The 107,114-nt window shown below is 44.0% G+C and carries 88 protein-coding genes, 1 other RNA gene and 1 pseudogene (1 of these 90 running past the window's edge); 49 read left to right on the top strand and 41 right to left on the bottom strand.

Annotated features, from left to right (window positions below):
- The 6 genes from AC5WJX_RS04895 to AC5WJX_RS04920 form a co-directional block, all read right to left on the bottom strand.
- Positions 1-406, bottom strand: the 5' portion of a protein-coding gene (locus tag AC5WJX_RS04895) for an ABC transporter ATP-binding protein (protein ID WP_494483595.1). Its footprint begins 260 nt before the window's first position; the window shows 406 of its 666 coding nt (coding positions 1-406); the start codon lies at positions 404-406; its stop codon lies off the left edge, out of view.
- A 26-nt stretch (positions 407-432) separates the two neighbouring features.
- Positions 433-1,884 (bottom strand): TolC family protein, encoded by a 1,452-nt coding sequence (locus tag AC5WJX_RS04900; RefSeq protein ID WP_494483596.1) that lies wholly within the window; start codon positions 1,882-1,884, stop codon positions 433-435.
- 10 nt (positions 1,885-1,894) lie between these two features.
- Positions 1,895-3,145 carry an efflux RND transporter periplasmic adaptor subunit gene (locus tag AC5WJX_RS04905; protein WP_494483597.1) on the bottom strand — a complete coding sequence of 417 codons (1,251 nt, stop codon included), beginning with the start codon at positions 3,143-3,145 and terminating at the stop codon, positions 1,895-1,897.
- Between the two features lie 148 nt (positions 3,146-3,293).
- Positions 3,294-3,725: a DUF983 domain-containing protein gene (locus AC5WJX_RS04910; RefSeq protein ID WP_440430406.1), complete on the bottom strand. Its 432-nt coding sequence runs from the start codon at positions 3,723-3,725 to the stop codon at positions 3,294-3,296.
- On the bottom strand, positions 3,715-4,599 hold the full coding sequence (locus AC5WJX_RS04915) for an AraC family transcriptional regulator (protein ID WP_494483598.1): 885 nt from the start codon (positions 4,597-4,599) through the stop codon (positions 3,715-3,717). The genes AC5WJX_RS04910 and AC5WJX_RS04915 overlap by 11 nt, the downstream gene beginning before the upstream one ends.
- A 94-nt stretch (positions 4,600-4,693) precedes the next feature.
- A complete protein-coding gene (locus tag AC5WJX_RS04920) occupies positions 4,694-5,878 on the bottom strand; it encodes a proline dehydrogenase family protein (protein WP_494483599.1) in 1,185 nt (394 codons plus the stop codon).
- 171 nt (positions 5,879-6,049) lie between these two features.
- Between AC5WJX_RS04920 and AC5WJX_RS04925 the strand changes: the two genes are divergently transcribed.
- The 6 genes from AC5WJX_RS04925 (at position 6,050) to aroC (ending at position 12,282) form a co-directional block, all read left to right on the top strand.
- Entirely contained in the window at positions 6,050-6,256 is a 207-nt protein-coding gene (locus AC5WJX_RS04925; RefSeq protein WP_494483600.1) for an RNA-binding S4 domain-containing protein, read from the top strand.
- Positions 6,256-7,323, top strand: a complete 1,068-nt coding sequence (gene aroB, locus AC5WJX_RS04930) for a 3-dehydroquinate synthase (RefSeq protein ID WP_494483601.1) — start codon at positions 6,256-6,258, stop codon at positions 7,321-7,323. The genes AC5WJX_RS04925 and aroB overlap by 1 nt, the downstream gene beginning before the upstream one ends.
- Before the next feature lie 404 nt (positions 7,324-7,727).
- Positions 7,728-8,558, top strand: a complete 831-nt coding sequence (locus AC5WJX_RS04935) for a prephenate dehydratase (protein WP_494483602.1) — start codon at positions 7,728-7,730, stop codon at positions 8,556-8,558.
- 81 nt (positions 8,559-8,639) lie between these two features.
- Positions 8,640-9,776: a chorismate mutase gene (locus AC5WJX_RS04940; RefSeq protein WP_494483603.1), complete on the top strand. Its 1,137-nt coding sequence runs from the start codon at positions 8,640-8,642 to the stop codon at positions 9,774-9,776.
- 18 nt (positions 9,777-9,794) lie between these two features.
- Positions 9,795-11,129, top strand: a complete 1,335-nt coding sequence (gene aroA, locus AC5WJX_RS04945) for a 3-phosphoshikimate 1-carboxyvinyltransferase (RefSeq protein WP_494483604.1) — start codon at positions 9,795-9,797, stop codon at positions 11,127-11,129.
- A gap of 61 nt (positions 11,130-11,190) precedes the next feature.
- The gene (gene aroC, locus AC5WJX_RS04950) at positions 11,191-12,282 is read left to right on the top strand and encodes a chorismate synthase (protein ID WP_494483605.1); all 1,092 of its coding nucleotides are present in this window, start codon (positions 11,191-11,193) and stop codon (positions 12,280-12,282) included.
- A gap of 113 nt (positions 12,283-12,395) precedes the next feature.
- Here the strand turns inward: aroC and AC5WJX_RS04955 are convergent, their stop codons facing one another.
- On the bottom strand, positions 12,396-14,807 hold the full coding sequence (locus tag AC5WJX_RS04955; RefSeq protein WP_494483606.1) for an alpha-ketoacid dehydrogenase subunit alpha/beta: 2,412 nt from the start codon (positions 14,805-14,807) through the stop codon (positions 12,396-12,398).
- A 141-nt stretch (positions 14,808-14,948) separates the two neighbouring features.
- On the opposite strand from AC5WJX_RS04955, the gene AC5WJX_RS04960 reads away from it, so the two are divergent.
- The 4 genes from AC5WJX_RS04960 to AC5WJX_RS04975 all read left to right on the top strand — a co-directional run bounded on the left by AC5WJX_RS04960 (position 14,949) and on the right by AC5WJX_RS04975 (position 19,363).
- The gene (locus AC5WJX_RS04960) at positions 14,949-15,332 is read left to right on the top strand and encodes a DUF1573 domain-containing protein (RefSeq protein WP_494483607.1); all 384 of its coding nucleotides are present in this window, start codon (positions 14,949-14,951) and stop codon (positions 15,330-15,332) included.
- 143 nt (positions 15,333-15,475) lie between these two features.
- On the top strand, positions 15,476-16,675 hold the full coding sequence (locus tag AC5WJX_RS04965) for a pyridoxal phosphate-dependent aminotransferase (protein WP_494483608.1): 1,200 nt from the start codon (positions 15,476-15,478) through the stop codon (positions 16,673-16,675).
- A gap of 490 nt (positions 16,676-17,165) precedes the next feature.
- Positions 17,166-18,392: an MBOAT family O-acyltransferase gene (locus AC5WJX_RS04970; RefSeq protein ID WP_494483609.1), complete on the top strand. Its 1,227-nt coding sequence runs from the start codon at positions 17,166-17,168 to the stop codon at positions 18,390-18,392.
- Between the two features lie 35 nt (positions 18,393-18,427).
- A complete protein-coding gene (locus AC5WJX_RS04975; protein ID WP_494483610.1) occupies positions 18,428-19,363 on the top strand; it encodes a hypothetical protein in 936 nt (311 codons plus the stop codon).
- Positions 19,364-19,408: 45 nt separating this feature from the next.
- On the opposite strand, the gene AC5WJX_RS04980 is transcribed toward AC5WJX_RS04975, so the two are convergent.
- Positions 19,409-20,896: a serine hydrolase gene (locus AC5WJX_RS04980; protein WP_494483611.1), complete on the bottom strand. Its 1,488-nt coding sequence runs from the start codon at positions 20,894-20,896 to the stop codon at positions 19,409-19,411.
- Between the two features lie 189 nt (positions 20,897-21,085).
- Between AC5WJX_RS04980 and AC5WJX_RS04985 the strand changes: the two genes are divergently transcribed.
- Together AC5WJX_RS04985 and ssrA are read left to right on the top strand one after the other, a co-directional pair.
- Positions 21,086-21,658 (top strand): YdeI/OmpD-associated family protein, encoded by a 573-nt coding sequence (locus AC5WJX_RS04985; RefSeq protein ID WP_494483612.1) that lies wholly within the window; start codon positions 21,086-21,088, stop codon positions 21,656-21,658.
- Between the two features lie 203 nt (positions 21,659-21,861).
- Positions 21,862-22,228, top strand: a transfer-messenger RNA (tmRNA) gene (gene ssrA, locus AC5WJX_RS04990).
- 193 nt (positions 22,229-22,421) lie between these two features.
- Here ssrA and AC5WJX_RS04995 read toward each other — a convergent pair.
- On the bottom strand, positions 22,422-23,705 hold the full coding sequence (locus AC5WJX_RS04995; RefSeq protein WP_494483613.1) for an endo-1,4-beta-xylanase: 1,284 nt from the start codon (positions 23,703-23,705) through the stop codon (positions 22,422-22,424).
- Positions 23,706-23,715: 10 nt separating this feature from the next.
- On the bottom strand, positions 23,716-24,957 hold the full coding sequence (gene rocD / locus AC5WJX_RS05000; protein WP_494483614.1) for an ornithine--oxo-acid transaminase: 1,242 nt from the start codon (positions 24,955-24,957) through the stop codon (positions 23,716-23,718).
- 217 nt (positions 24,958-25,174) lie between these two features.
- Here rocD and AC5WJX_RS05005 point away from each other — a divergent pair, with 217 nt between their 5' ends.
- A complete protein-coding gene (locus AC5WJX_RS05005; protein WP_494483615.1) occupies positions 25,175-25,933 on the top strand; it encodes a hypothetical protein in 759 nt (252 codons plus the stop codon).
- Between the two features lie 69 nt (positions 25,934-26,002).
- On the opposite strand, the gene AC5WJX_RS05010 is transcribed toward AC5WJX_RS05005, so the two are convergent.
- From AC5WJX_RS05010 to AC5WJX_RS05025, 4 genes are all read right to left on the bottom strand, one after another.
- Positions 26,003-27,490 (bottom strand): RagB/SusD family nutrient uptake outer membrane protein, encoded by a 1,488-nt coding sequence (locus tag AC5WJX_RS05010; RefSeq protein ID WP_494483616.1) that lies wholly within the window; start codon positions 27,488-27,490, stop codon positions 26,003-26,005.
- An 18-nt stretch (positions 27,491-27,508) separates the two neighbouring features.
- Positions 27,509-30,685 carry a SusC/RagA family TonB-linked outer membrane protein gene (locus tag AC5WJX_RS05015; protein ID WP_494483617.1) on the bottom strand — a complete coding sequence of 1,059 codons (3,177 nt, stop codon included), beginning with the start codon at positions 30,683-30,685 and terminating at the stop codon, positions 27,509-27,511.
- A gap of 204 nt (positions 30,686-30,889) precedes the next feature.
- Positions 30,890-33,094: an alpha-galactosidase gene (locus AC5WJX_RS05020; RefSeq protein ID WP_494483618.1), complete on the bottom strand. Its 2,205-nt coding sequence runs from the start codon at positions 33,092-33,094 to the stop codon at positions 30,890-30,892.
- A 106-nt stretch (positions 33,095-33,200) separates the two neighbouring features.
- A complete protein-coding gene (locus AC5WJX_RS05025) occupies positions 33,201-33,713 on the bottom strand; it encodes a hypothetical protein (RefSeq protein ID WP_494483619.1) in 513 nt (170 codons plus the stop codon).
- A 261-nt stretch (positions 33,714-33,974) separates the two neighbouring features.
- On the opposite strand from AC5WJX_RS05025, the gene msrA reads away from it, so the two are divergent.
- Positions 33,975-34,466, top strand: coding sequence for a peptide-methionine (S)-S-oxide reductase MsrA (gene msrA / locus AC5WJX_RS05030; protein ID WP_494483620.1), 492 nt, complete (start codon positions 33,975-33,977; stop codon positions 34,464-34,466).
- A 10-nt stretch (positions 34,467-34,476) separates the two neighbouring features.
- On the opposite strand, the gene AC5WJX_RS05035 is transcribed toward msrA, so the two are convergent.
- A complete protein-coding gene (locus AC5WJX_RS05035) occupies positions 34,477-35,427 on the bottom strand; it encodes an NmrA/HSCARG family protein (RefSeq protein ID WP_494483621.1) in 951 nt (316 codons plus the stop codon).
- Positions 35,428-35,552: 125 nt separating this feature from the next.
- The gene (locus AC5WJX_RS05040) at positions 35,553-37,340 is read right to left on the bottom strand and encodes an Ig-like domain-containing protein (RefSeq protein ID WP_494483622.1); all 1,788 of its coding nucleotides are present in this window, start codon (positions 37,338-37,340) and stop codon (positions 35,553-35,555) included.
- Between the two features lie 215 nt (positions 37,341-37,555).
- On the opposite strand from AC5WJX_RS05040, the gene AC5WJX_RS05045 reads away from it, so the two are divergent.
- Complete coding sequence (locus AC5WJX_RS05045; protein WP_494483623.1) at positions 37,556-38,176, top strand: DUF6266 family protein; 621 nt, start codon at positions 37,556-37,558, stop codon at positions 38,174-38,176.
- 20 nt (positions 38,177-38,196) lie between these two features.
- Here the strand turns inward: AC5WJX_RS05045 and AC5WJX_RS05050 are convergent, their stop codons facing one another.
- Positions 38,197-39,654, bottom strand: coding sequence for an ATP-dependent DNA helicase (locus tag AC5WJX_RS05050; protein ID WP_494483624.1), 1,458 nt, complete (start codon positions 39,652-39,654; stop codon positions 38,197-38,199).
- Positions 39,655-39,706: 52 nt separating this feature from the next.
- On the opposite strand from AC5WJX_RS05050, the gene AC5WJX_RS05055 reads away from it, so the two are divergent.
- From AC5WJX_RS05055 to coaD, 3 genes are read left to right on the top strand one after another with little or no spacing between them, the layout of a single operon-like run.
- A complete protein-coding gene (locus tag AC5WJX_RS05055; RefSeq protein ID WP_494483625.1) occupies positions 39,707-40,543 on the top strand; it encodes a DUF3822 family protein in 837 nt (278 codons plus the stop codon).
- Entirely contained in the window at positions 40,534-41,079 is a 546-nt protein-coding gene (locus AC5WJX_RS05060) for an RsmD family RNA methyltransferase (protein WP_494483626.1), read from the top strand. The genes AC5WJX_RS05055 and AC5WJX_RS05060 overlap by 10 nt, the downstream gene beginning before the upstream one ends.
- A 1-nt stretch (position 41,080) precedes the next feature.
- A complete protein-coding gene (gene coaD / locus AC5WJX_RS05065) occupies positions 41,081-41,542 on the top strand; it encodes a pantetheine-phosphate adenylyltransferase (protein ID WP_440430597.1) in 462 nt (153 codons plus the stop codon).
- A gap of 19 nt (positions 41,543-41,561) precedes the next feature.
- Here the strand turns inward: coaD and AC5WJX_RS05070 are convergent, their stop codons facing one another.
- Entirely contained in the window at positions 41,562-42,116 is a 555-nt protein-coding gene (locus tag AC5WJX_RS05070; RefSeq protein WP_494483627.1) for an NUDIX hydrolase, read from the bottom strand.
- A 55-nt stretch (positions 42,117-42,171) separates the two neighbouring features.
- Between AC5WJX_RS05070 and pyrE the strand changes: the two genes are divergently transcribed.
- Both pyrE and AC5WJX_RS05080 read left to right on the top strand, forming a co-directional pair.
- Positions 42,172-42,813, top strand: coding sequence for an orotate phosphoribosyltransferase (gene pyrE / locus AC5WJX_RS05075; RefSeq protein WP_440430376.1), 642 nt, complete (start codon positions 42,172-42,174; stop codon positions 42,811-42,813).
- 24 nt (positions 42,814-42,837) lie between these two features.
- Positions 42,838-43,236 carry an SRPBCC family protein gene (locus tag AC5WJX_RS05080; RefSeq protein WP_440430375.1) on the top strand — a complete coding sequence of 133 codons (399 nt, stop codon included), beginning with the start codon at positions 42,838-42,840 and terminating at the stop codon, positions 43,234-43,236.
- A 100-nt stretch (positions 43,237-43,336) separates the two neighbouring features.
- Here the strand turns inward: AC5WJX_RS05080 and AC5WJX_RS05085 are convergent, their stop codons facing one another.
- Complete coding sequence (locus AC5WJX_RS05085; RefSeq protein WP_494483628.1) at positions 43,337-43,948, bottom strand: hypothetical protein; 612 nt, start codon at positions 43,946-43,948, stop codon at positions 43,337-43,339.
- Between the two features lie 259 nt (positions 43,949-44,207).
- Here AC5WJX_RS05085 and clpB point away from each other — a divergent pair, with 259 nt between their 5' ends.
- From clpB to AC5WJX_RS05100, 3 genes are all read left to right on the top strand, one after another.
- A complete protein-coding gene (gene clpB / locus AC5WJX_RS05090) occupies positions 44,208-46,817 on the top strand; it encodes an ATP-dependent chaperone ClpB (protein ID WP_440430373.1) in 2,610 nt (869 codons plus the stop codon).
- A 221-nt stretch (positions 46,818-47,038) separates the two neighbouring features.
- On the top strand, positions 47,039-47,419 hold the full coding sequence (locus AC5WJX_RS05095) for a DoxX family protein (RefSeq protein WP_494483629.1): 381 nt from the start codon (positions 47,039-47,041) through the stop codon (positions 47,417-47,419).
- A 307-nt stretch (positions 47,420-47,726) separates the two neighbouring features.
- Positions 47,727-48,335 (top strand): outer membrane beta-barrel protein, encoded by a 609-nt coding sequence (locus tag AC5WJX_RS05100; protein ID WP_494483630.1) that lies wholly within the window; start codon positions 47,727-47,729, stop codon positions 48,333-48,335.
- 101 nt (positions 48,336-48,436) lie between these two features.
- On the opposite strand, the gene AC5WJX_RS05105 is transcribed toward AC5WJX_RS05100, so the two are convergent.
- Positions 48,437-50,947 (bottom strand): S9 family peptidase, encoded by a 2,511-nt coding sequence (locus tag AC5WJX_RS05105; RefSeq protein WP_494483631.1) that lies wholly within the window; start codon positions 50,945-50,947, stop codon positions 48,437-48,439.
- 305 nt (positions 50,948-51,252) lie between these two features.
- Between AC5WJX_RS05105 and AC5WJX_RS05110 the strand changes: the two genes are divergently transcribed.
- A complete protein-coding gene (locus tag AC5WJX_RS05110) occupies positions 51,253-52,140 on the top strand; it encodes a polysaccharide deacetylase family protein (protein WP_494483632.1) in 888 nt (295 codons plus the stop codon).
- Between the two features lie 189 nt (positions 52,141-52,329).
- Here AC5WJX_RS05110 and AC5WJX_RS05115 read toward each other — a convergent pair whose 3' ends face one another.
- Together AC5WJX_RS05115 and AC5WJX_RS05120 are read right to left on the bottom strand one after the other, a co-directional pair.
- Positions 52,330-52,782 carry a 3-oxoacyl-ACP synthase gene (locus tag AC5WJX_RS05115; RefSeq protein ID WP_494483633.1) on the bottom strand — a complete coding sequence of 151 codons (453 nt, stop codon included), beginning with the start codon at positions 52,780-52,782 and terminating at the stop codon, positions 52,330-52,332.
- Position 52,783: 1 nt separating this feature from the next.
- Positions 52,784-53,362 (bottom strand): nitroreductase family protein, encoded by a 579-nt coding sequence (locus AC5WJX_RS05120; protein ID WP_494483634.1) that lies wholly within the window; start codon positions 53,360-53,362, stop codon positions 52,784-52,786.
- 127 nt (positions 53,363-53,489) lie between these two features.
- On the opposite strand from AC5WJX_RS05120, the gene AC5WJX_RS05125 reads away from it, so the two are divergent.
- Positions 53,490-55,112: an ABC-F family ATP-binding cassette domain-containing protein gene (locus tag AC5WJX_RS05125; protein WP_494483635.1), complete on the top strand. Its 1,623-nt coding sequence runs from the start codon at positions 53,490-53,492 to the stop codon at positions 55,110-55,112.
- A 126-nt stretch (positions 55,113-55,238) separates the two neighbouring features.
- Here AC5WJX_RS05125 and AC5WJX_RS05130 read toward each other — a convergent pair whose 3' ends face one another.
- Positions 55,239-55,739, bottom strand: coding sequence for an FKBP-type peptidyl-prolyl cis-trans isomerase (locus AC5WJX_RS05130; protein ID WP_440430365.1), 501 nt, complete (start codon positions 55,737-55,739; stop codon positions 55,239-55,241).
- A gap of 11 nt (positions 55,740-55,750) precedes the next feature.
- Positions 55,751-57,763 (bottom strand): thioredoxin domain-containing protein, encoded by a 2,013-nt coding sequence (locus AC5WJX_RS05135; RefSeq protein ID WP_494483636.1) that lies wholly within the window; start codon positions 57,761-57,763, stop codon positions 55,751-55,753.
- Positions 57,764-57,812: 49 nt separating this feature from the next.
- Between AC5WJX_RS05135 and AC5WJX_RS05140 the strand changes: the two genes are divergently transcribed.
- Positions 57,813-58,922: a mandelate racemase/muconate lactonizing enzyme family protein gene (locus AC5WJX_RS05140; protein ID WP_494483637.1), complete on the top strand. Its 1,110-nt coding sequence runs from the start codon at positions 57,813-57,815 to the stop codon at positions 58,920-58,922.
- Here AC5WJX_RS05140 and AC5WJX_RS05145 read toward each other — a convergent pair.
- Positions 58,915-59,847, bottom strand: a complete 933-nt coding sequence (locus tag AC5WJX_RS05145; RefSeq protein ID WP_440430362.1) for a glycoside hydrolase family 25 protein — start codon at positions 59,845-59,847, stop codon at positions 58,915-58,917. The genes AC5WJX_RS05140 and AC5WJX_RS05145 overlap by 8 nt on opposite strands.
- Before the next feature lie 69 nt (positions 59,848-59,916).
- Here AC5WJX_RS05145 and AC5WJX_RS05150 point away from each other — a divergent pair, with 69 nt between their 5' ends.
- Positions 59,917-61,164 (top strand): cation:proton antiporter, encoded by a 1,248-nt coding sequence (locus AC5WJX_RS05150; protein WP_494483638.1) that lies wholly within the window; start codon positions 59,917-59,919, stop codon positions 61,162-61,164.
- A gap of 6 nt (positions 61,165-61,170) precedes the next feature.
- On the opposite strand, the gene AC5WJX_RS05155 is transcribed toward AC5WJX_RS05150, so the two are convergent.
- From AC5WJX_RS05155 to AC5WJX_RS05185, 7 genes are all read right to left on the bottom strand, one after another.
- On the bottom strand, positions 61,171-61,482 hold the full coding sequence (locus AC5WJX_RS05155) for a hypothetical protein (RefSeq protein WP_494483639.1): 312 nt from the start codon (positions 61,480-61,482) through the stop codon (positions 61,171-61,173).
- Positions 61,483-61,530: 48 nt separating this feature from the next.
- Entirely contained in the window at positions 61,531-62,187 is a 657-nt protein-coding gene (locus AC5WJX_RS05160; RefSeq protein WP_494483640.1) for an HAD family hydrolase, read from the bottom strand.
- 24 nt (positions 62,188-62,211) lie between these two features.
- A complete protein-coding gene (locus tag AC5WJX_RS05165; RefSeq protein WP_494483641.1) occupies positions 62,212-64,437 on the bottom strand; it encodes an ATP-binding protein in 2,226 nt (741 codons plus the stop codon).
- A gap of 9 nt (positions 64,438-64,446) precedes the next feature.
- Positions 64,447-65,028: a biliverdin-producing heme oxygenase gene (locus AC5WJX_RS05170; RefSeq protein ID WP_494483642.1), complete on the bottom strand. Its 582-nt coding sequence runs from the start codon at positions 65,026-65,028 to the stop codon at positions 64,447-64,449.
- A gap of 44 nt (positions 65,029-65,072) precedes the next feature.
- Positions 65,073-65,660, bottom strand: a complete 588-nt coding sequence (locus AC5WJX_RS05175) for a PAS domain-containing protein (RefSeq protein ID WP_494483643.1) — start codon at positions 65,658-65,660, stop codon at positions 65,073-65,075.
- A 128-nt stretch (positions 65,661-65,788) separates the two neighbouring features.
- Positions 65,789-68,563, bottom strand: a complete 2,775-nt coding sequence (ligD, locus tag AC5WJX_RS05180; protein WP_494483644.1) for a DNA ligase D — start codon at positions 68,561-68,563, stop codon at positions 65,789-65,791.
- A 281-nt stretch (positions 68,564-68,844) separates the two neighbouring features.
- Entirely contained in the window at positions 68,845-70,215 is a 1,371-nt protein-coding gene (locus AC5WJX_RS05185; protein ID WP_494483645.1) for a dipeptidase, read from the bottom strand.
- Positions 70,216-70,529: 314 nt separating this feature from the next.
- Between AC5WJX_RS05185 and AC5WJX_RS05190 the strand changes: the two genes are divergently transcribed.
- The 4 genes from AC5WJX_RS05190 (at position 70,530) to AC5WJX_RS05205 (ending at position 74,386) form a co-directional block, all read left to right on the top strand.
- Positions 70,530-72,134 (top strand): leucine-rich repeat domain-containing protein, encoded by a 1,605-nt coding sequence (locus AC5WJX_RS05190; protein ID WP_494483646.1) that lies wholly within the window; start codon positions 70,530-70,532, stop codon positions 72,132-72,134.
- A gap of 204 nt (positions 72,135-72,338) precedes the next feature.
- Positions 72,339-73,127, top strand: coding sequence for a hypothetical protein (locus AC5WJX_RS05195; RefSeq protein ID WP_494483647.1), 789 nt, complete (start codon positions 72,339-72,341; stop codon positions 73,125-73,127).
- A gap of 21 nt (positions 73,128-73,148) precedes the next feature.
- A complete protein-coding gene (locus tag AC5WJX_RS05200) occupies positions 73,149-73,949 on the top strand; it encodes a hypothetical protein (RefSeq protein ID WP_494483648.1) in 801 nt (266 codons plus the stop codon).
- Between the two features lie 134 nt (positions 73,950-74,083).
- Positions 74,084-74,386 (top strand): SDR family NAD(P)-dependent oxidoreductase, encoded by a 303-nt coding sequence (locus AC5WJX_RS05205; protein WP_494483649.1) that lies wholly within the window; start codon positions 74,084-74,086, stop codon positions 74,384-74,386.
- On the opposite strand, the gene AC5WJX_RS05210 is transcribed toward AC5WJX_RS05205, so the two are convergent.
- The gene (locus AC5WJX_RS05210; protein WP_440430349.1) at positions 74,383-74,745 is read right to left on the bottom strand and encodes a MerR family transcriptional regulator; all 363 of its coding nucleotides are present in this window, start codon (positions 74,743-74,745) and stop codon (positions 74,383-74,385) included. The genes AC5WJX_RS05205 and AC5WJX_RS05210 overlap by 4 nt on opposite strands.
- A gap of 182 nt (positions 74,746-74,927) precedes the next feature.
- On the opposite strand from AC5WJX_RS05210, the gene AC5WJX_RS05215 reads away from it, so the two are divergent.
- Positions 74,928-76,058 carry an MBL fold metallo-hydrolase gene (locus AC5WJX_RS05215; protein WP_494483650.1) on the top strand — a complete coding sequence of 377 codons (1,131 nt, stop codon included), beginning with the start codon at positions 74,928-74,930 and terminating at the stop codon, positions 76,056-76,058.
- Here AC5WJX_RS05215 and AC5WJX_RS05220 read toward each other — a convergent pair.
- Positions 76,042-77,478: a S41 family peptidase gene (locus AC5WJX_RS05220; RefSeq protein ID WP_494483651.1), complete on the bottom strand. Its 1,437-nt coding sequence runs from the start codon at positions 77,476-77,478 to the stop codon at positions 76,042-76,044. The genes AC5WJX_RS05215 and AC5WJX_RS05220 overlap by 17 nt on opposite strands.
- Positions 77,479-77,680: 202 nt before the next feature.
- On the opposite strand from AC5WJX_RS05220, the gene AC5WJX_RS05225 reads away from it, so the two are divergent.
- The 8 genes from AC5WJX_RS05225 to murA all read left to right on the top strand — a co-directional run bounded on the left by AC5WJX_RS05225 (position 77,681) and on the right by murA (position 87,222).
- The gene (locus AC5WJX_RS05225; protein WP_494483652.1) at positions 77,681-78,415 is read left to right on the top strand and encodes an SIMPL domain-containing protein; all 735 of its coding nucleotides are present in this window, start codon (positions 77,681-77,683) and stop codon (positions 78,413-78,415) included.
- A gap of 59 nt (positions 78,416-78,474) precedes the next feature.
- Positions 78,475-79,500 (top strand): glycosyl hydrolase, encoded by a 1,026-nt coding sequence (locus tag AC5WJX_RS05230; RefSeq protein WP_494483653.1) that lies wholly within the window; start codon positions 78,475-78,477, stop codon positions 79,498-79,500.
- A 126-nt stretch (positions 79,501-79,626) separates the two neighbouring features.
- Entirely contained in the window at positions 79,627-80,136 is a 510-nt protein-coding gene (locus AC5WJX_RS05235; protein WP_494483654.1) for a MepB family protein, read from the top strand.
- Between the two features lie 163 nt (positions 80,137-80,299).
- Positions 80,300-81,019, top strand: coding sequence for a DUF4488 domain-containing protein (locus AC5WJX_RS05240; protein ID WP_494483655.1), 720 nt, complete (start codon positions 80,300-80,302; stop codon positions 81,017-81,019).
- 277 nt (positions 81,020-81,296) lie between these two features.
- Entirely contained in the window at positions 81,297-82,589 is a 1,293-nt protein-coding gene (locus AC5WJX_RS05245) for a TlpA family protein disulfide reductase (protein WP_494483656.1), read from the top strand.
- A 216-nt stretch (positions 82,590-82,805) separates the two neighbouring features.
- On the top strand, positions 82,806-85,115 hold the full coding sequence (locus AC5WJX_RS05250) for an ATP-dependent helicase (protein WP_494483657.1): 2,310 nt from the start codon (positions 82,806-82,808) through the stop codon (positions 85,113-85,115).
- Positions 85,116-85,183: 68 nt separating this feature from the next.
- A complete protein-coding gene (locus AC5WJX_RS05255) occupies positions 85,184-85,867 on the top strand; it encodes a DUF4290 domain-containing protein (protein WP_494483658.1) in 684 nt (227 codons plus the stop codon).
- Positions 85,868-85,896: 29 nt separating this feature from the next.
- The gene (murA, locus tag AC5WJX_RS05260) at positions 85,897-87,222 is read left to right on the top strand and encodes a UDP-N-acetylglucosamine 1-carboxyvinyltransferase (RefSeq protein ID WP_494483659.1); all 1,326 of its coding nucleotides are present in this window, start codon (positions 85,897-85,899) and stop codon (positions 87,220-87,222) included.
- A gap of 105 nt (positions 87,223-87,327) precedes the next feature.
- On the opposite strand, the pseudogene AC5WJX_RS05265 reads toward murA, so the two are convergent.
- From AC5WJX_RS05265 to AC5WJX_RS05280, 4 genes and pseudogenes are all read right to left on the bottom strand, one after another.
- Positions 87,328-88,314 (bottom strand): annotated as a pseudogene (locus tag AC5WJX_RS05265) (PLP-dependent cysteine synthase family protein); the annotation flags it as partial.
- 19 nt (positions 88,315-88,333) lie between these two features.
- On the bottom strand, positions 88,334-89,425 hold the full coding sequence (gene dprA, locus AC5WJX_RS05270; RefSeq protein ID WP_494483660.1) for a DNA-processing protein DprA: 1,092 nt from the start codon (positions 89,423-89,425) through the stop codon (positions 88,334-88,336).
- An 83-nt stretch (positions 89,426-89,508) separates the two neighbouring features.
- A complete protein-coding gene (gene rsmG, locus AC5WJX_RS05275; RefSeq protein WP_494483661.1) occupies positions 89,509-90,141 on the bottom strand; it encodes a 16S rRNA (guanine(527)-N(7))-methyltransferase RsmG in 633 nt (210 codons plus the stop codon).
- A complete protein-coding gene (locus tag AC5WJX_RS05280; protein WP_494483662.1) occupies positions 90,132-91,253 on the bottom strand; it encodes a glycosyltransferase in 1,122 nt (373 codons plus the stop codon). The genes rsmG and AC5WJX_RS05280 overlap by 10 nt, the downstream gene beginning before the upstream one ends.
- A gap of 128 nt (positions 91,254-91,381) precedes the next feature.
- Between AC5WJX_RS05280 and tgt the strand changes: the two genes are divergently transcribed.
- From tgt to AC5WJX_RS05305, 5 genes are all read left to right on the top strand, one after another.
- Positions 91,382-92,512: a tRNA guanosine(34) transglycosylase Tgt gene (gene tgt / locus AC5WJX_RS05285; RefSeq protein ID WP_494483663.1), complete on the top strand. Its 1,131-nt coding sequence runs from the start codon at positions 91,382-91,384 to the stop codon at positions 92,510-92,512.
- Positions 92,513-93,616 (top strand): LptF/LptG family permease, encoded by a 1,104-nt coding sequence (locus tag AC5WJX_RS05290; RefSeq protein ID WP_440430334.1) that lies wholly within the window; start codon positions 92,513-92,515, stop codon positions 93,614-93,616.
- A gap of 1 nt (position 93,617) precedes the next feature.
- Positions 93,618-94,511, top strand: coding sequence for a DMT family transporter (locus tag AC5WJX_RS05295; protein WP_494483664.1), 894 nt, complete (start codon positions 93,618-93,620; stop codon positions 94,509-94,511).
- Positions 94,512-95,597: 1,086 nt separating this feature from the next.
- Positions 95,598-98,405 (top strand): TolB family protein, encoded by a 2,808-nt coding sequence (locus AC5WJX_RS05300; RefSeq protein ID WP_494483665.1) that lies wholly within the window; start codon positions 95,598-95,600, stop codon positions 98,403-98,405.
- Between the two features lie 5 nt (positions 98,406-98,410).
- Complete coding sequence (locus tag AC5WJX_RS05305; protein ID WP_494483666.1) at positions 98,411-98,683, top strand: LapA family protein; 273 nt, start codon at positions 98,411-98,413, stop codon at positions 98,681-98,683.
- 266 nt (positions 98,684-98,949) lie between these two features.
- On the opposite strand, the gene AC5WJX_RS05310 is transcribed toward AC5WJX_RS05305, so the two are convergent.
- Genes AC5WJX_RS05310 through ispE form a run of 3 tightly spaced genes read right to left on the bottom strand, consistent with a single transcriptional unit; the run spans position 98,950 to position 101,348 of the window.
- A complete protein-coding gene (locus AC5WJX_RS05310; protein WP_440430330.1) occupies positions 98,950-100,116 on the bottom strand; it encodes a trans-sulfuration enzyme family protein in 1,167 nt (388 codons plus the stop codon).
- A 4-nt stretch (positions 100,117-100,120) separates the two neighbouring features.
- Entirely contained in the window at positions 100,121-100,540 is a 420-nt protein-coding gene (locus AC5WJX_RS05315; RefSeq protein ID WP_440430329.1) for an OsmC family protein, read from the bottom strand.
- Between the two features lie 4 nt (positions 100,541-100,544).
- The gene (ispE, locus tag AC5WJX_RS05320; protein WP_494483667.1) at positions 100,545-101,348 is read right to left on the bottom strand and encodes a 4-(cytidine 5'-diphospho)-2-C-methyl-D-erythritol kinase; all 804 of its coding nucleotides are present in this window, start codon (positions 101,346-101,348) and stop codon (positions 100,545-100,547) included.
- Between the two features lie 251 nt (positions 101,349-101,599).
- Between ispE and AC5WJX_RS05325 the strand changes: the two genes are divergently transcribed.
- The 4 genes from AC5WJX_RS05325 to AC5WJX_RS05340 form a co-directional block, all read left to right on the top strand.
- Positions 101,600-102,394 carry a thymidylate synthase gene (locus AC5WJX_RS05325; protein ID WP_494483668.1) on the top strand — a complete coding sequence of 265 codons (795 nt, stop codon included), beginning with the start codon at positions 101,600-101,602 and terminating at the stop codon, positions 102,392-102,394.
- Positions 102,391-102,876: a dihydrofolate reductase gene (locus AC5WJX_RS05330; RefSeq protein ID WP_494483669.1), complete on the top strand. Its 486-nt coding sequence runs from the start codon at positions 102,391-102,393 to the stop codon at positions 102,874-102,876. The genes AC5WJX_RS05325 and AC5WJX_RS05330 overlap by 4 nt, the downstream gene beginning before the upstream one ends.
- 114 nt (positions 102,877-102,990) lie before the next feature.
- A complete protein-coding gene (gene secDF / locus AC5WJX_RS05335; protein WP_494483670.1) occupies positions 102,991-105,924 on the top strand; it encodes a protein translocase subunit SecDF in 2,934 nt (977 codons plus the stop codon).
- 151 nt (positions 105,925-106,075) lie between these two features.
- The coding region (locus tag AC5WJX_RS05340) for an IS1182 family transposase (RefSeq protein WP_494483671.1) at positions 106,076-107,114 on the top strand (1,039 nt) is incomplete at its 3' end.

Here is a 107,114-nt window from a genome sequence, read left to right on the forward strand (position 1 = left end):
TAACCCGATTGCTCAGCCCGACTTTTTCCAGTGCCGCAGCTGCCAGCTTTCGCCTGCTTTGAGCAGAACTGTTGCGGTACAATAATGGCAGTTCCACATTGTCCAGCACCTGCAGGTCGTTGATCAGATGGTAGCTCTGGAAGATAAAGCCAAGTTTCTCGTTTCGGAAATTCGCCATCTGTTTGTCGGAGTAGCGACTGATATCCTGATTGTCGATCCGGATCTGCCCCCTGGAAGGCTCATCCAACAAGCCCATGATGTTGAGCAGTGTACTTTTACCACATCCGGAAGGACCCATGATGGAGAGGAACTCTCCTTTTAGTACGTGCAGGTTGATGCCGTTGATGGCCAGGGTTTCTACCGTGTCTGTACGGTAGACCTTTTCAATGTTTTCTAAGCGAATCATAATGTATATTTAATAATAAGTATTGATCAATAGGTAATCTTTTGATTTTTCTCGAAATCATAAAGTGATAGATAGCGTAACTGGTAAAAGGCGGTCCAGAAGTCGCGCATGGAGGTAACGTAGTCCCTTTTAGCGCGGTCATTCTCCTGAAAGGCGATACTGAGGTCCGTGATGCTGAGGTTTCCTAACACATAGCGTTCACTGGCGATTTTATATTTCTCTACCGCGATGCGCTCCGCTTCTGCGGTAAGCTTGATCTGCTCCTTCATCATATTGTACAGCGTCACTTCCGTGATGATCTGCTGCCGGAAGATCTGCTGATCCTGCTGCACGGAATAGGTGGTGAACTGTTCGTTTGCCTGTGCCGTCTTTGTTCGTGATTTAGAGCGGCCCCAGTCGAGCACAGGTATGGACAGTTGGATCTCTACAGACTGCTGGCTTTTTGGCGAGCGGTAAACATCCCAGATCCTTGTGCCTGCATTGGAGAAACCGAGGTTTGCACGCAGGGTGGCTTTAAGTCCGTTCTCTCCTTTTGCTTTTGCAACATCACGTTTCGCTTCCGCAAGCCGCCTTACAAAGGCGATGGCATCTGATCTATTTTCCAATGCTTCTTTCAGCACCAAGTCGCTGGAGACCTCAATGTTTGCATTTGCTGCAGGCATCTCCAAAAGTATTTTGCTGCTGGCGTCTATACCGGCGTAGCTAATCAGGTTCAGTGTTGCGATTTCCACATCGCGATTAGCACTCCCTAAAGCTTTCTGGGCATTGAGTACCTCTAATTGTAACTGCAGGATTTCGTTCTTGGTAATTTTTCCCAGGTCAAACTTGGTTTCTGCAATTGCCAGAATGCGCCGGGTATTGCTTAGGTTGGTTTCGGCCATGTCCACATTAGCCTGCGCAAGCAGGAGGTCGAAGTAGTAATCAGTTACGTTGACAGCAATTTTCTCTTGACTTTCAATGTAAGCCTGCTTGCTCTCATTGAACTTCAGCGGTTCTATCTTTTTGTCCCATTTCAATTCATTGAACTGCAATATGGGTTGAGTATAGCCAATGCCGTATGGTATACCATTGTACAACACTTTATTACGGTCGAAATCGTCAAAACGCTGTAGCTGTGTGGTGCCATAAATGGTTCCACCTGTTGCAGCAATACTTTGTGTAAAGTCCAGCGTAAGCGAAGAATTATCATTGTGAACAGGTTGGAACAAGATGGAACCGTTTGGCTGCTGTACCTGTACATAGGTTTTGGTATAGCCCGGCAAGATACCGCTTAACGCGAGCTGCGGTTGGTAGTTTGACTTGAAGGTCCGCCATTCCCAGAACTTGGTTTCTTTGATGGTTGCTGCCTGCTTGGAAGCGATAGAATTTGTTTTTGCAAGCGCCACCACCTGCTGGAGGCTCAACTTCAAAGTATCGCTCTCCTGCTTTGCAGCGGGTTGCCATAACATGCTAAAACCGATGAATAGTAATTTGATCATGATCTTATTGTTATTTGCTTAGGATTGGAATTGCCTGATAATGCTTGTAGGCAGACATATCCGTGGTGATCACCTGATCTCCAGGCTTCAATCCGCTTTTTATCTCGATGTAGTCGAAATTACTCAAGCCGGTTTCCACGGTTCTGCGTTCCGCTAGGCCTTTGTTCAGTACAAAGACATCTTGCTTACCGGCGCCGTTAAATGCAGGACCGTTCGAAACACGCATCACTTTTGGCCGGGTTTCCGTGATCAGGAATACGTCTACTTTCTGGTTTGGTCTAAGCGTCTTTGCCGCTTTATCATCCAGGCGAAGGTCAAAAGAGACAATGTTATTGTTTATGGCCGGGGATATGTTGGCAATACTCGCTTTAAGTTGATTTTCACCAATGCGGATGACTGCTGGCATGGAATTGTAGATCTGATCAAGCATATTGTCGGACATACTTCCAGCGACCTTGAAACTGCTGAGGTTGGCAATTCTGACCAGGGCCTCTCCTTCGTTGATGCTTGCGCCGATGTTTTTGTTTACCCAAGTGACAACACCTTCACGGGATGCGACAATCTCTGCACGATCGAGTTTTCGTTTAAGTGCCTGCAGATCGCTCTTCTGAATGGCCAGGGCGATTTCCGCTTCGCGAATCTCGATCTTCATAGTCTGCTGCTTGCTGCGGATCTCGTTTTCCAGCTGTTGTTTCTCCAACTGGGCCACCTTCAGGTCCAGTGCAGCTTTCTCCACATCTTCCCTGGTGCCTCCACCAGCTTTCAGGAGGCGCTGTGCAGCAGACACATTATCCTTCAGGTTGCTGATGCGAAGTTCCTTGATGCTGTTGTTGGATTTAATATCGTAGAAGCTTTTCTCCAGGGTAAGTTTGAGCTTACTGATCTCGTTTGCTTTAGATTCCATCTGGAACTGCAAGCGTTCATATTCAGACTGGGTTGCTGACTTATCCAGACGCAAGATAGATTGTCCCTTGACCACTTTCCTGCCGGGTTCTAGCAGCACTTCCTGGATGGAGGCCTGGATTGGGCTGGCAATGATCTCCTCGAACTCCGGAAGCACTTCACCCGTCGCGCTGATTGTATTCTCTACCGCACCAAGCTCAACATTAGAAACGATGATATCACTGGCATATAAAGAGGGTTTTAGCAAGCTGCGAATCAGCCATATGGCTAAAAGCAAACTTAGCACGACAGCAATAATGATGATTAGTCGCCTCTTCTTTCTGGTAGCTGTTACCTCTATTTCTATACTCCGGTCCATTAGATTCTTTTTGGACTGGATTTTACAAGAGGAATACCAATGTTAACTTACTGATTCTTAGTTGTTTACAATTTACAGAAAATAAAAAAATGCCCGATATCGAACGTTTTGTTAGATATCGGGCAATAAAGTATGTTCTCTAAAACAGCTAGGATTTCATGTGTTTTATCCGGCTTGGTTCGTAATGCAGTCCCGGAGATAACCAGTAAAGGAGGATCATACGGGAATAACGGAAATTGAATGGCGCGAAAACCAGAGATGTAGCAATGATCAATCCGACATAGTACCAGATGTGCTCTTTAGTGAGTTCAAGACCGAGAATATAGGCGGCAATACATACGGCAATCATCTCCGCACAGTTCAGCGCATAACTTACGAACATGGCAACATAAAAATAGCCGGGCTCACGCTCGAATTTCAGTCCGCAGGCACTGCAGACTTCCTGCATTTTTTGGCTTTTAGGGCTGTACGTGAAGCCGGTAAAGACATTGCCTACACGGCATCTCGGACATTTGCAATTTACCAGTCCAGACCATTGCGAAACTTTAGGTATGTTGTTGTGGGCTACGTTATTTTCCATGTTGCTTGATATTTGATTTTCTGAATTTTTCAGGCGTTATGCCTTCATGTTTTTTAAAGAACTTAATAAAATAAGAATGATCACTGAAATTAAGCTTGTCTGCAATGTCAGCGATACTCAGATCCAGGTTGATCAACAACCTTTTGGCTTCCAGAATCACCTGCTCCCGGATCAACTCACCGGCAGATAAGCCGATGATGTCCTTGCATAAAGCATTTAAGTGGTTTGGCGTGATGTAGAGTAGTTCTGCATAGGCTTTCGGCAATTTCAAGGTCCGGTAATGTTCTGCAATCAGCTTTTGATAGTTTCTAAAGATCGTGTGATTGTAAGAACTTGCAGCTGCCTCAATTTTGTGGCCAGTTGAGCGTTCCGCTTTGATAAAAATTTGCAATAACAGCGTGCGAACCAGATCATCTCCGAACGGCCCCTTTACCGCACCTTCTTTGAGGATCACTTCAAAGCAGTATGCCAGTTCGGATGCGGTATCATGGGGAACCGTGATGACCTGCTGGTCGGCAATGCCGCTGAATATGGAAAAGCTTTGAAGATAGCCAGCATTACTTAAAAAAGAATTGAAGTAATCTTTTGAAAAATTGATAATGTAGCCATCTGGTTCTTCATCAAAGGACCAACTGTGTACCTGTCCTGGAATCATAAAATACACACTTCCAGGTTTTACCTCGAATTGTTTGAAATCGATATGATGATGACCACTGCCCTGTGTAAAGAACACCAGGTGATAAAACGAGTGCCGGTGGGCACTATGCAAATGTGCATGCGTTTTGGAATAGTGTCCGAATCTACTTGCCACGATACCCTGGGTTTTATATTCCCGGAAGTTATTGATATCGTAAATCGGTATTTCTGTTCTCACATCCAAAGATACCCAAAAAAAATAGTGGGTTTATGGTAATAAACCCACTATAAATGGTACTTTTTACGGATTAACCTCAGTAGGCATTGAACGATTATAGTCTTCTTCGTTTCTTCTCCTTTAAGATCAGGTTCAGTTCCCTACTGGTTTGGCCAGCAACAGAAGTGTTCTCCTGTGCTCTTCTAAACAGATAGGGCATTACCGCCTTAATTGGACCATAAGGAACATATTTGACCACGTTGTACTTCGCATCCGACAGGTTAAAGCTCAAGTTATCACTCATGCCTAATAATTGGGAGAAGTATACATGTGGGTGGTTGTGTGCAATATTATGCTGATCCAGTAACTGCGCTAACAATCTGCAGCTATCTTCATTGTGCGTGCCGCACACCAGTCCAATTTCTTTGATGTTGGTGATGCAGTAGTTTAAACCGGCATTGTAGTCCTGATCTGTAGCTTTTTTATCTGGCTGGATGGGAGATTGATAGCCACGTTCTTCTGCACGCTTGCGCTCTTTTTCCATGTAGGCACCGCGTACAAGCTTTACGCCCAACAAATAGCCCATCTCTCTTGCGATAAGATGATCGGCTTTCAGGTCCGCCAGTTTATCGTGTCTGTATAGCTGATAGGTGTTATAAATGATAACTTTTTCTTTATTGAACAGGCGCATCATGTCGATCGCCAACTCATCAATGGTTTCCTGGATCCAGGATTCCTCGGCATCAACCATCACCGGAACGTCTTTTTCGTAAGCAGTACGGCAGATCTTCTCGCAACGGGCTTTTACGCGCTGAAATTCTGCAGTTTCCGCAGGGCTTAATGGTTGCTTGGCATCAAGTTTCTCCAGCAAAGCAAATCTGGCAATACCAGTTACTTTAAATACGGTAATCGGTATACGTGGATCCCCTGCAGCACGAAGGATGGTGCGGATGATCTCTTGGCAGGTAAAATCAAAAACTTCTTCCTTTTCTTCGCCCTCTACCGAGTAGTCGAGGATGGTTCCAACATTTGCGTTTGCAAGCTGCGCAATCGTGGTTTCGCATTCCGCAATGGTTTCTCCACCGCAGAATTGCTTGAATATCGTTGCCTTGATGGCAGGCTGGATGGGTAGGCCTACGTTTAAAAAGAAATTGGTGATCGGGGGACCAACTTTAGTCAGGAAATTGCTGCTGATCACTTTAAACAACAAATAGGCTGCATTCAGCTCCGCATTGCTTTTACTTCGGAAAGCAATCTCCGTATCATCAAAATTCAGTGTTCTTTTCGGGGAAATTTCCATCTATTTGTGTTTAGCTCGTTTGTGTATAAGATTTAAGTTGCTTCCAATGAACAAAAGCCTGCTTTATGGTTCGTTGCCTTGCCTTAGGTTTTGGAAAACGGAGGCAAAAATATGAATTCAGATGCTGCGAAAGGTAAATCCCTTTGTAATAAATTGTAAATTTGCTAAACCATGATAGAATTTAAATTAGAAGGCGAATTTATTCCGCTCATACAATTGCTGAAAGCAACCGGACTGGTTCAAAGTGGCGGCGAGGCCCAAACTGTTGTTGAAGACGGTTTGATCAAGTATAATGGACAGGTGGACCATCGTAAGCGCCTGAAGATCAGGGTTGGCGATGTAGTTGATTTTATGGGCCAACAAATAAAGGTGATCTAATGACAGAAATTCTAAGCAATGGGCACAGCATCTACTTTGACACGGCACTGGAACCACTTCAGTCATTTTTAGCAGATCAAAAGTACAGCAAGGTTTTCGTGTTTGCAGATGGCAACACTTCTGAAGTTTGTTTACCCGTTTTTCAGGCCATGCTTGGCGATTATACTGGGTTTGATCTGATCGAGACGGATCCGGGCGAGGAAAACAAGAACATTGATTTCTGTATCGGCATCTGGAAAACGTTGCTGGACTTTGAAGCCGATCGGAAATCCCTGATGATCAATCTTGGGGGTGGCGTTATTACAGATCTTGGTGGATTTGTAGCTTCTACCTATAAACGTGGCATTGATTTCATCAATATTCCGACAACGCTGTTGTCTATGGTTGATGCCTCTGTTGGCGGGAAAACGGGCATCGACGTGGATAACGTGAAAAACATGGTGGGCACGTTCAGTTTGCCACAGGCCGTGTTTATTGAGTCTGCTTTTCTGCAGACCTTACCAGAAAGAGAGCTGTTATCTGGATTTGCGGAAATGATCAAACATGGTTTGATCATGGATAAAGCATATTTTGAGTCTTTGAAGTTAGTGGATTATCGTTCCGTAACTGCGGAGCAGATCTATCGTTCTGTAGAAATTAAGCATGAGGTCGTAACAGAAGACCCATTGGAGAAAGGTTTACGTAAGATCCTGAACTTCGGACATACCATTGGCCATGCCGTGGAAAGTTATGCTTTAAGCAACGATGAACGACCGCTTACCCACGGTGAAGCTATAGCAATTGGTATGATCTGCGAAGCTTATCTTTCTGTAAAATACTGCCGATTGGCTGAGCAATCGTTGCAAGAGATTACAACTTATATCAAAGCTGTTTATCCCGCATACCACATTACTGAAGCAAGCTTTAATGAGATCTTAGCATTGGTTAAAACTGACAAAAAAAATGAACATGGTTTTGTGTTATTCTCCTTGTTGGCTGAAATCGGAAAATGCGAGTACAACTGTAAAGTTACTGATGAAGATCTGCTGGAAAGTTTGAAGTACTTTAATCAGGTCTATACCGGTTGAGTTCTAATTTGAGTATAGAACAGGTAAATTAAAAAACCTTATTGGGCTTACCAGGGATATGCTGGAACATTTGATCAGCAAATTATACTGAAGCGAAATATAGACCATTTCCTGAGTTCATAAATTTGGAGAAACGCTAAGTATAAAAGCGTTTACGATTAATTATTTTTTTAATTTAACCCTTGACAAATTAAATTTTGTTACTACATTTGGATATATAAGAACAAGAAATGATAATTAACAGCACATATTGGTTTGGTTACTTTTACTACTTTAGTAAGAGCCGGGACTAATATGCAATCTGATAAGATATACTGTATATAGAAGTCCCGGCCATACGCCGGGACTTTTTTTGTTTTTAGCCAGTTGAAAATGAAAACGCAAATAAGACAAATCATCAAATAATGAAAGCACCAAGAGTTGCCATCCAAGGTACAAAAGCCTCATTTCATGAAGCAGCAGCATTTAAGTTTTTCGGTAAGGATATCGAAACTGTTGAATGCGATTCTTTCAAGCAAACCTGCGAAAGCATGCAGCATGATGAAGCAGATTACGTGGTCATGGCCATTGAAAACTCCATTGCAGGAAGTCTGTTGCCAAACTACACCTTGCTTCGGGAGTACAATTTTTCTATTGCTGGTGAGGTTTATCTGCCAATTCAACTACATCTAATGGCACTGCCTGGGGTTAAATTTGAAGACATCAAGTATGTGACCTCCCATCCTATTGCGATCCGTCAATGTATAGACTTCTTCGATCAGTTTCCGCATTTGCAGGTGATTGAAAGCAGCGATACGGCAGCATGTGCGAAGAAAATTCGTGATGAGCAGTTAACCGACACGGTAGCCATCGCAAACACCTTAGCTGCTGAGCTTTATGGCTTGAACATCATTGAGCGCAGGATAGAATCTAACCGTAAGAACTTTACCAGATTCCTGATTTTAACGCGTGAAGCCTCCGAAGAAAGTAGATCTTTTAACAAAGCCTCCATATGTTTCCAGGTTGGAAACGCTGTTGGCACACTCGCTAAGGTGCTGAACATCTTTGCCGAGGAACGAATCAACTTATCTAAGATCCAGTCAATGCCTGTTCTAGGCAGAAGGAATGAATACAACTTTTACGTAGATATTGAGTGGGACGACCTCGAGAAGTATGACCGGGCACTCCGGAAGGTACTTAAGCACACCGTAAACTTTAATATCATGGGCGAGTACGTAAAAAACGACCAGGTATAAACGAGCAAATCGCGGAAGGCTCCATTGAACGATCGAGCTGCACAACTAACCATATTAATAACCCCCAAAAACATAAACAACATGAAATTGAATTTAAACATCCAACCATTAAGTAGCTGGATATCTGTTACCAACGAACCTTTGATCATCTCCGGTCCCTGCAGTGCAGAAACGGAAGAGCAACTGCTTTCTACAGCGCATTTATTAAAGAGTACCGGTAAAGTTTCGGTATTGAGAGCAGGAATCTGGAAGCCACGTACCCGTCCGGGAGAGTTCGAAGGTATCGGCAGTATCGGCCTGGAGTGGCTAAATAGAGCGAAAGAGGAAACTGGCTTGCCAACTGCCGTTGAAGTTGCAACAGCGAAACATGTTGAAGAGGCATTAGCTGCAGGCGTGGACATTCTGTGGGTTGGTGCAAGAACCACTGCGAACCCATTCTCTGTACAGGAAATTGCAGATGCACTTAGAGGTCATGATGTACCTGTACTGGTTAAAAACCCTGTGAATCCGGATCTTTCCTTATGGATTGGTGCATTGGAGCGTATTAACAATGCAGGCATCACCAAAATTGGTGCAATTCACCGCGGATTTTCATCTTTCGAAAAAAGCTCTTTCCGTAATGAACCAATGTGGGAGCTTGCCATTCAACTAAAAACGCACTGCCCGGAATTACCGATCATTAACGACCCTAGTCACATCTGCGGTAACCGTGAGCTGATCCCATACATCGCTCAGAAAGCACTAGACCTTGACATGCAAGGCTTGATGATCGAATCACATATTGATCCTTCTGTTGCCTGGACTGATGCTAAACAACAGGTTACCCCTGCAGCACTGGCAGAGCTTGTGGAGCGCTTCTCTATTCGTCAGCCGGAATCGCAGAATGAAGCATTTGCAGATAAGTTGGCTGACCTTAGAAGACAGATCGACAAGATCGATGACCTGGTTATTCAGAAACTTGGAGAGCGTATGGCTATCGTGGAAAAGATCGGAGAATTTAAACGTGATAATAACGTAACGATCTTGCAGGTACACCGTTGGGATGAGATCATGAAAAGACGTGGTGCCTTCGCTTCAGCTTTGAAACTTGATCCAAACTTCACAGAGAAGTTCCTGGAATTGATCCACAGCGAGTCGATCAGAAAGCAGACGCTGATTATGAATAAAGATAAAACTGCAGAAACCATTGTAGAAGTTGCACCACCTGTTCAAGCCTAACCCTTGCCAGCTACAAAAATGAATAAACACGAGGCTTTGGTTAGTTTCCCGAAAGGGGCTACAATTGATGCAACCATACGGTTAACAGGTTCTAAGAGTGAAAGTAATCGTGCACTGATTATTGCTGCATTGAGCAAAGGTGTCATTGCCGTGGACAATCTATCAGACGCCGCAGATACGGTGACATTGAACCGTATCCTGGAGCAGCTTGCTAAAGATCCTGCTGGAGCTTCGCCCATTGACGTGGGGCATGCGGGCACAGCGATGCGCTTCTTAACCGCTTACCTGACTACGGTGGGAGGTTCTTTCGAACTTACTGGATCCAAGCGCATGAAGGAACGTCCGATAAAGCTTCTGGTAGAAGCTTTATGGACTTTGGGTGCTTCCATCTCCTACCTGGAAGAAAATGGCTATCCACCGTTGCAGATTACTGGTGGGTTTAAGCAGGTGACAGATGCTGTACAGATTAAAGGTGATGTGAGTAGCCAGTACCTTTCGGCCTTGCTGATGATTGGTGCCTCGCTGGAGAAAGGCTTGAGCTTGCAGATCGTAGATGATCTAACCTCCGAGCCTTATGTGCGTATGACTTTAAAAATGCTGGAAGAAGCTGGCATTAAACATACCTGGACTCAGAACGTCATCAAAATTGAACATCAGGATTTCACACCTGGTCGTTTAATTGTAGAGCCTGACTGGAGTGCTGCTTCTTACTGGTACAGCATCACTGCACTGGTTCCAGGGGCGAAGATTTCCCTTCCCAACCTTAAAGAGCACAGCTTGCAGGGCGATAGCCGTATTCAGCAGTTGATGCGCCCATTGGGCGTTGAAACCAGCAGGACAGAAAATGGCGTGTTGCTACAGTCAAGTGCCGGTGCAAACCAGGTTGCGATGTTGGAGGATGAGACAGGTTTGGTTGAGGGTTCAATGCCCGGCAATTCAGTGCCTGGATTAAATGGCGGCAACGTTACCGACGTCATTGATTTGAAAGATTGTCCCGACCTTGCACAAACGATCATTGTGTGTGCCGCTGCGAAGGGGCTCAATCTGCGCTTCACTGGATTGGAGACCTTGAAGATTAAGGAGACAAACCGGGTGAAAGCTTTACAGAATGAGCTGGCAAAAATTGGTGTTGAGCTTGTTGAAGACAACTTCATCTATACGCTTAATTGTCAAAATTTGCATTTCCCTGAGCGGGTAAGCATCAGGACCTACGACGATCACCGGATGGCGATGGCTTTTGCGCCATTAAGCATCTTTGTGAAGGCGCTTGAAATCGAGGACATGGATGTGGTGGAGAAATCGTATCCTGATTTCTGGAAGGACCTGGAGAAAGCGGGCTTCTTGGTGAAGTAAAATATACTCGTAAAAGAATACAAACAAACATTGTTTATTTACAGCAATAAGGATTATTAATATGGCAGGCAACTCCTACGGGCAGCTTTTTAGAATATCAACTTTTGGAGAATCACATGGTGTGGGCATTGGTGTTATCATTGATGGATGCCCTGCCAACCTGCCAATAGATCTGGAATATATACAGGCTGAGCTGGACCTAAGGCGTCCTGGGCAGTCGAAGATTACCACACAGCGGAAGGAAAGCGACACGGTACAAGTACTGTCCGGCATCTTCGAAGGCAGGAGTACGGGAACACCCATCGCGCTGCTCATTCCAAACGAGGACCAACGCTCCAAAGATTATTCGCACAACAAGGACGTCTACCGCCCTTCACATGCCGACTACACCTATGACGCTAAATATGGTATACGGGATTACCGCGGTGGCGGAAGGTCTTCAGCCAGGGAGACCGCAGCGCGCGTAGCAGCTGGTGCAATCGCAAAGTTGCTGCTCAAGGAACATGGCATTGAAGTCTTTGCTCATGTGTCTGCTGTGGGCACGATAGAAGCGCCGAACCTGGCTGACCTTAGCATTCAGGAGTTGTACCAGCAGCGTGAAGAGAACATCGTGCGCTGCGCAGATCCTGCAACGGCACATCAGATGATTGCCTGCATTGATGAGGTGAGGAAAGAGGGTGATACCATTGGTGGCAAGGTGAGTTGTATCATCAGGAACTGCCCTGCCGGGCTCGGTGAACCGGTGTTTGACAAACTTCATGCGGAGCTTGGAAAGGCGATGCTGAGCATTAATGCCGTGCATGGCTTTGAGTACGGATCTGGTTTTAGTGGCAGTGAAATGCGCGGCTCGGAGCATAATGACATCTTCGTCCCTGATGGAAACCAACCTAAAACGCTGACCAACTTCTCTGGTGGTATACAAGGCGGTATTTCAAATGGCATGGAAATTAATTTCCGCGTGGCATTTAAGCCTGTAGCAACCATCATGCACAACCAGCAAACGATCAATGCTGCTGGTGAGGCTTCAGAAATAAAAGGAAAAGGCCGCCATGATCCTTGTGTGGTGCCAAGGGCGGTCGTAATCGTTGAGGCGATGGCAGCATTAGTTCTCGCAGATCAGCTATTAAGAAACAAAAACAGCCGGTTGGATTGATCCACCGGCTGTTTTTGTTTCTAATTGTTCGTTTTATCAGACGCTGCTTTGTGTTATTAGCAGGTAAGTGTAATTACCTTCCTAATTTCAAAAGCCCCATCGAACGTTATAGGCTAATATATTGAGGGATATTTATTTGCATTATACTCGTGCATCATCTGGTACACGGTTTCAACAACATCATCTACGGATGGCTTGGTGAAGTAATCACCATCTGAACCATATGGCGGGCGATGTGCCTTGGCGGTCAGGGTTCGTGGCTGTGAATCCAGGTAATAGTATCCTTTTTGAACTTCCATGATCTGCTGCAGGATGTATGCACTTGCACCGCCTGGAACATCCTCATCAACGACTAAAAGCTTATTTGTTTTTTGCAGAGACTTCGCACAAAGTGCGTCGATATCGAATGGCAATAGTGTTTGTGGATCAATAACTTCCACAGAAATATTCATCGCTGCCAGTTCTTCCACTGCTTCTTCAACAATTCTCAATGTAGAACCATAGCAAACCAGCGTAACATCAGTACCGGACCTAAGCACCTCTGCTTTTCCAAGCGGAACGGTATACGCTCCAACGTTATCTGGCATCTTCTCTTTCAAACGATAGCCGTTCAAACACTCGATCACCAATGCAGGTTCATCAGCACGGAACAGGGTGTTGTACATACCCGCAGCTTGCGTCATGTTACGCGGAACGCATATATGCAAACCCCTTAGGGACCCAAGGATCATACCCATCGGAGAACCAGAGTGCCAAACACCTTCTAGCCTGTGACCGCGTGTACGGACAATAACCGGGGCTTTCTGGCCGGCTTTCGTTCTATAGGAAAGTGTAGCAAGGTCATCACTTAAGATGTTCAGCGCGAAAAGCAGATAATCCAGGTACTGGATTTCCGCAATTGGCCGCAAGCCACGCATGGCTAATCCTATCCCCTGGCCGATAATGGTCATTTCACGAATCCCGGTATCACTGATTCGCAGTTCACCATATTTGGCTTGTAAACCTGCGAAGCCCTGATTCACATCTCCGATATTTCCTAAGTCTTCACCAAAGGCCACTAAACGCTGATCCCGCCCAAAGTTGGCATCAAAACAGGCGTTCAAGAGCTCACGACCATCCACCATCTTAGCATCATCAGAATATTCCACGGGGTTGGAGACAACCGCCGATGGGGTATCCCTACCCTCCGTAAATAGCTTGGTATTATATTTTTCAGCATTGTCTGCTAAGCTGGCATTCACCCATTCCAGTAAAGCTTGTCTCGCTGGCGAAGGATTATTAATCGTTATCCTCAAGGCTTTTCTTGCAGCAGTAAGAAGGTCCTTACGTAGCGCATCTGGGGTGCTGGACAACTTTGAAGTAATCCGCAGGATAGCAGGATCACGTTCATCCAAGGCATTGATTAGGCTCGTCACAGTCTTTTTGTCTTCCTTGATGACGTTCAAAAACTCATTCCAAGCCTCTTTCTGCGCATTACGCACAAAGGCTTTCGCTTCATTTTCAATGTTTGTGATTTCCTCTTCTGTGGCAATGGCCGATTCAATCATCCATTTACGCATCTGAAGAATACAATCGAATTCTTTTTCCCATTCTAACCGGGCTTTATCTTTGTAGCGTTCGTGAGATCCCGAGGTCGAGTGGCCCTGTGGTTGCGTAACCTCAGTAACGTGAATAAGTACAGGGACGTGTTGTTCCCGGCAAACATCTATCGCTTTCTGGTAGGTCTCACATAATCCAGGGTAATCCCATCCTCTCACTTTATAGATCTCATAGCCATTCTGGCTACCATTCCGCTGAAAGCCTTTTAAGATCTCAGATATATCTTCTTTAGTGGTCTGATATTTAGCAGGCACCGAGATACCATAACCATCGTCCCATACGGAAACGGCCATTGGTACTTGTAGTACGCCGGCAGCGTTTATCGCTTCAAAGAAAACACCTTCTGAGGTAGAGGCGTTTCCGATTGTACCAAATGCTACTTCATTTCCTTCTACCGAGAAATTCTTCAGATATGCAAGCTCAGGATTTTGTCTGTAAAGCTTTGAAGCGTAAGCCAAGCCCACCAACCTCGCCATTTGTGCGCCGGTAGGTGCAATATCAGCAGAGCTGTTCTTCATCTGAGTAAGATCTTTCCAGCTACCGTCCTCATTTAAAGAACGGGTGGCAAAGTGACAGTTCATCTGGCGCCCGGCAGAAGCGGGATCTGCTTCCAGATCAGGATTAGCGTAGAGCTGTGCGAAAAAACTTTTGATGGTAGCGATGCCTGTGGCGAAGGCGAAAGTCTGGTCCCGATAATATCCTGAGCGCCAGTCGCCCTTTTTGAAGGCCTTGGCCATCGCAATCTGTGGAACTTCTTTTCCGTCTCCAAAGATACCGAACTTGGCTTTTCCGGATAATACTTCCTTACGGCCGAGCAAACTGGCTTGCCTGCTCTCGACAGCGATTTTGTAGTCCTGAATTACGATCGACTTGAAGTCAGTGAAACTTAATTCAGCAGTGTCGATTGGGTTAGTCGTAAGGTTCATATTTGGCGTCATAAGCAATAGAATTACCCGGCAAAGATACAATTTTTATAAAGTTCGGATTAACCGTGCTTTGTAATATATCTGTACGCCCCTTTTAAAATCAATTAGAATAACTTATTTTTGAATTAAACACACGGAGATATGAAAAAGATTTTAATACTATTCACCTTACTAACCGGCGCTACTTTCCTTGCAAATGCACAATCAGCACCTGCTGAATTTAAGTTTGAGAAAGAATCACACAACTTTGGAAAAGTTACACTAGGCACGCCGGTTTCTGTTGATTTTGTTTATACCAACACTGGTGATGTACCGCTTCAGATCACTAAAGTAGAATCAAGCTGTGGATGTACGGTGTCTGAATACACTAAAACTCCGGTGAAAAAAGGAGAAAAAGGCTTTGTAAAAGTAACCTTCAATCCGGCGGGGGCGCCTTTGCCGTTTAGTAAAATAGTTACTGTTAACTCGAATGCTAAAACCTCCACAAAAGTCTTGTATATCAAAGGCGAGACTGTTGCCAAGTAATGATGGCGCTTTCCCACCCTTAGCCGGGTTCTGGCAAATAAGGCGGTATGAGGGGCGCAGGGCTTAAAGAATTACGAATCCAACTATTGAAAGATAATTACACAAAGACCCCGTTTTTAAGCGGGGTTTTTTAATTTTGCACCATGCCTAATATATCAGTAAAGGGAATTCAAATGCCCGCCTCACCGATCAGAAAACTAACGCCATTTGCAGATCAGGCAAAAAGAGCGGGTAAAAAAGTATACCACCTAAACATAGGTCAGCCAGACATAGCTACGCCAACCGGAATGCTCGATGCCATTAAAAACATCGATTTCGACGTTTGGGCTTATACCTCTTCTGAAGGTACCCTTACCTACCGCAGCAAGCTTGCAGAATACTACAACAAACTCGGTTACAACATTACGCCTGAAGACATTTTAGTCACAGTAGGTGGTTCGGAAGCAATCACAATTGCGATGCAGACCTGCGTAAATGAAGGCGACGAGATCATTATCCCCGAGCCTTTTTATGCTAACTACAATGGTTTTGCTTGTATGAGCAACGTAGTTGTGAAACCTATTCTTTCTTATATTGAGAACGGATTTGCCTTGCCGGCGATCTCTGAATTCGAGAAATTAATTACAGACAAAACGAAGGCAATCATCATCTGTAATCCAAATAACCCAACAGGGTATTTATATTCACAAGAAGAACTGGATGCGTTAAAAGCGCTATGCCTTAAGTACGACTTGTTTTTGTTCTCCGATGAAGCTTACCGCGAGTTTTGCTATGACGGGCGTACATTCATCTCTCCAATGCACCTGGAAGGTTTAGAAGAAAATGTTGTGATCATGGATACCGTCTCAAAACGTTACAGCGCATGTGGTGCCCGACTTGGCTGTCTGATCACTAAAAACAAAGAGGTTATTAAATCTGCATTAAAGTTTGCACAGGCGAGACTAAGCCCGGGCATGGTGGAACAGATTGCCGGAACCGCTGCAGTAGATACCCCGGATAGTTATTTTGAAGAGGTAAATAAAGAATATACTTTAAGAAGAGACACTTTGGTGAGCAGATTGAACGCCATTGAAGGTGTTTTCTGCCCTAATCCAGGTGGTGCTTTCTATGTTGTGGCAAGTTTACCGATCGATGACGCAGATGCATTCTGCCAATGGATGCTGGAAAGCTTTGATCATAATGGTGAAACCGTAATGATGGCACCTGCTACGGGCTTCTACTCCACCGCTGGATCTGGAAAGAACGAAGTTCGTATGGCGTATGTTTTAAACACAGCAGACCTGGAGTCTGCCATGAACTGCCTTGAAGTTGCATTAAAGCAATATCCGGGACGTACAATTTAATCACACATTTTCTCAAGAACTAAAAGAAGTTAAATTCTGTTCGCATTGGCTTCTTAGAATTTCTTTAACAAAACAAAGCCCCTGATAGCTCAGGGGCTTTGTTTTGTTAAAGAAATTAGGCCTGATGATATTAGTTTTAAATGAAGGAAGTACATTCTCATTAGTACACCAATTGTGTAATTAATTGTGCAGTTTGTAAATCGTGTAAATCCTGACTTCGCTGTATATTGCCACCGTAAAATACGTAGTTATACTTAAAATCAGGAAAATGCTTTTTAACTCCTTCAACTTTGCTATTTTCTTACCAATAGTTTTTATTCTCTACTGGTTTGTGTTGCATAAAAACTTAAAACTGCAGAACTGCCTGCTATTGCTTTCCAGCTATTTCTTTTATGCCTGTTGGGATTGGAGATTCCTTTTCTTGCTTATGTTTTCAACAATCCTGGATTACTACACTGGGATAAAAATGTATGAGTCTAGTACGCTCCGCATGAAGAAGTTCTGGTTTTGGCTTAGCATTTCGGTGAATCTTGGCTTTCTCGGTATTTTTAAATATTACAACTTCTTTGCAGAATCGATGGCGGATGCATTAAGCGGGATTGGCTTTCAGGTTAACCCGTGGACACTTGCCGTGATCTTGCCTGTTGGTATATCCTTTTACACTTTCCACGGTCTATCCTACGTAATTGACATCTACAAAGACCGGATTAAGCCTGAAAAGAACTTCGTTGACTATTCCGTATTTGTCAGCTTTTTTCCGCTGCTTGTCGCCGGACCTATCGAGCGCGCCACCCATTTGCTCCCACAGATACAAAGAAAGCGTGTGTTTGAATACGCGCGTGCAGCAGATGGCTTGAAACAAATCCTTTGGGGATTATTCAAAAAGATGGTCATCGCTGATAATTGCGCGCAGTATGCAAACGAAATCTTTGGTAGTTCGTCTGAGCAGCCTGGTATTATGCTCGCTTTAGGCGCGATATTTTTCACTTTTCAAATCTATGGGGACTTCTCCGGGTACTCAGACATCGCACTAGGTACAGCCCGCCTATTTGGTATAGAGCTTTTAAAGAATTTCAACTTTCCATATTTTTCAAGAGACATCGCAGAATTCTGGCGGCGTTGGCACATATCCTTATCCACCTGGTTTCGAGATTACTTGTACATCCCCCTGGGGGGCAGCAAAGGTGGAAATTGGAAGCGTGTGAGAAACACCTTTATTATCTTTCTGGTTAGCGGATTCTGGCATGGAGCAAACTGGACCTTCATCGCTTGGGGATTTCTAAATGCGTTATTTATTATGCCATCTATTCTTTTCGCAACTAACCGTAGGAACCTGGATACCGTTGCACAAGGGCGCATCTTACCAGATATAAGAGAACTGTTTCAAATGCTTACAACTTTTTGCTTGACGGTATTTGCGTGGATATTTTTCAGAGCTGAAAGCATTGGGCATGCCTTTTCTTACATAGCTGGTATGTTTTCCAAATCACTATTTTCGATTCCGGCTTTCCAAAGTCGTGGTCCCGTAATCACACTTGCTTTAATAGTTATCTTCATGCTCATCGAATGGCAAGGTCGTACCAATAATTATGCGATCGAACATGTTGGTGAACGCGCTGCTAGGCCCGTTAGGTGGGCAGTATTTTCAATGATTATCTTCCTCATTGGGATGCATATGCAAACGGAAGAGTCACCGTTTATTTACTTTCAATTCTAACCTCTTTCTTAATTTTATATTACAATATATTGAGCATGCGAAAATTCGGAAAAACATTATTACTTTTTATACCATTTGCAACCCTTTCCTATGCGGTTCTACTAGTCTTCTGGGCTTTTCTGCTACCCACGTCATATCAGAAAAACCTTGCGCTACTTTCGGGGCACACCTCAACCCGCTTGAAAGAAGTTAAAAACACAAAGCATGTTGACGTACTTTTTTTAGGTTCCTCACACGCCTACCGAGGTTTTGACACGAGGATATTCCAGAATGCTGGAATTAAAAGCTTCAATCTTGGTTCAAGTGCCCAGACGCCGCTACAAACCGAATATCTTTTAAGCCAGTATCTTGACTCACTTAAGCCTAAATTTGTGATTTACGAGGTATATCCAATTACTTTTACAATTGACGGAGTTGAATCTTCCATAGACATTATTTCGAATGAGGAAGTTAATGAGGATATTATCAAAATGGCATTTGAACATAAGTCTATAAAAGTATATAACACCTTGTTGCTTTCTGCGTGCGAGCAACTACTAGGGATTAGAATGCGTAAATTGAAAGAATCCGGTTCTGAGAAATATGTTTCCGGTGGATATGTTCAAGGAGAAGAGAAATTTTTCACCGGTGGTCCAAGAAAGAAGAAAGCTATTCCCTTCGATCCTGAGCAATTTAAAGCATTTGAGAACAACATAAATGAACTGAAAAAGCGAAATATTAACTACATACTGGTACAAGCTCCATACCCAAAGACAACATATGATTCTTTCACCAATCTAGAAGGATTCGATAAAAAAATGAATAATTACGGAAAATACTACAACTTTAATGAATGTATGAAGCTCAATGACAGTTTGCACTTCGCGGACGATAGTCACCTAAATCAAAATGGAGTTAATGCTTTTAATGAGTTACTCCTGGATTCACTTGATTTAAGACCAACACTATTCACCAAGATCGCAAAGAATTAAGCCTCAGCCTCCGCAAGGTAAAAGCACCGGGCGTTAACACCGGAATTATTTCGATGTTAATGCCGCTATGCGTCCAGCTGCATTCTTGTTTTCCCGATTCAAAGCAAGTGATTTCTTATAACTCGCAAGTGCTTCTTTCGGCTGTTCCAGCACTTCATACATCTCACCTAAACTATCAAAAGCGTTGGCACTTTTAGGATGCAGGCTAACATTCAACTGAAAAATTGACAATGCCTCTTTAAATCTTTTCTGAGCCAGAAGCTGATAAGCCCAGCCATTAAGTTCATCGTCACTCAATGTAAAAGCCGGGTCTAACTTTTTCAAGCTAGCCATGGCACTACCTGTCTGCTTAAACCCGGTTTTCCGCAAGGCGGCATTCAGCTTCTTCAATCCCGGTGATAAGCCAAAACCGTTTTCAGCCTTCAAGTCAGGGATGTAAAAACCCGCAATCTCATCCGTAAACTGGTCAGGATTACCGCCCATTAAGTTAGACAGCACAATAATGGAAAGGTCATCATTCCGATATACAAAAACTGAAGAACGCCCACCACCAACTGGCGCAACTGCCGGATGTTCTGCTCTCGAAACCGTCGGCCAACCCAATGCATAACCGTTAGTCAGCCTGTTAAAGCCACCAATTCTCCCGTTGTTCAATACTGCAGGTGTCCACATGGTTTCCATGCTTGCTTTGTCTTTCAACAGTTTACCCGTTTTCAGTGCGATCACCCAGTTCGCCATATCCGTTGCCGTCGACAATATCCCGGCGGCAGTCCTGTAGAAGTCCGGAAACTGGATATAAGCTACACCAGGTTTGTCGTTACGCACAAACTGTTCGCCCTTCTGTTTCGTAAGCGTATAAGAACCCGCACTATTTGGGATAACGTCGTAGGAATCACCAAAGCGGGTCAACTTCATGTCTGCAACAGCAAATTGTCTGCTTTCAATGAACTTTGTAAAGTGCATTCCACTTAATTTGGTAATGATCTGCCCTAATAGTACATAACCGGTCTGGTTGTAACTGAACTTTTCACCGGGCTTAAAATCTATTGGACGTTTCGTAATCTCTTCCATGGCTAAACGTTCGTCTCCTTTACCCATGATCATTCCATCAGAGCCATCCATGTCGGGTAAGCCCGAAGTATGTGTCAGTACCTGCTGCAGGGTAATCTGTTGCCAGGCCTGCGGCAAGCTATCCAGGTGTTTCGACAAGGGATCTTTGATATTCAATTTACCAGCCTCTACTAGTTGCATAATTGCCACGCCGGTGAAAGCTTTAGTAATAGAATTGATCGAGAAAATACTCTTTTCTGTTGCTTTGATATTATGCTCCAGATTAGCCATCCCGTATGTGGCATGCTTAACTACTTTTCCATCACGGACCACTGCCAATTGCAACGCGGGAATCTTTTTCTCCTGCATAACACGGTTGATAAACAGATCTACACTGTCGGAAGTAGAAACACTTTGCGCCAGAAGGCACAAAGGCAATGATAAAATGGTAACTATTGCAATGGAGGCTTTGCGTGCGAACATAATTTAGCGTTTAGATATTTACTAATTAGAGCGACACCCCGAGGTTTTGTTACACAAGCTGTATCTTGCAATACAACCTCGATCTCTGAGTAGAAAATGCGTAAAGCTGCGCTAAAAGGTACTGAGCAAGAAATCAAGCCTTTAGAACTTAATCAGAGAATTTCACAACAACCTGATGCTTTGTTAAAGATGGAAAAAGAAACATTTTGCCCCGCAAGTCGCAAGGAATGGAGAACCTGGCTCGAGGAAAATCACGAAACGAAGCAGGCCGTCTGGCTCATCTACTACAAGAAAAAGAGTAAGGCACCAAGTATAAGCTACAGCGATGCTGTTGATGAGGCACTTTGCTTCGGATGGATTGACAGTACCCGTAAGTCCCTTGGAAAAGATCAATTTACGCAGTTTTTCTGCAAGCGAAAGCCACAAAGTGGATGGTCTAAAGTAAACAAAGAAAAGATAGCGCGGTTAACAGCCGCGGGCTTAATGACCCCTGCTGGTATTAAATGCATTGAACTTGCTAAACAGAATGGCTCCTGGTCAATCTTAGATGAAGTTGAAGAACTCATCGTCCCGGCAGACCTCGACAATGCCCTCGCAATGCAAGCTGGCGCAAAAGATTTCTTTCTAAGCTTAAGTAAATCCCTGAGAAAACAGATGTTGCAATGGCTGGTACTTGCAAAGCGCCCGGAAACCCGGCAAAGAAGAATCAAGGAGGTTGTAGAAGCTGCAGCCCGGCAGGAGAAGCTCAAAATATTCTTCTAAGCGCCAGAAAAGCAACTTGCTTCCTTGCCCTCCTATATAGACGATGGCAGCGACTAGCAAGGCGATGCTGACAGACTGTTGCAAATTCCAGATTCATTTTACAATAAGCGTATAATTGGCAGTATAGAATTCTGGCACAATTGTGGTATATTTGCAGTTGTAAAGGCCTAGGAATAGTTAACCTTATCCTTTACAAACATACTGGGGCCGTTTTGGATTTGACAGGGTGGAGCTAAGTATGTTAGCATGCAGTGCGTTGTACGGAGAGCACTTAAAAGAGAACGTTCAAACTATAATTGGCGAAAATAACTACGCCTTAGCTGCCTAATTTAGAATTACGCTAGCTTTTGTTCCTCTAACTGCTGCATTGTTAGGTTAGAATCAGGAGCATCGAAATAACAATGCTGGCGACTGCCAGGTACGGGGCAGCCGTGAGATAAAGTACCTAAGGAGAAAGGCAAGGTAGGTTTCCGGCCCGTCTGATCCCGACAAGAAAATGGAAAATAAGCATGTAGAAGGCATAATTTATCACACAACTGGACAAGGGTTCGAACCCCTTCGGCTCCACAAGACTCAAACGGAAAAAAGACACTCGCAAAACGGGTGTCTTTTTTTTTTAACTGGACTTCGTAAGTCGATGAGAATATAGCTAGTTAGTGTTTTGGCCTATCTACTTCAATGATGATTCATCTAAAATGTTTACCGAACGACAATGACGAAACACGTTGTAGCCGCCTCCATCCCTGCCCAAAGCAAGAACATGTCAGTCACCGAAATCCTTAAGAAGTTTCATGTATGCTGGCGTTTCTTCCATTTTGTCACTCAGTAATAGCGGATCGTCAACCGATTTGCCTTTACCTGCATCGGCATTCAAATACCAGTCAGCTTTTCCTACACCCCAGGTCGTAATTCCATATCGTTGCTTTGGCTTAACTACCTTACTATATATCCGAAAAATCTCAGAATAGATTTTAGCCTTCTTTCGCTCTTGTGCAGGGTTAAGTGTTGCAGCGCCCGCCCTTACGTCAAGTTCAGACAGGTGGATTAGTAGACCTAAATTGGCAAACCGTCTCGTGTTTCGCTCGAACTCTCCTAAATTTAGGTTAACATCGGTGTGCATCTGATTGCCAATTCCATGAAGCGGAATACCCTTAGCTTTACAGCTTTTCGCCCAATCGTAGCAGGATTGTGTCTTTTTGTTGGTATACTGAAGATCGAAGTCATTATAAAAAAGTAATGCATCCGGATCAGCCTCATGCGCCCAAATGAAAGCTTTGTTGATCACATCTTCACCAATCTTCTCAATCCAGATGTTCCTATTGGCAGCCTCAAGACCACCGCCCTTTTTGAAAAATTCATTCACAACATCCCAGGATGTTACCCTACCTTTAAAATGCTTAACCACAGTTTTGATATGGGTCTCTAGCAAATTCTCCCAGTCGGCTTTATCACCCTTAAAGTTCTTTACCCAAGCAGGAACATTACGCCAGACCAGACAATGGCCATGTACGCGCACGCCTTTTTTAAGTGCATCATTAACAATAGCGTCAGCAGTTTTAAAATCAAAGTGGCCTTTCCGAGGCTGCAACTGACCCATCTTCATTGCATTTTCAAGCGTAATGCTGTTGAAGTATTTATAAAAAACTGCTTTGTGCGACTTGTCCCTTAACATACCAGAAGCCTTCACAGCGGCTCCGAGTTTAAAGGGCAGTACATTCTTGAGCTCTTTCTTGGAAACACGAGATCGTGATGCTGGTACTGTATTCGGCGATGTTGAGGGTTTGGTTTCCAAGCTTGGCACCGGCTTCACCTCAGCTACGGAATTGCTTTTAGCCCTCTCTGATGGCCGAATGGGTTCAGGTTCTTCATTTGGTGTTTCCGGCGCTACATCCGACGATGGTTCACTGATCGTGTCTACTGCGTTTGGAGCTGTAGCTCGTGTAAGTGAATCCTCAGGCCGATTATTTGAACTATTTTCGGGCGGAACACACTGGCTGAAAGAAGCCATCAGCATCATCATAAATATGGATTTGAAAAGATTTTTCATAGTGGTGGCGCTAAGTCGTCCTAAAACCTTCCAAAGTTCGCCCAATAATTTCCAGGCTTTCCCGCATCTGTGTTTCTGTAATGATCAATGGCGGTGCAAAGCGGATAATATGCCCATGCGTAGGTTTGGCAAGCAGCCCCATATCTTTCAAGGCCACACATAGATCCCAGGCACTTCGCCCATCAGCCTGTTCGATAATTTCCACGGCATTTAACAAGCCACGTCCACGAACAACCGAAATAATATCCGGAAACTGCTCCTGCAGCTTTTGCAAGCCTGCCCTGAATAACCCACCCATTGCAGCTGCATTCCCTGCCAGATCTTCTTCTTTTACAACTTCCAACGCTGCCATGGCCACCGCGCAGGCAAGTGGATTACCCCCGAAAGTTGAACCATGTTCACCTGGTTTTATCGTCAACATGATCTCATCATCTGCCAGAACAGCCGATACCGGAAGTACACCGCCCGACAAAGCTTTCCCTAAAATCAACACATCCGGGCGTACTTCATCATAATCACAGGCCAGAAGTTTCCCTGTACGAGCGATCCCGGTTTGAATTTCATCAGCGATGAACAGCACATCATGTTGTTTACACAGCGCTTGGGCTTCAGCCAAATAGCCATCGCCAGGCAGCTTTATACCAGCCTCTCCCTGGATTGGTTCAACCAAAAATGCACAAACATCGGGATTGCGCAACTGCTGCTCCAAAGCCTCCAGGTTGTTGTGCGGCACGGAAACATAGCCCGACATATACGGTCCGAAGTTGGTCGTAGCACTTGGGTCGGAAGAAAAGGAAATGATACCCGTAGTACGGCCGTGAAAGTTTTCATCTGCAACGATGATCGTTGCTTTCTGGTCCGGAATGCCCTTTTTAACATAACCCCATCTTCTGGCAAGCTTAATTGCAGTTTCCACAGCTTCAGCGCCCGAGTTCATCATTAAAACTTTTTCGTAGCCAAAGTAGCTTGTGATGTATTGCTCGCACTCGCCAAGCTTGGAACTGTAGAAGGCACGTGAGGTTAGCGTCAGCTGACTAGCTTGTGCCGTCAGGGCAGCAATAATCCTGGGGTGGCAGTGCCCCTGGTTCACCGCACTATAAGCGGAAAGAAAATCAAAGTACCATTTACCCTCCGGATCCCATACATAAACACCCTGTCCTCTGTCTAGCACTACTGGCAGTGGATGATAATTGTGGGCGCCATATTTATCTTCAAGGGCAATTGCTTCTTCGCTGGATATTGTTCTTTTCATCGTATCTGAATTGAAGCCCAAATTACAAATTCTATCCAGGAAATTACCGCTAAGCCGCGTTCCATTGTGGAAATCAAGGCAAAGACGACGTAAATACTCATTTCATTTCTCAAGTCCTGTATAGAATTATACGAAATTTCCCGTTTTGAAAGTTCCCTCAGCGCTTCTACGTTAATGCCTTAATTTAGCGCCACATCTCAAAATTCAATCAGTTCCTATGAAGGCATTTTACCGAACGACCTTACTTGCTGCCCTATTCGCAGCAACCCTCTCTTCTTGCGAAAAAAAAGTCGCAGATCTCGAAAAACTATCTGACAAAAAGACCGGCATCATCTCCGAAAAGGTATTCCCATTAGAGGGGAATGAGATGTCTACCAGCATCCTGCCGCGCAGAGATTTACCAGCCTCCAGACTAACCAACTATTACGATGTTAAGGTAAAGGTGATCGACTCGGTGTGCGAGGAATATGTAAAAGGTACAACCAAGCTTGACCTTTCTAAACTAAAGGATGGTGAATTTGCATACGACATTAAAGACAAAAAGATCACGGTATCCTCCACTACAGGTTTCAAGAAATTAAACAACGGCCCTAAAGGCTGGTGGACCCACTGGAACTATAGCCCGTACACAGCGTCTGAGTACCCTAACGTGCTCTTCTCTGAAGGAGAAGACGGCTATGTGTCAAACTTTCTTGTGTTGAACTTCAGTAAGAAAGTAACCACCTTTGGCTTTGAAGTCGCACCAAATGCCACTGGCATCAACCTTAATGTTTCTGTAGGTTATCAAGAGGAGGAATCAAGTGTAGAAAATGAGTTGTTCAGCGTCAATCAGACCGTAAGCTCACCTTCAGGTGCAAGATTGATTGCCGTGAAATCAGAGACGCCTTTTAAAAAAGTAACCATTTACCTGGAGAACTATAAACCAGAACTGCAGGGATTAGCGATCTCTAACATCAGGTTCGCACTGGCGAAATAACCGACCAACAACTATATAACTGAAAAGGCATCCCATTTCCGGGATGCCTTTCTTTTTACTGGATATTTCTTACTGTGGATTCTGTACCACCACACCATTACTAAAGTTGATCTCGTCCTGTGGGATCAGGAACTGCCAACGGGAATCATTTGCCGGAACCTCCAGCACACCATTGGCATAACTTGCATTGTGGTTTGCGCCTGTTCTGTCCAGCGCGGAATTGCTGCGTTTTAAATCGTAGAACCGGAAACCTTCACCCCAAAGTTCTACACGCCTTTGCAGCAAGATTTCGTTGATCAATGCTTCACCAGTATTGGTTGATAGCACATAGCCAGGATCCCTGTTTACCGCAAGCGTATAAAGCGCCTGGGCCGCGCCTGCATTATCTCCAGTTCTTGCCAGTGCTTCCGCTTCGATCAGATACATCTCTGCAGCACGCATATAAGGCACATCACCAATACTTAAGCTTGGATCTGCCACCCTGAATTTACGACTCATGTACGGTGCTCTGCTGGACGTTGTGGTCGGGATAGGAAAGGAGGTATCTTTTCCTGTAGGATCCCAAAGCGCCTTACGTATGTCTGTTGCCGGAATCGCGTCGTACAATGCTGAAGAGATAGACTTCGGACTTGTTCGAATTACCGTAGAACTGTAGTTCGCTGACATGTAGGCGAAAAACGAATAAAAATAGCTGGTCTGATCTGACTGAATCCGTGAAGCCCATATCCACTCCGGATTGTCATAATTGTTAAATCCGGCCAAATACTGGTCCTCGGTCATTAAAGTATAACCAGCCCTGGCTGCTCTCGCAGATGTCACTGCGGTTGCCCAGCCCCCTTGAACAAGCGCAATACGTGCTTTGATACCCTGCGCAGTATTCACATTCAGGTGCGATTTATTAGTCGCCTTGTAGCCGGCAAGTACGGTGATTGCTTCATCAATATCTTTATTGATCTGCGTGTATACTTCCGCCACGGTATTCCTCGGCGTTGGCGTATCCTTCGGTTCAAGCACCAACGGTACTGCAAGCGAAGCATTCTGACCACCGGGAACATAGCGTTCGCCGAAAAGTTGAACCATCTGGAAATAAGCCCATGCGCGGTAAGCTAAAGCCTGGCCACGAATTGCAGCTTTATCAGCCTCCGGACCTTCCGCATTTGCAATATTCGCCAGGATCATATTTGCATTACCAATAACTACATAATAAAACTGGTAATTATAGTACAACATATTGCTTTGTGCATCCCGGTGACTGATCCAGCGGTATTCAGACAGCAACCAATTACTGGATGAGGTATTGAATACCATATCTTCTCCCAGAATATCCATATAAAGCATATTTCCGCTTTGTCCACCTTGTGATTGTACCCCAAATATCTGCGAGAACATGGTACGATGTATTCCATTCAAAGCAGCCCAGGCATTATCAGTAGAACTGAAAGCAGTTCCAGTTTCCACCTGATCGGTAGGCGTGGTTTGAAGGTAGTCTTTTTTGCAGCTTGCACTCGTGATGATCACCAGTAAACCAAGTACAATTTTGTGATATATATATTTCATCTTTAGATTTCTATTTCGTTAAAAGTTCACGTTTACACCCACTGAAATTGTGCGACTGAAGTTGTAGTTGTTGCCCACAGTTCCATTGAAAGAGGTACCTGGGAACATTCCTTTTCTCTTTGAAAGCAGACCAAGATTGTCCCCACTCACATAGATGCTTGCAGCTTGGGCCTTAATTGCGCCCAACCAATTTGCTGGCAGGTTGTAGTTCAAGGTTACATTGTTCAACTGAAAATAACTTGCATCGATCAACCACCTGGTGCTTTGACCAGCGAAATTGGCAACCTGGCCATTATCAAGACGCGGCACATCTGTGATATCTCCTGGACTCTTCCAACGGTTTAAAGCATCTACATGCAAGGCAGTGCCATAGGTTCCTCCATGCATCAATGCTGCATACGCACCGTCGTAAACTTTGCCGCCGGTTTGGAAGGTAAACTGAACGTTCAAACTGAAGTTCTTATATCCAAATCTATGGATCATCGAACCATACAGGTCTGGAATCGCACTGTCACCCGTGTACCTGTAATTCGCCTCGCCCAAAACTGTAGTTACGGTATCCTGTCCAATTACTTTTGCGTTCCTGCTAAGGTTGTTGGTTTTGTATAAGGCGCTTCCATTTTCAGGGTCAACACCATAGTACTCACGAAGGTAAAAGTCATATATGGAATGATCTACACTGTAGGCTTTCGTTCCATCCTGGATCAGGGGCACATTATCCGGCATCTTCGTTACCTTATTCTTGAATGATGTCAGGTTCAGCGTGGTGTTATAAGTAAAAGCAGATCCTTTTACGACGTCACCTGTTAAAGTCAACTCCCCTCCAGAATTGTATAAACTTCCAATATTGGTTGGGACCCTGAAATTTCCATTGTTGTATGTGCCACCAATTGAAAGTGGCTGCTCTACTTCGAAAATCAATCCGTCTGTTTTCCGCTTAAAGTATTCAATGCTACCACCCAGACGCCCTCCGAAAAGACTAAAGTCTACACCGACATCGAAGTTTTTTGAAGTCTCCCAGGTTAATTCCGGATTAGCCAGCGACCGTTGAATGATTCCTGCTTCTGCCTGATTATTTCTGCCCAGGTCATATAAGGCCTGATAAGGATAATAGCCCAAACCGCCATCATTACCTAAAACACCGTAAGATGCACGTAGCTTCAGCTGATCTACCCAGTCCGCTTTGAAGAATGCTTCCCGGTTGATGTTCCAGCCGGCACTTAGCGACCAAAAGTTTGCCCAACGCACACTTGGTGAAAATTTAGAGTTACCGTCTCTTCTGAAACTACCGCTAAACAAGTACTTTCCATCATAATCGTAAGTTAATCGTGATAAATAACTTTCTATGGTGGCGTTATCTTCGTAGGATGTAGTACCCAATACCGTCGCAAAGTTTACTAACTCCGTAATGCCGTCTACGACAATGCCACTGCGACTACCCGAAAGATAGTTATACTTGTAACTGTAGTTTTCGTGACCGGCAAGTACCTGCAGGTTATGTTTGCCGAACCGTTTGTCGTACTCTGCCAGTTGCGAGAAAGTATAACTGGTGGTGCGGTACAGGTACTGGTAAGCTCTTCCTGAAGGTGCACCATCCCCCACATTAGGGTTATCGTAGGTACGATCCTGTGTATCCTGGAAGTCAAAGCTAAGTCTGGCAGTCGCTTTTAATCCTGGAAGAATATGCACACTTCCGAAAGTTCTTGCGCCGATTGCTCCTCGAACTTGATTCTGGCGATCATTTAAATTCTCATATATCGTATGTCTGCCGGAAGCAAAAGGACGGCCATCACCAAAGTCATACTGTGGCTGACCCTTTGCGTCAAGTACTAAGTTGCCATTCGCATCATGCAAATGCACCGGATAAATTGGCGCAATCATTCTGGAGATATAGAATGGATTGATAAAGCTTGTACCTCCGCCATCATCCACATTATCATATTGTGATTTTGCATAAGTACCATTCATGTTTAGGCCGGTGCTAAACCAGGTAACCGGTTGCGTATTGATGTTTAAACGACCGTTGAATCGCTTCAAACTCGAATTGATCAGATAGCCTTCATCGTTAGTATAACCAAGTGATCCGAAGTAGTCCGTTTTTTCACTTCCGCCCGAGTAAGACATCGCATAGTTCTGACGCTTCTTTCCACCCTGTGCGGCCTGATCTGCCCAGTCCAAATCATCCGCATACAAAAGCGTCGCATTTGGGTTAAGCGTACCATCTGCCGATACAATCTGATCGTCGGCAACATTGAACGGATTGTACCGCAGCAAACTCTTCACACCAGTATAGTTGTTTCCGTTGTAGTTGGTGATGGTACCCGCAGCAATACCTCCAGCGACGTCAAGTGGAATTGCAGACGCTCCATAAGCAAGACTGTTCCGGAGGGTTTCCCACATCAGGGGATAATACTGGAAAGCGTCTACCCGTTCGTATTCAGGTAAGCCACGGCTTACCCAGCCAGTGGTCGCCTTAAAGTTCAGGGTTTGTCTGCCCGCTCTACCCTTTTTAGTGGTGATTAACACCACGCCATTTCCAGCTCTTGAACCATATAAGGCGGCAGTTGCAGCATCCTTTAGCAGTGAAATAGATTCAATATCCGCAGGGTCAATATTGGAGATATTGCCATCAAAGACACTTCCATCCACCACGTATAATGCATCATTCGAAGCCGAGATCGATCCGAAACCACGAATACGGATCCCTGGAGTAGAGCCTGGCGCACCATCAGAACTAGTCGCCTGTATACCTGGTGCAGAACCTGCAACAGCACTCATCAGGTTGGTGATCGGGCGCTTCTCAAAATCTTTGTTGTTAATCTGAGCTGAAGAACCCGTGTAGGTATTTTTGTTTGCAGTTCCGTAGGCGACGATCAGCACTTCATTAAGCTGGTTTTGATCTGGAACTAAGGTCAGGTTAATGGTTGTTCGGTTGCCCACGCTAACTTCCTGAGCAGCATAGCCGACATAGCTGAATACCAGAACCGGATTTCCCGCACTTGGAACCTTGATGGAATAGCTACCATTACTGCCGGTTTGGCTCAGGGTACTGGAGCCTTTTAATTTGATGCTCACACTGGGCATTGGGAGCCCATCATCTTTAGAGGTGACTGTTCCGTTAATTGTTCGCTCCTGCGCATAGGCGGAGCCAACAAAAAGGAACAAAAACAATAAACTTTGTACTAGTTTTTGCATTTGTACTTGTTTTAGGTTAGGGATAATTTCAATTAATGCTAATATATCATTAATCCAAAACAAACAATGCGAATTTCAGCCTTTTTAAGGCATTATAATGCAGATTACATCAGTTTTTAACGAGTAAAACAAATTATTTACAGATAAAAGCAGTATTCGACTGCGAATATTAAAAAATAATTACCTAGAATCTAAACACAACCCTTATATCGCGTCAACTTTCAAGATAACACTGGTCCTGGAAGCACGAACATCCGGATTAAAGCCAATTTTCATCAGGAAATCCCCAGTATATGTCTTGGATGGATCAATGGACGACTTTGAACCAGGATAAAGATTAAGCTCCGTTATTCTATAGTTTTTTGTTGCATCAAGACCTTTCAAGCGGATCGGTAACTTGCTGTTTTCTCCATATCGGTTATTCACCAAATAATTAAAGATCACACCCGAGGACTTATTTGCATCAATATAGGAGATTGATGCCACGGCGGCAGTCTTAGGGTCAGAAAGCCGGTATTGATCACCATGGAAAATCACAGGTTTCAAGGTGTTGTATGTTTTAATCGCATCCTGACAGAATTTAAGATCAGCATCGCCTAATTCACTTACAACGATATCGAAACCCAGTTTACCCATCATTGCTACATCAGTACGAAATTTGATCGGCTGCTTTCCCCAGTCAGTAACATGGTTCGCACTCGCGATAGCCGGATAAAAATAGGAATACTCCCATTGAATAAAGATGCGCTCCATAGGATCCGTGTTGTCGCTTGGCCAGTATTCGGTGAAATATTGCAGTGCCGCATAATCTACTCTACCCCCGCCGCCAGAACATAGCATCATCGGCACCGTAGGATATTTCGCCCGAATCCGCTTCAACACATTATACAAGCCACGCACATACTCAATGTAGAAGTGCGATTGATCCTTTAGCGTTGCAGAGTATGCGTTATAAACTACAGCATTGCAGTCCCACTTGATGTAAGATAAATTAGGGTTCTTCGTAAACAGGCCATCGACAACATCAAAGACGAAGTCCTGTACCTCAGGATTGGTCAAATCCAACTCCAGCTGATTTCTGAAATAATACTCCTCCCTTTTGGGCTGCTTTACAATCCAGTCCGGATGTTTTTCATACAACTCACTTTTTGGATTTACCATTTCAGGCTCTATCCAAATACCGAACTTAACGCCGTTTTTATCCGCTTCCTTAACCAGGGATGTAATACCATTCGGCAATTTTTGTTTATTCTCCTGCCAGTCTCCCAAACCTGCCCCATCACCATTACGAGGATATTTATTTGCAAACCAGCCGTCGTCTAAAAGAAATAAGTCTACCCCAAGCTTTTTGGTATCTTTAATCAGCTCGAAAAGCTTATTTTCATTGAAGTCAAAGTAGGTTGCTTCCCAATTGTTAAGCAAGGTTAACCGGTCCCCTTTTCCGTCGAGCAATTTATAGTTCCTTGCCCAATTGTGTAGATTTCTGCTGGCCAGCCCCTTACCGGCGGTCGATAAAGTATAGAGAAAGGCAGGTGTGGTAAAGCGCTCCTTTGCTTTGAGCGTATAATCAGAAGCGTAGTTGTTGATACCGGAGATGATCCTGAGGTTATCCTGGTTATCGAGTTCCAGATCGGTGCGGAAATTACCGCTCCACTCTAATGCGCCATATAATACCGTTCCTTCATCCTCTGTTGCCGGCTTATCCATCGATATCATAAATACAGAGGGCTGAAAGAGATTTGCACGGGTACCCAGCTTTGTGTCAAGGGTTTTAATACCATGGGTAAGTTTGGACTCTTCCGGCCGCATTTCTTTCGCCCAGTCGCCATGGTACTGATTTAGCCAGAAGCCCTCTCCTTTAAAGTATAAGTTCGCTGAAGCAAACTTCTTCAGGACAACATTACCCTTTTCGTTATTCTTGATGGAACTCCATTGCTCTACAACATCCTCATTAAAATAAACCTTATAGAATAAGTTTACGTCGAGTGCGTATACCGGATCTTTTAAGAAGACGGTTATAAGTGATACGTTGCTGTCAAGTTTCTCCACAGTATGCCGCAGATATCTTAGATCCAAAGAGTTGTTTCCGTCGGCATGGCGAACCGTAATGGCAGGCTCGAAAAGGTTCCGGGATCCAGAACTGGTATATGCGGCATTAGCTACACCTGTATAGTCTTCCGTCTGTTTGTACATGGCGGAGATTGCGTTATATTCAGCAGGCTGGCTAAGTTTTCGCCCAAAGTAAATTAAACCAAGATTGTTCTTTACATCACTTTGCAGTACTAAAGCGGTGTTCTTCGTTTCCACCGGGATGATGACCTGTGCAGAAATGCTTTGGCTAGAAAACAGCGAAGTAACTATAAGTGTGGCGCTTGCGAAGATTTTGATTGACTTAGCGTATGGTTTCAAAATAGGGCTCAGGATTATTAGGTTAGCAATCCCAAAAGATAGGTAAGAACCAGGGAAATTGCAACGCCTTTTTAGCTGCTTTATTGGATTGATGGTTAAATAATCATCAGGTTTTCAATTGTCCAATTTCATCCAAAACCAATGAAAGTTCTTCAGGCTTCCTGGTTCCTATCAATAATTTCTTCTGATTTGTAAATTCGAGTTGAAGTCCTTTGTTCCCCGACACATTGTATGCCCTTCCTTGACCAGACATACCGAACCTTAAGCCCCAACCACCATATTCGGACAGGGGCGCATATTTACGCACATAGGATTTGCTGAAAGTCTCCCAGGCATACTGCTTGTATTTAAAGTGTAAGGGAAAAAACCGTACGGCAACGCCCTCCCTGGTTATTCGTGTTTCCAGGCGAATGGATAAAGAAAATAAGGTGACTGCTGCGCTCAGCACAGCAGCAAGGGTTAAGGCGCTGTCACTCATCGGTTGGTCACCAAAGGGTTTTCCAAGCATCACCTGTTGAACGAAACCATAAATCAACAGGCTATCGATTCCAATGATGATTAACCAGAGCCACCATTGTCTGAATCTTTGCTGTTCTTTGAAGATGTAGTTTTGCTCCATAATTGTAAGTTTTAAAAATCGGTAGCCGTATAAATCATTTTACCAGCATTGTACGTTGCAGATCTTAAAACAAGATAAGGAAAATTCGCGTTCCCCGCTTATTCCCAGCACCGCTAACGATGAAACACTACAAAGCACCAGGAAGGATTCTGGACGCTTTGTCAATTTAGATGACATCTGGTCCAGAAACCAGTCCGAACAATCGGATCTTAAATGTTGTTAGCTCGATAACTTGTATTTTTGTGTTATAGAAAAATGAATATGGAAACTGAAAAAGCGATTTTAGCGGGCGGATGTTTTTGGGGGGTGGAAGAATTGATCCGTCAATATCCTGGCGTTCTTTCAACAGTAGTTGGATACACTGGTGGAGATGTTCCGAATGCCACTTACCGAAACCACGGTACACACGCTGAAGCGATTGCGATAACTTTTGACCCTAAACAGTTATCCTACCGTAAACTACTGGAATATTTCTTCCAGATTCACAATCCCACTACAAGAAACAGGCAAGGGAATGATATTGGTGCTTCTTACCGTTCCGCAATATTCTTTTTAAACGAAGAACAGAAACAAGTAGCGGAGCAACTGATCCAGGAAATGGATGCTTCTGGCATTTGGCCCGGTAAGATTGTTACCGAGGTTGTACCTGCTGGCGACTTCTGGGATGCCGAAGTAGAACATCAGGCATATTTACAGAAAAATCCGTACGGCTACACCTGTCATTTTGAAAGACCGGAATGGAAGCTGAATTAGATCTGGCAATTTATTCCATTGGTATCTTAGCTGCGTTTCGTTGAAGCCAGACTTCAAACGACTGTAGATCAGGATTTAGCGTTCTGACATATTCAATATCGCGTCTTTGCTGAAACTCATCGGCAAAGTCGTGATAGAATTGAAACATATTACCAAGATCATCCGCTCCAGGAAAGTCAAGCGCCCGATAATCATCAAAGGGCATGCTTTGGTAAGTAACATCCTGCTTCAGGGCTTTTCCAAATGCCTGCGCCATTTCAGCGCCACTGAGGTGCCCACCTGCCAGGCCTATCTTTTTACCGGTAAGCTCCGTTCCTTTCTTGAATATGCCGTATGCACATTTACCAATGTCTTCAACGGCTATCCCGCTGAGCGGTTTTTCACCCATCGGTAAGGAGAAAACCAATGTACCATCTTTTCCTTTTTTAGGTCCCATACCCAGGCTGATGAAGTTATCCCAATAAAAGCAAGTGAGTAGAAAAGTAGTTGGTACAGCTGCTTCAATAAAAAACTTGTTGGCTTCGCCCTTGGCATCGAAGTGCGGCACCTTATAGTTTTCCATCAGTGTAGGCATACGATTGTCTGTTAAAGGCACAAACTTTCGTGTATCCTCCAAAGTGGACCAGATGACATGTTCTAACCCATGTTCCTTAGCAGCATTTGCCATTGATTTGGCTTGATCAAGCTCCTTTTCCGGAGAAAAGTGGTCCCAGTAAAAGGTCACACAATAGGCTCCGTAAGCGCCCTGAAAAGCTTTCGCTAGACTGCCTGGATCATTAATGTCTGCGATAACGATCTCAGCCCCCTGTGCAGCGAGCGCTTTAACTTTCTCGGCATCCGCATTCCTTGTAATTGCCCGCACTACAAATTCGCTATTTGGATCGTTAAGGATAGCTTGTGCTAGTCCGCCGCCTTGCCCGCCGGTTGCACCGAATATGGTAATGATCTTTTTGGTTGCCATGAGCTTAGGATTGATTGAAGTTAAGGAAAAACACTCATGATAGAAAATCATTAGAGTTCTAAAGACTGACCTAATCCCCTGGACTGATAAATGCTGGTTCAATCCAGAGGACTTAGTGGTTTATTTTACTGTAGCTTCAAAGAAGAACCTTTCTTGATAGTATTTTTCATAGACTTATTCATCATTGATCGATTTGAATCATCGAAAAAATCATTGTAATTGACCTGGCCGATCACGTTTCTTTTTACCGCCACGGTATTTTTGTACGTCACTCCCTCAAGTTCATATTCAAAGCTAATAGTCCATCCCAACATCAAAGTAGACATATCCAATACACCAGTACCTAAAAAGAATGGACCCAGGTCGTAGAGATAAGATCCTGAAGACAAATCGGGATCATTCACGCTGTAATTTTTGCTCAGCACATCATTTACAAACAGCTTGATAAACTTTATCCTTATCGGAGCTGAAGTAGGATTATAGATTCCGACACTAAGTTTTGCAGAATTACCGCTGGCACTACTGCTCACCAGTGAGTTAGGCTTAGCCGCAATCTTGACAAACTTATCTATCGTTGATACCTCCACTTCGCAATATGCCTTCGCGCCGCCATCGGCTGCATTGGCTGTGATTGTTGCTTTTCCGATTGCTATAGAAGTGATTTTCCCTTGTTTATCTACAATAGCTATCGCTTCATTGGAACTTTCCCATATTATGTTTTTATTTTCTGCATTTCCAGGGAGAATATTCGCAGTAACCAATTCTGATTGGCCTAAGAGTAAACTGATGGCTGTTTTACTTAAAGTAACCTCTTTAACTTTCACAGCGGTAACTTTTATCAATAGCTTACTTGTGGCAGCACCATCATTCGACGATACGGTGAGCATAGTTTCTCCTTCGGATATCGTGGTTAGCGTTCCTGTTTGATCTACAGTAGCAACGTTATTATTCGATAGCTCGAATTTCACTGTTTTATCGGTAGCTTCAGCCGGCAGGACAGTATAGTTAAGTTTGAACTTAACACCTTTGTTAAGATTTAGCACTTCATTGCCCAGCAAAATAGATTGAACTTTAACTGGAAGAACTGTCAACGCTGTTGTTGCCGTCACATGTCCTGATTTACTGGTTACTTTAATAATTGTTTTTCCTGGCTTAAGCGTCTTAGCCAGACCTGATGATGAAATGGTCGCTATATTGTTGTCAGAGCTCGACCAAACCAGCTCTTCCGGTTGGGCATTTGGCGGAGTGGTAACTGCTTTGTACTGGACATCTTCGCCTACAAGAACTTGGACATCTTTCTTATCAATATCAAGGCCGGTAATCGCTGGCAGGCTAACAACAATCTTACATTCTGCACTAGGGTCGCCCGCTATTGTTTTCGCAGTGACAACTGCCTCCCCAACAGCCACGCCTTCAATATTTCCCTGTGCATCCACCTTCACCACAAGTGGATTGGAGCTAGTCCATAAGACTTCCTGGTTTGTAGTATTTTCTGGCACAAAACGAACATTTAACTTGTCTTTTGAACCGATGATTAAGGTTAACGCTGATTTGTCCAATAACATCTGAGTAGCCGAAATAGGTTTAACTACCACCTTACAACTTGCACTGACGGTACCATCTGAATTCCTTACTGTGACTACGGATTCCCCAACGCCAATTGCTTCTAGCTTACCCGCTTTATCTACCTTGATAATATCTTCCTTAGAAGACGACCAAATCAAAGTGGCAGAAACAGCGTTGGTGGGGTTCAATGTCGCTTTCAGGGTGTGCGACGATCCTAGCAGTAATTCTAAATTACTGTCGGATAAAGAAATGGACTTCAGAGATAAATCTGGCTTTGGCTCTGAAGGATCCTTTTTGCAGGAGAACACAACAAAAAGAATTGAGAGCATTAAAATGTATTTTTTCATGCGGTGAAGATGGGAAATAACATTATAAGTTCCCGATTCTTAAAGCAAGATGTGTATAATTCAAGCACACCCTTCCCACACCTTATTCACACTTCGCCCACACCTCGCCCACGCAACACGTGTATAAAGTATCTTTCAGCTGTTGAACAATTATCATTTACATTAGTATTATTAACCAGAATAGCTTATATTTAAAGAAACAATTAACCTCTCTTATGGCAAAGTATATACAAGGTATTAATGGCATCTTCGTTGGGAAGGTCGGAACAGTAGTTGGATGTGTATGGAAAGGCATTCCTTACATGAGGAGTAAAGGCAAGCCACGTAGCAGCCAGACCACCGAAATTGAAGCCAAAAATAGAAGCAAGTTCGCCACTGCACATGCATGGCTCCAGCCTTTGCTGGTCTTTTTACGGACGGGATTCGCTGGCTATTCAGCAACTACCGTAGGCTTCAATGCAGCGAAATCATACAACCTCAAAAACGCAATGATTCAGGGCGAAGTTGTACCAGATCTGGTTAAAGTAAGCTATGGCGACCTGCCGCTACCTGAAACACTTGACGTGTCAATGCTGGAAAATAAACTGCAGGTAAACTGGTCTACCGAATATACCCCTGGAAGCAGCGATAAAGATCAACTGATGCTACTCGCTTACCATCCGCAGAGTCGCACTGCCTTATACGAAGTACATGGTGCGTTTAGAAGCATGGGCACGCAGCTGATGGATACTTATTCTGAATTCGTTGGAAAAACGATCCATATATATGCAGCATTTGTGGCAGCAGACCGGTCAAAGCAAAGCACCAGTTTATACCTTGGCGCCATTGATTGTTGATCCTTTGTAAACACCACCTGTTAGTACTCTTCCTCAGGGGCAGCCGAAAGGAACAGTGTCTGTGCGAAGTTCACCAAGAACAGCTGTCGTTTGGCCCGGGTAATTGCGGTATAGAGCCACCGTAAAAAGTCGAGGTCTATCATCTCTTCGGTTAAATACCCCTGGTCTACAAACACCGCATCCCATTGACCACCCTGTGCTTTGTGGCAGGTAACGGCATAGGCGAACTTGATCTGCAAGGCATTATAATATGGGTCTTCCTTGATCGCCAATAGACGCTCCTTTTTGTTGGTGATGTGGGCATAATCCAGACTAATCTCTTCGAAGAGTTTTCTACTGTCTTCGTACGACAGATTCGGCGTTTCAGAGGTTAAGGTGTCGAGCATTACCTTACAGGTAATTGCGCCAGCATCGGGATAGTCTAAAAACTCCAGCTGCACTTCCGAGAAGCGGAAGCCATAACGGTCCTCCTGGTTGCGTACTCTGGTGATCCTTGCCATATCGCCATTGGCGATAAAAGAGGTTGCTTCATTATCCGGCAGCCAGAAATAGTTGTTCCGTACCACCATGATCTGGTCGCCGCCGGTAAGCTCTTCCTCTCTGTACAAGATCCTTGCGCGGATCTGCTGATTGTAAACATTGGCAGACTTGTTGGATCGGCACACTACCAGTGTATTTTCCATGTCGAACTTGCCATAGGCATACTCCAGTCCTTCCACCAGCTTCAGGCCAGTCATGCGAAAAATATCTTTGTACCCACTGGTGTAGAATTTAGGGATCGGCAGCTCGTCCTCCATCTCTGCTGGCTCCTCATTTTCGTACTGATGGATCATTTCCCGCAGCATAGTGGCATTGGCCAGAATCCCGGAACTCTTCTCCTGCCGGACAACCTCCCGAAGTTCTACTTCGATCACTTTCTTATGGAATGTTCCTGCGACGTAAGCAGGGTTCAAAGCCGGACTTTCCATGCTGCCCACCGGCGGAAGCTGCGCCGTATCACCCACAAAGATGACGGCACAATTCTTTTGATTGTACACGTAATCCATGAGATCCTTCAGAAAAGAAGAGCCTGTCTGGCTGTTCCATTCATCTGCGATCATGGAAGCTTCATCGACGATGAACACGGTATGTTCGGCAAGATTTGGCGCCAGCTGAAAGTTCATGTCCGTGGATACGGCCGACTTTTTCCGGTAGATACGCTTGTGAATGGTTAGTGCGGTACGCCCGGAATAGCTGGTCATGACCTTCGCTGCGCGACCTGTTGGTGCTAGTAAAGCAGCACGCAGGCTAAATTTAGGTAAAGCCCTCACCAATGCTGCTACAGAAGTCGTTTTTCCGGTACCTGCATACCCTCTGAGGATAAAGCATTGGCCATCGAGCGGTTGCGAGAGGAACTGCGCCATCTTTCTACAAAATTCCAGCTGTTCGGCAGTAGGCGTAAATTGATAGGATTGGGCAATGAGTTGGGCTTTATCCATTTTACAAATATGCAATGCTGTGGTTATAGAAAAAAGGATTAATTTTGCTAAGATGAATAACAAAAACAGCATCTTATTGGAAGACCCGGGCTTTGATCCGGTAGCAGCTTTAAATTGTAATTTGTTGTTGAAAATTACGGCCGACAGCTTTTCTTATGCCATCCTGAACACTACCGAGCAGAAAATTGAAGTGGTGTATGACTGCCAGGATTTTCAACCCACAGCGCACAATTTGTCTTCTACCATTCTCTCCGATCCTTATTTAAGTTTACTGTTTAATCGTGTAAAGATTGGCTCCTATACCACCAATACCATCGCAGTACCTGAAGCAATTTACAACCCTGAGGTCGTAGAACCTTATTTCAAATATTTCAGCGACCTGGAGCATTATTCCGATCGTGTGTACACCGCAAGCTATTCTGGTCAGGATTTCAAAAGCCTTTTTCTACTGCCAAACGCGGTGGAATCGGCGATTAAAACACACTGGCGTGAGGCACGCTCCTTTGAACAAACAGCATCCTTGCTCGCCATCAACCAGGCTGCGGAGCAGCAGCAGTTCTATTTTGACTTCACGGCAGGATCATTCCATGCTATGCTGTTGCGCAATGGAAAGATGATCTTCCAGAATGTGTTTCAGATTGAAAATCCTGAGGAGTTCCACTATTATCTGCTGCTACTATTGAAACAGCTGCAAGTTAGCACAACAGATACCAAGGTGCTTGCAAGTGGCATTCTGAATGAGGGTGACGAGCAACATAATATCCTGATGAAGTACTTTCCGCGGGTGGATCTATGTACACCGGCTGAAAGCACTTTACACAATTCTATTCTGGAGGATATGCCTCCGCATTATTATACCAGCCTACTAGCACTCAATCTATGCGAATAATTGGAGGAAAACTTAAAGGGATCCGCTTAAGTGCGCCAGCAAGTTTACCCGTTAGACCTACAACCGACATGGCCAAAGAAGCCTTGTTCAATATACTATATAATACGTACGACTTCGACAGCTGTGATGTGCTCGACCTGTTTTCCGGAACCGGGAACATCAGTATTGAATTTGCTTCCAGAGGAATCAGAAGCGTAACTGCGGTAGACAAACACTCCGGTTGCGTGTACTGGTTGGAATCAGTGATCAAAAAATATGAGCTCCCTGAGATACATACGATTAAAGGCGATGTTTTTAAATTTCTAGATCAGCATAAGAAAAGTTACCAGATCATTTTTGCCGATCCACCCTATGACCTTCCGAATATTCCGGAGATTGCGCAGAAGGTGCTTAGCAACGGACTGCTAACCGACAATGGACTGCTTGTCATTGAACACCCATCGTTTTTAAAGCTGAACTTCCTTCCGGGCTTTACGGAAACCCGCAGGTATGGTAACTCCTCATTCAGTTTCTTCGAAAACCCAGCAGATGAATAATATGAAAATTGCTTTATTCCCCGGTTCTTTTGACCCGATCACCATTGCACACGTAGATATTTTAAAGCGTTCACTGCCTTTATTCGATAAAATTATAGTCGGAATTGGGCTTAACAGTTCTAAACAAGGCTTTTTGGCTGCCGATAAACGGGAGGAGATTGTTCGGGCAGTGTTTGCAGATGATGCCAACATAGAGATTCAGACCTACGAAGGACTTACGGTTGATTTCTGTAAGAAGATCAACGCGACGTATATGGTGCGTGGAATCAGGTCTGTTGCGGACTTTGAGTATGAGAGAGCGATCGCTCAAATCAATCAGACGATGATGCCCGAGGTGGAAACGATCTTTGTTTTAAGTAAACCTGAATACTCGGCGATCAGCTCGACGATAGTACGTGATATTCTGCGTAATGGCGGAGATGTTAGCTCCTTTCTGCCGAAAGAAGCTATACCATATTTGTAAATCAACGTAGATCTCCCAATTAGAGTAGATCTCCTGACTTTAGTACATCAAGAATCAACGGATAAGTGTTCTTTAATACGGGAGCAAGCTCATCGCATTTAAGCCATTCCGCTTTTGTAATACCTTCCTCCTTCTGTGGTACAAGCTTGGGCGAACCTTTAACGGTCATGCTGTACCAGTTGGTCTTCTTCAATACCACCTTATTGTTCATCTCGTAAACGTGGTAGGTACGGCAGATTTTTTCTTTGTTCTTGAAAATTTTAACACCGCATTCCTCTTCCACTTCACGAAGCGCAGCTTCCTTCATTTTTTCACCTTTTTCAACTTTGCCCTTTGGTAAATCCCATCGTTTATTTCTAAAAATAAACAAATAGCCTTTATCTGCGTTCTTAACCAGACCGCCCGCAGCCTTGATCAACTGACAGGATTCTTTAACACTTTTAAAAACTTCTTTCGGAGCATCGGTAAGTATTACATAATGTGCTGCTGATCCTTTACTAAGATTTTTATAAAATGTTTTGAAATCAAACTGTTCAGCATCAATAAGTTGCAAGCTATTAACTTCATTGGGCATTGTGTCTGATATAAACAAACTGTTATCGTTGATATAAATTCTGTAATTTTGGACCATGTTTAATAAAAGTGATATTGAATTAAAGGTAGCTGAATTTCTTTTACAAATTAAAGCAATAAAGTTACAACCTAATAATCCATTTACTTGGGCATCGGGTTGGAAATCCCCTATTTATTGCGATAACAGAGTTACGCTTTCCCACCCTTCAATAAGAACCTACATCAGACAAAAGCTTACGCAGTTGGTTCAGGAAGAGTACGGATCTGTTGACCTGATTGTTGGCGTTGCAACTGCTGGTATCCCTCAGGGCGCCTTGGTTGCACAGGAACTTGGATTGCCATTTGCCTATGTTCGTGCAAAGGCTAAAGAACATGGTACCGGAAGTTTAATTGAAGGTGAAATTGTGGAAGGCCAACGTGCTGTGCTTGTAGAAGACTTAATCTCTACCGGAAAAAGCAGCTTAGCTGCAGTAGCCGCGCTAAGAGATGCAGGCCTATCTGTTGCCGGTCTCGTTTCTATCTTTACCTATGGTTTTGATGTAGCGGATGAGAACTTTGCAGCCGCAAAATGCCGTTATTCTTCGCTGTCGAATTATAATGCATTAATCGAATATGCATCCGAACACAGCTTCATCGCATCCAGCGATATTGAACTGCTAAGGAAATGGCGGGAAAACCCTGCTGAATGGGGCAAATAGGAATAAATTAACCAAATACGATATATGACCATTATAGAGAGCACAACAGAGCTAAACAAGCCGGTAGCGGAAGTTTATGCTTTCCTTTCGAACCTGAATAATCATCAACAGCTGATGCCGGAAAACATCTATAACTGGTCGTCAACTGAAGATGAAGCAAGTTTTACCATCCAGAATATGGCGAAGCTGGCGATAAAAATCAATACCCGCATTGAAAATCAGGAGCTTACTGCAATTCCAACAGAGAAAGCGCCTTTTGACGTGGAGCTGAAGTGGAATGTTGCACCAAATGCGAATGGCGGAACAACTGCTAAACATACCATCTCTGCTGATTTGAATATGATGATGAAGATGTTGGCTTCAGGGCCGCTGCAGAAGTTAGCTGATCATCAGACCAGCAAGCTTGCTGAAATTTTAGGCTAAGCTGGTATACAAGAATTATGGAAGCCTCCGCATTGCGGGGGCTTTTCTTATTAGATAGCGTTTAGCTTTCAATATCTCAGCAATCGCATACAGGACCGGGCTATTCTTTTCGCTGCGCTTTTCGAAACTCCGCATAAGATGTTTTAATGTACATTAACATCTCATATTCATTCATCTCTGTAGCCCTAGCGGCCGAGGGTTTATATTCATATATAAAATTCTCAAGTGAATCGCCTTGCAAGGAAGTCACCGCAATGATCTTCGCTCTAGAGAATCGTTCGTCCAGAAATCTCGATTCTTCTTCTTTTAACAATGCCTTTTTCAATTTAGATGCGGAGGACTTGTTTTTTGTCAGCATTCCAAATACCTGCAGCACATTGATACTCGCAATGGATGAAGTAGAATTCTGAAAAGCGGCGTATTGTCTGGAGCTTTCAGACGATTTCTTGATGAATGCGTCCATGACGCTTGGCCCCTTGTAAGCGAAAATGGACGCATATTCTCTTCTTCTGTTTAAGGAATCAGCCTTATAATTCTTCATGCCCTTAATATTAACCTCATCCAACATCATCGAATTCATCCGCCAAAGGTTGATCAGACTATCAGAACCCGCATTCCGAGGCTGTTTTAATGCACTATCCTGTTTCGCCACCTGCTGTGCAAAAAGGCCATTGGAAAACAGGATCAGCATCAGCATAAATATTTTCGACATAGCTTGTTGCGGGCTAAACATTGATTACACCAAAATACCGTTTAAAAGCTTGGCTCTTTGCTGGTTAACATATTTTAACGTTTTGGCCTTTGATCGTCAGTTGTTCCCCTTTACATTCTTTACATCAAGCGGTCGGTCATTTTTACAGTTAAACACTTTAACTAACAGCCATTTAGTCTGTTTAACTTATTTTTACAAGACAGTTTTTCAGAGTCTTTAGCTATATGACCAGTGGCATCTGTTTTGTTCCAAAGCAGGTATGAACTTCAACAACTTTACAATCAAAGCCCAGGAAGCAGTTCAACAGGCTTCAGCAATAACCGAAGGCAATCAGCAACAGGCTATTGAGACCGCACACCTACTTAAAGGTCTGCTAAATGTTGATGAGAACGTGGTTTCTTATGTATTGAAGAAGCTGAACGTTAATTTAAATGTACTTAACCAGTATCTGGATGCCCAGATCAATAAATACCCGAAAGTAAGTGGTAGCAACATCTACCTTTCTTCCGGGGCTAATACCGCCTTGCAAAAAGCACAATCCTATCTTAAGGAATTTAAGGATGAGTTCGTTTCCGTTGAGCATATCCTGCTTGGCATTCTGGCTGCGAATGACAATACATCCAAACTCTTAAAGGATATGGGTGTAAACGAGAAAGATCTTAAGACGGCAATTGTTTCGCTACGCGGTGATAACCGGGTTACCGACCAAAATGCCGAAGCAACTTACAATGCCTTAAATAAATATGCACGCAACCTGAACGAGTATGCAGAGTCTGGTAAACTGGATCCTGTAATTGGTCGTGATGAGGAAATTAGACGGGTAATACAGATTCTTTCACGAAGAACAAAGAACAATCCAATCCTGATCGGTGAGCCTGGTGTTGGTAAAACCGCCATCGCCGAAGGTATCGCTTTCCGTATCATCAAAGGTGATGTACCGGAAAACCTGAAAACTAAAACCGTTTACTCCCTCGATATGGGTGCACTGATTGCTGGTGCCAAATACAAGGGTGAATTTGAGGAACGTTTGAAGGCCGTGGTGAAAGAGGTACAGCAAAGTGAAGGCGACATCATCATGTTCATTGATGAGATCCATACGCTTGTTGGTGCCGGTGGTGGTGAAGGCGCCATGGATGCTGCAAACATCCTTAAGCCTGCCCTGGCCCGTGGTGAGTTACGCGCCATTGGTGCAACTACCCTGGACGAGTATCAGAAATACTTTGAGAAGGATAAAGCGCTTGAAAGACGTTTCCAAAAGGTAAATGTGGATGAGCCGGACACCCAGGATGCGATCTCCATTTTACGTGGATTAAAGGAACGTTATGAAACCCACCACAAGGTGCGTATTAAAGATGAGGCGATCATTGCGGCTGTAGAGCTGTCGCAGCGTTATATTTCCGACAGGTTCTTACCAGATAAAGCGATTGACCTCATGGACGAGGCGGCATCTAAGCTGCGCCTGGAAATGGACAGCGTTCCGGAAAATGTGGATGAGCTTGACCGCAGGATCATGCAACTGGAAATTGAGCGGGAAGCCATCAAACGTGAGAATGATGATAAAAAGGTCGCTTCCTTAGGCGAAGAGATCGCTAATCTAGCTGCTGAACGCGATGCACTGAAAGCCAAATGGCAAGCTGAAAAGGATCAGGTGGAACTGGTGAACAGTTTATCTGAACAGATCGAGAACTATAAACTGGAAGCTGCACAGGCAGAACGTGCTGGTGATTACGGTCGTGTTGCCGAGATCCGCTATGGAAAGATCAAAGAGGCACAAGACAAAGCTGCTCAGGTGAAAGCCGAGTTGGAGAGTCAGCAGGCGGAAAGCCGTATGCTTAAAGAAGAGGTTACCGCCGACGATATTGCCGGTGTGGTAGCCCGCTGGACCGGCATCCCGGTAACTAAACTCATTGCCAGTGAACGTGCAAAGTTATTGCATTTGGAAGAAGAGTTGCATAAACGTGTGGCCGGTCAGGATGAAGCCATCGAGGCCATCTCAGATGCGATCCGCCGATCACGTGCAGGATTACAGGACAAGCGTAAGCCGATTGGTTCATTTATATTCCTTGGTACAACCGGTGTTGGTAAAACCGAGCTCGCAAAGGCGCTTGCAGAATTCCTGTTCAATGATGAAAACGCCATGACCAGGATCGACATGAGTGAGTATCAGGAACGTCATGCCGTATCCAGATTGATTGGAGCGCCTCCAGGATACGTAGGTTACGATGAAGGTGGCCAACTTACGGAAGCAGTGCGTAGGAAGCCCTACTCTGTAGTGCTGCTAGATGAGATTGAAAAGGCACACCCAGATGTGTTCAACATCCTGCTGCAGGTACTTGACGATGGTCGTCTAACCGACAACAAGGGTCGTGTGGTGAACTTTAAGAATACGATCATCATTATGACCTCAAACATCGGTTCGCACCTGATTCAGGAAAACTTCAGGGACTTGATCGATGAAAACAGGGACATGCTGATCGCCAAGACCAAAAACGAGGTGTTTGAGCTACTGAAACAAACCATCAGACCCGAGTTCCTGAACCGTATTGATGAACTGATCATGTTTACACCGCTTAACCGCGACGAGATCAGGGATATTGTTAGTTTGCAATTCAGACACGTACAGGATACGCTCAAAGATATGGGTGTAGAGATTGAAGCGTCTGAAGAAGCGCTGGACTGGCTGGCAGAATTGGGCTATGATCCGCAATTTGGTGCCCGTCCTTTGAAAAGGGTTATTCAGAAACGTATTCTAAATGAACTTTCCAAAGAGATCCTGGCCGGTAAGGTTGATAAAGACAGTAAGATCAAACTGGACATGTTCGATCATAAGTTCGTGTTTTTGAACATGAAACCTGAGGCTGTTGGTTAGTCCGGATATCCAGGCCAATATAGCTTTGAATGATTTGAATCGCCCACATAGAATTATGTGGGCGATTTCTATTTTTAAGTACTGATTTTAAACAGGTTACGCCTTGTAATACTCGATGGTTCTTCTATATTTGTGTACCTCCTTGAAGACGTAGTACCATGCATGGAATAAGCAAGAAATAGAGGGTTGATGACAAAAGAGGAGGCTTAATAGATCCCGATATGAAACGAAAAATCACCTTCGTACTTAGCCTGCTGTTTGGCCTGATGTTCATCAACGCAGGATTAAACAAGTTCTTCAATTACATGCCTCCACCCGAGAACCTTCCCGAAAACCTGCTTAAGGCTTTTCAAGCTTTTACTCAAATTGGATGGCTGATGCCTTTGGTTGGCTTTGCCGAGGTACTTGGTGGATTACTCTTCATCTTTCCAAAAACACGTGCTTTAGGGGCACTTGTGATCTTTCCGGTGATGATCGGGATCATGCTGACCAATACCCTAACGGATACCTCTGGATTACCGATCGCACTGGTGTTTTTTGCAATCAACCTTTGGGTGATTTATGAGAACCGGGAAAAGTATCTGCCGATGTTTAAGGCCTGAACCCAGACGACCTGGCAGTCTTTCTTGCCAGAATTGACACTAAAATACCTGACATTTGTTCAAAAATAGTCAAAACGTACAAGTTTTTCCATGACCTTGATTTTACAATACTCCAGGCTTGTGTCATTTAGAAATAATAAAGGCCCAACGCAGTTTTCGTATTTGTTTATCAATTAAGAAGTTACAAAAAACCTGCTTAATTACCATTTAGAGTGGGGTTCCCTTTGGCATAGCTATTGACTAAATGACATCGTTGGTCAGGATATAAAAACAAGAATGACCACGTTGAACATTAAAATTTAAGAAAATGAAAAAGTTATTATTATCAATTTTTGCAGTAGCTGCTTTAGGTTTTAGTACTCAAGCACAAACAGAAAAAGGAAAGATTATGTTAGGTGGTAACCTTGCATTTGATAGCCAGAAAAGTGATGCCGCTAACGCTAAAGCAAATACCAGCTTTGAGATTGTTCCAAGTGTAGGTTACTTTGTTGCAGATAATATTGCAGTAGGTACTGGTATTGGTTACAGCTACGATAAAAATGTTGGTACTACTAAAAGCGAAGCGTTTGTGGTAAGCCCATTTGGTCGCTACTACACTAACATCTCTGATCAGTTCAAATTCTTTGGACAACTTGCAGTTCCAATGGAATTCGGTTCAGCACATGCGGTTGATGCACAAGGTGATGAAGGTGCTAAACTTGGTAACTCTACCCAGATCGGTGTAGCATTATCTCCAGGATTTGCATTCTTCCCAAGTAAAAAAATCGGTATTGAGTTAGCATTGAATGGTTTAAGCTACACCAACTACCGTGTTGAAGACGCTAACGACAATGATGTTAAAGGCGCAGGTTATGACAACGTAAGTTTTGGAACTAACTTTTTCGCTCCAAAATTGGGTATTCAATTCCACTTCTAAAAAACACAACACACAATAAATCCGCTGGCTGATGGTCTGTCATGTGACTAAAGCCAGCAAAACAAAAAAGCATCCCTCGGGATGCTTTTTTGTTTTGCTTACTACTTCTTTCCGTTTCGTGGCTTCTCGCGATCTATCTCTACCATGTCTACTTTGTCGGGATTCTCGAAATCCCCGATCAGGTACTTATTAAAGTGATCTGCAAGTTTCCAGAATGCATATTCAGTCAGGTCACCAAAGCCGTGACGCTGGCCTGGAAGGATCACAAACTCGAAGCGTTTACCCGCTTTCATCAGCTCATTTGCGAGCCTGATCGTATTTGCTGGGTGAACGTTATTGTCGATGTCCCCGGTCATGATCATCAAATGCCCCTTTAGGTTGCCAGCAAGTTCCGGGTTCTTATCTATGCTGTAGGTAAAGGTTGTATCGCCTTTCGCGTCGACCACTTCCTTCACCCCATGGTGTTTTTCACTCCACCAGCGATTGTAGATACTGTTGTCATGGTTTCCAGCCTTAGACACTGCGGCTTTAAAAAATTCCGGGTAAACCAGCATTGCCGCGGTAGACATGAAGCCTCCGCCAGAATGCCCAGTGATACCCACCCTGCTTGCATCAATGAAGGTGTGGCGGGCAGCCAGCTGCTCTACCGCAGCTTTCTTATCCGCGAGGCCATAATCTCTCAAGTTGCCGTAGCCGAAGGTATGGTACCATTTAGAGCGCGCAGGGTTCCCACCGCGATTACCAACGGAGACAACGATGTAACCCAGCTGTGCAAGTCGGTCGGTATTATCCATGCTCTTGGTGAAGGCCTTGTTCACCGCTTCCGTTTGAGGACCTGGGTAAACGTACTCGATGATCGGGTACTTCTTATTAGGATCGAAATCAAAAGGCTTATACATCACCCCGTAAATGTCGGTTACGCCATCATCTGCTTTCACTTTGAAAGGTTCAGGAAACTTGTAACCTGATGCCATCAGTAGTGAAAGATCCGTCGTTTTAAGGTTCATCACGGGGTTGCCTTTGTTGTCCATCACCATCGCCTTTGGCGCGGTATTGACCCTGGAGAAGTTGTTTACAAAGTACTTCCCTTCATCATTCATGCTCACGGCATGATCAAAGTTCCCGGGATTCAAAAGCTTCATACCGCTACCGTCGAAGTTAATACGGTACAGATGCTGGTAATAAGGATCCTCACCTGCCTCCCGCCCATTCGCCGTAAAATATAATACGCGGTTTTTCTCATCGATGTTCACGATGCTCTCACAGTGGAATGCACCTTTGGTAATCTGGTTCTTAAGCTTGCCACTACCATCAAAAAGATAGAAGTGCGCCCAGCCGTCCCTTTCGGACCAATGGATGATCTCCTGACCATCTTTAACCAACCCTGGTCTGTTGATCTCTACGTAGGTGTTGAAACGCTCATCGATCAGGGGACTTACTTTCTCTGAGTTGATATCTATGGTGCAAATATCTACACGTTTTAAATCTCTGCTGGTACGTGAAAAGTAAATCTTCGAGTTATTACCCAACCAGATTGACGGGCGGAACTCGTTGTCGCGATCTTTGACCAGCGATGGTGCTTGCCATAATGATACACTTTGGTCCTTGAAAGCCGCGACATCCAGCTTCTTGTAGCTCTTCGCAGCGAAATTGAACAGCAAGATCTCATCTATCGGAGCCTCTTTTTCGCCGGGCATCTGGTACTTGTAGGTTTCCAAGGTCGGACGACCAGCAGCGGTGTTGTTAAGCACCCAAAGATCTTTCACTTTTCTGCTATCCTGACGGTTCATCACAAAGTAGCGCGCGTCTGGTGACCAAAGCACGTAAGCACGACGTCTCTTTTTATCTTTCTTAAGCACCTCTTCGTTGTTTTCCCCGTCACCATCATCCCCGTAGGCGTAGAATTTCACGCCATCCTTGGTTAGCTGATGTTCTACGATGGTGCTGTCCTCCTCATTCTTAACCGCTTTCAGGTAATTGGCCTTATCCATCCAATACAGGTTATAGTTGCGGGTGAAGATCACAGCCGAAGAATCTGGCGCAACAGAACCCCATTCCGGCTTAGCCTTTGGTTTGGTGTAATTCGGAACTTCAGTTAACCTGGATGTTGCGATGTCATAATTAAAATAGAAGATCTTCTTCTGCATGGAATCTGCAGCTTTCTTGTCCTTGCGATCCGGCTTAAGCTCGTCTATTGAACTCTTAATTTCGAAGCTCAAGCTCTTCTCGTCTTTTGCAAACTTCAGGTTCTCGATCGGGAGATGTTCTGCATCGAAAGGATCACGCACAATGCGGGTGATCTCCGCGGCTAGTTCAGCGTTATTGAATATCTGCTTTTTACTGCGCTTTGCAGGATCCACCATGATCCAGGACTTCCCATTGGGGGTTTCAAACATGTACCAGAAACGGTTGCTGAGCTTTAACCAATGGGGATCAACGGAGGTCGAGTAGACCATTTTCTTCAGCTTGTTGGGCGAAAAGCGCGCGGCTAGCTGGTAGTTTGCTTTTGGTGATTCGGATGCCTGTTCAAGTGCAGTTGTACTCCTGGTTTGGGCAAGGGTATATCCAGAGAGCAGACATGCCACCAGGGAAAATAGGAAGCTTTTTTTCATTAGTTGAGATTAAATTTCTAAAGTACTGCAATTTGGAAAATGCCAGATGAGAAATGATGTAATAAAAAGGATATCCAACTGAATACCTGAGCTAATTGAAAGTCTATTAGTAACATAGATTGACATTGCAGCCAGTACTTCAATTAACAAACATGATAATAGAAGGTCTCATGATCATTAAGCAGACTCAGATAAATCGTTCACGAATACTAAAACGATATGCAATGGATCAAACACGCTATCAAGTTCTCGCATTTTTATACATTTGAGAAATAATACGAGAATCTAATCTACCTATACGACTAATGAATAGAATGTTTATCCCCCTTGTTGCCGCGGCAATGATGGCAATATCGGGCTGTTTCTCCGCAGCTCAGAATAGAACAGCAGCTGATGATACTACAGACAGCGCCGCGCTTGGAGCCTCCAGCGCACTCGCAGACTCCAACGCCAGAACGGCGGCTCCAGCGAACATAGACGAAATCAAGATCGCAGACGCAAATACAATACTCTCACGTAAACAGGTTCCGGTCTTATGCTACCACCAGATCCGGGATTGGAAAGCCACAGATTCAAAATCAGCAAAGGACTATATCGTGCCGGTGGAAACCTTCAAAGCACACTTAAAGATGCTCGCCGATAGTGGCTACCAGACCATTCTGCCGGATGAATACTATGCTTATCTCAACCTGGGCACACCCCTGCCGGAAAAACCGATCATGCTTACCTTTGATGATACGGAAGAGAATCAATATGCCATCGCCGCTCCCGAGATGAAGAAGCACGGCTTCAAAGCTGTTTATTTCATCATGACGGTTTCCCTTGGACGTCCTAAATATATGAGCAGAGATCAGGTGAAACAACTATCTGAAGCCGGGCATGTGATTTGCTCACATACCTGGGACCACCAGAACGTGAAAAAGTATAAAGGAGAAGACTGGGTTACCCAGATAGAGAAACCAACAAAAACACTGGAGTCCATTACCGGCAAGAAAGTGGAGCACTTTGCGTACCCATTCGGCTTATGGAACCCAGAGGCTTTTCCGGAGCTTAAGAAGCGCGGCTTTAAATCAGCTTATGTGCTGGCGGAAAAAAGAGATCCAGCCGACCCCTTGTTCACCATTAGAAGGATTATTGCGAGTGGATACTGGGATGCAAAGCGTTTGAATAATAGCATCCAGAGAAGCTTCTAGCCCCTTTGCACTAGAAGTTTCAGGAGTTACTAGCTACGTCACACAACATTGGTTAAGTCTCGAGGATATAAGATCACACGAATGTCGCGTTTCATCAAGTAAAAAAACATTGTAGCCCCTGTGAATCAAGAGCGTTGTGGTTCCTGTAACTTATAAAGAAGCTATGGTGATAAACAACGGCAATGTTTTCTAAAACACATTAACCACGGTATATGCTTTCTGATTAAACGTAAATACTTCACCCACGCGCTTACCGAGCATCAACTGACCCACCGGCGAAGCCGCTGAAATTGCAAACGCGGTCTTACCCGAAACACTAAGCTGTCCGACACTGATTGAAAGGTAAAACAAGCCCTGGTTTGTTTCCACTAAGCTCCCATTTTTCACAACTTCCGAGACGGGAACATCGGCAAGACTTTTCAATAGACCCAAATTCTGCTGTGCATCTGCCAACAGTTTTTTGTTTCTGAAAATATCCTGTTGCATCATCTCCCTGGTGGTTTCAAACTTGTCGCCAGCACTACTCTTGGTGTCATCGTTGCTGGCTTCCTGCGCCTGCGCAAGCGCAGTTTCTGCGGTTTCAATCCGTCCCTCAATGAAACGCAAACAGGCATCATATAAGGCTGCTTTCAATGCTTCCATACTATGCTTCTATCCATTTAACCTTCTGTGCCATTGGCGTTCTTTTAGCTTCCGCAGCAGGGGCATTGTGGTATCCCAGGTAGAATACGCCGTACACTTTCTCATCATCCTGCAGTTCCAGGAACTCAGGCATGTTAGCCACTGGACCGGGCGAGCTCCAGTAAGCCCCAATATTCATTGCTTCAGCAGTAAGCGCCATGTTCTGAACCGCACAAGCCAGCGCAGCAACTTCCTCCCATTCCGGCAGCAGTGCTGGGTGCAATTGGGCCTTCAACACGATCACACAACTCGACTGCTGGAACTTAAGGCCAAAGGAGTCATATTTCTTTTGCAGGAACAACTCCGCTGGTGTATGCGCTTTGTATGCTCTAGCAAGCTCCTCACCTAGTCTTGTCTTGCCTTCTTTGCGGAAAACAGAGAACCTCCAGGGTTGCGTTAACTTATGTGTAGGTGCGTAATTTGCGCTTTCCAGAATGGTTTCTATAGATTCAACTGAAATCTCCTCCTGGATAAAACTTACCGGAAAAACACTTCTTCTTCTCTTAATGATGCTTTGTAATACTTCTAACTCTTTTTCCATAACAAGCAGCAAAGCTAACCAATTTCCAGTTATGCTGGAATCCCCTTCCTTGCAAGCGTAAAAAGAATACTATCAGCTCTTTAGCCGTTTTATAAATTATGCCTACCTTTGCGGATATTTTCTATATATGATATCAGTATCCAATTTATCCCTGCGTTACGGTAAACGTACCCTTTTTGAAGACGTAAACTTAAAATTCACCCAAGGCAACTGCTACGGTGTGATTGGTGCCAACGGCGCAGGTAAATCAACATTTCTAAAAATCCTTTCTGGTGAAGTCACACAAACTTCCGGCAGCATCGCCATCACGCCTGGTGAAAGAATGGCTGTACTGAAGCAGAATCACTATGAGTTTGACGAATATTCCGTAATAGAAACCGTGATGATGGGACATACTGAACTGTATGCCATCATGAAAGAAAAAGATGCCATTTATCTTAAAGAAGACTTCAGCGATAAAGACGGCGAACGTGCTGGTGAACTGGAGAACCGCTTCGCTGAGATGGACGGCTGGAACATGGAGAGCAATGCAGCGACCATGCTGAGCAACCTTGGTATAAAAGAAGAAGACCACTATAAATTGCTTAAAGAACTTGATGGTAACCAAAAGGTACGTGTGCTTCTTGCGCAGGCGCTATTTGGTAACCCGGATATTCTATTGCTGGATGAGCCTACCAACGACCTTGACATCGAGACCATCGCTTGGTTGGAGAACTTCCTTGCAGACTACGAGAACATCGTATTGGTGGTTTCCCACGATAGGCACTTCCTGGATGCCGTGTGTACCCACATTGTAGACATAGACTTCAGTAAAATGAGTATTTACTCTGGTAACTATACCTTCTGGTATGAATCCAGTCAGCTAGCGTTAAAACAACGTAGCGACCAAAACAAGAAGTTGGAAGAGAAAGTGAAAGAACTTCAGGAGTTTATTCAACGATTCAGTGCGAATGCTTCGAAGTCCAAACAAGCAACTTCCCGTAAGAAAGCACTTGATAAGATCGACATCTCCGAGATTAAAGCTTCAAGTCGTAAATACCCGGCAATTCTGTTCAACAACCTTGGCCGTGAAGCAGGTGATCAGATCCTTCAGGTAGAGAACCTTTCACATAGCGCCAATGGAGAAGTGATGTTCAAGAACATCAACTTCATGGTAAATAAAGGTGATAAAATTGCCATTCTTTCACAGAATAGCCTTGCAACAGCTGCATTCTACAACGTATTAACCGGCAGAGAAAAAGACTACACCGGCGATTTCAAGTTCGGTATTACGATCAGCGTAGCTGATATCCCGAACGACAATTCGCAGTACTTCGAAGGCAAGGACATGAACCTGGTTGACTGGCTTCGTGAATATTCAAACACGGATCAGGATGAGCAGTTTGTAAGAAGCTTTCTGGGCCGGATGTTATTCTCCGGAGAAGAGGTGTTGAAGAATGTTAAAGTACTATCAGGAGGTGAAAAGATGCGTTGTATGTTCTCGCAGATGATGCTTAAACATGCCAACCTGTTGCTTTTCGATGAGCCAACCAACCACCTTGACCTAGAGTCCATCACCGCATTGAACAACGGTATGAAAGACTTCAAAGGCACGATCCTGTTTACTTCACGAGATCATGCATTAACGGAATCTGTAGCGACAAGAATCATCGAGATTACTCCGAAAGGTACCATCGACAAGATGATGAGTTACGACGACTACATCAACAGCCCTGATGTTCAAGCATTAAGAGCAGAGATGTACAAATAAAGAATACAGCACTGCCCGGTCATTCCGGGCATTCATCAAAAAAGAAAGGCTGCTCCGATGAGGAACAGCCTTTCTTTTTTATACCAACCCGTTTAAAGCATCAAGCTTAAAACAGCATTGCTATTATTAGTGACCTGAGTGGCCGTCAGCTCCGTGTGCGTGACCGTGGGCCAGCTCTTCCTGAGTTGCTTCACGAACGGTAAGGATTTTACCAGAGAAGATTAGGTTTTTACCAGCCATAGGGTGGTTTAGATCTACTGAAATGGAATCTTCATGAACACCGGTTACACCAGCTCTGAAGTGATTACCTTCATTATCCTGAAGTGGAATGATATCACCAACTGCAGGAAGATCAACTTCTTTAAACATTTCTTTAGGCAAATCAGCGAAAGCACCTGGATCGATAGCACCATAGCCATCTTCAGCTGTAAGCTCAAAGCTATAATCATCACCGGCGTTCAAACCAGCTAAATGCTCTTCAAATTTTGGCAACATCATGCCAGTTCCGTACATAAAAACCAAAGCATTTTGCTCATCAGCTTTCTCTACAAAAACTTGTTGACCTTCTGCATTTGTGGTATGCAGTTCGTACGTTAATGAAACTACGGTGTTAGGTTTAATAGTCATTACAATCTTTTTTAGTTAATAAATTTTAGTGCTTCTTCAACTGTACTTACAGGCAGCTGACATGCTTTATTGCGGCAAATATAGATTTTTGTTTCTATGCTTTCTTTATTTCTTAACAATGGAAGCGTTGTATTTGTTCCTGCTAAGATTATTTTGTTCGGCAAGTATAAGGAACTGAGCGCTTTTAGCACAGCGGACTGATCCGCACCAGTAATTGCCACTTCTGTGATGCCATAAACCGCATTCAGCAGTTGAATAGCCCAGTTGGAATAGGCAGAACCATAAGTTTTGATCTGTGGCAGTATCGCAAGTAACATTGCCTCTGCCTTCTCCGAATAGTTATCGTGATCAAAGTACAAGCCTAAACGCTGGAGGTTCTGCGCCATCACCGAGTTTGAAGCAGGAATAACATTATCCATCAGTTCATGTTTCCTTGCAATGAGCGTCTCCGCGGAATTCGGCGTGTAAAAGAACATCGGCCCTGCAGGATCAGTAAAATGTTTGATCACATAATCTGTAAGGCCTTTTGCTTCATATAACCAGGACTCTGCAAAATCCGCCTGATATAAGCTGATCAAAGCATCTATCAAAAATGCATAATCATCCAGGAAGGCGTCAATGCTTGCCTTACCGTTCTTGTAATTACGATACAAACCGCCGTCCTGCGTTCTCATATTGGCCAGTATAAAACGCGCCGAAGTAGTCGCCATCTCCAACCACCCGGCTTCGCCGCAACCCACCGAAGCTTCAGCAAGCCCTTTAATCGTCATAGCGTTCCAGGAAGTCAGACATTTATCATCCAAGCCGGGCCTTACCCTCCGGGATCTTTGCTCCAGCAGCTTTTCCTTACTGCGCTGCAGGACAACCTGCCATTGCTCTAGCGTAAGTCCGTGTTCAGCTGCAAACAGGGCATCATCCAGTTTCTTTATCAAAATATTGGTTTGTTCCTCCTCCCAGTTACCTTCAGAACTTACCTGGTAATAGCTATTGATTAAACCGGCGTCAGGACCAAGAACACCTTCGATCTCCTCCTTATCCCACACGTAGAACTTACCCTCTACGCCTTCACTGTCCGCATCCAGAGCCGAATAGAATAGTCCTTCCGGCGAGCTCATCTCGCGGGCAAGCCAGTCTGCCGTTTCCGTTATAATGGCCCGGTATTTTGAAGCTTTAGTCAGCTGATATGCTTCAGCGTACAGGCTTAGCAGCTGCCCATTATCGTACAACATCTTCTCAAAATGCGGCACATGCCAATATTCATCTACCGAGTACCTCGCAAAACCGCCACCAAGCTGATCATAAATCCCGCCATAAGCCATCTTATCAAGGGTCAGCAAAGCAGCCTGAAGTGTTTGCTGATGCCCGCTAAGCTGACTGAACCTTAACATGAACAACCAATTGTTTGGCAGCGGGAACTTCGGTGCAGCCTGATGGCCGCCCTCTTCCAGGTCAAACCGCTCCATCCAGGGATTTACGATCGCCTGCAGCTGTGTCACGTCAAAGGGTTCCGGAAACACATTCGGGACAATCCTTTCGGCGGCGGCGATCCCTTCCGTAAGGCGGTCAGCGTATTGTAGTGCTTTCGCCGGTTCATTCGCCCAGAGGGCCGCAACGTTTTCCAGAATATTCATCCAATCGGTCTTCCTGAAATAGGTGCCACCGTAAATGGGCCGCTGGTCAGGCAGGCAGATGCAGTTCAGCGGCCATCCCCCACTACCAGTCATCAGCTGTATCGCCAGCATGTAAATCTGGTCAATGTCCGGCCGCTCCTCCCGATCTACCTTTATACACACATAGTGTTTATTCATCACCTCGGCAACCTCTTCCAGTTCAAAGCTCTCCCGCTCCATCACATGGCACCAGTGGCAAGCCGAATAGCCGATGCTTATCAACAGCAGCTTGTTCTCCAGCTTCGCTTTTTCAAGCGCTTCCGGCCCCCATTCGTACCAGTCTACCGGATTATGGGCATGCTGCAACAGGTATGGTGATGAGGCATGGATCAGTTTATTTGGTTCCGCTTTCATGAAATAAAGGTAACGAGATAATTGCTACTTTTACGGAAAGACCTATAGAATGAAGATTACTTCGATTGACATCTACCGCTTCAGCATCCCCATGGAGCCCTTTGTTATTGCAACCGGCACCATGCATTTCGCGCAAAATACACTCTTGAAGATCCATACCGATGCCGGCATCATTGGCATTGGTGAATGTTCCGCCTTTCCAATGATCGTCGGTGAAACACAGGATACCTGCATCATCATGGCCAGGCTGTTCGCCAAACAGCTGATCGGAAAAGACCCGCTGGAAATCCCAGATCGCATGGACGACCTGCTTGCCGCTGCTGCACACAACAGCACAATCAAAAGTGCCTTCGACATGGCGCTTTTCGACATCGCTGCAAAACACGCTAAGCTGCCATTATACAAGTTTCTTGGCGGTCATCATAAAACCGTGGAGACAGACATGACCATCGGCATCAACACGCCAGAGAAGATGGCAGAAGCAGCGCTGAAGATCAGAAATCAAGGCTGTAATTTTCTGAAGGTGAAGCTGGGCAAAAACTACATGGAAGATATTGAACGTGTAAAGCAAATCCGTGCAGCTGTAGGACCTGAGATGAACATTCGCCTGGATGCCAATCAAGGCTGGACATTCGACGAGGCATTGCTTGCGCTTGGCCAAATGGCGCAGTATGATATCGAATTCTGCGAGCAGCCTATGCGTACCTGGTACGACGACCGCCTGCCCGAGCTTCATCTAAACTCCCCGGTAAAGATCATGGCCGATGAAAGCTGCTACAATCATCATGATGCCAGAAAGCTGGTGAATAGTCAATCCTGCAGTTACATCAACATCAAGTTCTCCAAATCTGGTGGCATCCTGGAAGCGCAGAAAATCCATGAGGTATCCCTTCAAAGTGGTATAAAATGTATGATTGGTGCCATGCTGGAGAGCAGAATTGCCCTAAGTGCCAAGCTACACTTTGCGCTCGCCAGTCCGAATGTGGTCTTCTATGACCTGGATACCTGCCTGCTGGGCCACTTAATAGATCCCGTAATTGGTGGATTGACCTTTGAAGGCTATCACCTGACGGTTCCCGACACCATCGGCATTGGCGCAGACGCTGATCCAGCTTTCCTGGAGCGATGCGAAAAATGGACGGTAGATGCAACTACTTAATCAATAATTGCTGAAATGCGACACTGTCGCCACGAAAAGCATTAAAGTCCACAACATGGTTGATACCGGTAATCCGTGCTTTATCGGAGTGCTGCCAGAAGAACCAGTTTGCACTCGCATCGATATTCAGCTGCGATTTATAATAGTGTGCAATCCATAACGGATATTCATCAAAATAACCCTTCAGGTAATCATTATAGTAGGTAAGGCCAGAGTAAATGATCGGCTTTACCTTCGTTTTGCCTTCTACATGATCTATAAAGGCCTTTAACTCCTTGCGCATTTCCGCAGGTGTAGCGCCACTCAGGTGCTCTACATCAACCACTGGTGGCAAATCGCCCGCTTCAAAGTTTACCGTTTGCAAAAATAATCTCGCCTGCTGTTTACCCGACTTGGAGGGCCGGAAGAAATGATATGCGCCACAAACAATACCCACCTTTGCAGCCTCGCGCCAGTTGCGTTGGAAATAGGGGTCAACGCTTGCCAACCCCTCAGTAGCCTTTATGATCGCAAAACTCACCTGCACTCCATCCTCTTTCATGGCACGAACTTTTTGCCAGTCGATCTTACCTTGGTAATACGATACATCAATACCATGAATATTGTAAGCTACGGGGATCTTAATTTCGAAGCTGTTATAGGTTCGATAGTTTGGATCTTCACCAATGTCCAACACCCAGCGCCAGGTTGAACTGAAGCCTTTTAGAATATAGCCATAGTAGAAGGGCGATAGCAACACCAATAAAGCTGCCGCGATGCCAAACTTGACATATGCCGGCACAGGTTTCTTTTTAGGTTTTCGCTTCCGAGAAACCGGCTTTTTTGAAACCGCTGCTTTACGCTTTACAGGTCCGCCGCCAGCACGGAGTGGATTAGGAATTTCCTCAACAGCAGAGTTTTGATCAGGTCTTTTTACTGGCGGCACGGTGTAAAATTACGAAAAGCCAGAAACTTTCTGCGGCATATAACGTAATGTATATACAACCGCCTGTTTATGAACCCATATACATTGGAACTAGCACTGCTCGGACTTGCCGCAATGGGCATGGTCTGGATCCCTGCTTTAACAAAAGACCGAGGCATCTCCTACGCCATCGTTTATATGTTGTTTGGGATGTTACTCTACAAGATCGTTCCTGACCATTTGCCCCCTGCTGATCCGGGACACCATGGTACGCTAACCATGCATTTTGCAGAGACTGTTGTAATTATTTCCTTAATGGGTACTGGCATCAAGCTGGACCGCCCATTTTCCTGGAAGAACTGGGCCTCTCCCCTGCGGCTTATCACCATAGCAATGATTCTTGGAATGGCTGCAGCTACCTGGATCGGCTATAGCCTTCTTGGTTTAAGTATCGCCTCCGCAGTGCTTCTTGGAGCCGTACTTGCACCAACAGATCCGGTACTCGCTTCCGATGTGCAGGTGGGGCCGCCCAATGAAAAGCGAAAATCAGAAACCAAGTTCGCACTCACTGCCGAAGCTGGTTTGAACGATGGTATGGCCTTTCCATTTGTTTGGATGGCCATATTCCTGACCATGAACCAGCTTTCGACAACTGGTGAATGGCTTACCTGGGCCGGATACGATGTGTTATATAAAGTATTCGCTGGTATTGCTATAGGCTGGGCCTTCGGCCGGGGCGTGGGCTACTTACTCTTCGATCTATCCGCAAAATATAAATTCCTGAAAACCACTGACGGCTTTCTGGCACTTTCCTTAACCTTTCTTGTATATGGTGTAACCGAACTCCTGCAGGGCTATGGCTTCTTCGCCGTATTCATCTGCGCAGTAAACCTGCGCCATTATGAAAAGGGTCATGAGTTCCATTCCGAACTCCACTCCTTTACAGACCAGATTGAAAGGCTCCTGATTGCGGTGCTGTTGATATTATTCGGTGGGAGTTTAGTAAGCGGGATTTTGGATGCACTTACCTGGAAAATGGCGCTGTTTGCTGTTGGCTTTGTGTTCATTGTACGCCCGCTTACGGGTTTAATCGGGCTCTACAAGCGAGATATTCATATTAAAGAAAAGCTTGCCATAAGCTTCTTTGGCATTCGTGGTATGGGGTCCATTTTCTACCTGGCATTCGCCTTTCATGAGGCAACCTTTGAGCACCAGGATGAACTATGGGCTGTAGTGGCCTTCACCATACTGCTATCCATTATCGTACACGGCATCAGCTCTACACCAATCATGAAACATTTAAAAACAACCCTGCCTGTAGAGCAGGTTCCGGAATAGCCTGGCTTAGCGGCTATGAAAGAGGTTTATTGTGGCAGTTTTCCATTTGATGTAACCCAACTTGGCACATACCTCGGCAGTCAATGCTTCTGCATTGGCCGGAACATCATTTACAATACGCCAGCGAACGCTATATTTGCTATTATAGCTGACATAAATAACCAGATCTTCAAAAATGGGCTCCACCGTTTCCATATGTTTGAGATGAACATCCTGCAGTTCCTCAGCAATGCGGTGCAGCCGCTCCTGCATCACCTTGGCTAGCGGAGCGCCAGGTTTTGGTTCTGGTTCAATGATTGGAACTACAGTGACTGTCATAAGCTACGGGTTACTACAAATATTAGTAAAAACCAGGAATATAACAATCTATGTGCCTTTTTGTTGCGCTTTTTCGATCAGGGCTTTTAACTCATAAAAGTCTTTTATCTGGTATTTTGCTAAATTAGATGGCTCCACACCAGCCCGGGCAATGTGCACCGTATTCATATTCAGATCATTACCGGCTTTTATTTCTGCCTCTGGATTGTCGCCAACAATCCAGATCTGCGCTGGCCTAAGCCCAGTTTGCTCAGAAATTTGTTTAAATAACCCGATTTTACCGATGCGGCTTTCCTGGTAAATGTCATCCACAAAGACACCATCGAAGTCACCTTCCTTGAAAAGTGTATCTACTTTAGCCTGCTGCAAATTGGGCACACCCGTAGTCACCAGGTACCGCTTACCAGGAATGGTTTTGATTACATGAAAATCGTCGTAAGTACTTAATTCGAAATTGTATTTGGTATGAAGCAGCGCATGTTTCGCTGCTTCATTCATTGCTGCTGTAAATCCGTATCGCTCAGCAACCACATCTACCGATAAACGGCGCATGGCTTTTAGAGCCTCTTCCAGTTTATCATCGGCCAGTGTAGCCTCATTTGCTTCACGTATTGCATCAAATAACGTATCAAAAGTTTCGTCAGGGACGGCACTTGCAGGAAGGATTGTTTCGTCGAGGTCGTAAATTATCGCAAGATCATTCATTCAGTTTGTTTACCGTAAAACAAACTAGGCCAGCTCCGGTTTTTTAAAACGAACAAAAAACGTTGAGCCTTTATTGATCTCGCTGTCTACCCAAACCTTCCCTTGATGTTTGGCCATGATCTTCTTCACAATCGACAAGCCAACACCCGTACCTTCAAACGCACTAACATCGTTTGCACGCGTAAACAGTTCAAAGATCTTGTCCTGTTCAGCGGGATCTATGCCAATCCCGTTATCCTGAATGGCATATTCAACTTCATTGCCATAGTCTTTGGCATTGATGTTCACCACCGGATTGCTCGCCTGTTTAGAATATTTTACGGCATTGCCGATCAGGTTTGAAAAGACTTGCATTACCATCGTTTCTTCGCCATAAATATCCTCCACACCGTTGATGTTGATCTCCACATCTGTGTCGTTATAAGAGATCAAGAGTTCCTGCTTCAGCTCATTGAGCAGGTTTTCCATATTCACCAGCTTATATTCAGACTGCCCCTGCCCTGCTTTGGAGTAACTTAGCACATCCTGTATCATGGATTGCATCTTTTCGGCGCCAGTAAGTATGCGCGAAACCATGTGTTGTGCTTTGGGTTCCAGCGTGAAGTTCCGCAGCAAGATCTGCGAATAACTCTTTATAGAAGATAGTGGATTTTTTAGATCATGAGAAATGGTGTAACTGAATGCATCCAGCTCATCATATGCTTCCTTAAGCTTCTCATTCAGCACCCGTAGTTCCGTAGCTTTCCTGCTAATCGCAAATCGGATCTCCTCTTTCAGCTGTAATGCAGACTGTAGTTCTTCATTTAACCAGGGAACTGCCGTTAAATGCACCTCATCCGACCAGATTTCAAAGGATTTACGCGGAGAGATGTCCATAAGATCATTTCCAGTAAACTCAACCGCTTTGTCAGGATTTCCGGCCCAGTTAACGGTAGTGATCACCTCCGGACGGAACCAGATCATGTACTCACCGAGTTCTCTGGACAGTCGGCAGGCAAGCATGCCACTACCGATTTCCTTATATTGAATGGCATCTGGATAGATCTCCGAAAGTTTCTGTGTAGCATAGATATCAGGCTCCATGTTTTCATCAAGCCAGTCTACCAGATTATTTAAAAATGCAAGCTCCGGAACGCTGCCCTTGGTGTGGAGTTCATTATCGAAAAACATAGCCACACCAGTAGCGTCGACCGCATCCAGCAAGGTACATTCATATTTGAACAGTGCGTCTAGAATATTGTTCTCACGGATCAGCTGCCGGGTCAATACATCCGTAGCAACCTTAAATCGCGCTGCATTCTGCTCGTCCTGTTCCAGAATCCGGAAACTTAATGCAGACGACAATACCTGCCCGATCAGCTTTGCTGCGTCACGTTCTTTATAGTTGATAAACCTTGGCGTATAGTTGTGACAAGCAATCAGTCCCCACAATTCATCTTCATGAACCAGCGAGATGCTAAAGCTGGAAGCAACCCCCATGTTCTTCAAGTACTGAATATGTATCGGCGATACCGCGCGCAAGGCAGAGTTGGTAAGATCAAGCGGTGCCTTGTCCATCTCCAGCATGGTCACAATGGCCGAAGGTGTAGTATATACATTACTGATCAACCTGGTCAGATTTTTTTTGTATAGTTCCCGCGCCTGTTTAGGGATGTCCGTAGCAGGGTAATGCAAGCCTAGAAAAGGTTCCAGGTTGTCGTTCTTCACCTCTGCCACCACTTCACCGTGTCCATCCGCATGGAATTTATAGATCATCACGCGGTCGTAGCCAATAACCTCCTTGATCTTGCTTACCGATTTATTCAATATGCTGGAAGGCTGTATATCTGACAGCATCTCCGAAAGGGATCGACCAACAATACGTTGCAGGTCCGCCTTTAGATCCGAGATTTCCGGTTCAAACTCCAGCAGGTAAAATTGCTCAGACCTGGAAATGATCAGGTTAAAAGGTAATCCACCAATGGTTAATGGGTATGGATTGAAAGGCTCGAAGCCTTTATCGCTTTGCGCCAGTTTGATCAGTTGAATGATAAAGTTTGGCGGTTCCGTTCTTCTCAGGTAACTATCCAACACGCCTGCAGGCTGGTTCAACAGTGCAGTTGCAGGGATGCCAAAGAAGTTCACTACATTTTCACTGCAGTAAGTGATTCGGAATGTTCCATCAATGGCAATCAGGAACCCGTGATCCTGAACTTTTCCAGGAATGTGAATGGGTTCACGGCTGCAATTTTCTAAGGTTGGTACAAACATCTTTTAAATTTAGAGATCATTTTTTTCCATCCAAAGCCTGAATTTGCCAAATGTTTCATTGGCGGCTTCGGTGATTTCATCTGCCGCCTTTTGACTGGCTGCATGATGCTCAAGCACGGCTTTAAACTTTTCCCACATCGCCATGGTTTGCTCACCATAACTCTTGAAAAAAGATATTCCTGCATCATCATCTAAAGCGAGCTGTTTGGAGATCATTTTACTGATTACCTGCCCACCCAGTGTAGATCCTTCTATGACATACAGCGCGCCAAAAGCCTGCAGCATGCTTCCGATTTCCGGAAGATCAACAGCCGTAGCTTTTTCAGGAACAACCCCGTTCAAAGCCAGTATGTCGTTCTTGATGCTTTCCGTTTTTCGACGTTCAGCGTAGTCCGGTAACTGATCAAGGCCAATAAATTGGTTGATTTGGTCTTCCAACGCAGCGAAATAAGCATAAAAGATCTGTAAAATGTTAATGTAATCGTCGGGACTTTTCATCCCTTTTAATTTAACAATCAGATGCTTCTCCAATTGCTGGTGGTTCGACAGCGTCTCAGACTTCAGCTGCTCTAAAAGATTAATTGTAATCAACGTGATACTGTATTGAATGTAAAATACAAATGTAAGAAATCCTTTTAACTGGTTTCTTCACTCATGTATTCTTTAACTTTTGCGAGTGTTTCCTTGCTGATACTTTCGATGGATGAAAGCAACACTGGGATTTGCGGATCCTCAAGGCTTTCCGATTTCTTCAGCAGCAGGTGTGTAAATGTAGGTATAAAACCCAGGGTTCCGGCCAGATCATGGCGCAAGGTACGGCGCCGTAGCTCCCTGGCTTCCTTTGTTTCTTTTTCCGCAGCCTCCCGGTTACGCTCCAGGGTGATGTCTTTCAGATAACCAATTACCAGGCGTGAAGAAGCTTGCTGATCCATCGTAAGCGTCAATTCTACCACATGCATGGTTTTGTCTGGTAGTTTAAATCCAAATTCCAGCTGCTGCAGTTTTCCCGTTTCAAGAGCACAGATCGTTTTCTCTATTCGGGAACGGTCTTCTTTATTAATCATTTTCTGCAAACGTTCCGTTTGCAGACCTTCCGGTTTCAGCTGAAAGTAACTGTAAAATGCAGGATTAGCATACGCCATTTCCCTGCTATCCAGATTTAAGATAAAGCAGGCACGGGGATCAAGATCTATAAGAGTTAAAAGTGCAGATTCTGGTTTCACCAATACAAAGATGCAGGTGCTTAAACTTTTGGCTACCTGGCAGAGTTACCATACATAAATCGTTCCAATCCCTTTGCCCCTCCATTCAGACATGCGTGGCAGGCGGTAAGCAAATGATACAGATCTGCCTAACCAAATACGGACTTCGCCTTCATAATCGCTTTCTCCAGATCAATCCCTTCGCCTAAAGCGCCTTTAAAAAGATCACCTTCAACCTTCAGCCGGTCCAAGGCATTAAAGATCGTAAAGTCGCTCATCTTCAAGCCAGGCTTCAACTCCTCCCAATGTAATGGCATTGAGACCGTTGCGCCAACTTTTGGCCTTAAAGAATACGGGCCCGCAATGGTTGCTCCCGGACGGTTCTGTAAGAAATCCAGATACATCTTTCCTTTGCGGTTTGAGATCATTCGTTCCAAACTGGTGTACTCCGGTATCTCTTCATGAACCCGGTTTACCAGTATCCTTGCAAAAAGCTGTGTCTGCTCATAGGTGTATTTCGCCCCCATTGGGATGTAAATGTGGATTCCGGTGGAGCCGGAGGTCTTGCAAAATGATGGAACATCGATGGCATCCAACAACTTTTTTACAATGAGCGCAGCCTCAATGACCTGATCGAAGGTGTTTTTGTCAGGGTCCAGATCGATGACACAATAGTCAGGGTTGTCAGGCGACTGTACCCTGCTGAACCATGGATTCATTTCTATACAGCCCAGTGAGGCCATCCAAAGTAGTGTAGCTTCATCATCCCCGACCAGGTATTCTTTGTCTTCGCCATCGCTAGTCCGGTAAGGGAAAGTTTTTGCCCACTCTGGTGCTTTGTTCTTCACATCTTTTTGGTAAAAGCTGGGGCCATGAATGCCGCCGGGAAAGCGGTTCAGTGACAAAGGCCGGTCTTTCAGATAAGGGAGGATATATTCCGCGATCTGGTAATAGAAATTAAACATATCCCGTTTGGTTACCTTGTCCTCGGGCCAGTAAACTTTACTCAAATTGCTGAATTTTAGGTCATGTCCACACACCTTGCGCACCTGTGTTTCATCCTTAGGGTTCAATAGCGTCTTGCGCTCCTTCGTTGCAGGCGGTTTTATGGCCTCCACATGTTTATCCTTCTTAACTGTTGTTTTCTGCGCTTCCTCCACAACCTCTTCTGTAGCAACCGCAGTTTCCCGGGTAACATCTTTCGCTTTCTTGTCGATCCGCATGCCCTGGAAGGAAGGATGACGGAAAACGCCATCTGTGGTTACCTCACTAAAAGCCACTTCACATACGAGCTCAGGTTTTAGCCAGGTGGCTTTCGCCTTCGGCGGATTTGGACGGAACCTGGACCCTTTATTCACATCAGGAATGGCTTCAAATGGACTCTCATCAGTAATCAAGGGCTTAAAGGCAGCCATCATTTCCTTCTGCAACTTATCAGAAAAGCCGGTACCAACCTTACCCACATACTGCAACCGCCCTTGTTCATAAACCCCAAGTAACAGCGAGCTGAATAGCTTCGAGGTATCCTCATTCTTCGTATAACCGGCAATTACAACTTCCTGGCGCTTATGCACCTTAACTTTGAGCCATTGCTTAGATCGCGAATCCACAGCATAGGTACTGTCTTTCTTTTTGGCGATGATGCCTTCAAGCTCCATCTTCTCCGCAGCATGGAAAAACTCAATACCATCCGCGTTGAAGACCGGGCCCATCCGAAGGCGGTCATCATCTGTTGGAAGAATATCCTTTAAGATCGCTTGCCGCTGGTATAAAGGCATATCCATGAGGTTTTTTCCCTCGTACCAGAGCAAATCAAATACATAGTACACCAGATCCCCATCGGCCTCGCTGCGCCAGTTCTGTAGCTGACCAAAGTTTGAACGGCCTTTTTCATCAAGCACCAGGATCTCGCCATCAAGCACGGCATTTATCGTAGCATTGCTCAGGATATCATGTATCGGGTAGAACTTATCATTAAAGGACTTTTTGTTTCTGGACATCAGTTCCACATTTCCTTTGTTGATGTAGGCCAAGGCACGATAGCCATCCCATTTCACCTCATACTGCCAATCCGGATCATCAAAAGGTTCATCCACAAGTGTCGCAAGCATAGGTTTCATGTTCGTCGGCATCTTCGCTTTGGGTGCTGATTTCAGCAGGTCGGCAACGTTTATGCTATTCTGGGCTTTTTCCTCCGGTTCATTTCCAATTGCTGCTGCAGGCTCAGGAATTGCCGTCTTCTTTTTTGCAGGCTTCCCGGATGCAGCCGCTTTTGCTTTAGTGGTTTTTGTAGCTTTTGCAGGTTTCTCCACATCCTGCTCCTTTCCGGCCTTCCAGACCTTTTCACTGGTTTTTTCCATGATTTCAATGGTCTTGCCCGAAAGCACAGACTTGTCTTCCTTGGTAATATCCTTTGCCGAAGCAAATTCATCTTTATGTTTGATCAGGAGCCAGCCATTCTCCCCCATGCCGTTGGTTTTCACGAGTGCAAATTCCCCTTGAAGCTTCTTACCATGGAGTTTGATCTTTAGAGATCCTTCATGGAGCTGTTTTAGCAGGTGTTTTTCCTGCGCTTTTTTGCCTTTGATCTCCTCGATTGGTTCGTAGGTACCTTCATCCCAAACGATCACGGTTCCACCGCCATACTCCCCTTTCGGAATAATGCCTTCGAAGTTTTTATAATCGAAAGGATGATCCTCAACCATCATTGCGAGACGTTTATTTTTTGGATCTGTAGAAGGACCTTTGGGTACAGCCCAGCTTTTTAATACACCCTCCATCTCCAGACGGAAGTCATAATGCAGCCTGGAAGCGTCATGTTTTTGAATAACGAAGGTAAGTTTATCCTTGTCCTTGCTCTTTCCTGATTTCGGTTCAGCGGTTTTGCTGAAGTCCCGTTTCTCTACATATTTTTCCAGGCTCATAATCGTGTATTTGGTACGATTATAACAAAGCGGGTGCTGGAAAGGTTTGTAGCTATCTCGCCGAGGAGGCTTCAGCTGACCTAAGACATACCTGAAACAGAGCTTACACACGGCTTGCGTGGGTGAGGTGTGGGCGAGGTGTGCGTAAGGTCTGGGTAAGGTGTGCTTAATTGTACCATCAGGTTAAGGGCTGGCATAAATAAAAAAGGAGCCCGTATCATAGCAATATGATCAGGCTCCTTTTTTAACGGTTGACCAGGCTCATGCCTGGGATATGGAACTTACTTGCTTAGTTCTGCGAAGTATTTGTGGAACAAAGGCAAGGTTTCAATGCCTTTATAATAGTTGTACACGTCGTATTTCTCATTTGGCGAGTGTAGCGCATCGCTGTCCAGGCCAAAACCGAATAGCACGGATTTAATACCCAATTCTTCTTCAAACAAAGCAACGATAGGGATACTCCCCCCACCCCTTGTTGGGATCGGCTTTTTACCGAATGAATCGACAATCGCCTGTTCTGCTGCGCGGTATGCTACACTGTCGGTTGGGGTAACCACTGGCTCTCCGCCGTGGTGTTCCGTAACTTTAACGGTTACGTAGTCAGGGGCAATACTTTCGAAATGTTTAGTAAAGATTGCAGCAATCTCTTTGGAACTCTGGTTTGGCACCAGACGCATGGAGATCTTAGCATTTGCTTTTGATGGCAATACGGTTTTAGCACCCTCGCCCGTGTATCCGCTCCAGATACCATTCACTTCAAGCGTTGGTCTTGTTCCTGTACGCTCTAGTGTAGAGTAACCTTTTTCGCCCCATTCTGCTTTAATGTTCAGGTCTTGCTTGTATTCTTCAAGATCAAAAGGTGCGCTGTTCAATGCTTTTTTCTCCTCATCAGATAGTTCTACTACGCTGTTGTAGAATTCAGGAATGGTGATGTGATTGTTCTCATCGTGCAATGAAGCGATCATCTTACATAGGATGGTTGCCGGATTTGCTACTGCACCACCGTAAACCCCGGAGTGCAGATCGCGGTTCGGTCCAACAACTTCTACTTCCATATACGCCAGTCCGCGAAGACCAGTTTCAATGGATGGGTTTTCCATGCTGATCATTGAAGTATCCGAAATCAGGACTACATCTGCTTTTAAGCGCTCCGCATTTTCCTTTACGAAGATGGACAGGTTGTTTGAACCTACTTCCTCCTCACCTTCAATCATGAACTTTACGTTACAGGCTAAGGTGTTGGTTTGCATCATCAGCTCAAAAGCCTTTACGTGCATGTAGAATTGGCCTTTATCATCGCAGGCACCACGTGCATAGATCTTGCCGTCACGAACCGTAGGCTCGAATGGTGGCGTATGCCATAGTTCCAAAGGATCTGCCGGCTGGACATCATAGTGGCCGTAGATCAAAACGGTTGGCAGCGAAGCATCAACGATCTTTTCGCCGTAAACGATGGGATACCCTGCAGTCTGGCAAACTTCTACCTGATCGGCACCCGCTTCTTTAAGCTTCTGTGCAACAAAGTCTGCCGTTTTTAATACATCAGCTTTGTATTTAGGATCCGCACTCACCGATGGGAAACGAAGTAATTCAAAAAGCTCTTCCAGGAAGCGCTCTTTATTTTCTTCTACATATTTTTTGATCTCTTGCATAACAATGAATATTGATTTTTTATAATGCTCTAAGCATACGTGTTTACATTTTCACAGATATTATTACCTCGCTAACAGCAATTTACAATTGGAAATTAGGCGATAACAGGATCTGCAAATGGACTCGTATCCGAGGATGCTAAAGTATAAAAATACTTTAGCACATCAATGGCATTACTTGATTGCTGAGCGAGCGGCTTGCCTGATATAGGATGTGACGTATGTACAATACACAAACCGCTACAACAGACTCTTAGCAGATTGAGCTCAACTCGTTTATAACTTGCAGTAAAAAGTTACATTTACGGCAAATTATGAAAACTCGCTCCATTGTTCAATCCTCACTATTTCGTTTAATCGCAATTTTACTCGTATTCATTGGCTGTAAAAAGGATCAAATTCAACCAGAGAAGCCTAGGGCAGAAGAAACAACTGAGCAACGCAATCGGCCTAAGGTTTCTACATTAGAAGCCACGAACATTACCTATTATTCTGTGCGGTTTAGTGCAAACATTTTGGACACTGCGGGCTCGGCACTATCAGAGTTCGGCTTTGTAGTAGACACGCTTCCTGACCCAACACTGGAAAGAAACCTAAACAAGTTGGTAGTTCCAGTTCAAAAATCTGGTCTATACGCTTTGATTGTCACTGATGTTCCAGGCAATAAGGTTTTTTATTACAGAGCTTACGCGATTAATGAATCCGGGCCTGGATATGGAAAAACATTGAACTTCAGATCAAGGGATCGGAAGGTACATAAAGGAAATGTTTCACTTACAACGCAGCAGGAAGTAGTCAACTTCGGGGAACAGGGATTTACGGATATAGATGGCGGCCTTAACATTTCGGGTACCGTAAAAAGTTTGGAACCACTATCAAAGCTAACGTCAATTGCCTATGGGCTTAATGTAAATGGCACAACGGCACTTGAAAACTTTAGCGGCCTGGATAGCCTGGAAATAACAGATGCTGCCGGCTTTTTCCATGGAGTTAGTTTTATAAACAACGCGGAGCTGACCAGCTTCGAGGGACTTCATCATCTATATAAAACTGAAGGAGGATTAACGATTGCCGACAACCCCAAACTTAAAGATCTTAAAGGATTGAGGGGTTTGACATACAACCATTTTGGTAGCTTAAGTATTCAGAATTGTGCGAGCTTAACAAATCTTTCAGGGCTTGAAAAATTTTTCCTGCTTGATGGATCCCTGATTATAAAGGGTAATGCAAGAATGACGGACCTTTCGGGCCTGGAAAATTTATCAGATATTACCAGACAGGTTATTCTTTCTGACAATCCCGCTCTAAAAAGTCTAAAAGGCTTAGGAAAGATCCAGAAACTGGAAGCACTTGTATCGGAAAACAACGAAAAGTTAGAAAATTTTGATGGCCTAAGTTCATTAACCACCCTCTCCGGTTTAAAAATTGTAAAAAATTCAGCACTACGAAACTTATCGGCCTTCCGCAATATCGAGAGCCTGGATTATCTTTCGATTGAATATAACGAATCTCTTCACGATCTATCTGGACTAGAGCGCTTGAACATCATTCAACAGAAGCTGACATTAAATTTCAATGCACTTCAAAGCTTAAATGGTCTAAATCATCTGGAAAACGCGGAAATGATTGATTTGATAGCGAACGACAATTTAACAGACCTGCGCGGTCTTGATAACCTCCAACAGATTAATGGTGATGGATTCTCCATTTCGATAGCTTTAAATGCGAACTTAACCTCGCTGAACGGCTTAAACAAACTATCGTTCGCCGCCGGTAGTGTACAGGTATTTAACAATTATAAGTTGACAGATTTTTGCGCTTTAGTTCCAGTAGTAAAAAATAGTAAGCCAGGCAATTTTCTGACTGGGGGGAATGCTTTTAATCCAAACAGAACCGGGATTTTATCCCGTTGCAAGTAAAGGTTTAGCAAACCAGTCGGACAAAAACCACATTGAAAATCCATTTTCAGAATCAGCCTGACACTAAAAAATACCTACAACTAGTCATTGATACGCACATTTTCTATGTAGAAATTTAAGCTTTGAGCAGAATTGTAAATGTTAATACAACATTCAGAAGCTCATCTCTATTACGCCGTCAATTTGATTTAGCTAAATGTAGTCATGAAAAATTCTATCGGTAAATGCTGCTTTGCTGCAGCTTGTTTTAGTATAGCTGCACTTTGCTGGAGTGCTGTAGCAACTGTGGCGACTAGCAGTTTGGACACAGACAATCCACTTACCGTTCCGAATGTACCTGGCTACACGCCCGAACCAGGTGTAGAACCCAACAACCCACTCTCCATCCCTATACCGCCAGACCCCCCATTCAGAGACACGGAGTGGCATAACGCTGACGTACCAAACGCTGAATACTTGAACCGGACGAATCCTTTTAATTTTAGCTTTTTAGAGAAAGGAAAAACTTATCACCAGTTGAATACCCCGGCTTTAAACATTGCCTTTTTCAGCGGAGATGGCGATGGAAAAGCGATAAAGGTAAGGAGATTGAAGCCAAAAACTCCAGCCCCTTATGGTTGGTCCTGTCCTTGGAATGATATGAATCAGACACAAAGCAAGTATCCGGAGGTATTGTTTGTTGCTGAATTCAGAGAAGCCTTTATGATTATATTATCTAAACCATGCCTGGAATTTGGGCTTGAACTTGCACCGAACAGGCAGAATAAAAATTTCGGCTTTCGATTTTATGTTGGAAATTATTATTACGATAGAACAAGAGGTAGTACAGCAATGCTTACTAGAACTCCAAATGGAGCCCGCTTGTACAGTGTACAAGCCACTGCCCCTTTTTCTGTGATCACCATTTCGCGCTACAGTGAAGCAGGAGATGATCTAAGCATCACGCACGATGGCGTGGCACTGGCTAACATCAGGTATAAATTAGCTGAATAAAAGTTCATTATTTAAGAGGTTATGAAAAATTTCGTTGGTAGATGGTTCCTTGCTGCAGCCTGCCTATTTGCTGCTTCGGGTTGTTCAAAAGTTGAAAACAACATTGGAGAGCGTGCCGAGATAAACGCCGTCTCTACGCAATTTTCGCTTACCGTACCTGAGGTACCCGGCGAGGCGCCAGAACCAGGGATTGAACCGGCACAGCCGATACAGATTCCGCTTCCTCCATACCCGCCCCTTGCTGGAACTTCCTCCGGTTCGGATGGTAGCCCAAATCAATTCTATATCGAAAGAACATCGCTCCTAAGTTTTGCACACCTGGAGGAAGGGAAAACTTACCACCAGATAAATACGAACGAGCTGAACATTGCCTTTTTCAGCGGGGATGGAAACGGAAAGAAAATTCATATCAGGAGATTGAAACCAACAACGCCATCACCAAGTGGTTGGACCGCCCATTGGAACACCTTGCCTAATGTTGAGAATGAACATCCAGAAGTCTTGTTTATGTCTGAGTTCAGAGAAACCTTCATGATCGTATTGTCTAAACCATGCCTGGAATTCGGATTTGAACTTGCACCTAACCGGCAGGATAAGGAATTTACATTTAGAATTGCAGCTGGAAACTTCTTGCGGGATGCCTCAAGAGGCGACATCACGTTCCCTGTTAAAACACCATCTGGTGCCCAATTATTTAATATACAGGCTGAGATGCCTTTTAGCGTTATTACAATTCTGTATGACCATAGCCCCATTGAAGACCTGAGTATTACGCACAAAGGCATTGCAATGGCTAACATCCGCTACAGATTAGCGCCGTGATTTTGATTTAGGATATGGAAAAGCCACCAGCATCACCATAATCAAACTGACTTCTGAATACAATTTCCCGACTTCAGCATACTTCAAAGGGAATTGTAATAGCCAGCTTTGTGCCATAAGTTAAAACGAACACTATGGACGTAATTTTAATTACCGGTGCCTCTGGGGGAATTGGAGAAGCCATTGTAAACCAGCTGGCAGAAAGAAAGCATAACTTGTTACTGGTTGCCCGCAACGCGCAAAAACTTAGAGAACAGTGCATAAAACTTGAAAAAGATTTTGGGATCAATGCAGACTTCATCGCTGCAGACCTATCGAAAGTTGATATGGCTCAAAAAATCTTTGCAGAAACGCAGAACCGCAGGCTGAATGTAACTATGCTGGTCAATAATGCCGGCATCGGTTCGGATGGTGAGTTTTCAACCCTTTCAACCTAACAATCTCCATTCTCCACATCTTTCAAACAATCAACTAAAAACTTCTTGACTTGTTTCAATTCCCTGATCCTGGAATCCACCTCTTTGATCTTGTCTTGCACAATTTCAATCTTTCGATCTGCCTCCAGCTTTCCGCTAAACCATTCATTCAATGATTTCTTGATCTCCGCTAGGGTGAAACCGGCCTTCTTGGCCTGCACAATCCATTCTACTTTTTCGACGAGAATCTCATCATATTGTTTGTAATTGTTGGATACAACAGTTTCATCTGAGCTTCCGCTTATCAATCCGTAATTTTCGTAATAGCGTAAGGTGTGAATGGAGACACCGGTTCGCTTGGATAATTCATTAATTAACATATTTCTGATGCATTGTTGAAAAATAAAGATGAAGTATACAGTATGCTCTACAGTTGCAGGTTACAAATGTACGATGTATGTTTACAACTCAAGATAAATCCGCCGAAAATGATAAACATGATTGGTAAAGATGCAGCTATGAATCTTTGCCACTGAAGTAAGCTGACTATCTCCCTAAAACAATGAAATTCATAAAAAGAATGATACTGAGCCTGATTTGTCTGGTACTGCTGGTACTTGGGGCAACTTTAATATATATGCAACATCCGAAATTTGGGAAAGAACCAGATCAAAAGCAACTGGATTTGATCAGAAAATCTCCGAATTACAGAGATGGAAAATTTCAGAACAGACATTTTACGCCACTGGTAACAAAAGGATATTCTATTTTGAGCGTCACCTACGATTTTATTTTCAAGAAGTTTCCGAGAACACGACCAACAGATTCTATTCCCTCAATAAAAAACGATCTGAAGAAATTAGCAATTACCGAAAATGTTTTGGTTTGGTTTGGACATTCATCCTATTTTATCCAGCTAAACGGCAAACGGTTTTTAATTGATCCTGTTTTTAGCAGCAATGCCTCTCCTATTCCGAATTCAACAAAATCTTTTACCGGAACAGATATTTATTCAGCAGCTGATCTGCCAGAAATTGACTATTTACTAATCAGTCACGATCATTATGACCATCTGGATTATGAAACTATTGTGCAGTTAAAGCCAAAAGTCAAAAATATCGTTTGTGGTCTGGGCGTCGGCGCTCACTTTCGCCATTGGGAGTTTGATAATTCCAAGATCATTGAAAAGGACTGGGACGAAAAGGTGTTGATTGACGATGATATTACCTTGCATACAGCTACTGCCCGGCACTTTTCTGGACGTGGGATAACAAGTAACAATACGCTGTGGTTATCATTTATCTTACAGACAGCTTCGTTTAAGATCTACCTGGGCGGTGATAGTGGTTACGACAGCCACTTCAAAGAACTAGGAGAAAAATTCGGCGGCTTCGATTTGGCCATACTTGAAAACGGGCAATACAATAAAGCCTGGCATGAGATACATCTTTTACCCGAAGAAGTGTTGATCGCCACGCAGGACCTGAAAGCTAAACGGCTATTCCCTGTACATTCGTCAAAATTCGCCTTGGCTTTTCACCCATGGGACGAACCCCTTATCCAATTAAGCAAAATTAATCGGGATAAGTATCGTGTCCCATTAGTAACACCTATGATTGGAGAAATCGTTTACCTTAATGAACCCAACCAAGTCTTCGAAGCATGGTGGCAGGATGTCAAAGATCTCTTTTGATATGTTCTATCCACCGCTCTCGCGGTAAATGCTTAAGGTCATATTCAGGTACGAAACCTGTTTTATTCGTAGGCATGGTGTCAGTCCACGTTGCTTTTCGGTCTGGAATCTGCAAATAGTAATCTTTGAAGGGCAACATTGTTTGTTCTGATACCCCCATATAATCCATCATACCCAAGGTGCGTTCACCATAGCGTTTTACCTTACTGCTTTGCTTCGAGATATAAAAGAAATATTCCGTGGAGCTTCCGCCCAGGTCATCAAACACTAATGCGACCTTTTCCGGAGTTTTTAGAATGGAATCTGCATATAAGGTCAATGTGGGAAGCGCATAGAATTGGGCGCCTGACTGTGGAATTTGTTGATATGCTTTTCGATATTCAGCCAGGATTTCAGGAGTATAAGAGCGTTTCCAACGTGGATCCTGAGGCGTGTTTTCGTACATAGCCTTGATACCCGGGAGGTTTGACTTAATATTCTCCGGGGATAGACGTAGATAAGATTTGCCCTGTTTTATGGGCTGTGTATAAAAATATGGAAGAAGATAACTCCAACCTGAATTACCTCCGCCGTTACCTCTTAAATCTACAATGAGGTTTTTTGTAGCCCTGATCAGCGAATCATTCTTCTGGATAATTTCTTTTATCTTATCATCACGATTGAAGGATCCGATGGTCAAAAGAATATGGTCTTCATCTAGCTTCCGGCAATCAAGTCCGAAATTGTAATTCCCCCAGGTTGATAATGTGTTGCGTTCGTCAGCGGTCATCCTTGCCGGATATACCTTTCCCCATACCTCAAAATTCCATACGTACAGAAGCGCAGCACGCAGTCTGACCGGGAAATCTGGCGTCATCCAATCGTACCGGTCGAAAGTGAATCCATCTTTTGCCTTCTTAAAGGTGTAATAAACGAGACCAGGCTTAAGCTTAGCATCCCTGCTTTCGAGAATGACGGTCTGGTATGTTTCCGGATCTACTTTGTAGACTGCTAGTTTCATTGAGGAATCGGGATTGATCCAGATGCCTTCAATGGCATCTCTTTTCTTTTCCGAATAAGCGGAAATAAATGCCTTTTCATTTACTGGGTTGTATTTGAAGGTGGTACTATCGGAGACGGCGTATTCAATGTCAAAGTGTTTATCATTAAAGAAGATCACATACTCTTTAAGAATCTGAAAACACTTTTGAGGATCAGATAGCGCTGCTGCATTCGTCCTTAACTTTTTAACCATCTTCTTATAATCCGGAAGTAGCTTTCTGGCAATTATGTCCGGATATCCAACGTAGTTTAGTTCTGTCTTCTTAATTGTGGTATCCAGATTTGCAAGGCAGTTGCACTGCTCGCGGGCTTCTACTTGTTGAGAGAACATCAATAGACAAACAATCAAGTAAAACCTTAAAATAGCTAGTTTTCTCATTGGAATTATTTTGTCGCCGGTAGATTCAATATAGACAAATATCATTCAAAGTCAATGGATTACGTGCAATAAATTGAAACATAGCAACGAGGGGACATCGTTATTATGCTACATATATTTAACAGCATTAACAGACGTTTCATGCCGAATAAACTACATCTGAATATTAGAATTTTGTATCTTAAGACCGTAAACTACTCCTATGAGATCAACAATTATTACTGCTGCCATCATTGGCCTTTGTGCAATCATTGCTTCTGCCCTGATCGGCAATGCTTACAAATACCGGTCTAAAACAATGGAAACGATTGTAGTCACGGGCTTGGCGGAAAAGGATTTTGATAGTGATCTGATTGTATGGAACGGCTCCTATTCCAGGAAATCCTTTGATTTGAAAGAAGCCTACAGTACATTGAAAGCAGATGAAAACGCCATCCGCAGTTACCTGCTGAAGAAAGGAATTACTCCAGCCAACATGGTCTTTTCGTCAGTAATGATCAATAAAGAGTTTAGTCAACAAACCAACGCAAACGGACAATATCTGTCACAGGAGTTTACAGGATACAATTTAACACAGTCGGTTACCATAGAATCCAGCGAGGTTGAAAAGGTGGATAAAATTTCCCGTGAAGTTGCGGAGCTCATACAAAGCGGCATCGAATTCAATTCTTCTGCACCGATGTTTTATAACACTAAACTGAACCAGCTAAAGATGGAACTGCTGGGTAAGGCAAGTGCCGATGCACGTGCACGCGCTGAAACGATTGCACAGAATGCAGGCAGCTCATTAGGTGAATTGAAAAAAGCCACCATGGGTGTTTTCCAAATCACGGGAAAAAACAGCAATGAAGCCTATAGTTACGGAGGAGCATTCAATACCTCCAATAAATATAAAACAGGATCAATCACCATAAAAATGGAGTTTAAGGCAAAATGAAAATCAGCTTAACCGCATCTATAAGCTGTATTATTGTATTACAATGGCTATCTGTTACCATGAAAGTAAAACATGTTCTTCTATTTGCCCTCTTTCTGCTTCAATGCACGTTGTTAAATGCGCAAAACAGTACGAAGGTCCACGAAGCTAAAGCCCCATTATTTAGAGATCCGATCTACGATGGTGCTGCAGATCCCGTTATGGTGTGGAATAGAGAAGAGAAAAGCTGGTGGATGCTGTATACGCAGCGGCGGGCAAACGTAGAGACACCCGGTGTTTCTTACTGCTATGGTAATGACATTGGTATTGCATCGTCAAAGGATAATGGGCAGACCTGGGCTTACAGGGGAGCGCTGGATCTTAATTTCGAAAAAGGCAGAAACACCTTCTGGGCACCAGACATCGTTTACGATAATGGAACATACCACATGTTTGTGGTGTATATTCAAGGTACCTATACCAATTGGGCCGGAGGTGCTCAGCTGGCTCATTATACCAGTAAGAACCTTTGGGATTGGAAATTCCTGAATTACCTGAAAACACCGACAAGTAATATCATCGATGCGACACTGCTGCAGATGCCAGACAAAAAGTGGCGGATCTGGTATAAAGGAGCAAGTAGCGTGACCATGACCGGTGAAAGCGAGGATTTGTTTAACTGGACTTTCGAAACTAAACCTGCTATTGGTAAGCCGGACCATGAAGGCCCTAAAGCATTCAACTTTGCTGGGCACTACTGGATCTTAACCGACGAATGGCATGGAATGCGTGTCCACCGCTCTGAGGATGCAAAAAGCTGGTCGAGGCAAGGGATGATACTTGATAAAGCCTCTAAGAGAAGAGAGGATGGACCAACAGGCGCCCATGGAGACGTAATAACCGTAGGAGATAAAGCCTATATCTTCTATTTTACCCATCCAGAACGAAAATCACATGGTGAGGCGCCAGAAGATAGCAGAGGCAATATCCCTTACGGACTACGAAGATCCTCTATTCAGGTGGCAGAATTGGTCTATAAAGATGGTACCTTAATCTGCGACCGTGATCAGCCCTTTGATTTTTGGCTACCCGATTTAAAGAACTAAGCATGCAACTTACGAATGGATAACTGCTGAGGTTATCATTACCATGTTCTTCTACATAAACAATTTTTCTTATATCTTGAACTAAGAACAGCATGTCTCGCTGCAAATGTAAACTGATAAATACACATGGTCAAAGAAATCGTTAAAATTGAGTCCTTGATACTTAGAGCCTATGGATTTGGAATTACTAAGGCAACAAAGGATCAAGAATGCAATGATTATTTTGGGTGCAATTTTCTATTAGGAAGTAAACACACAAAATTTAGAAAAGCCAAGCTAACTCCTAAGAAATCAGGACAATTTGTGACTTTGTGGAAGAGGGATGCCAAAGGCAAAACTGTGCCATATGATTTGGATGATGATTTCGAGTTTTATATCATTCTTACGGAGTATGCTCATCATTCCGGTTTTTTTGTTTTTCCAAAAGAAATATTAGCCCGCATGGGAATACTTACATCATGTGTCAGAGCAGGTAAACGAGGATTCAGAGTTTATCCCGAATGGGATGTCCCTACTAGCAGCCAGGCCATCAAGACGAAAAAATGGCAAACGGAATATTTCATTGAAATGAACAAGGAGAAAAAAACAGAAGATAAGTTGCAGAAGATATTTCTGGCGCTATATTCCCAGGAATGATCTCGCAAAACGAAGGTCCAGCGTAGCCACAAATTCCTAATTTTGAACAATATTGATTGCTTGGGCTGTGATGGACCTACTCCAGAATGTAGTTGCTGATTCAAAACGATTTGGAATTAAAGTAAATGGAATTACTATCTTTAAGTATCTAACGAAATCGCGTATGAAAGGCAAATGTATACTGGTGGTGTTTCTTTTGGCACTCACAGTGATGAATAGTGCAATTGCGCAAACAAATAGCGCTGCAATAACCGGTGCATGGCAAATCAAAGAAGCAGGCAAAGAAGAAGTATTGATTTTTCAGGACGGATTTTTCTTCCATACCGCTTACAACAAGGATGAAAAGCGATTTATTTACAGTCGCGGTGGTACATACACGCACCAAGCAGATGTATTGGAATGTAAGATTTCTTTCAACTCCTTGAATAATGATGAAGTTGGAAAGCAGTTCAGTGCAAAGTACGCCATTACGAACAATACCCTGAGCCTGCCCATTAACGGGGAAAAACAAAACTGGCATCGATTAGATGATAGTTCTGCACCCTTGGCCGGGGTGTGGCGAATTACTTCGCGTATGCAGGATGGTAAACTTACGCCCATCCATCAAACTGGCTCACGGCAGACCTATAAAATTCTTAGCGGTACCCGTTTTCAGTGGGCGGCGATAGATCCTGAAAAAAAAGAATTTTCAGGAACCGGAGGTGGTACCTACACCTTCAGCAATGGAAAATACACGGAAACTATTGAGTTTTTCTCACGTGACAGCTCACGTGTAGGTGCATCGCTCAGCTTTGAAGGGAAGCTGGAAAACGGGGAATGGCATCATAGTGGCCGAAGTTCAAAGGGCGATCCAATTTACGAAGTATGGAGCCGGGTGAAATAAGCCTGAAGCCTATTCTCAATCACTTTCAGCCTCCGGCGCACGATACTCCAGCAGGTTTTATTTTAAACACTATCATTCGGTCAGGATATATTAATTATATTTATACACCTAACCAACTGATATGCAACGATTTTATATATCCCTACTTATTGTTTGTTGCATGAGTGTGGCTTCTGCTCAGCAGAAAAACAGGCAACCTTTAATTTTGCAGGGTAAACTCAGTCATTCACCCGAGAAGTTCCTGCAGATCTACTTTTACGATGAAAATGATAAAAAGGTGCATGATACACTCCATTTAGATGAGCATGGAGCGTTTTACCTCAAGACTTATAAAATTACAAGACCTCAGCGTACCGACATTCGACAAAACAGGACGCAAATTAGCAGAATCTATGTAGCTCCAGGATATAACCTGCAAATTACAGCCGACGCTACAAACCATATGACTTTGCTTGCAAGTAAGAAAATTACTGGTATTGGAGAAGAAAGCAACCAATATCGAGTGCTAAGGGATGCAGCTTTTGTGGCACAGGTTGACAAAAGATCCTGGTATGAACGGAAGCCTGAAGAAGTGGTTCCCTATATCAAAGAAGAGAAAAGGTTGAATGATTCCATATATCACAAGGTGTTCGATCTGCCACAAACAAGAGACCCCTATTTTAGCGTCTTCAAAAAAATGAGTCAGATTGATAACCAAAGTATGTTCCTAATCATGATGCTCGAGTTTTCAATGAATAGTGGTTTCAGCAAAGAGCAAATGAAGGATCTGGTCCACAACAACATTGCGCCATTATTTGCAAAAGGAATATCTAACGATGATTATCTGATTGCTGAAGATTATGTCAGCGCGGTACTTCCGCTTTATTATCAATACCATAAGAAACTAATGGAACTTGAGGATTCTGTTACTGTACAAAAACAGGATCACGCTTTACAACTTGTAAACCAGGTTTTCACAGGTAAAGTACGACAAGCTGTGCTGCGTTACGCCGTCACCCGGCCCATCAGCGGATCTAACACTATTGAAGCGCTCAATACTGCGAAGAAAGACGCAGAGCCCTTATTTGATGCAATTACCAGCAATACTGTAAAACAAGATATTGCCGCAAGCTATTCCGAAAGAGAATCGCAGCTGATGCAATTACAGGTCGGTCAAGCTGCTCCCCTTTTTAGCCTTCCGGATGAACAGGGTAAGATTTATCATTTGGCCGATCTTAAAGGGAAAGTCATCTATATCGATCTTTGGGCGAGTTGGTGCGCTCCATGTCGCGCTGAAATGCCAAACTTCAAAAAGCTAAAAGAAAAATTTAAAGGCAACGATCAAGTTGCATTTATGGGTATCGCAGTGTTTGACGCCGAAAAAGACTGGAGAACAGCGCTTTCTGAAGATAAACCTGATTGGTTGCAACTCCATGATACGACTGGATCAATGGCTAAATCTTATGTTGCATCAGCTATTCCCAAATACATTCTGATTGATAAGAACGGTAAAGTACTTAACTTAAATGCACCCGGTCCTGGAGATCAGTCGATTGAACAACTGATAAAAGATGAAATCGACAAACCCTAACTCTGTCTTACAGGATAATCTCTGCTGCCCTTAGTAATGACAATTGTATTTAAGCAAAGCTAAACTTTTTGGTATATTTGTGCTCAGCCATTCAGAATCGCTTTCTTTCCCGCTTACCCTTAGCTGGATCAGCAGGCTGTCATTAACAGATTTGTTTTAAACAGCGTCTATAAATTACCTCCTCAATTTATAACTTCGCGCATTAATTTTTTTCATTTGGATTACTTAGCAGGATTAAACCCACAGCAGCGTGCAGCAGTAGAGAATACCGAGGGCCCGGCAATGATTGTTGCTGGAGCAGGATCGGGTAAAACCAGGGTGATTACTTACCGGGTAGCGCATCTTATCGAAAAAGGTGTGGACCCTTTCAATATATTGGTGTTAACCTTTACCAACAAGGCCGCCAAGGAAATGCGGGAACGTATTACCAAGGTGATCGGTTCAGAAGCCAAAAACATCTGGATGGGTACCTTCCACTCCGTGTTTGCCAAGATCTTAAGGGTCGAAGCGGAGAAAATTGGCTACCCTTCAAACTTTACCATCTATGATACGGACGACAGCAAAAGTTTGATCCGATCCATTCTGCGGGAGATGCAGCTGGATGATAAGTTATACAATGCAAATTTCGTTTATAACCGTATTTCTGCCGCGAAAAACAACCTGATCTCCCATGTGGAGTATCAGCAAAGTGCCGAAATACAGGCGGAAGATAGCTCGAATAAACGTCCGCTGATCGGTACCATCTATGAAACTTACACCAAACGCTGTTTCAAAGCTGGTGCAATGGACTTTGACGACCTGCTTTTTAAAACCAATGTGCTATTGAAAAATCACATTGATGTGCTGAATAAATATCAGCAGAAGTTTAAATACCTGATGGTAGATGAGTATCAGGATACTAACTTTTCACAATATACCATTGTAAAAAAACTTGCCGCAGCATACCTTAACATATGCGTGGTTGGTGATGATGCGCAAAGTATCTATGGTTTCCGGGGCGCGAACATTCAGAACATCCTGAATTTTGAAAAGGATTATCCGGATTTGAACGTTTATAAACTGGAACAGAACTATCGCTCTACACAGAATATCGTAGAAGTCGCGAACAGCATCATCGCAAACAATAAAAACCAGCTTAAGAAAAACGTTTTCTCTGACAATGAGAGTGGCGACCGTATAAAGGTGCAGCGTGCCTTCACTGACAATGAGGAAGGTAAGCTTGTAGCTGAAGCTATTGTGCAGGAACGCACTTCTAAGGGGTATGACTATAAAGATTTCGCGATCCTTTACCGTACCAACGCTCAATCAAGAGCTATGGAGGAGGCGCTTAGAAAGCTAAATGTACCTTATAAGATTTACGGCGGACTAAGTTTCTACCAGCGTAAAGAGATCAAGGATTTGATCGCCTATTTCCGACTAACTTTCAACCCAGGTGATGAAGAGGCGATCAAACGTGTAATCAACTATCCGAAAAGAGGACTTGGTGACACCACTGTAGACAAGATTATTGTTGCTGCAGACCAGCACGATATCACCATGTGGGATGTGGTTTGTGACCCGCAAAAATATATTCCCGGCCGGATCGCCAGTCAGCTGAACGACTTTGCCATGCTCATCAAAAGTTTTATGGCAGAAGCGAAAAAGCTGGATGCTTATGAAACCGCGTTGTACATCGCACAGCACTCCGGGATTCTTAAAGAGCTGCATACCGACGATAGTATCGAAGGCCGCAGCCGTTACGAGAACATCTCGGAACTTTTGAATGGTATTAAGGAATTCGCAGAACGCGAAGACATTGAAGACCGAAGCCTGGCTACATTCATGCAGGATGTGGCGCTGCTGACCAACGACGACCGTCAAGATGATAAAGCAAAGGATACAGTTTCGTTGATGACAATACACTCAGCAAAAGGTCTGGAGTTCAAGAATGTATTTGTGGTAGGTTTGGAAGAAAACCTGTTCCCCTCACAAATGTCCCTGAATTCGAGGAGTGATCTGGAAGAAGAGCGTCGTTTATTTTATGTAGCCATCACCCGTGCTGAGAAAAAACTTACACTAACCTACGCAACTTCGCGTTATCGTTGGGGTAATTTGACCACTTGTGAGCCGAGTCGTTTCATCAATGAGATCAATGCGAAATATTTGGAGCTGGAAGTTGCAAAAGCATCTCAAAGCGTACTCGGTGACGACAGCTTCTCCAGCGAACGCAGAAGCTGGTCGCAACAAAGGGACTCTTTCAGCAAGCCGAAGCCTGCAAGTGCAAGCACCGCAAACAGCGCCACGCCTGCACAGCGTCCAAAAACGACTTCACTCCTACCGAAAGCACACGTGCCGACACCAGGTTTTGCGCCAGATCCGGCAAGTGCTTTCCAAAATGGAATGGAAGTTGAGCATGAAAAGTTTGGATTCGGAAAAATCGTTAACCTGGAAGGTAATCTTCCCGACGTTAAAGCAACGGTATTTTTCCAGGGACTGGGCAATAAACAACTGTTACTTAAGTTTGCTAAATTGCGGATTGTCAAATAACAATATATCTTTACTGAATTATAAAAAGAGCCACGATAATGCTCCTCTAAGGCTCATAAACACATACAATGAATTTTGATTATAACACCACCAGAAGCGAATTAATCCTTGCAGAGTACGGGCGGAATGTACAGAACATGGTGAAGTACATTTGCGAGCTGCCAGACAGGGAGGAGCGCAATAAATATGCACAGGCCGTAATTGACCTGATGGGGTTCCTAAATCCACATCTTCGTGATGTTGCGGATTTTAAACATAAACTATGGGATCACCTGCACATCATTTCCGATTATAAAATTGATGTGGATAGCCCCTACCCTAAGCCAACCATAGAGCAGGCACAGGTAAGACCTAAACACATCGGTTATCCACAAAAGAAGATCACCTACAAACACTACGGTAAAACTGTTGAGGATCTGATAGAGAAGACCAAAGCAGTTGAGGATCCGGAGCGCAGACTGAGCATGGTTCAGGGTATTGCCAACTTCATGAAAATGGCCTACGTACAATGGAATAAAGACAGCGTAGCGGATGAAACCATCTTAAAAAACCTACGTGAACTGTCCGGTGGCGAGCTCAAACTGGACGAGAACTTCAACCTGAACAAGGTAGAATTTAAGCCGGTTGTGAATAACAGACCGGCAAACAACAATCGCGGCAGAAGTAATAACAACAATAATAATAAAGGTAAACAGAATAACAATAATCGCCCGCAGCAGCGTAACAACAACAATCCTAAGGCTAGATTCTAAAACTTACCGTAAAAAATAACACACAACACATGAATGCATTTGAAATTATCGGTGGTAAGAAAATGAAGGGTGAGATCCAGCCGCAGGGCGCTAAAAACGAGGCGCTGCAGATCCTTTCTGCTGTGCTGCTTACCGATCAGAAAATTACCATTAGTAATATTCCCGACATACAGGACGTAAACAAGCTGATTGAACTGCTTGGCGATCTTGGTGTTGAAGTAGAACGTCTTTCTAAAGACACCTACACTTTCCAGGCAGCAAACATTAACCTGGAATTCTTTACCTCTGATACCTTTAAAAGAAAAGGTGGCAGTTTAAGAGGTTCCATCATGATTGTTGGTCCCCTTTTAGGGCGCTTTGGTCGTGCTGCAATTCCAAAACCAGGTGGCGACAAGATCGGCAGACGCCGCTTAGATACCCACTTCCTTGGTTTTGAAAAGCTGGGCGCTAAATTCGTTTACGACAGCAAAAACGAATTCTTTAATGTTGATGCAACCAATTTACAGGGAACCTATATCTTGTTGGACGAGGCCTCGGTAACTGGTACTGCAAATATCGTGATGACAGCTGTACTTGCTAAAGGTACAACCACTATTTACAATGCTGCCTGTGAGCCTTACTTACAGCAACTATGTAAGATGCTGAACCGTATGGGTGCAAAGATCTCCGGGATCGGCTCAAACTTGCTAACCATTGAAGGCGTTGAAAAACTTGGCGGTACAGAACACCGTATGCTTCCGGATATGATTGAGATCGGTTCTTTCATCGGTCTTGCTGCAATGACTGGTTCTGAGATCACGATTAAAGATGTTTGCTATTCAGAACTGGGAATCATCCCTGATGTTTTCAGAAAGCTGGGTATTAAGTTCGAAGTTAAAGGTGATGATATCTATATTCCTTCGCAGGATCACTATGTCATTGAGTCGTTTATTGATGGCTCGATGTTAACCATTGCCGATTCTCCATGGCCCGGATTTACCCCAGACTTGCTGAGTATTGTATTGGTTGTGGCTACACAGGCCAAAGGTTCTGTACTGATCCATCAGAAAATGTTTGAAAGTCGCCTGTTCTTTGTGGATAAGCTGATTGAAATGGGTGCACAGATCATCCTTTGTGATCCACACCGCGCAAGTGTAATCGGTATCGACAAAGCATACCGTTTAAGAGGTATCAGCATGACTTCTCCGGATATCCGAGCAGGTGTTTCCCTGTTAATTGCAGCTTTGTCTGCAGAGGGCACCTCAACGATCTATAACATTGAACAAATAGAACGTGGCTATCAGGATATCGATATCCGTTTACGTGCATTAGGTGCACAGATCAAACGTGTTGACGCAAATGGTCCTGGTCACTAGTTGATAACCACCTATAAAAGCAAAGCCCCGATCATTTAGATCGGGGCTTTGCTTTTATATCTTGAACTTATCTTATTCGCTGAAAGCCTACTTGACAATTTCGTTGATGGTTTCGTTTTCAATGAAGCCACGCTCCATCATCCATTCTTTATTGAACATTTTACCCATGTATCTGCTACCATGGTCAACAAAGATGACAACAACCACATCCTCTGGTTTAAAGTGATCTTTAAGTTGTAAAAGTCCTGCTACTGCGGCACCTGCGGAGTTCCCAGCGAAAATACCTTCTTTCAAAGCGATCTCTCTGGTCATTACCGCAGCATCTTTATCGGTTACTTTTTCAAATCCGTCAATCACGTCGAAGTTAACGTTCTGAGGTAAGAAATCCTCGCCGATACCTTCTGTGATGTACGGATAGATCTCGTTCTTGTCAAATTCACCGGTCTCTTTGTATTTTTTGAATACGGAACCGTAAGTATCAATACCCCAGATTTTGATGTCGGGGTTCTTCTCTTTAAGAAATTTACCGGCACCAGAGATGGTACCACCTGTTCCAACACCTACAACCAGGTGTGTGATTTTCCCTTCTGTTTGCTCCCAGATCTCAGGACCGGTTTGCTCGTAATGGGCCTGGGTATTGGAAAGGTTATCATACTGGTTCGGTTTCCAGGAGTTCGGAACTTCACGCTCCAGTCTGGAAGACACGGAATAATATGAACGTGGATCTTCAGGATCAACATCCGTAGGACACACAATCACCTCAGCGCCAAAAGCACGTAAAGCATCGAACTTCTCCTTGGATTGTTTATCTGTTGAGGTGAAGATACATTTGTATCCTTTGATGATGGCTGCCATGGCAAGCCCCATTCCTGTATTGCCAGAAGTACCTTCGATGATCGTTCCACCTGGCTTTAAAGCACCACTTTTCTCCGCATCCTCAATCATCTTTAAGGCCATACGGTCTTTGATGGAGTTGCCGGGATTATTGCTCTCAATTTTGGCTAAAACAGTCGCTTCAATGCCCTTCGTGACATTATTTAATTTTACCAGAGGCGTGTTTCCAATGGTTTCTAGGATGTTGTTGTACCACATAGCAACAAAAATACGGTAATTAATTCAATCTATAAACATTTCCAGGTAAGGAAGTCAACACCCCCTGCATCTCTAAACTTAACAAATGTATAGCCAGTTTGCTTTGCTGCAGGGTGGTTTTTATGGCAATTTCATCAACCATTGCCGGAGCATCCCTCAATACCTGAACGATACTCAACTCTTCCAGAGAGAGGCCTACTGGTAGTTTAAGCTGCTTTTCGGAAGACTTTCCGTGTTTGTCGTCCCAACCTAAATAGTACACCAGATCGCGGGCATGGTTCAGTAAACCGGCCCTGTTCGTCTTGATCAGAAAATTACAACCCTGTGAATATTCATCGGTACTGCGCCCGGGAAAAGCAAAAACATCTCTGTTATAAGATCCTGCGATGTCTGCAGTGATCAGCGCACCGCCCTTAGCTGTAGCCTCTACAACCACAGTAACGTCAGCAATTCCGGCAATGATGCGATTACGCTTAGGAAAATTCTCCCGGTCGGGCACGGTGTTTAGTGGAAACTCGGTGAGCAGTCCCCCGTTTCGAAGCATGTTCTGTGCTATGGTTTTATGCAGGTGTGGATATATGCGGTCTAAGCCATGGCCTAGGACCCCAATAGTCGGAATATCGTTAGCCAGGCTTTCTTTATGCGCCTCAACGTCAATCCCGTAAGCTAGTCCACTCACCACCAGCACATCGTAGGGCTTCAGGGTTTCAGCAAGTTGCCGGCATAACATTTTGCCGTAAGCGGTGGCTCTCCTGGTACCCACCACGCTTACAATCCTTGGATGATTGAGGTCTGCATTACCCTTATAGTAGAGGAGAATTGGTGCATCAGGACAATCCCTAAGGCGCCGTGGATAATTTTCATCTTTGAAAAAGAGGACCTCAATTTTATGCTTCTCTAAAAACTGCAACTGCCGCGCAGCTTCTTTCAGCGCATCGGTATCCAGGATTTGGGAGGCTATAGCCTCACCCACACCGGGAACCTGCATCAATGCAGATTTTGAAGCCTTGAAAACAGCAGCTGCATTACCAAAGTTGGCCAACAAGTTCTTGGCAGTCACATGCCCAACACCCTTGATGAGCGTTAGCGCAATTTTTGAAATTAAACTCATAACGTAAATTAACAACCTAAGTCAATTCACTGTTGTGCGTTTAATTATCTCGAAAGAAATAAGCCTATTTAGAAGATTAAAGTTTACTGAGGTATATAGACAACATACTTCGTTTCGAAAAACGGCGAATCGAAATACGCCGAAAGCGGATAGAGTTCTGCTTTAAGCCTGGATTCTTCAATTTCCTCCTTTAGATCACCACCTTTCAGGTACAAAATACCATTTGGAACCGCGTTCTTAGACTCTTTGTTGAATTTACCTTTGATCCATGGATAGAAGTCAACAAGCCTCGTTACCGCCCGGGAAACGACAAAATCAAACTTCCCTTCAATCTGCTCGGCACGGGAATGTGAGGCTTTAACGTTTGTTAAGCCCAGTGCTGCAGCGACCTCAGTTACAACTTTGATTTTTTTACCAATAGAATCGACCAGATGAAACTGTGTTTCCGGGAACATGATCGCCAATGGAATGCCTGGGAAGCCCCCGCCAGTGCCAACATCAAGTACTTTCTCGCCCGGTTTGAAAGAAATAAACTTCGCTATACCCAGCGAGTGCAGGATATGTCGCTCATAAAGCGCCTCAATGTCCTTTCTTGAAATCACATTAATCTGTGCGTTCCAAAAGCTGTAAAGTTCAAACAATTGATCGAACTGCTGAATCTGCTTTTCGGTAAGGTTCTTAAAGTGTTGCTGTATGAGCTCTGATTTTATTTCCACTGTACTTTTTTAACAAAGATAGACAGAATGCCATTAAACACTAAAAAAATGAACAATAGTATGTCTAGCAGAGGGAACCACCAGCGTAATCCCGGGTAACCGAGCTTTTTAAGCAGTCCTGGGTAGATGAGCGAGCGTATCAACAGGCTCAGTAGGAAAAGTCCTCCGGCAATTAGCTGAGTTTCTCTAAAACAGCATAGGGCGACCAGCAAGGTATAGAATAGGAACTGAATGATGATTTGCGCTGATAGAATAAACTTGTGCTTGGCTTTATAAAGCTTTCCTGCTCCGAAATGACGTTTTTTCTGCTTCAGGTATGCAGACCAGGTTCTTTTGGGATCAGTATGCATGAAGGTATCCGGGTGGATCTGGATTGCAGTGTTATAGGCGTTGGCATGTGCGTTTACGAAAAGATCATCGTCACCAGAGGGGATATGCATGTGGGATGCGAAGCCTTTACTCTTAAAGAACAGCTCTTTTTTATAAGCCATGTTCCGGCCTACCCCCATGTATGGCATCCCCTTGATTGCAAAAGAAAGGTAATTAACGGCAGTAAAGAATGTTTCAAAGCGGATCAATGCATTGAGCAGACCCCTGTTCTTCGTATATGGAGAATACCCCAAAAGGATTTCAGTAGAAGGGTCTGCAGGCTGCTGCATACCAATAAGCCAATTTGCTGACTCGGGTTTACAATCCGCATCAGTGAACACCAGCCAGTCGTGTTTCGCAGCTTTAATACCCATGGTTACTGCAAATTTCTTTCCAGCAATGTATTTAGCGCTTTCTGGTACGGTAACCACCTTCAGGTTTGGATAACTTGCCTCAAAGTCGCGCAGGATTTCTTTTGTACCGTCCCAGGAACGATCATTTACGACCACAACCTCAAAATCAGGATATGCCTGGTCTAGGATGGTTGGGAGGTTAACCTGAAGATTAGCCGCCTCATTACGTGCACATATGATAACTGTGACTGGGCTAGCATTCGCCGCTGGAAGTTCCTGCACCTGAAATTTGGCGAGTTTAAGATGTACAAACAGGGTAAAATAAAGCTGAACCAGGAAACAAAAGAGGAAAGCGCCAAGCAGCACCAGCGCTATTAAGGATAAATTCACAGTGTATTTTTGGTGGCCAAATTTCTGATTAATAATCTGTAATGTTCCTGATGTTGATAAAAATTTAAACGGGTTAATAGCGCCTTTTTTGCTACTTTTGACGAATTATTTGGCGAGCAAATTAATATATGAAGTTTAGTTTAGAGGCACGTGATGCCTTTTCAAAAGCAAGAGCAGGGACAGTTACAACAGCACACGGCGAAATACAAACCCCGATCTTTATGCCGGTAGGTACAGCAGGTACTGTAAAAGCGGTTCATCAGCGGGAACTCAAAGATGACATCAAGGCACAGATTATTTTAGGAAACACCTATCATTTATACCTCCGTCCGGGATTGGACATTCTTGAAAAAGCAGGTGGACTGCACAAGTTTATAGGCTGGGATCGTCCGATCCTAACCGACAGTGGTGGCTATCAGGTCTATTCTTTAAGCAAAGTGCGGAAGATTAAGGAGGAAGGGGTAACCTTTAGCTCCCATATCGATGGCTCCAAACACTTGTTTACTCCGGAGAATGCAATGGATATCCAACGTACCATCGGTGCGGATATCATCATGGCGTTCGATGAATGCACCCCTTATCCATGCGATTACCGATATGCCGCAAGGTCCATCCAGATGACACACCGCTGGCTTAAGCGCTGCTGTGACCGTGTGGACACCACCGAGCCTAAATACGGTTATGAGCAGACCCTTTTTCCAATTGTGCAGGGCTCTGTATATAAAGATCTTCGGGTAAAATCAGCAGAGTTCATCGCCAGCATGGGCCGTGAAGGTAATGCCATCGGTGGTTTATCCGTTGGAGAACCCGCAGAAGAGATGTACGGCATGACCGAAGTGGTTTGCGACATCCTTCCTGAAGAGAAACCACGCTACCTGATGGGTGTTGGTACACCGATCAATATCCTGGAGAACATCGCATTAGGTGTAGATATGTTTGACTGCGTGATGCCAACCAGGAATGCACGTAATGGGATGTTGTTTACCAAAAATGGGATTATCAATATCGGCAATAAGAAATGGGCAGATGACCTTTCTCCTATTGAAGCAGATAGCGATTTGTTTGCAGATCAGGTATATTCAAAAGCATATTTGAGACATCTGATGCACTCTAAGGAGATGCTCGGCGCCCAGATTGCAACACTACACAATCTTAATTTCTACTTATGGCTGGTTAAAGAAGCCAGAGAACGGATCATAAATGGAACGTTTTATGAGTGGAAGAACCAGATGGTGAAAGTATTAGGACAAAAATTATAAATGAACTTCCTGACAGGCAGACTCAAAATCTTAGACCGCCATATTATCGGCAAGTATCTGGGTACATTCATTTATACCCTGACCATCTTCGTGGTGATTATCGTGATCTTTGATCTTTCTGAGAAGCTGGACGATTTTCTAAGGAACAACCTTACCTTTTGGCAGGTTGTTTCCTTGTATTATGCAGGTTCCATTCCGTTTTATGTGAACATGCTCTCACCCCTGATCAACTTCATTGCAGTGATCTTCTTTACCGCAAAGATGGCTGACCAAACCGAGATTGTACCCATTCTAAGTGGTGGCGTAAGCTTCAACAGGTTCTTACGCCCCTATTTTATTTCTGCATTTATCATTTTTGCGGTTAACCTTGCGGCAAACCTCTACATTCTACCTTACACCAACACCCTCAAAAACACCTTTGAGAACACCTATGTGAAGCAGGGAAGTCCTTCAGTAAAGGGGCAGATCCACATGAAACTGGATAAGAACACCTATATCTACATTGAGGGCTTTGACAACAAAACCAAGATCGGCACAAAGTTCATCCTGGATAATTTCGAGGGTGATGTGATGCGGAAAAAGATTGTAGCCGAGTCAATTGCCTGGGATTCTACCAAGCGTTCCTGGAAGATGTCGAACTACACTATCCGTAATATCGATGGGCTCAAGGAAACTTTCATTACTGGGGGTGACAAGAAAAAAGACACCATCCTGGATATGCGTCCCGACGACTTCTCCGCATATGACAATATCTACGAGAACCTGAGCAACCGGGAACTGTCCGAAAAAATCAGAAAGGAAAGCACACGCGGTTCAGGGATCATGAACGATCTGTTATTTGAGCAATATAAGCGCTATTTACAGCCGCTCTCCGCGTTCGTTTTAACTCTGATAGGTGTTGCCTTGTCCTCAAGGAAAGTACGCGGAGGCGTTGGCCTACCGCTTGGAATTGGAATTTTCCTGAGCTTTGGCTATATCGTTTTGAACCAATTCGCAAAAATGTTCTCCATCAAAGGTGGCATACCCCCACTTTTTGCGGTATTGCTCCCAACCATCCTTTTCGGAATTTTAGGCTATATACTGCTAAAAAAAGCACCTAAATAACATGTCTGACATCACGCCTGCTACTGAAAAAAGAAATCTCCTGATTCTGCATTCTACCGTTTTCGTTTGGGGATTTACCGGAATCCTTGGCGCATTAATTTCTATAGATGCCGTTCAGATGGTCTGGTATCGTGTGCTTATTGCGAGCATTACGCTATTCATTTACTTCAGCATTGCCAAGGTCAATCTGAAGGTTAGCAGAAAGCAGTTCCTGCAGTTTTTCTTCATCGGGAGTATCGTTGCGCTGCACTGGATTTTATTCTTCCATGCGATTAAAGTTTCCACCGTATCCGTGACCTTGGTATGCCTGTCTTCTTTTACCTTGTTTACCGCGGTATTAGAGCCACTGATAAAAAGGAAGCCAATACTGGTTGCAGACATCGTGATTGGGCTTATCATCATCCTTGGAATTTACCTCATCTTCAAATTTGAAAGTCAGTATACCCTAGGTATCATATTCGGGCTTTCCGCAGCACTAGCTTCAAGTGTATTCAATATTTTCAACTCCACACTCGTGCAGAAAACCGAACCACAGGTGATTGGTTTTTACGAGATCTCAGGTGCATTTTTCTGGATCACCATCTACCGTATTTTTGATGGAACATTGCAAACTGAGACGTTCAATCTGAGTGGAATGGATTGGATCTATCTGATGTTCCTTGGCACCATATGCACTGCCTTAGCCTATGTCGCAGGGGTATCTGTAATGCGTACCTTATCAGCATTCAGGGTGGCATTGATCACCAATCTTGAGCCTGTATATGGCATCCTATTAGCCTTCCTTTTCTTTGGCAAACAGGAGAAGATGACGCTGGGATTTTACATAGGCGCAGTGCTTATTTTAGGTGCAGTTTTCCTATATCCGATCTATAAAACACGCAAGAAATTACAGTAGGATCCAGCAGCTAATACTGCTCGAATTGGTGCAGTCGCGGCATCTAAATAGTGTAACATGCGCGGGATTCTTTGTAATAAAAACACTTAGATTTCCACCTATTATCGCGCATCTATTCAGCTAGTCAAACCCAATAAATAATTCCATTTACATAGCAGTTATCTCCAGACCAGGGATAGAAATAGGTCCGTATAATTAAACATTACGGAACATCTAACAGCACCTTCAAGTCATCAATTAGCAGTGAAATAATTTAATTTTACAGATCACGTTATTCACCTTATGAGCTTTAAAGAATCAAAATCTACAACTGCAAACTATTAAATAAGACAAATAAATAGCAGTAAGATCCATTCAATATGTTCTAAATTAACACAACAAACAGAACAGATTACACGCAGAATACGGTCAGTTTATCACCCCTATTTAACTGAAGACACCATCTAACATCGCTATTCAAGACGACCTACTTATGTCATTATACGCCTCTATATAATAGAAGCGACAGGTACTATATCGCTATTGAAACACGAAAATTCTGGGTATAAATCAAAGATCAAAATGCGAGGAAAAGCACCTAACTAGGGCTAAAATATTCACTTCAAACAGCACCAGAATTACCGGTACCTGAGCCTCCTAAGCTGGTTATATACCTCCGATAAACTTCAGTTCTTTCAGCGCTGAAAGATCAACAATGATTTAAATAGGGAATGTACATCACCCAAAAATCTTGTTTTTACGCGCCGAGAATTTGATAAAAAGTACAATCGTGATGAACAATCAGAAGAGCTCTAACCGGTGCTACCTGCATCAATTTTTTCCGACAAGCAAAAATTCTGATGTTCAATTACAACTGATTAGTGTATATTACGAGCAAAATCCTTTTAGATCTTGGAATTGGGTTTTCAAGGTTAAAAGACCTGAAATTACCAAGCTCGAGACGATATTTCATGTAAATACGACAAGGCAACTACAAGTAATAGAATTATGATTATCAATACATTACCAAATATTTGAAAATATTTACTTAATGTAGGTTGAGATTTTACACGAGAAAATAACTAAGTTTTTTAGCATTAAAGTTATATGCCCTTTTTAAAACCACATAGAATATTACTTATCAGTACTTTATACTCGATATGTTCAATCGTATCATTAGCACCAGCACAAGCACAACTTTTCAATGGAGAACAGAACCCACTTAGTGTAAAGTGGCGTCAAATAGATGCAAATGGCTTTAAGATCATCTTTCCAGCAGAGATCGAAACTGAGGCACAACGCATGGCCAACACCATCAGCTTCATTTATCCCCGGGAGGGATACAGTTTAGGCGTGTCAGGAACGCAGCTGCCCATCGTGCTCCAGAACCGTGGCGTCATCGCAAATGGATTTGTACAACTTGGTCCGAAGAAATCTGAGTTCTTCACTACCCCACCACAGGCCTTTGACAGTCAGGATTGGCTAAACAACCTAGCGGTGCATGAGCTACGTCATGCGGTGCAGTATGATAAGCTTACCGGGCGAAAGCGCCCCTTCCCTGAGCTGGTATACTTTGCCTGGATGGGTGCCTCCATCCCGCTATGGTTCTTTGAAGGTGATGCCGTTACCACAGAGACTGCTTTAACCAATTCCGGACGTGGCCGACAACCGGCCTGGATCATGCCCTACCGCGCCAACTTACTCAGCGGAAAAACGTACAACTACAGTAAGGCAAACTTTGGTTCCTCAAAGGACGTAACACCTGGATATTATCAACTTGGTTACCTGCTTAGTTCGAACATCAGAAAGCAATTTGGAACGGGTATTTTCGACAGCGTACTCACCGACATTAAACGACGTCCATTACGACTTTATCCTTTCTCTAATAGCTTGAAAAAACATACCGGAAAGGGAACACAGGAGTGGTACAAAGAAACCGTTTCATTACTTCAAAATGAGTGGAAGAAACAAGACAGTTTATCCAACTGTGAAATGTACCAGACACAAACCAAAACTCCGAAGTTTTCGACCGACTATTTATTACCGGTTACTATGGAAAATGGAACCCTGTTAACATTAAAAAAGAGCAAGGCAATCACCCCAGAATTCGTCATTATTGACAAGAATAAAAACGAACAAACCATACTTAAAATCGGCTATCAGGAACAGCCCTGGTTTAGCTTCGCTAAGAACATCATAGTATGGGATGAAATTCGATATAACCCACGCTTTCGGCAGGAAAGTTTCAGCGTTATTTGCCGCTACGATATTTCCACCAAATCCTACAAACAACTGACTTTTAAATCCAGGCTCTTCTCCCCTACCCTTTCTGCTGATGGCAAGAAAATTATTGCGGTTCAGGTTGATTTAAGTAATCAGTTTAACCTCGTGGAACTGGATGCAAATACCGGAGAAATCCTCTATAAATATGAGAATGATGACAACCTAATTCTGCAGACACCAGCTTACAATTCCGACGGTAATTCGTTCACATACGTTAGTGTATCAGAAAAAGGCAAGTCCTTGTGGCTGATGGAAAAATCAGGCAAAAAGCTGGAATTGATCAAAAAAACACGGCAACAGATCAGCAAACCGGTGTTTTACAAGCAAGGAATCGCATTTAACGCCCATTACAGCGGTTTAGATAACATTTACTACTTAGACCTCAACTCGAAGGAGATAATGGCGCTGAGCGCCTCTAAATTCGGCGCTTTTAATCTTGCTCCGGGTGAAAATGACGAGACTTTCGTTTTCAACAACTACAATCCGCAGGGTTTCGAGGTCGCAACACAAACGTTTAATCCTGAAAAAGTGGAAGCAGACAACTTCGTTTTCTTTGGCCAGGCAGCCAAAGCACAGGAAAATATCTGGGATGTATTTGCCGAAATTCCCGACAGCAATTATCAGTCCCGTCCCTTCCGCAAGCTACAGCATGTCTTCAATTTTCACAGCATTATCCCGACGATTGAGGACAGCTATACCGGAGGACTGCAGCTGCAATCAGATAATCTACTGAATACCGTAAGTTTATTTACCGGTTTGGATTATCACCGGGATTTGAACCGTTTCGAGTACAATGCCGGTATATCCATCAAGAGCTTTCTTCCCGTGTTTACGGTAAACTATGAAAATCGGCCAAGACGGAGTTTTTATAACGCTAACAAGGTGATCAAACAGGGCGACTGGCGGGAGCACTACATCGGACTGAACGCAAGGATTCCAATCAGCTTCAGTGCCCTAAACGACAACTACAACATATCTGCAAACATCGGCACCAGTTATACCAGGCGTTACATGCTGGAGAACCTGCCATCCAGTTTCAACACCAGGCTCAACTTTCCGTTAAACTACGGCCTAACTTTACAGCACAGCGTCAGGCAGGCCGAGCGCGACGTTGCACCTAGATGGGGCCAGATTCTCCGGTTGAAATATTTTCATCAGCCATTTGATTCCAGGCTTCAGGGGGATCTGTTCTCTACCGAAGCTTTCGCCTATTTCCCCGGGATCGGAAGAAATCATAGTTTCCTGGCAAACTTCAACCATCAGCAGGCTTCAGGCGTAAGGCAATACAATACGGAGATCAACACCGTTTACGGATACAACAACATCCCGGCGAGGAGCAGACTGAAAAATACCTTCCTGTTAAACTACAGGTTCCCTATCGCCTTCCCTGACGCAGAACTTGGCCCGATTGCCTATATTCGCAACCTGCGCGGCGGAGTGTTCTCGCATTACGAGAACATTGGATTAGAAACTTCCATTTTTCAGCCTAAAACTTACGGGGTAGAGATTCATGCCGACATGAATGTGCTTCGCTATCAACCAAACATAGACCTGGGCACAAGAATTGTGTTTGTTAATCACACTTACCGGCATAATCCTATTTTTGAATTATTGTTAAATTATAGCTTCTAATCCTCATGCGTGCAAAAACCTTATTCATCATTGCCTTCACGGCACTCGTTACAGTCTTCCTGGTCATCAACACCGATGCAGTGGAGTTCAATTTCATTTTCACCACAGCGGAAGTTTCGAAGCTGGTCGTGATTGGTGTCTGCACATTTATCGGATTTGTACTGGGCTATTTCGTTGCAAAGCCCAGAACTACGGTCACAACCTATGATGATCGTCTTGATTCCAATGACCCGAACAAGGATCACCTTAGCGAAGAAGATCGCAATTACATCAGCTAACTTTACACTTTATATTTACGTCCAAGCGCGTGCGTCTCACAGGAGATCCACGCGCTTTTTGTTTATACCAAAATACAAGAATTAAGCACAGCTGAGACACACCTGGCGCACACCTCGTCCACACCTCACCCACGCAACATGTGTGTCAGATGTTTTTGAGGTCTGCTGCAACTATGCTGCATAGCTTTCTTCTTTTTGATTTTGAATGGGCACAAAAAAAAGCTGTTCAGCAAAACCGAACAGCTTCTTTAACAAGGAGCGCAATTTTAACTAAGCGCCTGCTGAATATCTTTAAGGATGTCATCGATATGTTCCAGACCGATGGACAAGCGAATGGTCCCTTGCTCAATACCCACCTCCTGGCGTTGGGCCTCGGTAAGTTTGGAGTGTGTACTGGTTGCCGGATGCGTCGCGATGGATCTGGTATCGCCAAGATTTGCCGAAATAGAGAACATCTTAAGCTTATCCATGAAGCCGGCAGCAGCCTGCACACCACCTTCAATCACGAAAGTGACAATGCCGCCACCTTGTTTCATCTGCCTTTTCGCAATTTCATACTGTGGATGCGATTCCAGAAAAGGATACATCACTTTGACAACGTTGGCTTGGCTTTCCAGGAAACTGGCAACTTTCAGTGCATTTTCGCAATGCCTGTCCATCCGCACCGCAAGTGTTTCTAAGCTTTTAGATAACAACCAGGCGTTGAAAGGTGACATTGCAGGCCCAGAATGCCTTGCAAAGCCTTCAATCTGCTTCATCAGCTCCGCAGAACCCAGGATGATACCGCCGAGGGTACGTCCTTGTCCGTCGATATATTTGGTTGCCGAGTGAATGGAAATGTCTGCACCTAACTTTAGCGGCTGCTGCAGGTATGGTGTGGCAAAGCAGTTATCAACAACTAACAACAAATTGTGTTTTTTAGCCAGATCAGCCAGCCATTTCAGGTCAATGATCTCGATCCCGGGATTTGAAGGCGTTTCTACAAAGATCATCTTTGTATTTGCTTTAATACCATCGATCCACTGCTGTGGCTTATCCAGATCAGCATAGGCGTAATCTATTCCCCATTTGGGGAAAATACCGGTAAGCAACTGGTGGGTAGAGCCAAATACAGCACGACTCGAAAGCACATGATCTCCATTTTGCAGGAAAGTTGCCATGGTGGTAAAAATTGCCGCCATACCGGTAGCGGTTACCCAGCCGGTCTCCGCACCTTCAAGTGCAGCCATCTTCTCTATGAGTTCTGAGGTATTTGGATTGGCATATCTGCTATAAACATTACCTTCTTTTTCTGCGGCAAACAGGGCGCGCATATCTTCTGCATCGTCAAATTTATAGCTGGAAGTTAGATAAAGTGGCACGGAGTGTTCTTTGTACTGGCTGCGTTCCGCTTGCAGGCGGATGGCAATGGTTTCGAAGTTTTCTTCTGACATTATATTAGGCATGAATGGTGTATGTATATTTCAAAGTTGCTGAGCGTCCAAGGATATTGGAAACAGAGCAATATTTTTCGAAAGTCAGCGCCAATGCGCGTTCGACTTTCTGCTGGTTCAATGGACCGTAAAGGTCGAAGTGTATGTTTATCTCTTCGAAAATCGGTGGCATCTCTTCATCCCGGCGGCTCGCCTTGATGTTGATCTTCAGATCAGTCAAAGGCTCTTTCTGCTTCTGCAAGACGTTTACCATATCAATACCACTACAGCCACCCAGACCGACAAGCAGCATTTCCATCGGGCGAAAACCTCTGCCTTCACCACCGATTTCCGGTTTAGCATCTATTTCTACCGTTTGGCCCGCAGGATTCACTGCTTCAAAGTTGAACTTTTGGTTTTTACGGACCAGGTTGATCTCCATCATATTATTATAGGTTATAGTACACTTTATTTTTTTGTTCAAGTTCCGGGAGCGAGATTGTTTTATCAAAGATGCCATATACCGAAGAACCGCTGCCACTCATTGCAGCATACAAGGCACCCGCCTGGTATAACGCATTCTTAACATCACGTATTGCCGGATATTTCTCGAAGACCATCCGTTCAAAATCATTTTTAATATGATTCTTCCAATGCTCCAGGGGCTGCTGCACCAATTCAATCAGGTTTGCGTCACTAGCCTGCGGAATCATCCCAGCATAGGCTTGCGCGGTGGAGACATGAATCTCCGGTTTTACCAACACCATGTTATAGGCAGATAGATCCAGGGTAAGCGGCATGAACTGATCTCCCTTCCCATAAGCATAAACTGGCTTGTTCTGGATAAAGAACGCACAGTCTGCGCCAAGCTGAGCGGCATACTGCTCCATTTCCGAAACGCTTAGACCAAGGTTGAACTTCTGATCGATAACCTTAATCAGGTGCGCCGCATCAGAAGAGCCTCCACCGAGTCCGGCGCCAATTGGGATCTGCTTAAGCAGGGTAATTTGTTGCGCTGGAAAATTGTAATCTTTTTGTAGTAACCGGAAAGCCTTATAGCAAAGATTGTCTTCGGGATTACCCTCGATGTCGATACCTGCCACCTTGCAGCTGATGAGCTGAGCATCGGTGATCTCCACCACGTCATGAATTTTTATGGGATAAAATACCGTCTCAATGTTATGATAGCCACTCGGTAGCTTCTCTGTCACGTTTAAGCCGATATTAATTTTAGCATTTGCAAATGCAAGCATGAGCTCTGATTTTTTCTTGAATAAAGCAAACTTACAAAAAGACTATTAAAGCTGTAGCGTAATCAACTCCACGATGTCTGCCCTTCTTGAAATTAAAAGCATAGAGGGCACACATTAACGTTTTTTATGATAGTTTTGTAAGAACAGCATTTAACATTTGTACAAACCGGGTTTACTTATTTTAAAAATCAACATTTACTTAATTCCAATATATAAGATTACGATGCTCCCATCGTTCTCTCCATAACGAAATGAAACAATATTTAGATTTGATGCAACATGTGCTGGACCATGGCACACAAAAGCACGACCGTACGGGCACTGGTACAATAAGCGTGTTCGGGCACCAGATGCGATTCAACCTGGAGGAGGGCTTTCCAATCGTCACCACCAAGAAACTCCACCTTAAATCCATCATCCATGAACTGATCTGGTTTTTAAAGGGCGACACCAATATTAAATACCTAAAGGAAAATAATGTCCGCATCTGGGACGAATGGGCTGATGCCGATGGCAACCTGGGACCAGTGTATGGTGCGCAATGGCGCTCCTGGCCCACTGCTGACGGCCGGCACATTGACCAGATTGCCCAGGTAATTAAAACCATCAAAGAGAACCCTGATTCCCGCAGGATCATGGTTTCTGCCTGGAACGTTGCGGAAATCGAAAATATGAAACTTCCGCCTTGCCATGCGCTATTCCAGTTCTACGTAGCTGATGGCAAGTTAAGCTGCCAGTTGTATCAACGCAGCGCGGATATCTTCCTTGGTGTTCCTTTTAACATTGCTTCCTATGCCCTGTTGACCATGATGGTTGCCCAGGTGTGTGATCTGAAAGCAGGTGAATTCATCCATACCCTGGGTGATGCGCATATATATAATAACCATATTGAGCAAGCCAGGCTGCAGCTCACAAGGGATCCTAAGCCGCTGCCGCAGATGAAGATTAATCCTGCAGTTAAAGACATCTTTGAATTTCGCTATGAGGATTTCAGCCTCGAGCATTACGACGCGCACCCGCACATTAAAGGAGAGGTTGCTGTATGATCGTAACTTTTGTAGTCGCTGCAGCTGCGAACAATGCTATTGGAAAAGACAATCAGCTACTATGGAAACTTCCGACAGATCTGAAGCATTTTAAGACCATCACTTCGGGGCATACGGTTATTATGGGGCGTAAAACGTACGACTCTATGGGTAAGCCATTGCCCAATCGCCGGAACATCGTCATCACCCGAAATGAGAATTTAAAGATCACCGGTGCAGAAGTGACGAAAAGCCTGGATGAGGCGCTGGCAAAATGCAGCGATGAGGCAGAGGTATTCGTGATTGGCGGTGCCGAGATTTATAAGGCAGCACTCGATAGAACATCCCGGATCTATCTCACCCGGGTGCATCAGAACTTTGAGGGAGATACTTATTTCCCGGATTTAGACCCGGAAAAATGGCTGGAAGTTGCGCGCGAAGATCATCAGGCAGACGAGAAAAATCCAATTGATTTTTCCTTCATTACGCTCGAAAGTAAATAGTTGAGCACCACCAAGAAAAACTTTGATAAGTGGCCTAATAATTAAAAATTTAATTAGATTTGCCGACTTGTTAAAAAAAATTTATAGCATATAGACAATAATTACAAACAACAAATGCAAGGTAAAGGTTTTATTAAATTTATGGCAATACTCTTAGGTATTGTCTGTGTGTATTCCCTCTCGTTCAATCTGGTTACGTCGAACGTAGAGAAAAATGCGAAAGCTTACGCGAAAGGCGATCCTGAGAAGGAGAAAGCTTATCTGGACTCCATGTCCGCCGTACCCGTTTATCCGATCTTCGGATTTGACTATGAATTCTGTAAGTCCAAATCAATCAACCTTGGTCTGGATTTAAAAGGTGGTATGAACGTTACCATGGAGATTTCATTAGCTGAACTGGTAAAATCACTGGCTGGAAACCCTGACGATGCTAACTTCAATCAGGCTATTGCAAATGCACAAACCGAACTTAATGCTGGCGGTAAAGATTTTATCAACCTCTTCGTTAATAACTTTGAAAAGCTAAGCCCTAATGTAAAACTTGCAGATTATTTTGCAAATCAGGACAATGCACAGCAACTTAAAGCGAATGCAAGCAATGCAGAAGTAAGAAATTACTTGTCTAAAGAAGCTACAAGTGCTATCGACCGTTCATTCATCATCATCCGTAGCCGTATTGACGGTTTTGGTGTGGTGAGCCCGAACATGCAGAAACAAGAAGGTACTAACCGTATTCTGATTGAGATGCCAGGTGTTCAGGATAAAGAAAGGATCCACAAATTACTACAAGGTTCAGCGGAACTTCAGTTCTGGCAAGTATATCAGAATGAAGAAGTTTATTCTTTATTAGAGAATATCAACAAAACCTTAGCTACTACCCTTAAAGACACTACTTCTACTGCAGTAGCGAAAGATTCTACCGCTACCGCTGGAAGTAAGCTTGCTGGCTTAGGTAAAAAAGCAAATACTGCTGATTCAACCGCTCAACGTTTAGAAGCTGCAAAAAACAATCCATTATTCGCTGTACTAACCATCCCTACTTACCAGGGACCAAATGGCCCGGCGTTACGTCCAGGACCAGTTGTGGGCTGGGTTGCGCAAAAAGATACTGCTAAAGTTAACAGCTACCTTAAAAGAGCTGAAATTGCGCCAGTTATTCCATCAACCTTCAAATTCATGTGGAGCGTTAAGCCGATGGAAGGCAGCAAAGTATTCGAGCTATATGCCATCAAAGATGTTGACGCGAACGACGCACCTGATCTAGGTGGCGAAGCGATCAGCGATGCCCGTGCTGACTATGATCAGAAAGGCAGACCTGAGGTAACCATGTACATGACTGGTGACGGTGCTGCTAAATGGAAAAAAATCACTGCTGAAGCATCTGCAGATCCAAATAACAAAAAATCTATTGCTATCGTATTAGATAACAACGTTTACTCCGCGCCTACTGTTCAAAATGAAATTCCAAATGGTATTTCTTCAATCACCGGTAGCTTCACTGTAAACGATACACAAGATTTAGCAAACATTCTTAAAGCGGGTAAATTACCTGCACCGGCTAGAATCGTTGGTGAATTCGTAGTTGGTCCATCATTAGGTCAGGCTGCTATCGATAATGGTCTATTATCATTCTGTCTTGCTTTCGTTGTGATCCTTGTGTTCATGGCGCTTTACTACAACAAAGCTGGTTGGGTTGCTAACCTTGCCTTGGTGATCAACTTGTTCTTTATCATGGGTATCCTGGTATCCCTTGGTGCAGTATTAACACTGCCTGGTATTGCAGGTATCATCCTGGTAATCGGTCTTTCGGTTGATGCGAACATTCTGATCTTTGAACGCGTGCGTGAAGAGTTACTACATGGTAAATCGACCGCTCTGGCAATTAAAGAAGGATTTAAGCATGCAATGCCTTCAATCATTGACTCTAACGTTACCATCTTAATTTTAGGTATTATCCTTTACATCTTCGGTAGCGGTCCGGTTCAAGGTTTCGCAACTACACTTTGTATCGGTATTCTATCTTCCTTGTTCTGTGCAGTATTGATCTCCCGTTTGGTATTCGACAGCATGTTGAACAAGAGCTCAAATATCACTTTCGGTAACAAAGCAACTTTACACGCCTTCAGAGACATCGCATTTGACTTTGTGGGTCGCAGAAAGATCTATTATGCCATCTCCGCGGTAATTATCATTGCAGGTACCATCTTCTACTTCAAAAACGGCGGTTTAAGATTGGGTATCGACTTCAAAGGTGGACGCTACTATATCGTACACTTCGATAAGCCTATGGATACCGAAAGCGTGAAGGAGCAATTAACTCCGGTATTCGGAAATGAGGCACCAGAAGTTAAAACTGCAGGTAACGCAAACGAGCTTAAGATTACAACCACTTACCACATTGCAGATGTTGCAACTTCTGCAGATAGAGTTGTTGAGGATGCATTAAGAGCAGGCTTGAACAAAACCGGCACTAAGTATACCATTGAAAGTAACCAGAAAGTTGGTCCTATTATCGCCAGCGACTTAGTATACAGCGCTTATGGTGCGATCCTGTTCTCTTGTTTAGTGATGTTTATCTACATCATCGTACGATTCAAGAAACTTAACTATGGCTTGGGTGCGGTAATCGCATTATTCCATGACGTTTTGCTGGTATTGTCATTCTACACGATCTTAGACGGTGTACTTCCATTCTCCCTGGAGATTGGTCAGGACTTCATCGCTGCGATCTTAACTGTAATGTCATATACCATGACTGAAACGGTTGTCGTATTCGACAGGATCCGTGAGAAACTTGCTGAAACTGGTAAAGAAGATATTCATGGTGAAGAGCGTAACAATACGATCAACTTCGCATTGAACAGTACCTTAAGCCGTACCATTCTTACCTCGTTAACGGTATTCTTCGTACTCCTTGTGATCTTCATCTTCGGTGGAGAAAGCATCAGAGGATTTATCTTCGCCTTGTTGATTGGTCGTGTAATTGGTACATATTCATCTCTATGTATTTCTACGCCGATCGTTGTCGATCTAGGAAAGAACAAATAATAATACTTGCTTTGCAGCTAAAGAGCCTGTATCATAAATCATGAACAGGCTCTTTTTTATATAATGATTTTCTACAGGTGCTGTTTTAGGTGCTAAATAGTTGCTTTAAAGGTCTGTTTTCCTTATTTTTAAGTATAAAACATACCAGGAAATGGCAGTAAAAAGACCTACTTTCAGGCCCTATCACCAAAATCAATTGGTGATGCTTCCCCCGAGTCTGGACGACTTAATTTCTGCGGATCATTCTGTCCGCGTTGTCAATGATGTGATTAATCGGATCAATCTTGAGCCGCTTTTAAAAGCTTATCACATTCGGGGTGGATCCAATTATCATCCTTTATTGCTTTTGAAGGTGCTGGTTTATGGTTATGTAACCAATATCTATTCCAGTCGGAAGCTTGCTGAAGCCTGCCGGGAAAGGGTTCCTTTTATGTGGCTTAGCGGCATGAGCAAGCCTGACCACAATACCATCAACCGTTTTCGTGGGGTTCGTCTGAAGCATGCACTTCGCTCGGTGTTTGAAGAAGTTGTTCAATTACTGGCCACCGAAGGGCTGTTAAGCATAGATCAGGTTTATACCGATGGAACTAAGATTGAGGCAAATGCCAACAAATACACCTTTGTTTGGAAGAAATCAATCCAGAGCAATAAAGAGAAAATGAAAAAGCAGCTGGAGGATATCTGGAACTACGCCCAGCATGTCGCTGCTGATGAAGATCGGATGCCTGAACCACCTGACCTTAGTACCGTCAATCCGGAAAGTGTGAATGCCACCGTTGAAAAGCTCAATAAACTGCTTGCAGAAAATGACCAGGTTGATAAGAAGGTGAAGGCCAAGCTGAGGTATATCAATAAGACCTTCCCGGAAAACATTGCCAAATATGAAGAACAGGAAGCTATTCTTGGAGAACGCAATAGTTACAGCAAGACAGACACAGATGCTACTTTCATGCGCATGAAAGAGGACCACATGTTGAATGGCCAATTAAAGCCCGGATACAACGTGCAGATATCCACCTCCAATCAGTATATCGTTAATTACACCATCCATCCAAATCCTACAGACACACTAACCTTAAAAGCCCATCTGGAGCAGCATGAGCGTAGCTTCGGCAAAGCGCCTGAAACCCTTACCGCAGATGCTGGATATGGATCAGAAGAAAATTACACCATACTGGAAGGAAGACAAG

Source organism: Pedobacter sp. NEAU-ZC8 (assembly GCF_059278965.1).

Coding starts and splice junctions, on each gene's coding strand:
- AC5WJX_RS04900 (WP_494483596.1), bottom strand. CDS start 1,884: ATGATCAAATTACTATTCATCGGTTTTAGCATGTTATGGCAACCCGCT.
- AC5WJX_RS04905 (WP_494483597.1), bottom strand. CDS start 3,145: ATGGACCGGAGTATAGAAATAGAGGTAACAGCTACCAGAAAGAAGAGG.
- AC5WJX_RS04910 (WP_440430406.1), bottom strand. CDS start 3,725: ATGGAAAATAACGTAGCCCACAACAACATACCTAAAGTTTCGCAATGG.
- AC5WJX_RS04920 (WP_494483599.1), bottom strand. CDS start 5,878: ATGGAAATTTCCCCGAAAAGAACACTGAATTTTGATGATACGGAGATT.
- AC5WJX_RS04925 (WP_494483600.1), top strand. CDS start 6,050: ATGATAGAATTTAAATTAGAAGGCGAATTTATTCCGCTCATACAATTG.
- aroB (WP_494483601.1), top strand. CDS start 6,256: ATGACAGAAATTCTAAGCAATGGGCACAGCATCTACTTTGACACGGCA.
- AC5WJX_RS04935 (WP_494483602.1), top strand. CDS start 7,728: ATGAAAGCACCAAGAGTTGCCATCCAAGGTACAAAAGCCTCATTTCAT.
- AC5WJX_RS04940 (WP_494483603.1), top strand. CDS start 8,640: ATGAAATTGAATTTAAACATCCAACCATTAAGTAGCTGGATATCTGTT.
- aroA (WP_494483604.1), top strand. CDS start 9,795: ATGAATAAACACGAGGCTTTGGTTAGTTTCCCGAAAGGGGCTACAATT.
- aroC (WP_494483605.1), top strand. CDS start 11,191: ATGGCAGGCAACTCCTACGGGCAGCTTTTTAGAATATCAACTTTTGGA.
- AC5WJX_RS04955 (WP_494483606.1), bottom strand. CDS start 14,807: ATGAACCTTACGACTAACCCAATCGACACTGCTGAATTAAGTTTCACT.
- AC5WJX_RS04960 (WP_494483607.1), top strand. CDS start 14,949: ATGAAAAAGATTTTAATACTATTCACCTTACTAACCGGCGCTACTTTC.
- AC5WJX_RS04965 (WP_494483608.1), top strand. CDS start 15,476: ATGCCTAATATATCAGTAAAGGGAATTCAAATGCCCGCCTCACCGATC.
- AC5WJX_RS04970 (WP_494483609.1), top strand. CDS start 17,166: ATGAAGAAGTTCTGGTTTTGGCTTAGCATTTCGGTGAATCTTGGCTTT.
- AC5WJX_RS04975 (WP_494483610.1), top strand. CDS start 18,428: ATGCGAAAATTCGGAAAAACATTATTACTTTTTATACCATTTGCAACC.
- AC5WJX_RS04980 (WP_494483611.1), bottom strand. CDS start 20,896: ATGTTCGCACGCAAAGCCTCCATTGCAATAGTTACCATTTTATCATTG.
- AC5WJX_RS04985 (WP_494483612.1), top strand. CDS start 21,086: ATGGAAAAAGAAACATTTTGCCCCGCAAGTCGCAAGGAATGGAGAACC.
- AC5WJX_RS04995 (WP_494483613.1), bottom strand. CDS start 23,705: ATGAAAAATCTTTTCAAATCCATATTTATGATGATGCTGATGGCTTCT.
- rocD (WP_494483614.1), bottom strand. CDS start 24,957: ATGAAAAGAACAATATCCAGCGAAGAAGCAATTGCCCTTGAAGATAAA.
- AC5WJX_RS05005 (WP_494483615.1), top strand. CDS start 25,175: ATGAAGGCATTTTACCGAACGACCTTACTTGCTGCCCTATTCGCAGCA.
- AC5WJX_RS05010 (WP_494483616.1), bottom strand. CDS start 27,490: ATGAAATATATATATCACAAAATTGTACTTGGTTTACTGGTGATCATC.
- AC5WJX_RS05015 (WP_494483617.1), bottom strand. CDS start 30,685: ATGCAAAAACTAGTACAAAGTTTATTGTTTTTGTTCCTTTTTGTTGGC.
- AC5WJX_RS05025 (WP_494483619.1), bottom strand. CDS start 33,713: ATGGAGCAAAACTACATCTTCAAAGAACAGCAAAGATTCAGACAATGG.
- msrA (WP_494483620.1), top strand. CDS start 33,975: ATGGAAACTGAAAAAGCGATTTTAGCGGGCGGATGTTTTTGGGGGGTG.
- AC5WJX_RS05035 (WP_494483621.1), bottom strand. CDS start 35,427: ATGGCAACCAAAAAGATCATTACCATATTCGGTGCAACCGGCGGGCAA.
- AC5WJX_RS05040 (WP_494483622.1), bottom strand. CDS start 37,340: ATGAAAAAATACATTTTAATGCTCTCAATTCTTTTTGTTGTGTTCTCC.
- AC5WJX_RS05045 (WP_494483623.1), top strand. CDS start 37,556: ATGGCAAAGTATATACAAGGTATTAATGGCATCTTCGTTGGGAAGGTC.
- AC5WJX_RS05050 (WP_494483624.1), bottom strand. CDS start 39,654: ATGGATAAAGCCCAACTCATTGCCCAATCCTATCAATTTACGCCTACT.
- AC5WJX_RS05055 (WP_494483625.1), top strand. CDS start 39,707: ATGAATAACAAAAACAGCATCTTATTGGAAGACCCGGGCTTTGATCCG.
- AC5WJX_RS05060 (WP_494483626.1), top strand. CDS start 40,534: ATGCGAATAATTGGAGGAAAACTTAAAGGGATCCGCTTAAGTGCGCCA.
- coaD (WP_440430597.1), top strand. CDS start 41,081: ATGAAAATTGCTTTATTCCCCGGTTCTTTTGACCCGATCACCATTGCA.
- AC5WJX_RS05070 (WP_494483627.1), bottom strand. CDS start 42,116: ATGCCCAATGAAGTTAATAGCTTGCAACTTATTGATGCTGAACAGTTT.
- pyrE (WP_440430376.1), top strand. CDS start 42,172: ATGTTTAATAAAAGTGATATTGAATTAAAGGTAGCTGAATTTCTTTTA.
- AC5WJX_RS05080 (WP_440430375.1), top strand. CDS start 42,838: ATGACCATTATAGAGAGCACAACAGAGCTAAACAAGCCGGTAGCGGAA.
- AC5WJX_RS05085 (WP_494483628.1), bottom strand. CDS start 43,948: ATGTCGAAAATATTTATGCTGATGCTGATCCTGTTTTCCAATGGCCTT.
- clpB (WP_440430373.1), top strand. CDS start 44,208: ATGAACTTCAACAACTTTACAATCAAAGCCCAGGAAGCAGTTCAACAG.
- AC5WJX_RS05095 (WP_494483629.1), top strand. CDS start 47,039: ATGAAACGAAAAATCACCTTCGTACTTAGCCTGCTGTTTGGCCTGATG.
- AC5WJX_RS05100 (WP_494483630.1), top strand. CDS start 47,727: ATGAAAAAGTTATTATTATCAATTTTTGCAGTAGCTGCTTTAGGTTTT.
- AC5WJX_RS05105 (WP_494483631.1), bottom strand. CDS start 50,947: ATGAAAAAAAGCTTCCTATTTTCCCTGGTGGCATGTCTGCTCTCTGGA.
- AC5WJX_RS05110 (WP_494483632.1), top strand. CDS start 51,253: ATGAATAGAATGTTTATCCCCCTTGTTGCCGCGGCAATGATGGCAATA.
- AC5WJX_RS05115 (WP_494483633.1), bottom strand. CDS start 52,782: ATGGAAGCATTGAAAGCAGCCTTATATGATGCCTGTTTGCGTTTCATT.
- AC5WJX_RS05120 (WP_494483634.1), bottom strand. CDS start 53,362: ATGGAAAAAGAGTTAGAAGTATTACAAAGCATCATTAAGAGAAGAAGA.
- AC5WJX_RS05125 (WP_494483635.1), top strand. CDS start 53,490: ATGATATCAGTATCCAATTTATCCCTGCGTTACGGTAAACGTACCCTT.
- AC5WJX_RS05130 (WP_440430365.1), bottom strand. CDS start 55,739: ATGACTATTAAACCTAACACCGTAGTTTCATTAACGTACGAACTGCAT.
- AC5WJX_RS05135 (WP_494483636.1), bottom strand. CDS start 57,763: ATGAAAGCGGAACCAAATAAACTGATCCATGCCTCATCACCATACCTG.
- AC5WJX_RS05140 (WP_494483637.1), top strand. CDS start 57,813: ATGAAGATTACTTCGATTGACATCTACCGCTTCAGCATCCCCATGGAG.
- AC5WJX_RS05150 (WP_494483638.1), top strand. CDS start 59,917: ATGAACCCATATACATTGGAACTAGCACTGCTCGGACTTGCCGCAATG.
- AC5WJX_RS05155 (WP_494483639.1), bottom strand. CDS start 61,482: ATGACAGTCACTGTAGTTCCAATCATTGAACCAGAACCAAAACCTGGC.
- AC5WJX_RS05160 (WP_494483640.1), bottom strand. CDS start 62,187: ATGAATGATCTTGCGATAATTTACGACCTCGACGAAACAATCCTTCCT.
- AC5WJX_RS05165 (WP_494483641.1), bottom strand. CDS start 64,437: ATGTTTGTACCAACCTTAGAAAATTGCAGCCGTGAACCCATTCACATT.
- ligD (WP_494483644.1), bottom strand. CDS start 68,563: ATGAGCCTGGAAAAATATGTAGAGAAACGGGACTTCAGCAAAACCGCT.
- AC5WJX_RS05185 (WP_494483645.1), bottom strand. CDS start 70,215: ATGCAAGAGATCAAAAAATATGTAGAAGAAAATAAAGAGCGCTTCCTG.
- AC5WJX_RS05190 (WP_494483646.1), top strand. CDS start 70,530: ATGAAAACTCGCTCCATTGTTCAATCCTCACTATTTCGTTTAATCGCA.
- AC5WJX_RS05195 (WP_494483647.1), top strand. CDS start 72,339: ATGAAAAATTCTATCGGTAAATGCTGCTTTGCTGCAGCTTGTTTTAGT.
- AC5WJX_RS05200 (WP_494483648.1), top strand. CDS start 73,149: ATGAAAAATTTCGTTGGTAGATGGTTCCTTGCTGCAGCCTGCCTATTT.
- AC5WJX_RS05205 (WP_494483649.1), top strand. CDS start 74,084: ATGGACGTAATTTTAATTACCGGTGCCTCTGGGGGAATTGGAGAAGCC.
- AC5WJX_RS05210 (WP_440430349.1), bottom strand. CDS start 74,745: ATGTTAATTAATGAATTATCCAAGCGAACCGGTGTCTCCATTCACACC.
- AC5WJX_RS05215 (WP_494483650.1), top strand. CDS start 74,928: ATGAAATTCATAAAAAGAATGATACTGAGCCTGATTTGTCTGGTACTG.
- AC5WJX_RS05220 (WP_494483651.1), bottom strand. CDS start 77,478: ATGAGAAAACTAGCTATTTTAAGGTTTTACTTGATTGTTTGTCTATTG.
- AC5WJX_RS05225 (WP_494483652.1), top strand. CDS start 77,681: ATGAGATCAACAATTATTACTGCTGCCATCATTGGCCTTTGTGCAATC.
- AC5WJX_RS05230 (WP_494483653.1), top strand. CDS start 78,475: ATGAAAGTAAAACATGTTCTTCTATTTGCCCTCTTTCTGCTTCAATGC.
- AC5WJX_RS05235 (WP_494483654.1), top strand. CDS start 79,627: ATGGTCAAAGAAATCGTTAAAATTGAGTCCTTGATACTTAGAGCCTAT.
- AC5WJX_RS05240 (WP_494483655.1), top strand. CDS start 80,300: ATGAAAGGCAAATGTATACTGGTGGTGTTTCTTTTGGCACTCACAGTG.
- AC5WJX_RS05255 (WP_494483658.1), top strand. CDS start 85,184: ATGAATTTTGATTATAACACCACCAGAAGCGAATTAATCCTTGCAGAG.
- murA (WP_494483659.1), top strand. CDS start 85,897: ATGAATGCATTTGAAATTATCGGTGGTAAGAAAATGAAGGGTGAGATC.
- dprA (WP_494483660.1), bottom strand. CDS start 89,425: ATGAGTTTAATTTCAAAAATTGCGCTAACGCTCATCAAGGGTGTTGGG.
- tgt (WP_494483663.1), top strand. CDS start 91,382: ATGAAGTTTAGTTTAGAGGCACGTGATGCCTTTTCAAAAGCAAGAGCA.
- AC5WJX_RS05290 (WP_440430334.1), top strand. CDS start 92,513: ATGAACTTCCTGACAGGCAGACTCAAAATCTTAGACCGCCATATTATC.
- AC5WJX_RS05295 (WP_494483664.1), top strand. CDS start 93,618: ATGTCTGACATCACGCCTGCTACTGAAAAAAGAAATCTCCTGATTCTG.
- AC5WJX_RS05300 (WP_494483665.1), top strand. CDS start 95,598: ATGCCCTTTTTAAAACCACATAGAATATTACTTATCAGTACTTTATAC.
- AC5WJX_RS05305 (WP_494483666.1), top strand. CDS start 98,411: ATGCGTGCAAAAACCTTATTCATCATTGCCTTCACGGCACTCGTTACA.
- AC5WJX_RS05310 (WP_440430330.1), bottom strand. CDS start 100,116: ATGTCAGAAGAAAACTTCGAAACCATTGCCATCCGCCTGCAAGCGGAA.
- AC5WJX_RS05315 (WP_440430329.1), bottom strand. CDS start 100,540: ATGATGGAGATCAACCTGGTCCGTAAAAACCAAAAGTTCAACTTTGAA.
- ispE (WP_494483667.1), bottom strand. CDS start 101,348: ATGCTTGCATTTGCAAATGCTAAAATTAATATCGGCTTAAACGTGACA.
- AC5WJX_RS05325 (WP_494483668.1), top strand. CDS start 101,600: ATGAAACAATATTTAGATTTGATGCAACATGTGCTGGACCATGGCACA.
- AC5WJX_RS05330 (WP_494483669.1), top strand. CDS start 102,391: ATGATCGTAACTTTTGTAGTCGCTGCAGCTGCGAACAATGCTATTGGA.
- secDF (WP_494483670.1), top strand. CDS start 102,991: ATGCAAGGTAAAGGTTTTATTAAATTTATGGCAATACTCTTAGGTATT.